The sequence below is a fragment of the Psychromonas sp. B3M02 genome (assembly GCF_003318165.1).
Classification (GTDB): Bacteria; Pseudomonadota; Gammaproteobacteria; order Enterobacterales; family Psychromonadaceae; genus Psychromonas.
The window spans coordinates 1-115,343 of sequence record NZ_QOCB01000014.1; the positions used below are offsets into that span (position 1 = coordinate 1).

General features: G+C 38.6%; 89 protein-coding genes and 1 tRNA gene (1 of these 90 running past the window's edge). 40 read left to right on the forward strand and 50 right to left on the reverse strand.

The features are described 5' to 3' along the window. Positions 1-324: 324 nt before the first annotated feature. The 4 genes from DS885_RS17710 to DS885_RS01945 all read right to left on the reverse strand — a co-directional run bounded on the left by DS885_RS17710 (position 325) and on the right by DS885_RS01945 (position 7,307). Positions 325-2,082 carry a polysaccharide lyase family 7 protein gene (locus tag DS885_RS17710; protein WP_258546825.1) on the reverse strand — a complete coding sequence of 586 codons (1,758 nt, stop codon included), beginning with the start codon at positions 2,080-2,082 and terminating at the stop codon, positions 325-327. A gap of 285 nt (positions 2,083-2,367) precedes the next feature. Continuing rightward, a complete protein-coding gene (locus DS885_RS01935; protein WP_113817719.1) occupies positions 2,368-3,768 on the reverse strand; it encodes a hypothetical protein in 1,401 nt (466 codons plus the stop codon). Between the two features lie 710 nt (positions 3,769-4,478). Then, on the reverse strand, positions 4,479-5,843 hold the full coding sequence (gene gorA, locus DS885_RS01940) for a glutathione-disulfide reductase (RefSeq protein WP_113817720.1): 1,365 nt from the start codon (positions 5,841-5,843) through the stop codon (positions 4,479-4,481). Positions 5,844-6,182: 339 nt separating this feature from the next. Then, positions 6,183-7,307 (reverse strand): phosphoserine transaminase, encoded by a 1,125-nt coding sequence (locus DS885_RS01945; RefSeq protein ID WP_113817721.1) that lies wholly within the window; start codon positions 7,305-7,307, stop codon positions 6,183-6,185. Positions 7,308-7,579: 272 nt separating this feature from the next. Here DS885_RS01945 and DS885_RS01950 point away from each other — a divergent pair. Then, positions 7,580-7,655, forward strand: a tRNA-Trp gene (locus DS885_RS01950). A gap of 532 nt (positions 7,656-8,187) precedes the next feature. Here DS885_RS01950 and DS885_RS01955 read toward each other — a convergent pair. From DS885_RS01955 to DS885_RS01965, 3 genes are all read right to left on the reverse strand, one after another. Then, positions 8,188-12,285, reverse strand: coding sequence for a P-loop NTPase fold protein (locus DS885_RS01955; RefSeq protein WP_113817722.1), 4,098 nt, complete (start codon positions 12,283-12,285; stop codon positions 8,188-8,190). Positions 12,286-12,840: 555 nt separating this feature from the next. Continuing rightward, the gene (locus DS885_RS01960; protein ID WP_113817723.1) at positions 12,841-13,509 is read right to left on the reverse strand and encodes a hypothetical protein; all 669 of its coding nucleotides are present in this window, start codon (positions 13,507-13,509) and stop codon (positions 12,841-12,843) included. Positions 13,510-13,755: 246 nt separating this feature from the next. Next, positions 13,756-14,661 carry a LysR family transcriptional regulator gene (locus tag DS885_RS01965; protein ID WP_113817724.1) on the reverse strand — a complete coding sequence of 302 codons (906 nt, stop codon included), beginning with the start codon at positions 14,659-14,661 and terminating at the stop codon, positions 13,756-13,758. A gap of 171 nt (positions 14,662-14,832) precedes the next feature. Here DS885_RS01965 and DS885_RS01970 point away from each other — a divergent pair, with 171 nt between their 5' ends. From DS885_RS01970 to DS885_RS01980, 3 genes are read left to right on the forward strand one after another with little or no spacing between them, the layout of a single operon-like run. Next, positions 14,833-16,653 carry a sodium:solute symporter family transporter gene (locus tag DS885_RS01970; RefSeq protein ID WP_113817725.1) on the forward strand — a complete coding sequence of 607 codons (1,821 nt, stop codon included), beginning with the start codon at positions 14,833-14,835 and terminating at the stop codon, positions 16,651-16,653. A 57-nt stretch (positions 16,654-16,710) separates the two neighbouring features. After that, positions 16,711-17,262, forward strand: coding sequence for an acyltransferase (locus DS885_RS01975; RefSeq protein WP_113817726.1), 552 nt, complete (start codon positions 16,711-16,713; stop codon positions 17,260-17,262). A gap of 1 nt (position 17,263) precedes the next feature. After that, the gene (locus DS885_RS01980) at positions 17,264-19,486 is read left to right on the forward strand and encodes a heparinase II/III domain-containing protein (protein ID WP_113817727.1); all 2,223 of its coding nucleotides are present in this window, start codon (positions 17,264-17,266) and stop codon (positions 19,484-19,486) included. Between the two features lie 74 nt (positions 19,487-19,560). Here DS885_RS01980 and DS885_RS01985 read toward each other — a convergent pair whose 3' ends face one another. Next, positions 19,561-20,211, reverse strand: coding sequence for a TetR/AcrR family transcriptional regulator (locus tag DS885_RS01985; protein ID WP_113817728.1), 651 nt, complete (start codon positions 20,209-20,211; stop codon positions 19,561-19,563). 486 nt (positions 20,212-20,697) lie between these two features. Between DS885_RS01985 and xdhA the strand changes: the two genes are divergently transcribed. The 6 genes from xdhA to DS885_RS02015 all read left to right on the forward strand — a co-directional run bounded on the left by xdhA (position 20,698) and on the right by DS885_RS02015 (position 27,723). Next, positions 20,698-22,233 (forward strand): xanthine dehydrogenase small subunit, encoded by a 1,536-nt coding sequence (gene xdhA / locus DS885_RS01990; RefSeq protein WP_113817729.1) that lies wholly within the window; start codon positions 20,698-20,700, stop codon positions 22,231-22,233. Further along, positions 22,220-24,586: a xanthine dehydrogenase molybdopterin binding subunit gene (gene xdhB / locus DS885_RS01995; protein WP_113817730.1), complete on the forward strand. Its 2,367-nt coding sequence runs from the start codon at positions 22,220-22,222 to the stop codon at positions 24,584-24,586. The genes xdhA and xdhB overlap by 14 nt, the downstream gene beginning before the upstream one ends. After that, complete coding sequence (xdhC, locus tag DS885_RS02000) at positions 24,579-25,475, forward strand: xanthine dehydrogenase accessory protein XdhC (RefSeq protein ID WP_113817731.1); 897 nt, start codon at positions 24,579-24,581, stop codon at positions 25,473-25,475. Before xdhB ends, xdhC begins: the two co-directional genes overlap by 8 nt. 285 nt (positions 25,476-25,760) lie before the next feature. Continuing rightward, on the forward strand, positions 25,761-26,261 hold the full coding sequence (uraD, locus tag DS885_RS02005; protein ID WP_113817732.1) for a 2-oxo-4-hydroxy-4-carboxy-5-ureidoimidazoline decarboxylase: 501 nt from the start codon (positions 25,761-25,763) through the stop codon (positions 26,259-26,261). Continuing rightward, the gene (uraH, locus tag DS885_RS02010; protein ID WP_113817733.1) at positions 26,258-26,620 is read left to right on the forward strand and encodes a hydroxyisourate hydrolase; all 363 of its coding nucleotides are present in this window, start codon (positions 26,258-26,260) and stop codon (positions 26,618-26,620) included. The genes uraD and uraH overlap by 4 nt, the downstream gene beginning before the upstream one ends. A gap of 200 nt (positions 26,621-26,820) precedes the next feature. Next, positions 26,821-27,723, forward strand: coding sequence for a homocysteine S-methyltransferase family protein (locus DS885_RS02015; RefSeq protein WP_113817734.1), 903 nt, complete (start codon positions 26,821-26,823; stop codon positions 27,721-27,723). 84 nt (positions 27,724-27,807) lie between these two features. Here the strand turns inward: DS885_RS02015 and DS885_RS02020 are convergent, their stop codons facing one another. The 6 genes from DS885_RS02020 to DS885_RS02045 all read right to left on the reverse strand — a co-directional run bounded on the left by DS885_RS02020 (position 27,808) and on the right by DS885_RS02045 (position 36,032). After that, positions 27,808-28,773 carry an ABC transporter permease gene (locus tag DS885_RS02020; protein WP_113817735.1) on the reverse strand — a complete coding sequence of 322 codons (966 nt, stop codon included), beginning with the start codon at positions 28,771-28,773 and terminating at the stop codon, positions 27,808-27,810. A 3-nt stretch (positions 28,774-28,776) separates the two neighbouring features. Then, complete coding sequence (locus DS885_RS02025; protein ID WP_113817736.1) at positions 28,777-29,907, reverse strand: ABC transporter permease; 1,131 nt, start codon at positions 29,905-29,907, stop codon at positions 28,777-28,779. Continuing rightward, positions 29,904-31,487 carry an ABC transporter ATP-binding protein gene (locus tag DS885_RS02030; RefSeq protein ID WP_113817737.1) on the reverse strand — a complete coding sequence of 528 codons (1,584 nt, stop codon included), beginning with the start codon at positions 31,485-31,487 and terminating at the stop codon, positions 29,904-29,906. The genes DS885_RS02025 and DS885_RS02030 overlap by 4 nt, the downstream gene beginning before the upstream one ends. A 97-nt stretch (positions 31,488-31,584) precedes the next feature. Continuing rightward, positions 31,585-32,589 carry a BMP family lipoprotein gene (locus tag DS885_RS02035; RefSeq protein WP_113817738.1) on the reverse strand — a complete coding sequence of 335 codons (1,005 nt, stop codon included), beginning with the start codon at positions 32,587-32,589 and terminating at the stop codon, positions 31,585-31,587. 267 nt (positions 32,590-32,856) lie between these two features. Then, positions 32,857-34,293: a uracil-xanthine permease family protein gene (locus tag DS885_RS02040; RefSeq protein WP_113817739.1), complete on the reverse strand. Its 1,437-nt coding sequence runs from the start codon at positions 34,291-34,293 to the stop codon at positions 32,857-32,859. A 299-nt stretch (positions 34,294-34,592) separates the two neighbouring features. After that, positions 34,593-36,032 carry an NCS1 family nucleobase:cation symporter-1 gene (locus tag DS885_RS02045; RefSeq protein ID WP_113817740.1) on the reverse strand — a complete coding sequence of 480 codons (1,440 nt, stop codon included), beginning with the start codon at positions 36,030-36,032 and terminating at the stop codon, positions 34,593-34,595. A gap of 286 nt (positions 36,033-36,318) precedes the next feature. On the opposite strand from DS885_RS02045, the gene DS885_RS02050 reads away from it, so the two are divergent. The 3 genes from DS885_RS02050 to puuE are packed head-to-tail and all read left to right on the forward strand — an operon-like array spanning position 36,319 to position 38,681. Then, complete coding sequence (locus tag DS885_RS02050) at positions 36,319-36,990, forward strand: GntR family transcriptional regulator (RefSeq protein ID WP_113817812.1); 672 nt, start codon at positions 36,319-36,321, stop codon at positions 36,988-36,990. A 3-nt stretch (positions 36,991-36,993) separates the two neighbouring features. Beyond that, positions 36,994-37,755, forward strand: a complete 762-nt coding sequence (locus tag DS885_RS02055; RefSeq protein WP_113817741.1) for an aspartate/glutamate racemase family protein — start codon at positions 36,994-36,996, stop codon at positions 37,753-37,755. After that, positions 37,752-38,681 (forward strand): allantoinase PuuE, encoded by a 930-nt coding sequence (puuE, locus tag DS885_RS02060; RefSeq protein ID WP_113817742.1) that lies wholly within the window; start codon positions 37,752-37,754, stop codon positions 38,679-38,681. Before DS885_RS02055 ends, puuE begins: the two co-directional genes overlap by 4 nt. Positions 38,682-38,759: 78 nt before the next feature. Here the strand turns inward: puuE and DS885_RS02065 are convergent, their stop codons facing one another. From DS885_RS02065 to DS885_RS02090, 6 genes are read right to left on the reverse strand one after another with little or no spacing between them, the layout of a single operon-like run. Further along, positions 38,760-39,992 (reverse strand): allantoate amidohydrolase, encoded by a 1,233-nt coding sequence (locus DS885_RS02065; protein WP_113817743.1) that lies wholly within the window; start codon positions 39,990-39,992, stop codon positions 38,760-38,762. Between the two features lie 17 nt (positions 39,993-40,009). After that, on the reverse strand, positions 40,010-41,242 hold the full coding sequence (locus DS885_RS02070) for a pyridoxal-phosphate-dependent aminotransferase family protein (protein WP_113817744.1): 1,233 nt from the start codon (positions 41,240-41,242) through the stop codon (positions 40,010-40,012). Beyond that, positions 41,232-42,809, reverse strand: coding sequence for a gamma-glutamyltransferase family protein (locus tag DS885_RS02075; protein WP_113817745.1), 1,578 nt, complete (start codon positions 42,807-42,809; stop codon positions 41,232-41,234). Before DS885_RS02075 ends, DS885_RS02070 begins: the two co-directional genes overlap by 11 nt. Beyond that, the gene (locus DS885_RS02080) at positions 42,809-44,005 is read right to left on the reverse strand and encodes an amidase (protein WP_113817746.1); all 1,197 of its coding nucleotides are present in this window, start codon (positions 44,003-44,005) and stop codon (positions 42,809-42,811) included. The genes DS885_RS02075 and DS885_RS02080 overlap by 1 nt, the downstream gene beginning before the upstream one ends. Before the next feature lie 12 nt (positions 44,006-44,017). Beyond that, positions 44,018-45,016, reverse strand: a complete 999-nt coding sequence (locus DS885_RS02085) for a bile acid:sodium symporter family protein (RefSeq protein WP_113817747.1) — start codon at positions 45,014-45,016, stop codon at positions 44,018-44,020. 37 nt (positions 45,017-45,053) lie between these two features. Continuing rightward, complete coding sequence (locus DS885_RS02090; protein WP_113817748.1) at positions 45,054-45,872, reverse strand: MurR/RpiR family transcriptional regulator; 819 nt, start codon at positions 45,870-45,872, stop codon at positions 45,054-45,056. Positions 45,873-46,332: 460 nt separating this feature from the next. Here DS885_RS02090 and DS885_RS02095 point away from each other — a divergent pair, with 460 nt between their 5' ends. Both DS885_RS02095 and DS885_RS02100 read left to right on the forward strand, forming a co-directional pair. Then, positions 46,333-47,853 (forward strand): carbon-nitrogen hydrolase family protein, encoded by a 1,521-nt coding sequence (locus DS885_RS02095; protein ID WP_113817749.1) that lies wholly within the window; start codon positions 46,333-46,335, stop codon positions 47,851-47,853. Between the two features lie 656 nt (positions 47,854-48,509). Then, positions 48,510-49,580, forward strand: coding sequence for an OmpA family protein (locus tag DS885_RS02100; RefSeq protein ID WP_181817678.1), 1,071 nt, complete (start codon positions 48,510-48,512; stop codon positions 49,578-49,580). A 58-nt stretch (positions 49,581-49,638) separates the two neighbouring features. On the opposite strand, the gene DS885_RS02105 is transcribed toward DS885_RS02100, so the two are convergent. Both DS885_RS02105 and hpxO read right to left on the reverse strand, forming a co-directional pair. Beyond that, a complete protein-coding gene (locus DS885_RS02105) occupies positions 49,639-50,271 on the reverse strand; it encodes a TetR/AcrR family transcriptional regulator (RefSeq protein ID WP_113817751.1) in 633 nt (210 codons plus the stop codon). A gap of 222 nt (positions 50,272-50,493) precedes the next feature. Then, positions 50,494-51,648, reverse strand: a complete 1,155-nt coding sequence (hpxO, locus tag DS885_RS02110) for an FAD-dependent urate hydroxylase HpxO (protein ID WP_113817752.1) — start codon at positions 51,646-51,648, stop codon at positions 50,494-50,496. Positions 51,649-52,154: 506 nt separating this feature from the next. Here hpxO and DS885_RS02115 point away from each other — a divergent pair. The 4 genes from DS885_RS02115 (at position 52,155) to DS885_RS02130 (ending at position 60,287) form a co-directional block, all read left to right on the forward strand. Beyond that, the gene (locus tag DS885_RS02115) at positions 52,155-54,047 is read left to right on the forward strand and encodes a CHASE domain-containing protein (RefSeq protein ID WP_258546826.1); all 1,893 of its coding nucleotides are present in this window, start codon (positions 52,155-52,157) and stop codon (positions 54,045-54,047) included. 28 nt (positions 54,048-54,075) lie between these two features. Then, positions 54,076-54,495, forward strand: coding sequence for a response regulator (locus tag DS885_RS02120; RefSeq protein WP_113817754.1), 420 nt, complete (start codon positions 54,076-54,078; stop codon positions 54,493-54,495). 74 nt (positions 54,496-54,569) lie between these two features. Further along, positions 54,570-57,155: a sensor domain-containing protein gene (locus DS885_RS02125; RefSeq protein ID WP_113817755.1), complete on the forward strand. Its 2,586-nt coding sequence runs from the start codon at positions 54,570-54,572 to the stop codon at positions 57,153-57,155. A gap of 72 nt (positions 57,156-57,227) precedes the next feature. Further along, positions 57,228-60,287: a chemotaxis protein CheB gene (locus DS885_RS02130; protein ID WP_113817756.1), complete on the forward strand. Its 3,060-nt coding sequence runs from the start codon at positions 57,228-57,230 to the stop codon at positions 60,285-60,287. A gap of 75 nt (positions 60,288-60,362) precedes the next feature. Here DS885_RS02130 and DS885_RS02135 read toward each other — a convergent pair whose 3' ends face one another. Together DS885_RS02135 and DS885_RS02140 are read right to left on the reverse strand one after the other, a co-directional pair. After that, positions 60,363-62,180 carry a putative bifunctional diguanylate cyclase/phosphodiesterase gene (locus DS885_RS02135; protein WP_113817757.1) on the reverse strand — a complete coding sequence of 606 codons (1,818 nt, stop codon included), beginning with the start codon at positions 62,178-62,180 and terminating at the stop codon, positions 60,363-60,365. Between the two features lie 15 nt (positions 62,181-62,195). Continuing rightward, positions 62,196-63,311 carry an FIST signal transduction protein gene (locus tag DS885_RS02140; protein WP_113817758.1) on the reverse strand — a complete coding sequence of 372 codons (1,116 nt, stop codon included), beginning with the start codon at positions 63,309-63,311 and terminating at the stop codon, positions 62,196-62,198. A 407-nt stretch (positions 63,312-63,718) separates the two neighbouring features. Here DS885_RS02140 and DS885_RS02145 point away from each other — a divergent pair, with 407 nt between their 5' ends. Further along, entirely contained in the window at positions 63,719-64,930 is a 1,212-nt protein-coding gene (locus DS885_RS02145; protein ID WP_113817759.1) for a potassium/proton antiporter, read from the forward strand. A gap of 128 nt (positions 64,931-65,058) precedes the next feature. Here DS885_RS02145 and DS885_RS02150 read toward each other — a convergent pair whose 3' ends face one another. The 3 genes from DS885_RS02150 to DS885_RS02160 form a co-directional block, all read right to left on the reverse strand. Beyond that, on the reverse strand, positions 65,059-66,546 hold the full coding sequence (locus tag DS885_RS02150; protein ID WP_113817760.1) for a tripartite tricarboxylate transporter permease: 1,488 nt from the start codon (positions 66,544-66,546) through the stop codon (positions 65,059-65,061). Between the two features lie 9 nt (positions 66,547-66,555). Then, entirely contained in the window at positions 66,556-67,002 is a 447-nt protein-coding gene (locus DS885_RS02155) for a tripartite tricarboxylate transporter TctB family protein (RefSeq protein WP_113817761.1), read from the reverse strand. Between the two features lie 68 nt (positions 67,003-67,070). Continuing rightward, positions 67,071-68,000: a tripartite tricarboxylate transporter substrate binding protein gene (locus tag DS885_RS02160; RefSeq protein WP_113817762.1), complete on the reverse strand. Its 930-nt coding sequence runs from the start codon at positions 67,998-68,000 to the stop codon at positions 67,071-67,073. An 831-nt stretch (positions 68,001-68,831) separates the two neighbouring features. On the opposite strand from DS885_RS02160, the gene DS885_RS02165 reads away from it, so the two are divergent. After that, positions 68,832-69,311, forward strand: coding sequence for a cytochrome b562 (locus DS885_RS02165; protein WP_113817763.1), 480 nt, complete (start codon positions 68,832-68,834; stop codon positions 69,309-69,311). 42 nt (positions 69,312-69,353) lie between these two features. Here DS885_RS02165 and DS885_RS02170 read toward each other — a convergent pair whose 3' ends face one another. Genes DS885_RS02170 through rimK form a run of 3 tightly spaced genes read right to left on the reverse strand, consistent with a single transcriptional unit; the run spans position 69,354 to position 71,746 of the window. After that, positions 69,354-69,788: an ATP-dependent zinc protease family protein gene (locus DS885_RS02170; RefSeq protein ID WP_113817764.1), complete on the reverse strand. Its 435-nt coding sequence runs from the start codon at positions 69,786-69,788 to the stop codon at positions 69,354-69,356. Position 69,789: 1 nt separating this feature from the next. Beyond that, positions 69,790-70,836, reverse strand: coding sequence for a succinylglutamate desuccinylase/aspartoacylase family protein (locus tag DS885_RS02175; RefSeq protein ID WP_113817765.1), 1,047 nt, complete (start codon positions 70,834-70,836; stop codon positions 69,790-69,792). 4 nt (positions 70,837-70,840) lie between these two features. Continuing rightward, a complete protein-coding gene (gene rimK, locus DS885_RS02180; RefSeq protein ID WP_113817766.1) occupies positions 70,841-71,746 on the reverse strand; it encodes a 30S ribosomal protein S6--L-glutamate ligase in 906 nt (301 codons plus the stop codon). A 221-nt stretch (positions 71,747-71,967) separates the two neighbouring features. On the opposite strand from rimK, the gene DS885_RS02185 reads away from it, so the two are divergent. After that, positions 71,968-72,816: a LysR family transcriptional regulator gene (locus DS885_RS02185; protein WP_113817767.1), complete on the forward strand. Its 849-nt coding sequence runs from the start codon at positions 71,968-71,970 to the stop codon at positions 72,814-72,816. 53 nt (positions 72,817-72,869) lie between these two features. Here the strand turns inward: DS885_RS02185 and DS885_RS02190 are convergent, their stop codons facing one another. The 3 genes from DS885_RS02190 to DS885_RS02200 all read right to left on the reverse strand — a co-directional run bounded on the left by DS885_RS02190 (position 72,870) and on the right by DS885_RS02200 (position 76,095). Beyond that, on the reverse strand, positions 72,870-74,216 hold the full coding sequence (locus DS885_RS02190; RefSeq protein WP_113817768.1) for a magnesium transporter: 1,347 nt from the start codon (positions 74,214-74,216) through the stop codon (positions 72,870-72,872). A 49-nt stretch (positions 74,217-74,265) separates the two neighbouring features. Further along, positions 74,266-75,132, reverse strand: coding sequence for a mechanosensitive ion channel family protein (locus DS885_RS02195; protein WP_181817679.1), 867 nt, complete (start codon positions 75,130-75,132; stop codon positions 74,266-74,268). A gap of 102 nt (positions 75,133-75,234) precedes the next feature. After that, positions 75,235-76,095 (reverse strand): mechanosensitive ion channel family protein, encoded by an 861-nt coding sequence (locus DS885_RS02200; protein WP_113817769.1) that lies wholly within the window; start codon positions 76,093-76,095, stop codon positions 75,235-75,237. A 272-nt stretch (positions 76,096-76,367) separates the two neighbouring features. Between DS885_RS02200 and DS885_RS02205 the strand changes: the two genes are divergently transcribed. Continuing rightward, a complete protein-coding gene (locus tag DS885_RS02205) occupies positions 76,368-77,336 on the forward strand; it encodes a magnesium transporter CorA family protein (protein ID WP_113817770.1) in 969 nt (322 codons plus the stop codon). A gap of 332 nt (positions 77,337-77,668) precedes the next feature. Here the strand turns inward: DS885_RS02205 and DS885_RS02210 are convergent, their stop codons facing one another. Next, complete coding sequence (locus DS885_RS02210; protein ID WP_113817771.1) at positions 77,669-78,826, reverse strand: cation:proton antiporter; 1,158 nt, start codon at positions 78,824-78,826, stop codon at positions 77,669-77,671. 155 nt (positions 78,827-78,981) lie between these two features. On the opposite strand from DS885_RS02210, the gene DS885_RS02215 reads away from it, so the two are divergent. Next, the gene (locus DS885_RS02215; protein ID WP_113817772.1) at positions 78,982-79,836 is read left to right on the forward strand and encodes a universal stress protein; all 855 of its coding nucleotides are present in this window, start codon (positions 78,982-78,984) and stop codon (positions 79,834-79,836) included. Between the two features lie 55 nt (positions 79,837-79,891). Here DS885_RS02215 and DS885_RS02220 read toward each other — a convergent pair whose 3' ends face one another. After that, a complete protein-coding gene (locus tag DS885_RS02220; RefSeq protein ID WP_113817773.1) occupies positions 79,892-80,218 on the reverse strand; it encodes a hypothetical protein in 327 nt (108 codons plus the stop codon). A gap of 207 nt (positions 80,219-80,425) precedes the next feature. Here DS885_RS02220 and kduD point away from each other — a divergent pair, with 207 nt between their 5' ends. Together kduD and DS885_RS02230 are read left to right on the forward strand one after the other, a co-directional pair. Next, positions 80,426-81,187 carry a 2-dehydro-3-deoxy-D-gluconate 5-dehydrogenase KduD gene (kduD, locus tag DS885_RS02225; protein WP_113817774.1) on the forward strand — a complete coding sequence of 254 codons (762 nt, stop codon included), beginning with the start codon at positions 80,426-80,428 and terminating at the stop codon, positions 81,185-81,187. Between the two features lie 26 nt (positions 81,188-81,213). Next, a complete protein-coding gene (locus tag DS885_RS02230; RefSeq protein ID WP_113817775.1) occupies positions 81,214-81,747 on the forward strand; it encodes a YgjV family protein in 534 nt (177 codons plus the stop codon). A gap of 30 nt (positions 81,748-81,777) precedes the next feature. Here DS885_RS02230 and DS885_RS02235 read toward each other — a convergent pair whose 3' ends face one another. The 6 genes from DS885_RS02235 to pdxR all read right to left on the reverse strand — a co-directional run bounded on the left by DS885_RS02235 (position 81,778) and on the right by pdxR (position 88,372). After that, positions 81,778-82,701: an ABC transporter substrate-binding protein gene (locus tag DS885_RS02235; protein ID WP_113817776.1), complete on the reverse strand. Its 924-nt coding sequence runs from the start codon at positions 82,699-82,701 to the stop codon at positions 81,778-81,780. 14 nt (positions 82,702-82,715) lie between these two features. Then, positions 82,716-83,750, reverse strand: a complete 1,035-nt coding sequence (locus DS885_RS02240) for a FecCD family ABC transporter permease (RefSeq protein WP_113817777.1) — start codon at positions 83,748-83,750, stop codon at positions 82,716-82,718. Next, complete coding sequence (locus DS885_RS02245) at positions 83,750-84,748, reverse strand: FecCD family ABC transporter permease (protein ID WP_113817778.1); 999 nt, start codon at positions 84,746-84,748, stop codon at positions 83,750-83,752. The genes DS885_RS02240 and DS885_RS02245 overlap by 1 nt, the downstream gene beginning before the upstream one ends. Next, a complete protein-coding gene (locus DS885_RS02250) occupies positions 84,745-85,572 on the reverse strand; it encodes an ABC transporter ATP-binding protein (protein WP_113817779.1) in 828 nt (275 codons plus the stop codon). The genes DS885_RS02245 and DS885_RS02250 overlap by 4 nt, the downstream gene beginning before the upstream one ends. Positions 85,573-85,582: 10 nt before the next feature. Then, the gene (locus DS885_RS02255) at positions 85,583-86,332 is read right to left on the reverse strand and encodes a siderophore ferric iron reductase (protein ID WP_113817780.1); all 750 of its coding nucleotides are present in this window, start codon (positions 86,330-86,332) and stop codon (positions 85,583-85,585) included. Positions 86,333-86,857: 525 nt separating this feature from the next. After that, positions 86,858-88,372: a MocR-like pyridoxine biosynthesis transcription factor PdxR gene (gene pdxR / locus DS885_RS02260; protein WP_113817781.1), complete on the reverse strand. Its 1,515-nt coding sequence runs from the start codon at positions 88,370-88,372 to the stop codon at positions 86,858-86,860. A 793-nt stretch (positions 88,373-89,165) separates the two neighbouring features. Between pdxR and DS885_RS02265 the strand changes: the two genes are divergently transcribed. From DS885_RS02265 to DS885_RS02285, 5 genes are all read left to right on the forward strand, one after another. Next, positions 89,166-90,167 carry a TRAP transporter substrate-binding protein gene (locus DS885_RS02265; protein WP_220149627.1) on the forward strand — a complete coding sequence of 334 codons (1,002 nt, stop codon included), beginning with the start codon at positions 89,166-89,168 and terminating at the stop codon, positions 90,165-90,167. Positions 90,168-90,285: 118 nt separating this feature from the next. Beyond that, positions 90,286-90,870 carry a TRAP transporter small permease gene (locus DS885_RS02270; RefSeq protein WP_113817783.1) on the forward strand — a complete coding sequence of 195 codons (585 nt, stop codon included), beginning with the start codon at positions 90,286-90,288 and terminating at the stop codon, positions 90,868-90,870. Between the two features lie 3 nt (positions 90,871-90,873). Next, on the forward strand, positions 90,874-92,217 hold the full coding sequence (locus DS885_RS02275; RefSeq protein WP_113817784.1) for a TRAP transporter large permease: 1,344 nt from the start codon (positions 90,874-90,876) through the stop codon (positions 92,215-92,217). Positions 92,218-92,275: 58 nt separating this feature from the next. Continuing rightward, positions 92,276-92,773, forward strand: coding sequence for a universal stress protein (locus DS885_RS02280; protein ID WP_220149628.1), 498 nt, complete (start codon positions 92,276-92,278; stop codon positions 92,771-92,773). Between the two features lie 147 nt (positions 92,774-92,920). Continuing rightward, positions 92,921-93,529 carry a MarC family protein gene (locus DS885_RS02285; protein ID WP_113817786.1) on the forward strand — a complete coding sequence of 203 codons (609 nt, stop codon included), beginning with the start codon at positions 92,921-92,923 and terminating at the stop codon, positions 93,527-93,529. Between the two features lie 20 nt (positions 93,530-93,549). On the opposite strand, the gene DS885_RS02290 is transcribed toward DS885_RS02285, so the two are convergent. The 3 genes from DS885_RS02290 to DS885_RS02300 all read right to left on the reverse strand — a co-directional run bounded on the left by DS885_RS02290 (position 93,550) and on the right by DS885_RS02300 (position 96,370). Continuing rightward, a complete protein-coding gene (locus DS885_RS02290) occupies positions 93,550-94,281 on the reverse strand; it encodes a DeoR/GlpR family DNA-binding transcription regulator (protein WP_113817787.1) in 732 nt (243 codons plus the stop codon). An 11-nt stretch (positions 94,282-94,292) separates the two neighbouring features. Continuing rightward, positions 94,293-95,000, reverse strand: coding sequence for a glycerophosphodiester phosphodiesterase family protein (locus DS885_RS02295; RefSeq protein ID WP_113817788.1), 708 nt, complete (start codon positions 94,998-95,000; stop codon positions 94,293-94,295). Between the two features lie 632 nt (positions 95,001-95,632). Beyond that, positions 95,633-96,370 (reverse strand): sulfite exporter TauE/SafE family protein, encoded by a 738-nt coding sequence (locus DS885_RS02300; RefSeq protein WP_113817789.1) that lies wholly within the window; start codon positions 96,368-96,370, stop codon positions 95,633-95,635. A 261-nt stretch (positions 96,371-96,631) separates the two neighbouring features. Here DS885_RS02300 and DS885_RS02305 point away from each other — a divergent pair, with 261 nt between their 5' ends. After that, the gene (locus DS885_RS02305; RefSeq protein ID WP_113817790.1) at positions 96,632-98,002 is read left to right on the forward strand and encodes an aminotransferase family protein; all 1,371 of its coding nucleotides are present in this window, start codon (positions 96,632-96,634) and stop codon (positions 98,000-98,002) included. A 148-nt stretch (positions 98,003-98,150) separates the two neighbouring features. Next, positions 98,151-98,918 carry an SDR family NAD(P)-dependent oxidoreductase gene (locus DS885_RS02310; RefSeq protein WP_113817791.1) on the forward strand — a complete coding sequence of 256 codons (768 nt, stop codon included), beginning with the start codon at positions 98,151-98,153 and terminating at the stop codon, positions 98,916-98,918. 63 nt (positions 98,919-98,981) lie between these two features. On the opposite strand, the gene lrp is transcribed toward DS885_RS02310, so the two are convergent. Beyond that, entirely contained in the window at positions 98,982-99,446 is a 465-nt protein-coding gene (gene lrp, locus DS885_RS02315; protein WP_113817792.1) for a leucine-responsive transcriptional regulator Lrp, read from the reverse strand. Positions 99,447-99,628: 182 nt separating this feature from the next. Between lrp and ald the strand changes: the two genes are divergently transcribed. Then, positions 99,629-100,759 (forward strand): alanine dehydrogenase, encoded by a 1,131-nt coding sequence (gene ald / locus DS885_RS02320; RefSeq protein ID WP_113817793.1) that lies wholly within the window; start codon positions 99,629-99,631, stop codon positions 100,757-100,759. A 54-nt stretch (positions 100,760-100,813) separates the two neighbouring features. Here the strand turns inward: ald and acuI are convergent, their stop codons facing one another. From acuI to DS885_RS02345, 5 genes are all read right to left on the reverse strand, one after another. Further along, positions 100,814-101,797, reverse strand: coding sequence for an acrylyl-CoA reductase (NADPH) (gene acuI / locus DS885_RS02325; protein WP_113817794.1), 984 nt, complete (start codon positions 101,795-101,797; stop codon positions 100,814-100,816). A 47-nt stretch (positions 101,798-101,844) separates the two neighbouring features. Further along, a complete protein-coding gene (gene acuR, locus DS885_RS02330) occupies positions 101,845-102,477 on the reverse strand; it encodes an acrylate utilization transcriptional regulator AcuR (RefSeq protein ID WP_113817814.1) in 633 nt (210 codons plus the stop codon). Between the two features lie 88 nt (positions 102,478-102,565). Then, on the reverse strand, positions 102,566-104,650 hold the full coding sequence (locus DS885_RS02335) for a bifunctional diguanylate cyclase/phosphodiesterase (RefSeq protein WP_113817795.1): 2,085 nt from the start codon (positions 104,648-104,650) through the stop codon (positions 102,566-102,568). A gap of 148 nt (positions 104,651-104,798) precedes the next feature. Further along, positions 104,799-105,686: a response regulator transcription factor gene (locus DS885_RS02340; RefSeq protein ID WP_113817796.1), complete on the reverse strand. Its 888-nt coding sequence runs from the start codon at positions 105,684-105,686 to the stop codon at positions 104,799-104,801. Next, positions 105,676-109,041 (reverse strand): ATP-binding protein, encoded by a 3,366-nt coding sequence (locus DS885_RS02345; RefSeq protein ID WP_113817797.1) that lies wholly within the window; start codon positions 109,039-109,041, stop codon positions 105,676-105,678. Before DS885_RS02345 ends, DS885_RS02340 begins: the two co-directional genes overlap by 11 nt. A gap of 284 nt (positions 109,042-109,325) precedes the next feature. Between DS885_RS02345 and urtA the strand changes: the two genes are divergently transcribed. The 6 genes from urtA to DS885_RS02375 all read left to right on the forward strand — a co-directional run. Continuing rightward, the gene (gene urtA / locus DS885_RS02350; protein WP_113817798.1) at positions 109,326-110,609 is read left to right on the forward strand and encodes an urea ABC transporter substrate-binding protein; all 1,284 of its coding nucleotides are present in this window, start codon (positions 109,326-109,328) and stop codon (positions 110,607-110,609) included. A 125-nt stretch (positions 110,610-110,734) separates the two neighbouring features. Further along, complete coding sequence (gene urtB, locus DS885_RS02355; protein ID WP_113817799.1) at positions 110,735-112,357, forward strand: urea ABC transporter permease subunit UrtB; 1,623 nt, start codon at positions 110,735-110,737, stop codon at positions 112,355-112,357. After that, on the forward strand, positions 112,357-113,523 hold the full coding sequence (urtC, locus tag DS885_RS02360) for an urea ABC transporter permease subunit UrtC (protein ID WP_181817680.1): 1,167 nt from the start codon (positions 112,357-112,359) through the stop codon (positions 113,521-113,523). Before urtB ends, urtC begins: the two co-directional genes overlap by 1 nt. Next, the gene (urtD, locus tag DS885_RS02365; RefSeq protein ID WP_113817800.1) at positions 113,523-114,332 is read left to right on the forward strand and encodes an urea ABC transporter ATP-binding protein UrtD; all 810 of its coding nucleotides are present in this window, start codon (positions 113,523-113,525) and stop codon (positions 114,330-114,332) included. The genes urtC and urtD overlap by 1 nt, the downstream gene beginning before the upstream one ends. Before the next feature lies 1 nt (position 114,333). Continuing rightward, a complete protein-coding gene (gene urtE / locus DS885_RS02370; RefSeq protein WP_113817801.1) occupies positions 114,334-115,029 on the forward strand; it encodes an urea ABC transporter ATP-binding subunit UrtE in 696 nt (231 codons plus the stop codon). Between the two features lie 39 nt (positions 115,030-115,068). Then, positions 115,069-115,343 carry the beginning of an urease accessory protein UreD gene (locus tag DS885_RS02375; RefSeq protein WP_113817802.1) on the forward strand. 640 nt of this gene lie beyond the right edge of the window, so only the first 275 of its 915 coding nucleotides appear in the window; it begins with the start codon at positions 115,069-115,071; its stop codon lies beyond the right edge, outside the window.

The window sequence follows — 115,343 nt, forward strand, 5'->3', positions numbered from 1 at the left end:
TTATTTAATATAATTGGTATTACTGCAGACAAAGAGTGATAGCCTCTGTCCAATATCTTTCCAAACGCTAGAAACATAGAACACTCAGCTATATATTTTATAATGATGTTGGATAGCAGCAAGCGACACAGAAGTTATTAAACAGACTAGTTGTGTTTTCTTGATTGAAGTTAATTGATCAGTTGTCATACAAGAATAAGCAGTTGTATTAAGGTAGGGGCGTTAAAGAAGGTTATGCAGAATAAAAATAACCCCTGGCAACCAGATAGCTTGTTGACCAGAGGTTACTAACATTTGTTTAGTATAGGTTTTATGAGTTATTAATTAATGACGGTTGTTTAGGTAGTAGAAGGTGGCTTGTGCAGCTTCGTCATCTTCCCCTGAGTTATTTTGATTATAAGCACCGGCTTTGAAATACATGTACTGGCCTGTTTCATCATAGCCGCTATCGCTCATATCCCAGGTTTCAATTACATCATCTTTATCATCGCGCATGATGGTTACTGTTAATGTGTTACCCACCACTTTAATTTGATAGGAAAAAGGTTCATCTAAGGCAATACCATCGCTTGGATTACTGGCGTTATTATCACGACTGCCAATCATATCAACCCAAACTTCATCGCCATAACCATCGCGTGGCTCGTGTGCAAAGTAAATAGACCCTTTATCATTTCCCGGCAGCTTACGGTAATAAAGGCGAACTGGCTCGTCATCATTAGCGTGTATTTGACCGATAATAACGCGACCAATTTGATAGCTTTCACCGGTAGTTGAAACCTGGTTAACGGCAACGGTTGCATCTAAAATACCATCAACACCGCCTGCTTTCTCTTGTTCGCTGGTGGGGGCTGATGAGAATACCCAGTTATTTTCATTAACCCCTTTTGTTGAAATACTGGTATCACCTTCACGTAACATTTCACGCAGTTCTGTACGTGTGTAAGAGGTATTTGTTGAGGTTTTATAACCGTCTACTTCAACATAAAACACCATGCCACCATCTTCTGTATCGGTATAAAAGTATTCAAAGTCTTCATAACCATCGCTTAAGTCATCTTCACTAATGGTATCTGCTGTTCCGCTATTGTCATCATCGGTTGGGATACTTAAATTCCAGTCATTAAGTTCAAAGTTATCAGAGGACGCTGAAGAGGCATCTAGCTCTGCGCTTGGTAGTGTTGTTCCATTATAAGTGAGGCTTTTAAATTGTACCGTGCTGGTACCATCTTCATATTGATTATAAACACCGGCTTTAAAGTAACTGTATAGGTTATCCCAGTAGGTAATATCGATATTAACTTTTTCATCACCATCAACATTGATTATTAAGGTGCTATCACCTGCTTCAATTTCAAACTCTGTTGCATTACTTTCGTCGTAATCAGCTAAATAATAAAAATCATATGAATCAGGGCAGTTATCATTGTAGTTAGGGTTGCTATCGTCTTTACATTCGTAGGCATTGGTTTTGATGATTGCCCAATATGCATTACTGTAGGAATCTCCTGTATCATCATCTGTACGGCTTTCACCATCCCAAACAATACGCAGTAATGGATGAGATAAGACGGTGTCATCGGTTTCTCCATTTTCGCCTTTATTATGCACCTGCATTAATGTCATCTCTTGTCCATCACCACTGGCCGCAACAGATTGTTCAGGTGAAATAGGTAATATTTCTGCACTTAATGTCGATATTTCAGAGGTATTGGTTCTAAAGTTTTCAACAAAGCGCAATTCAGATCGTTTGCTATCCCCCGTCATCTCAAAGGTTAACCAGCCAGTGCTTGAGTCTACATAAAAGTAATCATTATCAAACCCATTATACTCACCAGCATCCACCACCTCGGAAGTTGAGGCGCTTGTTGATGGGTTGTTCTGCTGCAATTTGGCATTGTTAAGTGCATTGATATATTGCACATAGTCGTAAGGTACACCAGAGTATGAGCCTGTTGAACTTGCGTTATCTGAATTAGATGAATCTGTATCCGTTACGCTGTTGCTAGCACTACCGCCGCTACCACCACACGCACTAAGGAATACTGACAATATGGCACTACTTATTAATTTATATTTCACTGTATGACATCCATTTTCATAATAGTTAATAAAGATTCTCTGTTATTAATTCGCTTTGTATTGACTCGGTTTAACAATAGAATCTAATTATAATACAAATGAAACTTCTTCCTAAAAGCAACGTTCAAAATTGATAACTAGGCACTGCATATTGATGTAATAATGATGGTTTTCGGAGGTATGTTTGAGGTGCGATGGTTACTAATAAATAATATGACTCCCATAAAAAAGGCCGAACTTCTAAAAGTTGGCCTTGATATAGTTTTATTAATTTTTTGTTACTTATTACTCTGGTTGTGCCGCTACAGTTGCTTCAGAACTGTTTGAGTGATAAGCACTATCTGTTACTTCATCAAGCACAGCACCAACCTCGTAGTCTTCAAAATCATCAGAAAAACTAACGGTTGTGCCTGAGTCACTGTAAAGCGTTAAATCATCTACATACAATACAAAATCAGTCGTTGCTGAACCACCTGCATAACGAATTTGAATATCCTTTGCACCCGTATCATCATTACCGTCAGTGCTGTAAGTATTCTCGTAAGTACCGATTTCTTGTTCATCAATTGTAATTGTAACATCAGCTGAAGATGTTCCATCTGTAGTCCAATTGATTTGTAAGTCTACCCATTCACCAGGTGTAAATGTTGAGATATCTCCATGGTTTCTTAGTGATACAGTCCCTTCGTCTAATTGTAAGTCTACGATATGCTCACTACTTGAAGTAGATGTTCCACCTGTAGAGAATACTGTAAGAGCTGCTGTTTGTGTTTCATTTTCATCGTATAAGAAAGATACGTTAACTTGTCCAACAGCGATACCATCTGAAATTTGGTATCTTAATTCACCAGTATCAGATGTAAGAGTATCAGCTATAGCTGCTACTTGAGTTGAATCTGTACTTGTATCTGTATCTGTATCCGTATCTGTGTCGTCAGATGCTTCACCGCCAACAATGGCTGGTTGTGTTTCATCATTGTACGGGTCACCAGCACCATCTAATAATTCGTCAACTACATAATCCTCATAATCATCAAAGAAGACTTCTGTTGTACCTGCTTCGTCCGAGTAAATCGTAAAGTCATCTACTAAGAATTCTTCTGAATCTGTTAATGCATTATTACCAATTTTAAAGCCAACCGTATCAACACCTGTTGCTGCTGAATTATGGAAATCATAAGTGCCGATCTCAGTGCCGTCTACTGTTACCGTATAAGTGCCGGCAGTGACATTCCAAGTGACGTTAACGTTAACCCATGTACCTGTCGTGAAAGTGCCTACAGTAGTAGAGTCTCCAGATCTGATTTTAATGTTGCCATCATCTAGTTGTACTTCACCTACTAGGCCGGCTGTATTTGTATCTGCATTGAACAATGATATATAGGCAGTTTCAGTTTCTGATGATGCATAAAATACGTTTACATCAACTTGCCCTTCAGTTAATTCAGCACCTTCAACGGCAGCAACATCGTAACGCAATTGACCACTAGAACCTGCTTCTATATTAGTTAATACAGCATACTGGCCTGCATCAGTTGAACCTGTATCTGTTTCACTTCCAGAGTCAGTGTCATCTGTAGAACTCGTACTTTCTTTAAATTCAAGATCATCACAACCAAAAATTAGTGCTGCGCTTAAAGTGACGGCTGCAATTTTAGTGAGTTTCATTTTTTGTCCGTTTTTCATTTTTTTTTCCCTTTAAAGCTAAAAATAATTGGAGTTGATTTTGTTTACCTTTTTATTGTTCTGGAATCTGCTAAAAGGGGCAATTTTTCCATGCAAATATAATGATCTTGCTCTCATTAGGGCGTTATTTAGGTTCATAAAGTAGATCTGTACATCATTTTAAATGACAAATAGAAGGGTATTTGTATGTTTATTTGGGTGGGTTTTGATACTTTTAGTTTAATTTTTCGCCTAGGTTAGGTTGCTTTGTGTTGTTTTTATAAAAAGAAGACTTATCACGTAAACTGCTTGATTTTGAATTTAATTTATATAATTCAATGGCTTATGGTTTTGTTTGTTAGGTTCTTATTACTTTCAATTTCTTGCTTAATATTTTCAAGTAATTATTTTTATTTATAGTTTTGTATGAGTAATTGTGAGGGGGTTAAAATTTTTATGGGTGTCGATTTCTCTCATGGCTAAACGTTTATACAAAATAATCAGTGCTTTTTGTTAACGTTAATTTGAGAAGAAAAGTGAATGCTCTTCTCTTTTCATAAAGCTGAACGGATCAAAACTCGCGACGCTAATTGTTGGTAGGAGATGTTGTTTTTTGAAATATAGCTTGTTCATTGGTAAACAATGGTGGTTCGAGAAAAGGTTAAAATAAAATAGAAAAAAGGCGCACTACACAATGAATGATAGTACGCCCATAAAGTATTGAACCGCGCTTAGCGCATTGTCACAAACTCTTCAGACCCGGTTGGGTGGATAGCCACAACATTATCAAAATCAGCTTTAGTTGCTCCCATTTTCATTGCCACACTAAAGCCTTGAATCATTTCATCAACAGCAAAGCCAATTCCATGCAAACCAACAACGACTTCATCATCTCCGGCACAAACTAGCTTCATTTTACATGGCTGGCGGTGTTTAGTGATTGCCGAGTACATAGCGGTAAACCCAGATTGGTAAACCTTAACATTTTCCTTGCCATACTGTTCGATGGCTTCAGGTTCCGTTACGCCAATGGTTCCGATAGGTGGGTGGCTAAATACAACGGTAGGAATTAAGTCGTAATCCATTTTTGCTTCTGGTTTATTATTGAATAGACGTTCCGATAATTGACGGCCTGCTTTTACTGCAACTGGTGTTAGTTCCACACCATTTTCCATTATATCGCCGACACAGTAGATGCCTGGTATGTTTGTTTCTTGGTATTCATCTACTTTAATATAACCAGCATCGTTGGTTTCAACGCCTGTTACCGCTAAGTTGATCTTATCAGTGGTTGGGTGACGACCAATAGCCCAAATTAACGTATCAACATTGTGGCTTTGCCCATTTTCTAAGTGCAGAGTAATCGAGCCATCATCTTCTTTAGTCACTTCTTTGGGCGTAGAATGTGTATGTAGAGTCGGACCTTCTTCAGCCATTACTTCTACTAATGTATCGACAATTAATGGATCAAAACTACGCAGAGGCGACTCTTTACGCACGAATAAATGCGTCTCTGTACCCAAGGCACTTAATACCCCTGCTATTTCAACAGCGATATAACCGGCACCCACAATTGCAACACGTTTAGGTTGTTCAACAATATCAAAGAAACCATTAGAGTCGATGCCTAACTCTGCCCCCGGAATGTTAGGAATAGTAGGGCGGCCACCTGTTGCGATAGTAATGTGTTGTGCTGTGTATTGTTTTCCATCGACTTCAACAGTATTTTTGTCTACAAAGGTAGCAAACCCTTTTATGACTTCTACTTTATTATTACCTAAAACACGATCGTAAGATTCATGAATGCGGCCAATGTAAGCTTGGCGATTTTCTACCATTCTTGCCCAATTAAATGCTTTTACATCTACGTCAAAACCATAATCTTCAGAATAAAGGTTAATTGCCTCGGCAACTTGTGCACCATGCCACATCACTTTTTTAGGAACACAACCTACATTGACACAAGTGCCACCTAAATCTTTGGCTTCGATGATCGCTACTTTAGCACCGTGCATAGACGCTCGATTTGCAGAAGCGATACCGCCGCTACCACCACCGATACAGATGTAATCAAAATCAAATTGTTTGTCGCTCATGGAGACCTCATTTTTATTCTGGAAAATTAAACGGCTAATACTTTGTTTTTCTTAGTCGTTAAGTTACAGCATTGCTTGTACAAACCCTAGAGTTTGTATGGAGTTTTTTGATTGTTGTGGGTAAATACAGTCATCACATCAATTCATCTACTATCTTACGCTATCAGGATAAGAATAGGATCGCTCTACGTCGGAGATGATAAATTTTTAATATGTTGAAAACACGATCATTATCATATATCTATTTATTATCAATAATTTAGGACGTATAAAAGAGGGAGGTAACAGCTAGCAACCAGTCAGGCTGATAGCTGTTTTTAAGCTGGGGTTAATCAAAGCTTATTGTGTGACTGTTTTATAAGCCCACGTTAACCATGGCATTAATGCTTCCAAATCACTTTGTTCAACTGTGCTACCACACCAAATACGTAAGCCACTTGGCGCATCTTTGTAGGCACCAATATCAAAGGCGACGTTTTCAGTGGATAGTAGTTTGATGAACTGTTTAAGCTGCTCAGCAGATAAATCAACAGATAAACACACACTGGTATTAGAACGAATACTCTCTTTTTCTGCTAAGAAATTAATCCATTCGTTGTTTTCAACAAACTCTGCTAACACGGCTAAGTTTTGTTGTGATTTATTAATACAAGCTTCAACACCACCAATTGAACGTACCCAGTTCAGTGCATCTTGGTAATCCGCCACACACAACATCGACGGTGTATTAATGGTTGCACCAGAGAAAATACCCTCTATTAATTTACCACCCGCCGTTAAACGGAATATTTTAGGTAAAGGCCACGATGGAGTATAACTTTCTAAACGTTCCACCGCGCGAGGGCTTAAGATAATCACGCCATGACCACCTTCACCGCCTAATACTTTCTGCCAGCTAAATGTCGTGACATCTAACTTTTCCCATGGCATTGGCATAGCAAATACAGCTGAAGTTGCATCACAAATGGTTAATCCTTCACGATCGTCACTAATAAAGTCAGCGTTTTCTACTTTAACGCCAGAAGTGGTGCCATTCCACGTAAAGATACAATCATTTTCTGGGTTAACTAAACTCATGTCAGGTAGTTGGCCATAGTCAGCTTTAATCTCATTGACATTATCTAGTTTCAACTGCTTAGTAATATCAGCAAACCAACCTTGCCCAAATGACTCCCAATAACAGATATCAACTGCACGAGGGCCAAGTACTGACCACATGATCATCTCCATCGCGCCAGTATCTGAAGCCGGCACAATGCCAACACGATACCCCTCAGGTAACTGTAAAATGTCAGCTGTATCTTCAATCACTTTTTGTAAGGCTGCTTTACCTACATCCGAACGATGTGAACGACCTAATGTTGTTTGATCTAAGCTTAATAAATCATATCCTGGGCGCTTAGCACATGGACCAGAAGAAAAGTTAGGAGTAGTCGGTTTAAGCGAAGGTACAGCGGCCGTCATTGGCAAATCCTTTTATAAACAAGTAGGGGATGATAATGATATTGAAAATACACCAGAGGCGGTTGGTTATCAAACAAATCCGTCTCTTATTCATTACAATATTCTAATATGTACAAAAGGAAGATAGATTGTCCTTAAAGCTAAAATTTAGCCTAATAATAAGCAATTTTATTAAAATCATTTGATTTTGCCTGTTTTGTAAACAATCAACCAATTTTTAGCAAAAGTTACTTTACATTAACGCTAGCTTCGGTATTATCCGCAACGTCTGCAGGGGTGTAGTTCCAACGGCAGAACGACGGATTCCAAATCCGTATGTTGGGAGTTCGAATCTCTCCACCCCTGCCACATTTAGATGAAGCCTCAGCAATTTATTGTTGAGGCTTTGTTGTTTCTACTGCTATAAAAACCTTAATTACCTACGCCACCTCTACCTTATTCTTTTTAGTCTTTTGTGAGTTCAGTTTTCTTTGTATGCCTTGATCTTTAGATTAAACATGAAAATGAATATTGATAATTCGAACGTTATAATTCCTCTTAGGTTACTGGAGGCTGTTCATTTACGTAAATTTATTTTTTTAATCGTTGGCTAAGTGGTTTTATGGCAGTTGCTAATATAGAGGGAGATAATATTGTCATGTTTTTATTCTGGCAGGATTTCGACCCCATTGCGAGTTAGAAGGGATATCATGGTTCCTTATTTTTAAAGTCCGCTATGAGTCTAAAGCTGACATTAAATAAGTTGGTGCTCTGGCTCGCTAAGGGGCACATAACGCCCTAGGAAATTTACTACTAAACACAAAAAAGGCCACCATCTAGGTAACCTCCAAGTTCTGCATTTGACGGTGATTATTGTAAATGGTTAGATAATGACCTGTTTTTAATACTTAATCAGCATACTTATTTGTCTCTCTTTCTCGCCATCAGCTAACTTTTGAAGTTCCCTTAATTTTTTGTTAATTCCCGACTCTTTAGTTAATTTTTTATTCTTCAACCATTTTTTCAATTTTTGTAAATTATCAACATCTGTATTGATATCACAAACATCGACAAAGTGAGCTTTGATAACATTTAAAAGCGAGGATGAGCTATTTACTTGTAATTTGAATTTATCAATTAAAGCAAGTGAAAGGTTTTTATTATCCATATTATCTTTCAATAGCTCTGTTAGTAGCTTTTCAAACTCACTTTCAATTTCAAGAATATTAAAATGGCAAATAATGTTGTTGTCTAAAGAATTAATAAAAGAGGCTTTAGCGAAATCGAGGCTTTCTGCAACACGGTTTACTGAACGTTTGCTGATATCTCCCCAATTAAGGTATGTAGATGTTTTTCCATGTGCTTTCGTAATTAAAGCTTTATCTTGCTGTTCAAATATTAAGTATTCGATCAATGATTCATATTTATCTATTTCATTATTAATATTACTTAATATCAATTCCCATTGATTAGAATCTGAAATGATAGTTAGAGCCTTATGCATGTCAGGTTTTTCAAAAAATCTAATATTATTTGCTAAAAGGTTAAGTAGCTCAGGATGTTCCTCGGCAGACCAAAGTAACAACTCATTATAAGATTTTTGTTCAGCCTCAGTCTCAAAAGGCAATAATTTAGCTAAAACTTTAACGATATATTTTTGATGGTTCCCTTTAAAATAGCTTTCCTTATGGGGGATATTAGTGAAAATATATTTACCAACGGTTGTTTTCAGGGACGCTAATGAACTATCAATTGATGCAATTTTTTCAATCCATTGCCACGCTAGTAAAACATAGTCTTCATTACCAGGGTGACTTGCAATTAATGAGTAGCATACTGATATCATTTGAGTGAGGTATTTTTCGGATAGATCATCCTTTACCAAATCAATAATGTTCAAATAATCTCGATAGATTGTTAATTGAACATTATTTACTGCTAGTTGAAGAACTGCACTTTCAACCCATTTTGCAAGGTTTCTGCTAACACTCTCTGCTCCATTCAGAATATTTATAAATTCAAATAGTGCGGCTGAAATCTCAGTGTTCGCTTTCTTTTGATTAATATGGATTTGCATTTGTTTCAATAAAACATGCATTAACTCTGTCGATTTATCATCGTCCGTAATTAAATCCCCTCGAACGATAAAGTTAGCTAGCATCTTACTTTTTTCAAACTCAACCGAATTAATAGGCTTATTAATCAAGTTAATTTTAAGAAATGGGGTAATTAAATCAAATAACAAATGCAGGTAGTTATATTTGGCAACTGTTTCGTGAGTATAAATAAATTCAAAAAGAAACTCTAAAAACTCAACACTTGCATCATTGATATGCTTTATATACAAAGCGATTAAACTTTTGAATTCAGGTGTATTTTTAGACGTAAAATTCTGAAGTGCATACGAGTCTAACTGAGCAAATTGAGTAATTGTGTTGGTGAGTAATTTCTTATTATCCGTAAATGCTTCCTCTGTTAAATACCTGTCAAATATGTTCTCTTTAATCAACTTAGATACTTTTAATAAATGTTGCTTTTCTTTGAAATATTCTTGATTAATTGTGACTAAATGTATGAACCATTCATTTAGCATATGATTCTCATAACATGAAATTTTATTGATTGCTGAAATAGTGACTTTTTTATCAAGTTCAATAAAAATTAAAATTAGTTTTTCAAAAACGCTCTTAGCAAGTTCAAAATCAATACTCTCGGCTAAATATTTATCTAATTCATCTGTAAACCTTGATAAAATTTCAGCGGAAAATAGATTAGTAATCGTCTTCTGTTCAAGTGAATTTAAAATTTTAACGTACTTGTCTCGCTGTAAGAATTCGTGACCTTCATTAGCAGGGATATTAACAAAACCTTTGAGTAATTCGATAGTTGCTTTATCTACATAATTGGCACGCTTATCTATATTTTGAATTAGCATCATAACAATTTCAAATAATCGTTCTGGTGAGCAATAATCACTTATTGATTCTTGTTCATTACTCAATACACTAAAATATCGTTTTTTTGCTTTAAGGATACTGGAGTTCGCTAAAGAAAAAACGTTATCTATTATTTCAGGATCAAAAGAATATAAAGTTGTTTCGTTAATTCTGTCAAAGTGCTCAATAATGAATTTCACTATTTTTCTTTGGTGCTGAGGGGATATTAATGGAGCTAACTCCACGAGACTTGGAAGGAAAGTGGTAAAATCAGAACTGTAACTTAAGTTATCTGTAATTTTGCTAATGACTTCAGATATTTCGCCTTTCTCTTCATCAAGGAAACTATTTAACGCTACCATATTCCTAGTTTTTAAAGCGTTGGACACTTTGTTATAGATTTCATTACCTACTACACCACTGTACGATATTTCATCTAAGTAAATAAAAGCTTTAATTAATGATGAGTCGTAAATTTCTGTTCGGCTGACAAACTCCTCAACTTCCAAATTTACGACACCTTTTTTAATTAAACCTTTAAAATATTGATGTGCGTATTTTGGAACATTGTCTTCTAAGTCAATAGACACTACTTCTGGGTCAACCAACTCGAAGTGATTTTTTCTTGTTCTAAAATAATTAACAATCCAAGTTGGAAGTTCTGGGAATTTTAGGAGGTTATTTTCCAGTCCATAATAGATAGATAACATATATACACGGGCATACGGCAAAATATTTTTTGAAATTGTACCCGCTTTTAACCTTATTTCTTTTTTTTCTAATTTTAAAGCATGCTCAAGCTGTAGCGTAAAGCGATTGAATATATTGATAGCCTCGCGAGGAGTCTTTATTGAGCTAACAAGTAAAATATCAATTAATGACTCCATCTCATCAGTAGTTTCCAACAGGTTATTTAAAGGGTGATATTGACTTTCGTTATTGATCTTTGCAATTAAAAATTCTCTTAAATCTAACTGACTTTGTGGCGGAACACTTATAGTGTGTGAGAATATTTTTGAACAAAAATCTTTTGCTTTCCATTGAACTTCTTTTTCATCTATTCCTTCAGATTTATCAATTGCAGATTCATAGAATGCGCGTTGAATGTTGTTTAAATCACATGGGATAATAAATATAGCTTTACCCAAATCAATGAATGTTCGTAATTCATTTAAAGTATGAATAATTTCATCATTATGCTTTCTATCAACATCTTCAATAACAATAACTAAATTTTGGCAATCAGGATTCCCATTATGCTTACTTAAAATATTTCTAAATACTGACTGTAATTGCTCTGTATTAGAAATCGAAGGAAGTGAAATTGATTTCTCTGAGGGCGAGATATGAAATTTAAAAAGTGTAGGTAGGCTTTTAAATATGTTCTTTGATAATACTGAAATTAAGGATGTGGACGTTAGCGATATTACAAACATTTTCAGCGCAAACATAAAGCTACTGTCAAGGTTTCTTTCCATGATAAAATCAATTAACCCCGCTAAAGACCCGACAATAAGACTGCCCCATAGAATGGTTTTGATAATTCCCCAAGTTAATAACTTGGTGTACTTAGGGAGCTCTTCAATAAAACTTGAAATACCTTCATCGAGCTTTTTTTGATTAACTTCTTTTTTGGTAAAACTTGAATACACTAAGTCACTAAACTCTTCGTCTAACGATGATATTTCATTTTCATAAACTAATGTTTCTAAAAACTTTTTATCTCTAAAATCCCTGTTTTTTTTGTTTTGCAATGCATAAAAAACGTTGCGAAACAAAGCATAATATGTATTTTCTTTTTCGTGTCGCCAAATATTAAAATGAATAACTTTTTTATTTGTAGAGCCGTTCCATCTTTCAAATAACAAATTTGTGATGGTTGACTTGCCACTACCGTACTCACCATTCAAACATATACAGCTAGGAATATTATCTTCTTTAAATAAACCATCAATTTTTTCATCTAATAATTCAGAAATAACATCATGTGATAATTTATCATCATTAACAGTTGAAACTGGTACCGTTTTGATTTGCCAACTACTTTGAAGCCGATTATCCATTGATGTGCTCACTTATAAAACATGAAAAAAACAGCAAAAGCTGTGCATAATTTAATATACCATTATAAATCATCTGGTTACTAACTAATGCTACCTAACAATGTTTTTATACTGATAAATAATTTTTCTTGTACTGAATAACATTGCCAGTTGATATAAATGAAATAGCTGGATATACGTTATTCTGATCACTCATATAATTTTCGTAGCAGTTAAATTTATAGTGGCCTAAGGCGCAATGGGGGCGGTAGCGACTTTTAGTAATGTCTGCTTTGTTGGAGCTACTGACGCTACCTACCTCAAAAATACACATAAATTCTAAGGCGCAATTTGTCCCTAGAGACTTATAAATAAGTACATTAAGGCTAATCACTTTGATTTGAAGAATCGAATAAGAATTAGATTTAATCATTATTACCTTTGAAGATAAAATGAGTATTCTACTGTTTACTACTTATCCTTATTTAGCCTTGTATTTTTTATTATTTAACATTTATACAAGGCAATAAAAAACCTGCCATAGGCAGGTTTTGATAGCTGAGTCGTTATCGCTTTCTATAATTTGCTTAGCTTAAACTCATCAATACGGACTTCTGTTTGTTTACCAATATCACCTGATGAATCGATTTGTGATGGGTCGGTAATATGCAGTTTTGCGTAAATAGTAACTGAAACATTAGAGCCAGAATTAAAGTTAACTGCGGTTTGTTTGAAGCGTTTTTTGACTGCGCCTTGTGGGGCATTAGTTAATTCTGAAACATGGATGGTTTTGCTGACTAATGATTCGCCTGTCATGCCATCGACACCAAACACTAACTCGCTGATTGAGTCATCGCCTTTTTTATCATTGTAATACAGCGATAACTGGTAATCGGTATTAGGTTGAAGGCCAAGTACTTGTTGCGTTAAGCCTGGTTGTGCGCTGAAGTCATCATTGGCTGATACAAAGCGTAAACGTGAAGAGCCTTCTTCATCAAAGGCGGTATCTTTTGAGCTACCTGCGTCGCCTAAACCTGCATTTTTATTGGCGCTTTTTTTCCATACATCACTCTTACCACTGTTACTTCTAAACTCAGTTAGCTGTGGGTCGGCAATGAGATTATCTCCAGATGCTACAGCGACTACAGTACTCGCATTATTTGATGCAGTTGAAGTGGTTTGTGCTGTATTGGCACAACCCGTTAATAGTGCTGCGATAGTTAATCCTAAGTAAATTCTTTTCATACCTTACCCCTAAACGTCTATTTATTAATGGTATCGATACTTTATAGTGCTATTGTATTATTTTATGTGATTGCTAAAACATTTTATAAATCGGCGATCGAGATACGCCTTAGTATTTTTATTTCTGTGATACGCGTTACTTGAAGTCGCCTATTTTTGACGTGATAAAAACTGGCTGGTTAATGCTAACTACCTAATAATAAATGGAAAAATAACCTTTGTAAGATAACATAAAATAGTTGTATGTTAACTTATATGATGTCCTAGGGTGATATCTTTAGAGGCACAAAAATCTACAAATTGAGTAATATGCGAAGGGCAGTTTGCAGCACAATGATATAAGTTCAATTTCAATGTCATATTGAGTTCTTGCATTGAAATAAACTGACATCCATTCAACCCTAAGTATTTGACGCACGTTGGGACAAATGAGATTCCTAATCCCGCAGACACGACTGTCATTAAACTGCGTATATTGCCATGGTGCGAAGTAATATTAGGGTAAAAACCATTTTTCTCGCAATTGGATACCACATGGTGATGTAAATCCATCGCTTCTTCTGGTTTAAATAAGATAAAGTTTTCGCTTTTTAAGTCTTGAAACGTAATTTTTTTTTGTTTTAGTAACGGGTGCCCATCTGGAATCGCTGCGACTAAAGGGTCAGTATAGATTTCGGCACAAGAGAAACGCTCTTTTTCCAACAAAGGTTGAGGGCGTGAAAAGCTCACATCGATTTTATTTTCTAATAGGGCATTTAACTGCTCTTTTGATGTCATCTCTTGAATGGATATCTTAATACGTGGGTAACGGGCCGAAAACTGACTCACTAATTGCGGAAAAAAAGTAGAGCAAGCGGAAGCAAGGTATCCGATTCGTAGACTTTGTTGTTTATCTTCGGCTGCTCTCACCAATTCTGTGACACGTGTATTATTTGCGACAATTTCAATGGCTTCGGGTAATAGGATTTTCCCTGTTTCCGTTAAATTTACTTCGCGTGTGCTTCTTGTAAAAAGCTTTACGCCAAGCTCTTTTTCTAAGTCTGAAATTTGTCGGCTAACATTAGGTTGTACCGTATATAGCTGCTTTGCGGCCGCTGAAAAGTTTTTTAAAGCGGCGACTGCGATGAATGTTTTCAGTGATTTTATTTCCATTCAACAGTCCCTTTTATTACAAATATGTATTAATGCTATACATTATCAGTATTTCTCCAGCCCACCAACGGCACGTATATTTATTTGTGTAGCGCGTATCAAAGCGCGATTAAATTAAATTGCTCATCGCTTTAATTGGGAATATCTCCCTCCACTAATAGGATGTTTAAAATGGATATCGATGTCATTGTTGTACTGGTTTATTTTGTCTTTTTGCTTGGGATTGGTTGGATGTTTCGATCGGCCGCTGATAATACTTCAGAGTATTTTCGAGGTGGTGGTCGAATGCTTTGGTGGATGGTTGGCGCAACGGCATTCATGATGGCATTAAGCGCGATGACCTTTACTGGGTTAATGGGGAAAGCCTTAAACAGTGGTATGTCGGTGGCGATAGTCTTTTTTGCGAATGCGTTAGGTTACTTTTGTAATTACCTGTTCTTTGCTGCAAAAGCACGACAAATGCGTGTGATTAGTCCGTTACAAGGCGCAAGAATGCGTTTAGGTAAAGTCAATGAGCAAGTGTTCACATGGGCTAATATTCCATTAAGTGTATTACAAGCCGCCATTTGGTTAAATGGTTTGGCGGTGTTTACCAGTGCGGTACTCGGCGTGCCATTAGAGCAAACTATTATTGGTGCTGGTTTAGTGGTGCTGTTTATGTCACTGGTTGGTGGGAGCTGGGCGGTAATTGCATCAGATTTCTTACAAATGGTGATCATTACGGTGATGTCATTTATTGCAGCAGCGGTAGCGGTCTGGAAATCGGGCGGTGTTGGTAATTTACTCGAAGTTGGATTACCTGAGCAATCATTAATGGGTGATGGATATAGCTACACTTATCTGTTTGTTGGTTGGTTTGTTTGTATTTTTGTGAAGCAGTTCTTTAGTACCAATAATATGGTCGACTCTTATCGTTATATTAGTGCCAAAGATACAAAAAATGCACGTAAAGCGGCTTTATTAGCCTGTGGTTTGATGATCTTCGGGCCATTAGTTTGGTTCTTACCTGCATGGTTTGTTGCTGGTAACTACCCAGATGTAACGACTTGGGGGTTAGATGAGCTTGGTAAAAATGTATCCGATGCGACTTATTACATCTTTGTTAAACGTGAGATGCCAGCGGGTATGGTGGGATTAATGTTAGCGGCGATGTTTGCTGCTACCATGTCATCGATGGATTCAGCATTAAATCGTAATGCAGGGATCTTAGTGAAAAGTGTATATGAACCCTACTTTTGTAAAAATCCAAATGAAAAAACGCTAATGCGTGCAAGTCAATTCTTCACGGCGATGTTTGGCATTATTGTCATCTTTACTGGTTTATTTTTAACTTCACTGCGCGAATTTGGATTATTTGATTTAATGATGCTGGTGGGGACGTTAGTGGGTTTCCCTGTGTTGATTCCATCAATCATGTGTTTCTTTATCCGTAAAACACCAGATTGGGCTGGATGGGGCACTATTTTAGTGGGAATGTGTGTATCAGGTATCATTGCCTTTGGTATTACGCCTGAGTTGATCGAATCTGTTTTCGGGTTAGATGCACCATTAACTGCGCGTGAATTTGCTGAAATGAAGTCGGTAACCTTAGGTGTTTCAGGCCACATGCTGATTACTTTACCTTTCTTTGTATTATCACAATTCTTTTATAAAGGCTTGTCACCAGAGCGTACGGCTGAAGTTGAGAAGTTTTTCTCGAATGTTGATACGGAAGTGGTGGTGGAAGATACGCCGCTCAGTGTGACTATGGATAATAAGCAGCACACGATGTTAGGGCGTTTATTACTGACAGCTTGTGTGCCTTTGTTGTTATTAACCTTAGTGCCTAATCCTTTATGGGGGCGTTTATTGTTTGTTGCTGTCGCTGCGATTGTTGGCTTGATTGGTTGGTTATTAGTTAAATCGGTGAAAGATGTACCGACGGCGACCAGCCATGTAAAGACCTCTTCACCTGTCATTGATACCGATGCAAGCAAAGCGGTGGTTAATTAGTTTTTAAATTATCAACATGAGAGTGAGTTTACGCACTCACTCTCTAAGGTTCGGAATATGTCTGTACAACAAGAGTTTGGTGGCGAATTAAGCGAAGAAGAGTTTCGTAAATTTACACTGTATACAACCCAAAGCAATAATTTTGAAGATGATAATAGCAGAGCTAAGATTTTAGGCTTTGTGAATGAACGCGTCAGGATTGCTCCCGGAGCAGTGGTTAGAATTGGTGATAACCAAATCGGTAAATGTTCTTATGTTGGCTTATATAGCTATGTGAATGGTGATGTCAATATTGGAGAAAATGTATTAATCGGTCCACATGCCAGTATTGTTGCCTCTAATCATATTTATTCTGTTGAGGATGATTTTTTTAGCGGCCGCAGCGATTTAAGCCAGGGTAAAGTCATCATTAAAGATGGTGTCTGGTTAACCTCTGGGGTGGTTATAACACCTGGGGTGACTATTGGGCGATGCAGCTTAGTCTGCGCGAATTCAGTGGTCACAAGTGATGTTGATGATTATGCGATCGTGGGCGGCACACCGGCAGTCCCGTTAGGAAAGATAGACAGAGAAACAGGTCAATATACTTGGTTTAAACAGGAGAAATAACATGTTAGAGCTAAAACGACATCATGACTTTCAGCTGTTTTTATCACCTGAAGATCAGCAACCCGCGTTAACTAATCCACCTAGCTTTAATTGGCCGCAAGCAGATGCTAAGCAGGTTTACGACCTAGAGCTCATTTGTTGCACCACTGAACAAACTTGGCAGTGGCAAGGTGTTCAGTCTCCACTACAGTTGCCTTTTACTTTAGAGTCTGGCGAATTCCGTTGGCGTTTAACTGATGCTATCGGGTTCAAATCTCAATGGTTTCATTTTGCCATTGAATGCGAAACCCCTGATTATATAGCGCCTACGGCAGAACAGTTGTTTGAGTTATGTGCAGATAAAGATCAGTTTATGATGTATCTAGATGAAGACATTGAGATAGTCAAAGCTGGGGCAGAGCAGGCGTATCCTAAACTCAAAGCAACGGCTCAATTAGCGGCTAATGCTAATCAGATAACCTACCCCGACCATTATAAGCGTGGCAAGGAAGCAGGTAAAAGAACTGCGATTGCTAATGTGCGAGAATGGATTGATAGGGACTTAATTGCGCTGACATTGCTATATAAAATTTGGCAAGAAGAAGACAGTGGTGAGCACGCGGTTGAATTGTTACTGAGCTTAGCGCAATGGAGTCCGGAAGGCCCTGCTTCATTAGTGCGGCCTTTAACATGGGGCGACGAGGTAGGATTATCGCTATCACGTAATCTCTTTTTAGCTTATCACTGGTTATCGCCGTTAATGACTGAACCTGAAAAGTCATTTGTTCGACCTATGTTGATACGTATTGCTTATCAAATGGAAGAGCGTTTAACTGCTGATCAGTTTCATCAATTCCCAGGTCATTCTCATACCTCTCGTTTACCGGGATATTTAGGCGTTGCGGCACTGGTATTGCACAAAGAATTTGAACGAGATATTTGTGAGCGATGGTTAAATTACTCCTTGATGATCTATCGGGGCATTTTTCCTTTTTATGGTGGTAAAGATGGCAGCTGGGCAGAAGGACCTTTTTACTCATCTTCTTACAGTAAGTGGCACCATACTTTCTTTTTATCCGTTGAGCGCTTAAGTGATTTTTCTTTTTATGAGCATCCTTTCTATAAAAACTACTGTGATTTTGCGATGGACTTTGTTGCAACAGAGCAGTCGATTCACCCGTTTGGTGACGGTTTTTGGTGTAAACGCGATAGCGTGGAATGGCCTGGTTTTTTTGCTCAAAACCCATTACGTATTTATGCGCACCGCTTTGGCGACCAACAGGCGATTCAAAAAAGTGCACAATTAGAAGCAACAATAACGCATTACAGTTTGCACTTATTAGATGTAGTGAGCACGGTTAAACAACTGGATTATGAGCGTCAATCTCAAGTCGAAGCAAAGCCAGCACGCGCTACCGCCAGTCATTTTTACCAGCATGCAGGTTTTGGTATCGTCAGTTATGAACAGCTTGATTTACTGTTTAGAGCCAGTCCTTTTGGGAACAGCTCTCACCGTCATGCTGATCAAGGTAACTTTGCTCTAATGGATAATGGGTTAGGGGTGCTGACTCCCTCAGGGAGCTATGGTTATTGCTTTGGGAGCAGCCACCATAGTGAGTGGACACAAACCACTCGTGCACATAATTTGCCCTTGATTGATGGAAGAGGGCAGGTTATCGATGATGAGAGTGCAACTGCTGTAGTGACTTATTGGCAAGAAGGCGATACTTGGGCTTGTTACAAGGTTGACCTCACTCAAGCCTATCTTGATGCACACTCCTTTATACGCACCTTTGTACTCGTTAAAGGCAAGGGCGTGATTATCTGGGATGAGATTAAGTTATTTGAGGCAAAGCCAGTGCAGTGGCGGTTACATACTCATTTGCAAGCACATTTAACTAGTGGAGATATCCAACTTAGTTCATCTAAGCTCAATCATTATTATCACTGTGCTGTATTAGATAATGCAAAAAGTCACATCAAAGTACCTGCCGCATTAACGTTTGGTTACGACGAAGATATCCCTGTTTCAGGAGGAATAGAATCAGATGCGACGACTGACATTTATCATATGCAGTGGGAGCTTCCTTCTGCGATTGCGCATAATGTTGCAGTAAGTTGTTTGAAATCTCCTGTCCCAGTTAAGGTTAATGAATTTGGGGAGTTAGTCATTGAATTAGATGGGCGACAGTTATTGATTGATGACAAAGAGGTGAAAACGCGAGTCATCGAGCCTGTTGTATGAAGGTAAGAGGAAATAAGTAAAAGGTAACGTCAGTCATTTATAGCGCTACTGACGTTAATGCTTGTTGAGTAGCGTTACAATTTCACGCCGCAGCCTTTCAAAATGACATGCGTGACTAATTCGATGCCTTTGGCAAAGTCTTCATCTGATAGTTGCTCTTTTTTCATTAAGATACTGATCTGTAAACCATGGTCAGCATAAGCTTGAGTACTTGACCAGAGCATAAATAACATATGCTCTGGATCAATAGGATCAAGCCAACCTTTTTCTTGCCATGCGCGGAACACGTCACAGGTTTGTTCGTATTGTTCTCTTAATTCATTTTGCAGTGGCTCACGTAAGTAGTGTGCGCCGTGTAGGACTTCTGCTGCGAAAATACGTGAAGCATTAGGGTGCAGTCGCGATTGGTGTATTTTATTGTTAATATATTTTGGTAGTGCGTCACCGGGATGTTGCTCTGCATTCATTTCGTTCATATGTTGCATCCACAACACTAACAAACGATTAATGACCTCTTTGTATAAACCTTCTTTGCTCTTAAAATAATAAAGTACGTTGGCTTTTGGTAAGTTAACGGCTTCTGCAATAGCGGCAACGGTGGTGCCACGGTAGCCTCGTTCTGCAAATACATGTTCTGCTGCATCTAAAATTTGTTGTTCATTACCTTGGCGTATATCAGCTAATGATCCACGAGGTGATTGGCTTTTTTTCATTACTTTTTTCATAAATAAAGCATACTCTTTTAGCGATTTATAGAATCAAAAACCAGACTAATGCAGCCTGACTTCTAACAACTACATATTAACCTTAGTGTTTATTTTCTATAGGTTAACAGATAATTATGATGGTGTATTTGATCTCATTGCAGAGATGAGTGATGTTAACGTTTGGTTAATAAAAGAAGGTGCCTAGTTAATTCTTTTTAAAGTGTTGCGTTATCACAATGTCGTAACACATCAATTTCATATTAGTTGATGACCATACCTATCATTTGTTGAATGCCATCGCTATAACTGACTATATTTAATAGGTCGTCCTTTTTTAAAAAATCTAAGTCATTATTATTTTAGCTTATAGTTAATCTTGGTACACAGTATGCAATAGTATAACTTGACCATGTGGTCAAAACAGGCTTGAATAATAGTTAATAACATATCATTAACTTTTTGAGTCTTGATATACAAAGGATTGCAACATTAAGAGAGGTTTACGTGATTCAGTTTTTAATTAATAACGAAATGGTTCAATTGACACAGTTTGCGCCAAATTTGAGCATTTTGGACTGGTTACGCACCAATATGGGGAAAGTAGGCAGCAAAGAAGGCTGTGCCTCTGGTGATTGTGGTGCTTGTACTGTTGTGATTGGTGATCTTGTTGATGGGCAATGGCAGTATAAAAGCATTAATGCTTGTTTAATGTTAGTGGGTAATTTACACGGAAAACATTTAATTACAGTAGAAGCTCTCACGACTAAAGCCAACCCGAGCTTAGAAGAGTTGCACCCTGTACAAAGAGCGATGGTGGAATGTCATGGTTCTCAATGTGGATTTTGTACGCCTGGTTTTATTATGAGCTTGTTTGCCTTATATATGAATTATGCAAGCTATCCCGGAAAAGAAGCGGTTATTCAAGCTTTGGGTGGGAATTTGTGTCGTTGTACCGGATACCAACCTATCCTAGCTGCTGCTGAAAAGTGTTTTACCTATACCCATGAATCCACACAAAATATCAGTAATAAAGATCATCGCTTTAGCCAACAAGTGAAAGCACTCACTCTCTCTTTAGAAAAAGATTTAGCATTAAATAGCATTCCTGCTATTGAGCATGGTGAACAATATTTTTATTTACCACAAAATTTAACGCAACTTTGCGAATTAAAAGCGGCGCACCCTGACGCTAAATTTGTAGCAGGTGCAACAGACTTGTCTGTAGAGTTTAGTCAACATTTAGCCTACAGCGAACAATTGATATCAGTACGTTACTGCCCAGAGTTAATGCAATTTACTCAAGATGAAACGGGTATACATATTGGGGCTGCTTTACCTTATAGCGAATTCATTGAAAGTTTTTGCGAAATATACCCTGAAGCGCATGAACTGTTTGAGCGTATTGGGTCGTTACAAATTAGAAATGCAGGGTCATTGGGTGGCAGTATTGCCAATGCATCACCGATTGGAGACCCAGCACCATTGTTGATTGCACTGGATGCAAGCATTGAACTTCAAAGTACTCGCGGTACACGTACTATTCCGTTGGCTGAATTTTTTGTTGATTACCGTAAAACACAGTTAGCGAACGATGAAGTGATCGTGGCGATTCATGTCCCTCCACGTTTATCTAATCAACAATTGAGTTGTCATAAAATATCAAAACGTATTGAAGATGATATTTCAGCAGTCTGCTTAGTACTAAGTTACCAGCTAACCGATTACACCATGCACGCGGTTAAATGTGCAATGGGTGGGATGGCCTCTACACCTGCATTAGCTCACCATATTGCTGAAGCCTTAAATGGAAAACTATTTAGTTTAGAGAATCTTCAGGCCGCCGCTCAAAAAATGGAAGAGGATTTTCAACCGCTGTCTGATGTGAGAGCGACATCAGCTTATCGATTACAAGTTAGTAAGAATTTGTTCGACCGAATTTGGTACCAAAGTGCCGGCAACATGATATTGAGCACAAGCAGTGCAGATTTAAATGCATCGGTACCCGCTATTAAGACAAGGATTAATCATGCGTCACTTTAAAACAGACAAACCAACAGGGCAGAAAGGTAATGCTATCGGCCAATCTTTTATCCATGAAAGTGCGATTAAGCAAGTGATTGGTAAAGCGGTGTATGTTGATGATAAAGCTGAAGAAGTAAATAGTTTGCACGCCTATCCTGTGGTCTCGACTATTGCGCACGGTAACATTGTTTCTATCGATACTACTCCGGCTTTTGCCGTGCAAGGTGTCGTCGATATTTTCAGTACCAAAGATATTCCAGGGACAAATGATATCGGACCTGTATTTTCGGGTGATATTTTATTAACAGATGAGTTAATTGAGTATCATGGTCAGCCGATTTTATTAGTCGTTGCAACCAGTTATAAAGCGGCAAGAATCGCTGCACGTAAAGTGGTTATCGAGTATCAAACCTTGGCGCCAATGTTAGACATCAAACAGGCGATAAAAGAACAGCATTGGGTTCGCCCACCCCATGCTTTAAACCGAGGTGATGCGAAACAAGCGATTGATAATGCGCCACACAAGATTTCAGGTGATTTAGATATTGGTGGCCAAGAGCATTTTTATTTGGAAGGACAAGTCAGTATTGCGACCCCCACTGAAGAAGGTGGCATGTTTATCCAATGTTCAAGCCAGCACCCTAGTGAAGTCCAGCATTTAGTCGCAAAAGTATTAAAACAACCTTTCAATTATGTAACCGTAGAAATGCGCCGTATGGGTGGTGGGTTTGGTGGTAAAGAAACACAGGCTGCACCTTGGACATGTTTGGCTGCACTCGCGGCTTTCCATACGGGTAAAACAGTAAAAATTCGTTTAGCCCGAAGTGATGATTTTAAGAGTACAGGTAAGCGCCATCCATTTTACAATACCTATCAGGTTGGTTTTGATCAGCAGGGATTAATTGAAGGCGTTGATATCAATATCAATGGTTACTGTGGGTATTCTCCTGATTTGTCCGATGCGATCGTTGACCGAGCTTTGTTCCATGCTGATAACGCATACTATTATCCTAATGCACACATTAACGGTAATCGTTGTAAAACCAATACCGTTAGTCATACCGCATTCCGTGGTTTTGGTGGCCCGCAAGGGATGATCATGGCCGAACAGCTGGTGGATGACATTGCTTACTACTTGAAAAAAGATCCGCTTGAAATTCGTAAACTTAATTTATATAAGCCAGGTCGTGATTTAACGCCATATAAACAAAAAGTAGAGCAATTTATTTTAAAAGATATGATTGCGCAAATGGAAGAAGAGGGGGATTACTGGGCACGTAAAGAAGCGATTGCTGCCTTTAATAAAACGTCTCCGATTATTAAAAAAGGGTTGTCATTAACACCGGTTAAATTTGGTATCTCTTTTACCGTTCAGCATTTAAATCAAGCTGGTGCATTATTGGTGATCTATTCCGATGGTTCTGTACATGTAAACCATGGTGGCACTGAGATGGGACAAGGGCTTAACACTAAAATAGCTCAAATTGTTGCGCAGGCTTTCTCAATTGATATGGCGCATATTTTAGTGAATGCGACACGTACCGATAAAGTACCCAACACCTCGCCGACAGCAGCATCAAGTGGCACAGATTTAAATGGGATGGCCGCGTTAAATGCAGCAAATACTATTAAACAACGTCTATTTGAATTTGCAGCTCAGCATTTTGATGTCAGTTTAGAGCAAATGCAATTAAGCGATAATCAATTAGTGCATGAAAAAGGGCAGATTAGCTTTGCTGAATTAATTAATTTAGCCTATCTCAATCGTATTTCGCTTTCTACTACCGGTTATTATGCAACACCTGAAATCTATTATGACCGTGAGAAAGCGGAAGGGCATCCTTTCTTTTATTACGCTTATGGCTTGGCATTAAGTGAAGTCGAAATTGATATTCTAACGGGCGAAAATACAGTGACACGTACTGATATTTTGCATGATGTGGGTAGTTCCATTAACCCTGCCTTAGATATCGGTCAAATAGAAGGAGCATTTATTCAGGGAATGGGGTGGTTAACCACTGAAGATTTAAGCTGGAATGAACAAGGAGCATTAGCGAGTAACGCGCCTGCAACCTATAAAATACCGGCGATCGGTGATACGCCTGCGGTGTTTAATGTGAAGTTATATAACTCTCAGAACCCTGCGACGACCGTCTTTAAATCGAAAGCTGTTGGGGAACCTCCATTTATGTTGGGCATTAGTGTATGGAGTGCGATTCGTAACGCATTAGCCAGCATCACTGATTATCAATATGCACCGAGTTTAAATCCACCTGCTACGCCAGAAGCGGTCTTGGAGGCAGTACAAGCAGCACAACAGTGGAATAAAACAACCATGCAAACGACAACGAAAGAGACAAGCCATGCTTAATCAATCTACGCAAGGGTTACATGCTCATACTTGGTTGGAAGCGGCTACGGAATTAGAAGCTAGCGCAGCGACTTACGTTATTGTTACGCTGTTAGGCGCTGCAGGGTCTACACCCCGCGCTAGCGGTACTAAAATGGTGATCAGTGACGATAATATTTATGCCACCATTGGTGGTGGCCATCTTGAATTTAAAGCGATTGAGCATGCGCGTACTTTAATTCAGCGAGGTGAAAGTTGCCAAGAGGTTGAAAACCTTCAGCTTGGGGCAAGTTTAGGCCAGTGTTGTGGTGGCCAAGTGTTGGTTTTATTTGAAGTGTTTGCCAGTGATAAACTGCATTTGGATGTTTATGGAGCAGGGCATGTTGCCCATGCTTTAATACCTATTTTAGCGCAGTTACCGATCCAGATACGTTGGATAGATAGTCGAGCGGAACTGTTTCCTGAACAGATTCCTGCAAGCGTACAGAAAGTCATAGATGATGAACCCGTTGCACAGGTAAAAGCGGCGGCTAACAACACCGCAACGCTGATTTTAACGCATAATCATCAATTAGATTTTGCGCTCTGCCAAGCGGTATTGAAACGTGATCAATCATTGTGGTTAGGGGTGATTGGCTCAGACACTAAAGCTAAAAAATTCCAATACCGTTTAGTGCAAAGAGGTTTCTCTGAGCAACAGATCGATAGCATGACGTGCCCCGTTGGACTAAGTGAAGTGAGTGGCAAATTACCCATGGAAGTGGCGGTTTCTATTGCAGGCCAATTAGTCGCTTTGTACCAAAGCTTACAAGATGATAAACCTAAACAAAAAGGTAAACAGTGGAAAGAGTTACAAGATAACTTAGTTCATTTAAGTCCTTTGCAGAGCAAAAAATCCAAAACTGGATAGTAATAGCGCAGACATTAAAAAAACCATCCAAATGGTCGGTTTTGGTATGATATTAGCTTTGTAACACCTTAATATTGAAATTTAATTTTTGATTGAGCTGGGGTGATGTTTTCATAATCATTTAAAGTTTTACTAAACAATTAGTTACATCGCTGTGGTAGGTTTAATTAATTTACTAAAGCCAAGATATGTTTTATCAATCATCACGTACTGCACTATCAAGGTGCTTTATATGGGCGGTTGACTTTTATCTCATTAAAAGTGAATCGTAAAAAAGGAACAGGAATGAGTTTAGATACAATTAATAATGCTAATACGGATAAAGGCTTCGATATTTTTGAAAGTTGTTGTTGTTCACCAAACTGGATTAAAAAAATGATTCAGGCGACACCATTTGCTGATAAAGCCGCATTGTTAGCTGCCTCAGACAAGGCTTTCTCTGAATTAGATGAGCAAGATTATTTGATTGCCTTTCAAGGGCATCCACAAATTGGGGACCTCAATACACTCCATAAAAAATACGCTAATACATCGGGCACAGCGAGCCATGAACAATCTGGAATGTCGGTAGCAGAAAGTGACGTATTAGAAGAGATGGTGGCATTAAATAAAGCTTACCTAGATAAATTTGGTTTTATCTTTATTGTCTGTGCTTCAGGTAAAAGTGCTGTTGAAATGTTGGCATTGATTAAAGCAAGAATAGACAATGATCGTGCTACTGAAGTTGATATTGCGGGTCAAGAGCAAGCCAAAATTACTGCCATTCGCCTGGAGAAATTATTATGAACCATAACCCTATTACAACGCATATTTTAGATTCTTCGCTAGGTAAACCTGCTGTGGGTGTCACTATTAAATTATTGGTTTTAAAAAACAATGAGTGGCAATTATTGTCATCCGCTGTGACCAATAGCGATGGGCGAATTGATGGCTGGGAGCAAACTGATTGGTATCAGGATAAAGAGGTTGAAGCCCTTTTTGCGACTTACAAAATCTGTTTTGAGTTAGAAAGTTACTGGGAACAACAATCGCTTTCTGCGTTCTACCCGAGTGCTGAGATTTGCTTTAGATTACAAGATGATCGCCATCATCATATCCCTTTATTATTATCGCCTTACAGTTATTCAACTTACCGCGGTAGCTAACAAAATATCAAACCACTTCCTTCCGTATTGAAGTGGTTTTCTCCTTAATCTCACCTTTAAATAACGCTATTATTAATTTTTTTAAACTCTCCCTCAATGAATTGAATTTTATTCATACTCATCCTGATCAAGTTTCATTATGAATTTTTAGAAAATATGGTTAAATACGCATATATTATTTAGACGTATAGAAGTCCATTATGAAAAAATTAACACTGTTAGATGGCGGTATGGGGCGAGAGCTTAAGCGCATTGGTGCACCATTCTCACAACCACTGTGGAGTGCGCAAGCTCTAATTGAAGCGCCGCACTATGTTACTCAAACACATCAAAGCTTTATTGATGCTGGTGCAGAATTAATTACAGTTAACAGCTATGCTTGTGTGCCATTTCATCTTGGTGAGGCTTTGTTTGCAGAGCAGGGCGCTAAATTAGCAACACAGGCTGCTATCTTAGCCAAAGAGGTGGCTACGACTGCGCAGCATAAAGTGCAAGTGGTGGGGTCATTACCGCCTGCATTTGGTTCATATCGCCCAGATCTCTTTGATGCTGATAAAGCTTTTGATATTTTAAACACCTTGTTTATTGCGCAAGACCCTCATGTGGATGCTTGGTTAGGTGAAACCATTTCCAGTATTGCTGAAGCAAAGGTGATGTTAAAGGTGTTGGCTAACTCAACAAAACCTTGTCATTTCTCTTTTACATTAAGTGATGATTTAACGGGTGAGGCTAAATTACGATCTGGTGAATCAGTAGCTGACGCGATTGCAGTATTACTCGCAGAAGATATTACTGGTATTTTCTTTAACTGTTCTATCCCTGAAGTGATTGAGCAAGCACTTAAAGATACTGATCAAGTATTAGCTAAAACGGGTAAAACGCATTTAGATATTGGTGTATTTGCTAATAGCTTCACACCTATTCCTAAGGACTATAAAGCTAACGAACAGGTACAAGGTTACCGTGATTTATCACCACTTGATTATTTAGGGTATGCAAAACAGTGGTATGCACTAGGGGCGAATATTATTGGTGGTTGTTGTGGTATTAGACCTGACCATATTAAAACGCTAGCTAACTGGCAGGCGAGTTTAATAAACTAATTACTGCTTTAACGTAAAAAGGCCTGAAATGAATTAACTTCATCTCAGGCCTTTTGCTTTTAGCGTTGCTTTACAGATTAATGCTTAACGTGATTTAACGTAAGGGACACCAATCGATTTTGGACCAACGGCGCGACCAATAAACCCAGCCAATAATAGAACTGTTAATACATAAGGTAGTATTTCAATCGCTTGTACTGGCACTTCACCAATAAATGGTAATTCAGCACCTTGTAAGCGGATCGCCATAGCATCTAAGAAACCAAACAGTAAACAACCAAATAAGACTGGAACAGGTTTCCACTTACCAAAAATAAGCGCTGCTAATGCGATATAACCTTTACCTGCACTCATATTGGGTACAAAACCCGCACTATGAGCTGTTGATAGGTAAGCCCCCGCGATACCAGTTAATATACCTGCACAAATCAAGGCGCGGTAACGTAACCAAGCAACAGAGATACCAGCAGTATCTACTGCATGTGGGTTTTCACCGGCAGCACGCAAACGTAAGCCGAAGCGTGTTTTAAAAATAATCCACCAACAGACAGGTACTAAAGCTAAGGCCAGATAAACTAAAATGTTATGACCAGAAATTAATTCACTGTAGAGTAATCCAATCACTGGTACATCAGCCACTGCATCGGCTCCCGGTAAAGTGATTGATGTGAAACGCTCATCGTTTGATAAAGGAGGTGTTTGACCACCTAAACCGAACCAGTAACGACCTAACGTTACGGTTAAGCCTGCCGCCAACATGTTGATAGCAACACCTGATACAATTTGATCGCCTCGGTGTGTGATACAGGCAAAACCATGTAACAAAGACAGTAAAGTAGAGGTCATCATCGCCGCTAATAACCCTAGCATAATAGAGCCTGTCACTGAGGTAGTGGCTGCCGCTGCAAATGCAGAGGATAAGATCTTACCCTCTAGCGCGATATTGACGATTCCAGAACGCTCTGAAAATAGACCGGCTAATGCCGCTAAAATCAGAGGAGCAGATACTCTTAATGTTGCATCGAGTATTAAAATTATATTCTCGTACATAATTTAAGCCTCCGCAGCGTTAGTGTTGTTAGACTTTTTCTTTTCGTCTAAATAAACAAATAATCGCTCAGTTGGTTTAACTAACATTAATGACAGCGCACCACTAAATAATACAACTAATGCTTGTACTACTTGGATCATCTCACGGTCAATATTTGGGAAATCAAAAGATAGCTCGGCGCCACCTTGGTATAAAATCCCGAATAAAATACTGGCTAAAACAATACCAAAGGGATGATTTCGGCCAATCAAACACACGGCGATACCAGTGAAGCCATATCCTGCAACAAAGCCTAGTTTAAGCTGTTGCGCATAGCCTTGTACTTCATTTAAGCTTAATAAACCCGATAAAGCCCCAGAAATAAGCATTACAATAATGATTAAGCGTTTACGGTTAATCCCGCCATATTCAGCAGCAGAAGGGCTTGAACCCATTGCGCGAATGGCATAACCCCAACGTGTTCTCCACAGTAATACCCACACTAAAACACAACAAAGTAGGGCGATTAAAAAGCTTAGGTTCATTGGCGATTCGGCAAAACCATAACCAAACCATCCAGCAATAGTGTGGAAACCGGGTAAACCTGCAGAGGCTTCAAAAACACGTGATACCGGTGCCATTTGGCCTTTTTGGTTAAGCACGTTTACCATTAAATACACCATCAATGATGAAGCAATAAAGTTAAACATGATGGTGGTAATAACAATATGGCTGCCACGGTAGGCTTGAAGGTAAGCTGGGATAAATGCCCATAATGCGCCAAATGCCATACTGGCGAACATAGTGATTGGTAACAGCGCCCAAAACGGTAGCGTATGATCTAAGCCTAAACAGACTAAGCCTACACCCAGTCCGCCAATGTAAGCTTGTCCCTCACCACCTATGTTAAATAGACCAGCAGAGAAGGCGACTGCTACCGCTAACCCTGTAAAAATAAAGTTAGTCGCATAATAAAAGGTATAACCAATCCCTTCTTGATAGCCAAAGGCACCATTAATCATGGTTTGTGCGGCTTCAATTGGATTAACATCTACTGCCAAAAATATAATGGCAGAAAAAGCAAAGGCAAACAGAATATTGATTAGTGGAAGAACAATAATGCTTACCCATGCTGGAATCTTTGAGTCATTCATAATTGCTCTCCAGGAGTTGTCGCTGTGGTTTGTTGTAGTTCATCTGGCATTATATTGGCCATCATCATACCGAGGATCTTTTCATTGGCTTGTTGTGCGCTGACTTCCCCTACGATATTGCCATCAAACATCACGATGATACGGTCCGATAAAGCCATGATTTCATCGAGCTCAACGGAAACCAATAGAATACCTTTGCCTTGGTCGCGTAATTCAATAATACGTTTATGAATTAACTCAATAGCACCAATATCAACACCACGTGTAGGCTGGCCAATTAATAGAATATTAGGGTCTTTATCGACTTCACGGGCGATGATTAATTTTTGTTGGTTACCGCCAGAAAATAAAGAACTGCGTAATTTTGGATCACGTGGACGTACGTCCCAGTCTTCCATTAAACGCGCGCACTCTTGGTTGATCACTTTAGGTTTGTTTAATAATTTTCCATTATAGGTATCGGAGTTTTGGTAGCCTAAAATAGCTGATTCTTCTGCAGTAAAAGATTTAATTAAGCCCATTACCAAGCGATCTTCTGGAATATGTCCAACACCTAAGTCTCGGACTTGGGCTGCTGAACTTGGACTTTGTGCATCAATACAGGTATCGCCAATATTAATTTGCCCAGAGTTTGGTTTGATTAATCCTGCAAGGGCACTCATTAATTCCGATTGCCCATTGCCCGATACGCCTGCAATGCCAACGACTTCACCGGCTTTAACAGAGATAGACACATTTTTTAGACGGTCAACACCGAGTTCATCGGTATAAGTTAGGTTGGAAGTAGAGAGCAGTTCTTGTTGTGCAACAGCCTCTGTTTTTTCTACTTTTAGACGTACTTTACGGCCAACCATTAATTCCGCTAACTCTTCTTTATCTGTGTCTGCAGTTTTACGGTGAGCAACCATTTCACCTTGACGCATCACAGATACATTATCGGTTGCCGCTAGAATTTCACGTAATTTATGGGTGATTAATAGGATCGTTACACCTTGATTGCGTAAGGCATCAAAGATTTTAAATAGGTGATCTGTTTCTTGTGGTGTTAACACGCCTGTGGGTTCATCTAAAATAAGGATTTTTGCACCACGATACAGTGCTTTTAGAATTTCAACTCGTTGTTGTAAGCCAACGGGAAGGTCTTCAATTAATGCATCTAATGGCACATTTAATTGGTACTCTTTTGCTAAACGTTCTAATTCTTTTCGTGCTTTTCGTAAGCTAGGTTTTAACAGGCCGCCTTCTTCTGCGCCTAAAATAACATTTTCTAATACACTAAAATTATCTACTAGCATGAAGTGTTGATGAACCATGCCAATACCATAACTAATTGCTTCTTTAGAGCTCGTTAACTTTCGGATTTCACCTGATATTTTAATATCGCCAGCGTCTGCAACATAAAACCCATAGATGATATTCATTAGGGTTGATTTCCCTGCGCCATTCTCTCCAATGATGCCATGGATCGTCCCTGCAGGTACTTTTAAATCGATATTGCAATTAGCGTGTACTGCACCGAATTTTTTATCGATGCCACAAAGCTCTAAAGCAATGTTCTCTTGATTGTGGGGTTGAGACATAAATTAAGTTTCTCTATTCTGTCCATTGATAAAGATCGGTAAAAAATGCTCCCTTACTAATGACAGCAAGGGAGCATCAATTTTCTCAGGGGAGATATTAGTAGTTACAAGTATTATCCATCATGTAATCGTGTACTTTGATTTCACCAGAAATAATTTTAGCTTTAATACCGGCAATTTTTCCTTCCATTTCAGGCGTCACTAAATCACGGTTATATTCGTCTAATGCCCAATCTACACCGTTCTCTTTTAAGCCAAGGCTTTGGATACCTGCTGTAAATGTACCTGCTTCAGCTGCTTTGAAAGCATCTACTGTTGCAACACCTACACGCTTAACCATAGATGTCAGCATGACGCCTGGGTGAATGTAATTTTGGTTTGAGTCTACGCCAATAGCATATTTACCTTCATCAGCCGCTGCTTGGTAAACCCCTACGCCAGTACCACCTGCCGCAGCAAATACGACATCAGCACCTTTACTGAATTGGCTTTTAGCCAGTTCTGCACCACGAGCTGGATCTGACCATGCTGCGTTAGTAGAACCTGTCATATTTTGGAAAACTTCTGCATCTTTATTAACGTATTTAGCACCTTGCTCATAACCACAAGCAAATTTACGGATTAATGAAATATCCATGCCACCAACGAAACCCACTTTATTGGTTTCAGATTTCATAGCAGCCATTGCACCAACAAGGAAAGAACCTTCATGCTCTTTGAATAAGATTGATTTTACATTTGGTAAATCAACCACAGCATCGATGATTACGAATTGGCTATCAGGGTATTTTGCTGCGATTTTTTGTAGTGGTGTTGCATATAAGAAACCAACAACAAGAATAGGGCTAAAACCTTTACGCGCAAGACGCTCAAGGCCTTGTTCACGTTGAGCATCACTTGAAGGTACTAATTCACGTACTTTAGTATCAGATTGCTCCATGAATTTAATCACACCGTTTTCAGCCACCGCTTGCCCGAAAGACTTATCAAACTTACCTGTTGAATCATAAGCAACAGCAGGTTTGAAGTCTGCAGCTTGTGCGACAAATGAACAAAGCGCAATTGACACTGCTGCCGCTGTGGTGGTTAATATCTTCTTCATAAATTGTCCTTAATTTTGATTGGTTGTAAAATATATCGTTATTTTTGTATGAAAACTGTTACCTACTTAAATATTCTTAGTGATATATAAAGTATAGATAACATTACAGTTATTTATGTAATTCACTGAACTTATTGTGATTACCTAAATAGATAAGGCGCTTTCCTAGGTAGCTATCTTTAGGAAAGCGCCATGTCAGTTTTATTATTTAAAACTGTTTTTTCACATCAAGTGGATTAAGCCATAAAGCACTTGATGAATGAAACGCTAGCTTTTAACTTTCTCTGAATGTTCCTCATCCAGTGGGAAATCTTGAATAATAGGGTTGTACTCTTCAGGGTACTCGCCTAAAAATAGTGTTAATACGATGACGCTTAAACCACTAGCCGTGATAGGTGAACCAAAGATACTTTTAACAATCGCACCTAAATCACCACCAATATTTGCAGATACGGTGTTGACCACTTCTGGTACTAGTAACACGCCTAGGCCCATGCCAAATGAAACGGCTAAGGTCAGCATATTTTTTCTGTTTAATTCAACGTGAGTTAAAATTTTCACACCGGCTGTTGCAACAGTGGCAAACATAATGATAGTTGCGCCACCTAATACCGAGTTTGGTACTGCACGAAATAGGGCGCCAATGTGTGGGAATAAGCCCATGACGATTAAAATACCACCAATCCATACACCTATGTAACGACTTGCAATACCTGTTAATTGAATAACACCGTTGTTTTGACTGAACGTTGTGTTAGGGAAGGTATTAAATAATCCAGCAATTAATGAATTAACACCATCGCCTAAAATACCTTGTTGAATACGTTTTATATATGACTTACCTGCAATTGGTTGCTTCGAAACCATACAGTTTGCAGTGATATCACCTGATGTTTCAATGGCTGTAATTAAGTAGATTAAAGCGATTGGGATAAAAGCGGCAATATCAAAAGAGAAACCATATTTAAAAGGAACAGGTAAGCTGATGATAGATTCCACTTGATTAATGGCGCTGAAATTAACTTTACCCATTAATATTGCTGCAATCATACCGATGATCATGCCGATAATAATCGATGATAATCGTACCCATTGATTACCGTATTTATGAGCTGTAATAATTGAAGCCATCACTAGGCCACCCAAAAATAGGTTATCAAAACTAGCAAATAACTCTGGTTTGTTAGTGAGTAACCACTGACCACCGGCTAAGTCGGTGAAGCCTACTTTGATTAAACTAATACCAATAACAGTAATAACAGTACCTGTTACAACCGGCGTAATGACTCGCTTTAATTTATCTAAAAATTGACTGACGGCTATTTCTACAAAGGCACCTAACACACACACACCAAAAATAAGTGATAGGATTTGGTCTGGACCACCTCCATTCGCTTTAGCAATGAAACCTGCTGCTAATACTGAGCTTAAAAAAGCAAAGCTAGTGCCTTGAACACAAATCATCCCTGCACCAATGCCCAGCGGACGCTTTGCTTGAATGATCGTACCTACACCTGAGACCATTAAGGCCATTGAAATAAGATAAGGAATTTCATCACCTAAGCCGAGTACACCACCAATGATTAAAGTGGGTGTGATAATGCCGATAAAACTCGCTAATACATGTTGTATCGCGGCAAAAAAAGATTCCTTATTTGAAGGATTATCATCGAGTTTATAAATTAGCTCTGAGTTGTCGCTCATTGGGACTTCCTTATTCGATATCTGGAACGATTGTGGCTTTGTTTTTTATTTTTGCAACGATCGTGCCATTATTATTTAAAAGAGAAATCCATATATAAAACATAAGTTTAATGAACATTTAAAGTATATTAATAAAAGATGAATTTAAAACAGAGGCGTTATTAGTGCAGTACTTGCACTTTAAATGGGCGAGTTATCAATACAATGTAGCGGTAAATCAGGGGGAAGGTTTGGTAGGTGAGGAATAAGCAAAGCCGCGTTATGCGAGCTTTGCTTATTATGTCGAATAAAATAACTGCTTACTTAACTAAACCAGCTTGCATTTGCTGTGTACTAGTACGCTCTTTAGACATTAATGTTCTATAGGTAATAGCAGCAATAAATCCACCAATAAAGATCGCATAGTTAGCTAAACCATCAATAAAGAAAGTCGCATAGACAGCGATCAGACCTGCAATGACTAATGCGTAAACACTCTTCATATTAACCCCATTTTGATACCAATAGATACCGCTAGGCGATTCGGTATACAAAGAGTCGATATCAATATGGCCTTTCTTGATGAAGTAATAATCAACAATAATAATCCCATATAACGGCCCGATCATCGCGGCTAATACATCAACAGTATAATGAATAACTTCAGGGTTATTAAACAGGTTCCAAGGTGTTAACAGTACTGAACCAAAGGCGGCAATAAAACCACCTGTTTTAAAGCTAATTTTTTGTGGTGATACATTAGAAAAATCGAAGGCGGGAGCAACAAAGTTAGCAACAATATTGATGCCCACAGTGGCGAAGATAAAGGTTAATGCGCCAAGAATCGTGATCATTCCTGAATCCAGTCGTTTTACTGTTTCAACCGGGTCAGTAATCATTTCGCCAAACACAGGAATAGAGGCTGATACAATCAAGACACTAAATAGAGAGAAGATAATAAAGTTAACGGGTAAACCTAAGACATTACCGATTTTTAATTGCTTATAACTGGTGCAATACCGAGAGAAATCACTAAAATTTAATGTCGGACCTGCAAAATAACCTGCTACTAAACAGGCCGCAATAAACATTTGAATAATAGCATCCCAGCCAACCAACTCTTCAGAGCTCAGGTTAAAGCTAATATTTTCCCAACCAGCTAAATTAACTAAGTAAACACATAGTGCAAACATGGCGATATAGATTGCCGGACCTGACCAGTCGATGACCTTACGTATCATATCCATACCAAACATAAAGATAATGGCTTGTAAGATCCACATCGAGCTAAAACCAATCCAACCTAAGTAGGATAACCCTAGGAATTCACTGTCAGCTAAGCTTTCTGCACTAGGGAAAAAGTACAGAATCAAAATAATAAATGCACTAGAAGCAAGGTAAGTTTGAATACCGTACCAAACGACCGCAATCAAACCACGAATAACGGCAGGAATATTTGCACCAAACACACCAAATGACATACGTGCCACCACAGGAAAGGGGGCACCACATTTTTGTCCTGGTTTCCCCATTAAGTTTGCAAATAGTAAAACAATAGAAATACCTACCAGTAAACTGATAAATACTTGGATACCGTTTAATCCCAGTGCAAATAAACTGGCGGCGAACACATAACCACCAACACTATGTACGTCTGACATCCAGAACGCAAAAATACTGTACCACCCCCATTTTTGTTGTTTTTCTGGTAATAGATCCTCATTGCTAAGGCGTGGGCTTATTGTTAATTTATCTGACATGACAACCTCCAATGTTATTTATTGTATACAATTTTATTTAGCAATTACTGATCCAATTTTTAATTGTTGAAGAAATACAGCCTGTTAAGCCGTTTTATTAGATTTTAATGGCCAAGAAAGGTCTATTTTTGCACTAATTTTAAACAAATTAGATCATTTTGGTGCGTCATCTCACTTGAAATCCTCTCTTTCATGGATAAGATTAAGTAAGGATATAAATAAAGTTGTATACATTTGCTTGGGTTTTGTTGTATACAATAAATAAGAGGGATTAGTAGTGAATAAAATGTTGAGTGATGAAGCCATCTATAAAAAAATATTGAAGTCGATTGTTGAGCATCAATTACCACCCGGGGCACGATTACCTGAAGATAAGTTATCAGAAGCCTTTGGTCGAAGTCGCACCAGTATTCGAAAAGTACTACAGCGTTTGGCCTTAGAGCGAATTGTCACCATTGAGCCTAATAAAGGAGCACATGTAAATCGCCCTAGTGAACAAGAAGCACAAGAGATCTTAGATAGTCGCATCATGCTAGAGCCATTATTAATCCCTGAAATAATGAAATATTGGTCTAAAGCTAATTCCAAATATTTTCGCGCTATGCTCAAGGAAGAGAAACAAGCTGAAGCAAATGAAGATCAAGCTGCGTTAATTCAATTAACTGCACAGTTTCATTATGAGTTAGCTGCATTATCAGATAACTCTGTGATGGCTGACTTTATTCAACAGCTATGTTATCGCTCATCATTAATCATTGCAGTTTTTGGCTCTCGCCATAGTGTGAGCTGTGATTGCGGTGACCATTTAGAGTTGATTGAGTTAATGGATAATGAACAAAATAAACAGGCGCAGGATTGGATGAAACAACACTTAATTCATATTAAGTCATCTTTGAAATTAGGTGTAAGCGACGGCCAAAAAATCAATTTTCAACAACTGTTTGCTAATTCGGAGTGATCAATGAAAATCAACTTAATTAACCCTAATACCTGTATCGGTATGACAGAGAAAATAGCCGCTTCTGCACGATCAGCTGCACTGTCCAGTACTGATATTATTGCATCTATGCCAACACATGGCCCCGAAAGCATTGAAAGTGCTTTTGATGAGGTGATCGCCTCAGCGGCTTTGTTAGATGTTATTAAACAGGGAGAGGAGAATCAAGTTGATGCACATATCATCGCCTGTTTTGGTGACCCCGCTTTAGATGCGGCTAGAGAGATTGCCACCGTGCCTGTGATTGGCATAGCTGGTGCTGCTTTTCAGCTCGCTAGTTTAGTGGCTTATCGATTTGGTGTAGTAACAACCATGACACGTACTTTACCAACCAGTGAACACTTGCTGCAGCGTTACGGTTATCAACATTTATGCAGTGGTGTGAGAGCCACGGATATTGCTGTATTAGATCTTGAAAATGTCGCCGATGATGTTTATCGTGAATTAAAAGCAGAATGTGAAAGAGCCTTATTTGAAGATGGTGCAGAGGCATTAGTATTAGGCTGCGCGGGTATGTCTGATTTAACTGAAAAATTGTCAGCAGATCTTAAGGTGCCAATCATTGATGGTGTTTGTGCTGCCGTTAAGTTAGCGGAATCATTACACCAATTAGGATTAAAGACCTGCAAGATAGGGCAGTATGGTTCACCTTTAGATAAAGCCTTTGATGGGCGTTATCAACACTGGAATAGTAATAAAAATATAACAAAGGAGCGTTACATATGAGTAAAGATAATCCTCGTGATTATAGAGGTTACGGTAGGCATGATGTGCCCGATGCAAATTGGCCGAATAAAGCAAAAATTGCGGTGCAATTTGTTTTAAATTTTGAAGAAGGGGGGGAAAACTGCGTATTACATGGTGATACCCACTCAGAAACGTTTCTATCTGAAATTGCTGGTGCAGAGGCTTATCCTGAACGTCATATGAGCATGGAATCTTTATATGAATATGGATCAAGAGCCGGTGTTTGGCGTATTTTAAATGAGTTTAAAGCGCGCAGTTTACCTTTAACTATTTTTGGTATTGCCACTGCATTACAACGTAACCCAGACGTTACACAAGCCATTATCGAAGATGGGCATGAGATTGCCTGCCATGGTTTAAAGTGGATTCATTACCAGCATATGTCTATCGAAGAAGAGCGAGAGCATATGACACAAGCCCTAGATATTATTGAAAATTTAACCGGGAACCGCCCAATGGGGTGGTATACAGGTCGTGATTCACCAAACACTCGTGGGTTAGTGGCTGAACAACAAGGTTTGCTTTATGACTCTGATTATTACGGCGATGACTTACCCTTTTGGATGCAAGTACCTAGTTCAGAAGCAGGTAAAACACGCCCTCATTTAGTGATCCCTTATACACTTGATAATAATGATATGCGTTTCTCATCACCATACGGCTTTAGTCATGGGGAAGAGTTCTTTCAATATCTAAAAGATAGTTTTGACTGTTTATACGCAGAAGGTAATGAGAAACCAAAAATGATGTCGATTGGTTTACATTGTCGTGTGATTGGTAAACCTGGTCGTTTTGTGGCACTGAAAAAATTCTTAGATTATGTTCAATCTCATGATGATGTGTGGATTGCGCGTCGTGATGAAATAGCGCAACACTGGATTGAAAATCATCCTTGCCCTGAATAAGCTATGTTCATTTTTATACTAAATAAAAGGCGCTTAAATAAAATATTTAAGCGCCTTTTTTATAATATGAACTATTTTCTATTTCGAAAGTTTTTTAATCATATCAACTAAGCAATCTAATGCGACTGCTACGTCTGATTCAATGACTTGTTCTTTAGGGTTGTGGCTAATCCCTTTTTCACAACGTACAAATAACATCGCGATATTAGTAATGTTTGTCATTACCATGGCATCATGTCCTGCACCACTTGCAAGAAAGCACGGTGTTTTTTGAGTATGTTGCTGGACGATTTCACCCCATTGTTTTTGCAAGGTGTCATCACATAATACTGCTTCTGCTTGATAGAGCTTTTCATGGCTGAGTTGTAATTGACGCTGTTCAGAAATATGCGCTAAGTCTTTCAACAGCTGTTCACAGCAACGCTCTAAAGTTGACTGAGACTGACTACGAATATCGACGGTAAAGTGTACTTCGCCAGCAATAACGTTCACTGCTGATGGAAATACATCACAACGGCCTACTGTCGCTACAATTTGGTTCTCAAAGGCAAACTGTTCAATATGCGAAATCATTTGAGCTGCACCTGACATAGCATCTTTACGAAGTGCTAGCGGCACTGTACCAGCATGTCCTGCCATTCCTTTAAGCTTAAATTGGTAACGTTTTGCACCGGCGATACCGGTCACCACACCAACAGGTAAATCTTGATCTTCTAATACAGGACCTTGTTCAATATGCACTTCTAAATACGCTAATGTATCCTCTGTGTTTTTTTGGTCTTTACCTGCTAATTCAGGATCTAAACCAAAATCACGCATTGCTTGTGCCATGCTGATACCTTGTGCATCTTCAATTGCTAACCAATCAGATTGGAAACACCCTGCAACAGCACTTGAGCCAATTAATGTTGTGTTAAATCGTGTACCTTCTTCATCGGCAAAAGCCACAATATCAACGTGGAAGGGTAGTGTTTCACCTTGTAGTTGATACATGGCTTCCAGTGCGAGTAATACACCAAGGTTACCGTCATATTTACCCGCATTTGCTACGGTATCACTGTGTGAACCGATTAAGAGAGTTGGCATGGTTGGGTTAGGGGAGACTTTACGTCCCCATTGATTCCCCACACTGTCTTCCCAAGTGGTTAGGCCTGCTTGCTCCATCCACTCTGCTAGTTGTTGATGCGCTAACTTATGCTCAGGCGTTAAGTAAGCTCTTAATAAACCGTCAGGCATCGCACTAAAGCTGGCTAACTTATCTGCCCATTGCATGATTTTTGCAGCACTTTGCTGAGTATTGTTTATTGACATAAATGCTCCTACTACCGTTAGACGCTAAAGTATTGCATAGCCGTGGTGACTGCTTGGCCTGGATTAATTTTCACTTTATGTTTGAGTAATACAGACTCCAATGCTGCAAGCGTAGTGAGCACACACTCTTGTCTCGCGTTAAAGCCCATGGTGCCGATACGCCAAATTTTACCGTGTAACGGACCAAATGAAGTGCCGATTTCAATACCAAAGCACAGGAGTAATTCTTGACGTACTTTATCGCCGTCTAACCCTTCAGGAATGTAAACGCCTACTACATTATTCATTTTGTAAGCTTGGTTACCAAACAAGGTTAATCCCATTGCTTGTAAACCTTTTGCCATTGCATCACCTGCTTGCTTATGACGAGCAACAACATTGCCACTGCCTTCTTCTAAGAAGATGCGTGCACATTCGCGAGCCGCATATAACATGCTGGTCGCTTCAGTGTGGTGGTTTAAACGCTCTGGTCCCCAGTAGTCCATTATCATGGCTAGGTCGAAATAGTTAGACTGGATAATGGCATCACTGCCTGCTGTATGATGGTCTGCGCGGATACCTGCTTCAATATGCTTGCGTCGTGTGATCACCTCTGCACATTTATCACTTAGTGTGATAGGTGCGCTACCTGATGGACCACCTAGACATTTTTGTAACCCTGCTGATACTGCATCTAATTTCCACTCATCTATTTTCAGTTCATTACCGGCGATTGAAGCGGTAGCATCACAATAAAACAACACATCATAACGATCACAAATCTCACCGATTTCTGCTAATGGTTGGTTCATGGTCGTTGATGTGTCACCTTGTACCGTTGCTAGCATTTTAGGGCCAAACTCTTTAATCGCTTTTTCTACTAATTCTGGCGGGCACACTTCACCCCACTCGATATCAATGGTTTTAACCACGGCGCCAACACGTTGCGCAATTTCACACAATAGATGGCCAAAACGCCCCATTACTGGTATCAGTACCTTATCGCCTGGTTGAAGTACTGACACTAATACTGCTTCGATGCCTGCGCGTGCAGTACCATCGACTAACATTGTCTGTTTATTTTGTGTTTCAAATACCTCTCGGTATAACGATTGCACCTGGTTCATGTAACCTGTCATCACTGGATCGTATTGACCAATTAATGCCGATGAAATCGCTTGATGCACTCGTGGGTAGGCATTGATTGGACCTGGCCCCATTAATAGACGAACGGGTGGATTTAGCGTTTCAAATAAAGTGTTAGTTGTCATGATTGTCTCCAAGTAAGCTTTGCCCATCACTACGCGGATCGCTAGTTGCCTGCGCTTTACCGTGTTTATTGAGCATAATGGCACCAGCGTGCCCCATTAATTCATTATTATCGGCAACGGCTGTAACGTCATGCCCTAAGGCTTTGAGTGTTGCGCCATATTGCTTATAAAGTTGGTTTTCTAAACGTAGATTGTTGGTTGTATCGCCCCAAGTCCTGCCTAATAGCCAACGTGGTTTCGCCACGGCACTGGATAGACTTTGGCCTTGATAAAGGTAACGACTAAAGAGGCAAGCTTGCGTTTGTGGTTGACCTTCTCCACCCATCGAGCCATAGACAATACGTCTACCATCATGCAATTCTGCATAGGCAGGATTCAGGGTATGAAAAGGCTTTTTACCCGGGGCTAACACATTATGGTGATTAGCGTCTAGGGTGAAACTTTTGCCTCGGATGTTCCAAGTAATACCTGAGTTAGGTAAGACAACACCTGAACCAAATTCCCAGTAAATACTTTGTATAAAGCTGACCATAGTGCCGTATTGATCACAGGCCCCCATCCAGACGGTATCACCTGGTTTTGCTATGTGTGGCCAAGGTAATGCTTTGTCTAAAGCAATGTTATTAACACATTGATCGATCACTGAGTCTTTTAACCAATCTTGTAATGGCTGATTTAAGCAATCTGGGTCGGTAATTTGCTGGTCACGGATAATAAAAGCTTGTTTTGTTGCTTCAACTAGCAAATGAATATGTTCAACTTCGCTACTAATTTTATCTGCTAATCGGTCGTAAATGGCTAAAATCAATAAAGAGGCTAAGCCTTGTGTTGGGGCATCTAAATTGTATAAATGTCCTTTTGAAATATCCGTGGTTAAAGGTGTTATCACTTTAGCTTGATGTTGATTAAAATCGACTAAGGTGATTGGACTACCTGCTGCTTTTAAGTCTGCTGCCATTTGTTCAGCTAATTGACCGCGATAAAAGTCTTCTAAGCCGGCATCTGCTAAGTGTTTAAAAGTGTTAGCTAAAGCTGGATTGGTAACCATATCACCGACTTTTAAAGTCTTACCTTGCTTTAAATAAGTTGCTGCAAAGGTTTCTAGTTGCTGTAGTCTCCCCAGTGTTTTTTCACTGGCATCCACTAGACTTTGTGTTACTTCGATACCCTGTTGTGCTGCATCTATAGCCGGTTGTAATAGTTTGTTAAGTGTTAACTCTCCACCATTAATCTCTAAAGCTGCTTGCCAACCAGAGATAGTGCCGGCCATGGTTAGCGCTGCTGAGCCACCACTTTCAGGGAGTTCACTAGCCTGTTGACGATAATGGTCGGCATCAATATTAACAGCGGCTGCGCCACAGGCATCAATGGCAACAGGTTTCTCGCCGGCTTTACTGATTAACCAGAAACCGTCACCGCCGATACTGTTCATGTGCGGGTATTGCACTGACACCATTGCTGCCGCAGCAACCATAGCTTCGCTGGCTGTTCCGCCTGCGTCGAGTATCGCTTGTCCAGCTGCTGCTGCTTTATGATGAGGAGCGGTAAAAGAGGTTTGATAAGTCATCAGTTCACTTCTCCTTGTACTAACTGTAAACCAGTTGTGATTAAGTCCGTTTCTGTATTGGCTAAGCCCATTAATGAGAAACCACAAGGGCCTTCTTCTAAACCTGCCATTGGCAAGTGCAATTGTGGTAAACCGCTTAAACCTGCAATACTGGTTAATCCCATTAATTGCGATCGATAATCAGCCAATTTTTCACCAGTAAGGGTTAAAGAAGGAGCACCTGAAGGAGTTGTCGGTAGTACAAGTAGCCCATTCAGTTGCTGCAAATAATCAGTCACTTTTGTAGTGAAATCTTGTTGTTGTACTTTCGCTTGCTTATATTCTTCTGTGGTGATGGTACGAGCCCACTCAACACGTAACATGATAGAAGGATCTAAGGACTCACCGTATTGGGTTAACCATTGGTTGTGTTCTTGAATGATTTCATAACCTTGAATGGTACGAAATAATAGGCTCAAGTCATCCAGTGTGATGGCTAATTCAGTTAACAAATTACAGCCGAGTAACTTAATAGACGATTTTTTACACCAAGCTTGTAATCTATTTAAACGCTCTTCACTGAGTGACTTAGCTAAGGTGTCATCAAGATAAATATGTGAAGCTACTTGTCCTGTGTTGCTATCTTCTGAAAGTGTTTTAAATACTGCTTGTAGCAGTGATAAATCTCGACTGAAAATCCCGGCAGTATCAAAGCTTGTTGATAAAGTAAATGCGTTGCTTAAATCCAACTTACCCAGCGTTGGACGTAATCCAAATAATCCACAGTAACTTGCAGGTACGCGCACAGAGCCACCTGTGTCAGTGCCAATGGAAAAGTCTGCATGTTTACTTGCTACAGCTACTGCGCTGCCACTAGATGAACCACCAGGCAGACAGTTTGGCGCTGCCGGATTAGTCGGGGTGCCGTAGTGAATATTTTGTCCATTTAAGCTATAAGCAAGCTCATCGGTCTGAACGCGACCAACACAATCAGCTCCCTGTGCTAACAGCTTGTCGATTAAAGGTGATGTCTTAGCTGCTTTGTCATGGCTACTTAACCAAGCTGGGTTACCAGCTCCAGTGACATAACCTTCGACATCAAATAGATCTTTAAATACAAAGCTTTTACCGGTTAACTTCCCTTGTGTGGTAGCGGCTAGCAATTCAGGGCCTTGTAGGCAATAAACGCTACTATCTCTTGTTGTGTTGTTACTCATGTCCAGATCCTTCTAAAGTGAGGAGTTAGTTGCTGGTTCAGCTTGTGCGGCATAACGACTGGCTAAAATGGCACAGTAAAAAATCTGAATTGGGTGATACAGCATGATTGGCAATAGGATCATGCCAAGCTTAGGGTCACTGCCAAAGATAACGGTGGCCATCGGAATCCCCGCCGCTAGGGTTTTTTTAGTACCACAAAAAACGGCGGCCACTTCATCGGCTAAGGCAAACTGGCTACGACGCGCACCCCACTGAATCAGGTGAACCATGATCAGCAAGATAGCGACACATAGCACAAATGAAGTGATGAGCATTTCTAGTGAGAATGAACTCCAAATACCATTAACAATTGAGTTACAGAAGGCGTTATACACAATTAATAAAATCACATATTTATCGACTTTATTAACAACGGCTTTATGTCTCTCGGCAAACTTCAATAATAGTGGACGTGCTAACTGACCTAAAATCATAGGGAGAAGCAACAGTTTTGAGATGGAAATAATAGACGCCATTAAGTCCAGTTCAACCCCTTCAAATCCCATAAATAATTGAATTAAAAGTGGGGTAATAAAGATGCCTAATATGCTTGATAATGACGCATTAAAAATAGCCCCGGGGACATTACCTTTACCCACACTAGTCATAGCCACTGAAGAAGAGATAGTACTTGGCAAAACAAACAGATAACAAAAACCAAAAGCGAGTGCCGCTGGCATGTACGCTAAGAATAGATCTCCGAATACGACCCACAATAAAGGGTAAGCAACAAAGGTCGCCACCTGAATGTAGATGTGCATGCGCCAGTTACTTATTCCGGCCTTAATAGCAGCAGGTGATAACCCTAAACCATGTAGAAAGAAGACAATCGCGACACCGATTCCTGTCAGTTTGTCGAGATGAATAACGCCCCCACTTTTACCAATATCGGCACTGACTGTCGCGAGTGCTATCGCGATCACCATACCAACTAAAAACCATTCTTTTTTAAGCTTATTTATAATATTCATATTAATTTTAACGACCTTGTTTTTATCATGTTATTAATTACTCTAATTCATTGAGATTAGCGTAATTGGCACTTATTTTACTGCTTACTTTAGTAGCGTTTCCTTTTAAAAGTTGGTAAGTATTATTCACTAGATGAGCGATTAAACTACTCGGTACAGCATAGCTATCTAGGGGTGTTTCGTTATTCATGTGGCACACTAAAAGGTGCGTTGCTTGTTCGGCGTATTTTTGTCCGGATTGATCTGTGATCAGTAGCACTTTATTGTGCTGTAATTGTTCAAGTAATTTAGAGAATTTTTTTACTCGACGACGAATGCCGATTATGACCACGAAGTCATCTTCATCGATAGACGCTAAATCTTCCCCTATTGTCTGCCCAGGGACTGGTAATAGTTCTACATGTCCTCTGCATTGCATCAGTTGCTGACGCAAATGCATGGCTAATGGATAACTATTGCGGTAGCCAATTACTTTTATGCGCGGGGCTGTGGCAAGTAGTGTTGTAATAGGTTGTAAAGAGGTACTTTCTAACTGCTTCTTTAGTTGTTGTAGTCCTTGGATATCTTGATGAAAATCACAATCCTCTTGAATCGCTGTCAAAACAGGCTCACCACTTTCTCGCACTTCTAATAACTCATTACGCAAAGAGACATGGTCCGCATAACCTAAACGTCGTATGAAACGGCTTACACTGGTCTTTGAGACTGCGCAAGATTCCGCTATTTCATTAGTAGACATAATCAATACTTTTTCTGGGTTAAGCAGTAAATAATCGGCTAAGCGACGACTATTTGCTGTTAAATCAGCATAATGGCGATTAATACGATCTGTGAGAGAGTGGTTATTGTTTGTCATTGATTACCTTACAGCTGCAAGAAAGCTTTTTAACTCTTCCGTTTGTGGGTTTGCGAACATTTTATTTCGATATTTATACGAAATATTGCATGAAACGATCGAACCATTTTTATTTATATTGCAACGATTGTGCCATTTGATGCGGCGTTTTAAAAGATCTTTTAAAACATTAACTTAGTTTCTTCGCGCTTAAAAAATAAATAAATAGTTATCAATACCTCTTAATCTGGTGCAATCGTTGCACTGTTTAAGGGCAATATATGGCGGTTATTTGAGCGCTATTATGATTTTTGAATAGAGGCTATATAAGGTGTGTTTATTAATGTATTTCAATAGTATATTGAAGTTTATCTGTCGATTTAAGTTATAAAATAAGTGCTCTTCATGGCGTTTTTATATTCACTGCATATGTCAGTTGAGCAAATTCGAATTAAGTATTTATATTCAAGTAGGTCTTACGATGCAAAATATAGAAAATATTGAATTGTCACTATTAAGCCTTGATGATTATCAAGAGCTTAAACAAATTATGATTGAAGCTTATACCACATTAGATGATCCCTACCGAGAAGAGCATCAAATTAAATTTTTAATTGATAAGTTTCCTGAAGGGCAAGTTGTTATAAAAGTGAATGAACAGATTGCCGGATGCGCTCTGTCGATCAAAGTCGATTATGCGGCCTTTGATGATAGCCATACTTATAACGAAATCACTGGAAACGATACTTTTAATACTCATCGTAGTTATGGTGATACTTTATATGGTGTTGATGTGTTTATTAAACCTGAGTTTAGAGGATTAAGATTAGGTAGGCGTTTATATGATTACCGAAAAGAGTTATGTGAAAGAGCAAACTTGAAAGGCATCACTTTTGGTGGACGTATCCCTAACTATCATAAGTATTCTGAACAGATTTCACCGAAAGAATACATTGAGAAAGTAAAACGTAAAGAGATCCATGATCCAGTATTAAACTTCCAGATTTCTAATGATTTTTATCCTGCCAGAATTATTAAGGGTTACTTAGAAGGGGACAAAGGTTCCAATGATTACGCGGTATTGTTGAAATGGAGCAATATTTATTATGAGAAACCAAATAAACAAACCATTCCAACTAAAAAGTTAGTGCGTCTTGGATTAATTCAATGGCAAATGCGTCCTTATAAAGACTTTGATGAGTTGATGGAGCAAGCAGAGTACTTTGTTGATGCCGTTGCTAGTTATCATTCTGATTTTGCATTATTCCCTGAATTTTTTAATGCGCCGTTAATGGCTGAAAATAATCATATTAGTGAGCCTCAGGCGATTCGCGAGTTGGCGAAGTATACTGAAACGATTGTGCAGAAATTTACTGACTTAGCCATTAGTTACAATATTAATATTATTACCGGCAGTATGCCTGAGATTGTTGATGATCGACTTTATAATGTGGGCTACTTATGTCGTCGAGATGGGACTAAAGAGCGCTTTGAAAAACTGCATGTAACACCTGATGAAACAAAAGTATGGGGTATGGAAGGGGGGCATCAGCTTAAAGCCTTTGATACCGACTGCGGTAAAATCGGGATATTAGTTTGTTATGACTCAGAGTTTCCGGAATTAAGCCGAATATTAGCCGATGAAGGGATGGATATTCTATTTGTGCCATTTTTAACGGATACGCAAAACGGATACTCTCGTGTGAGAGCTTGCTCTCAAGCCCGTGCTATTGAGAATGAGTGTTATGTTGCTATTGCTGGTGGAGTGGGGAATTTACCTAAAGTACATAATATGGATATTCAGTATGCTCAATCAGCCGTATTCACGCCATGTGACTTCGCTTTTCCTGCTAATGGTATCAAGGCAGAAGCGACACCAAATACAGAAATGATTTTAATTGCAGATGTAGATCTTTATTTATTAAGGGAACTCCATCAGTTTGGTAGTGTCAAAAACTTGAAAGATAGGCGTACCGACCTATTTAATTTAGAAAAACGTTAAGTCATTAGACTGCTTATTATTAACAGACGCGTATAAATCAGTTCATAACTGGCTTATGGACTGATTTATTTTATATTTTATTTCAGCAAACGATCATAAAGGCTAACAAAAAAGGTCGTTATGTTTTGATGAAATATAGAAGTTAATTACGTATATGTTTATTTTTAAGGTATTAGTGATCTAACTGGTATGTTGGTACGTATCTTTTCTGGGTTGGTTTTTTATATTGCTCAAAGTCGTTCAAATATTATATAAAGTATTATGACTTTAAAGACTTTACTTTTATAATAGGTTGTTCTCGTAAAACAGTGCTTAGCTAACAGTTATGTTTTTGTTTATCATTCAGTTTTTTGGCGAAAATAGATGATATTTATTACCTATATTAGGTTGGTTTTGTGTTGTTTTATTAATATATTTTTTATTTTATAAAAGGGCATTCTTTAATAGACCCTGTAGAATATTAAAGCATATGGAATAGTTTTAAAGAATCTTTGAGAAGCGTTATTCGCTTAACCTTCCCAGATATTAATTTGCAAAGAATTATACAACATGATATTTTTTGTTAAATTTTTTATTTTTTTGTTGTGCTTATAATCACATTTAATTAACTATTTAAATGCTTTATCGGACAATTAACTAATCAAATGGATATAGAAATGATGAAACATAAAACCTCTCTTCTTGTTAGCACGCTTTTACTTACTCAATTCAGCGCGGTTAATGCTGCAGACCAACCAGATGCAGATACTTTAGTAGGTAACTACTACGGTGGTATTCATGGTGCATACATGAAAGCTGATAATGACCGTTTAGATCCTTCAGATAATCAATTTACACGTTCTGGTGGTCTTGGTGTTGAATTAGGTTACCGTTTATCTGCACCTGTAGAGCTTCGTTTATCTTACACTCGTTTCGCTGCTGAACTTCATGAAGGCGATAACATTCAAGGTATTAATAAATATAACTTAGATGCGCTTTACTTCCCAACAGAGCAAAGCATCTACGTACTTGGTGGTGTTAACGCATTTGATTTTAATACAGATACGGAAGCTGCAGTTAATGCCGGTCTTGGTTACCGTCAATACTTTACTGACCAGTTTGCTGGTTACTTAGAAGGTAAAGCAAATTACCAATTCGAAGATAAACAAACAGATGCTATCGCACAAGTTGGTTTAGTTTATTTCTTTAGCACTAACGATAAAGTTGTTGCTGTTGAGCCTGAGCCAGCACCATACGTAGCACCTGCCCCAGTAGTTGTTGATACAGATAAAGATGGCGTTGCAGATGGTGTTGACCAATGTCCTGCTACACCGACGACAGATAAAGTAGACGAAGTCGGTTGTACTGTATTTGAACAAGAAAGATTGTCTTACCGTCTAGCAGTTAACTTCGACAACAATAAAGCGGTTGTTAAACCAGAGTACTACTCAGAGCTTGCTGACGTTGCTACTTTCCTTAAGCAGTACCCACATGTAGACATCACTGTTGATGGTTACACTTCTGTAGTAGGTAAAGCGAGCTACAACCAACAGTTATCAGAAAAACGAGCTACTGCCGTTGCTGAACTATTAACATCTGAGTTTGGTATTGCTTCATCTCGTGTAACTCCAGTTGGTCACGGTGAAACAAACCTAATCGATACAAGCAACACTGCTGACGCTCACAAAATGAACCGTCGTATCGAAATCAACATTAACGAAACACGTAAAGTTGCTGTTGAACGTTAATTTGACTTAGTCATTATGTTATTGAAGCCCTCTCTTGTAGAGGGCTTTTTTTTGGCTGCTAATTAGTGTGGTCGCTTAAACCACAGCCGGATAACACCATAGCGCATAAAAACTCACTAATTTCAGTGATATCCTTTTGCTGATATTGCTTTTTATCAGTAATTATTAACAGTTCTGCTTGGTAGGTCGCATAGTGCTGTGTGCTTGACCAAATCAAAAAGATTAACTTTTCAGGATCAACTTTTTTCATCTTGCCTTGTGCAATCCAGCTCTCTATTATTTTACAGCTGTTTTTTAACCATGTTCTTGTTTCTAGCTGTAAATACTCTTTAAGGTTAGGTGCGCCTTGAATTATTTCAGTAGCAAATATTTTTGAGGCATTAGGGTACTGAATAGCTTGCTGGACTTTACTGTGAATGTAGTTCTCTAATGTTTTTTTAGGATCATCCTGCTCAGTGATCTCGGTAAATGCTTGATTCCAAATTGAGATTATATTTTTTAGTAGGGCGGCATAAAGATTTTCTTTACTTGAAAAATAATATAAAAGGTTCGCTTTAGGTACACCAGCAGCATCAGAGATAGCTTGAATACTGGTGCCTCTATATCCGTGTTTAACAAACTCTATTTCAGCGGCTTGTAATATTATTTGTGTCTTTTCAGCTCTTATTCTGCCTTTATTACTTTTCCTCATTGTTTTCCTTTTTAAATGAGTAGATGTGAACGACCAATATCCGTTTGATTATATTATATTTGTTCTATAACTGCTTATGCTTACTCATTAATTCAAGCAAGTTAAAAGCGTCGATTAATTGGAGTAAATAAGAGAGGTTTTACATAACGACAATAATTGATTGTTAATCATTGCCGTTAGATAAAGTAAGTGCTTGTTGAGGCTGGTTTTGATCGTAATCGTTTAACCTAGCGGACCACCTATAATGGTTTCCTTGAGACCTGCCATAATGTTATCACCAGTCTCTTGCTTAAGTTCTTTATACCAGGCTTGAGTTATTTGCATATCTTCACCATGAGTCACTTCACAACGTTTACGCGCTTTTAATACTAAGCCTTTCGCACGTTGATTACGTTGAGATTCATAATCAGATAAAGCAGCATGGATATCTTTTGTTGCTGAGAAGGCTTGCCCAAGTACCACAGCATCTTCCATTGCCGAGCAACCACCTTGACCAATATCTGGTGTAGTAGGATGCGCAGAGTCGCCTAATAGCGCAATACGTCTATCAACATAGGTTGTGAATGGATCGGCATCATGGATCTCAACGCGATTGGTGGTGGATGGATCAATTGCTTTAATCAATTTTTGTATTGGCTCAGCCCAATCGGTGAAATATCGAGTTAGATCTTCAGTTACTGTGCTACGATCTTGTGGTAAACCTGAAGGTAAAGGAACATCAAAAAAGAAATAGAAGCGATTATCGGAGATTGGCATTAACGAAATACGTTTTCCATCTCCTACAAAGGTTGTCCATTGATCAACGGGAGCGATTGATGGGTCGGTGTCAATTAAACCATTCCAGTTAACATAACCCGCATAGCGACGCTCTACCTTACGTCCTAACACAAAAGAGCGTGCGACAGAGTTTGCACCGTCGGCAGCAATCATAAAATCACCATGTGCTACGCTACCATCAGTGAAGTAAGCGCTAACACCTTTCTCATCTTGTGTGATGCGCTCAATACGTTTATCGAATTGTATTTTTTCTTTGCCCCAGTAATCGATCATCATTGATTGCAAATCTGCACGAGAAACTGGGCATGGACGTTCACCTACTGCTTCAATTAACGGAGCTAGACTAAACTGAGTGAGTACTTCAGCCGTTTTACCATCTTGGTAAGCCATATTTAGCATTGGCCCACCGAGTTTGTCCATAATATGCCCCATGCCGAGGTGGTTCATACATTTCACACCATTTGACCAAACAGAGATAGCAGCGCCTACTGGCTTGATCTCTTTTACAGCTTCAAATATTTCACACTCAATACCTTGTTTTTTTAATGATACAGCAGCTGAAACGCCGCCAATTCCTGCACCTATTATTAATGCTTTCATCTTATTTCCCTTTGTCAATGCGTTGCTATCGTCAACGATTAATACTGAGTAATTACCATATTTGGCTATTTAAAATGCCTTATCAGGCTGTCAATATAGTAAGTACTGCAACGCTCATGCCAATTAGTAAGTTGTTCTAAACCATTTACTTACCAAGTGGTTAGTTTTTTGTTGTGGTATTCTTAGGGATTTTTGCCTCAATATAGTGCGGTTTGCGCTATATTTGTGCGCTTTGATAATAGTTAAACAGGGTGATTAGTAGAACTCAAACAAGCACGCTTTTTTATAGGCTCCGTATCAGCTAATGCTTTATAAATTTGTGATATGTGTATTTAAAACTTAGGTGAAAATAAACTTATACTATAAAATAGGTATAATTTTTAGTGCTATACTTTTAATTGATTAACCAAGTGGAACTTACTTTTGAGGTGACGTTGGTATTACTTTCCTCTTATGTTTATGCGTTAATTCCCTCTCCCTTATAAAAGGATTTTTAATTGAAAAATATGTCTATTAAATCGTTTGTGGTGGCTGTAGTAGTCAGCTTGATCGGTGTTTTAAGTACTTACTCTGTTTCTTTGAAAGTAGCGAATCAATTAAAATCTGAAAACTCTTTAAAAATTGAGAACACTGCAAAACAAGTTTCCATTTATCTTCAAGACTCAATAGATAAGTCCCTTAATGAGCTGCGTGGTTTGCAAGCCTTTTATAGTGTGGAGAGAGAAGAGTTATCGCAAGTTGAATTCAATCGTTACATGGATATTTTAGATATTAAAAGTCGTAACTATATCCAAGCCTTAAGTTGGGTCCCTTTAATTAAAGCGGATGAAAAGGAGGAATACTTAGCGCGTCTAAGAAGAGAACATCCTACTTTTAATATTGTAAAAAGAGATGAAAATAACCAATTAATTATCAGTCCAGATAAAGATGAATATACACCGGTGACTTACTTTAGCTCTATCCAATTAAATAAAAAAGCATTGGGTTTTGACTTAAGCAGTAATGATACCCGTCGTAAAACACTGGAGCTCGCTCGTAATAGTGGCAAGATGGCAACGACAGGGAAAATAAATTTGGTGCAGCAAGCGAAAAATTTAACGGGGGCATTAATTATCGCGCCTGTTTACAACAAAGGCTTAGCAACAGATTCTGTAGCAGAGCGTATCAACGCCTTGCGTGGTTATGTAACTGGTGTGTTTAAAATCAATGTTTTGATGGAAAATGCTGAAAGATATGCTGACATGAAAGGGTTACAACTGACCCTATTAGATATTGAAGAGAATAAAATTGATTTGCTTTATGGCTCTGATATTACTGCTAACACCTTAAGCTTTGATCTAGCTGTTCCAGAACGTCAATGGCAGTTACATGTTACCTTAAATACTGCGCTGTTAGAGAGTATCGAGTCTCCTTCTGTGATTAAATGGATTCTTGCTGGTGGTATTGTTATTAGCTTATTATTGGGTATTGCCATTTATAGTTTGCTAGTCTCTATTGTCCGCGCTAAAAATATCAGTCTCCTAAGTGAAGAATTACAAACTCAAAATAGCAGGTTAGAGGAAAAAGTTGATCAAAGAACCCAATCTTTAGCAGATAAAAATTCACAACTGAAAGAAAATGTTGAAGTATTAGAAAAACAAAGAGGCCTACTTTCAAGGTTAATGACCGAAGCTGAACAAGCTAAAATGGAAGCTCAATCGCGTGCAGTAGAGTTATCTAGATCCAATAAAGAGCTAGATGAGTTTGCTTATGTTGCATCGCATGATTTGAAAGCTCCATTACGTGGTATCGATCAGTTAGCCACTTGGGTGATAGAAGATATCGAAGAGGGAGAGTTAGAGGAGATCCCAGAACACCTTAAGATGATGAGAAGTAGAATTGGTCGCTTAGAAAGTTTACTTAATGATTTATTGGAATATTCTCAAGTTAACCATCGCTCTGATAGCCTCTCTATGATTGATAGTAAAGTTGTTATAAATGAACTTTTTGTCTTAGTTTCACCTCTTAATAGTTTTACTTTGATCTGTGATGGTGAAATGCCTGTTTTTTCATCATTTAGAGCGCCTTTTGAACAAGTCGTTAGAAACTTATTGAGCAATGCGATTAAACATCACCACCAGAAGCAAGGAACGATTAACGTTCGCTGTGAAGATTTGGGTGAGTTTTATCAATTTAGTGTTGAAGATGATGGACCAGGCATTTCAAAAAAATATCAGGAAGAAATTTTTAAAATGTTTAAAACGCTTAAACCACGTGATGAAACAGAAGGAAGTGGTATGGGCTTGGCTTTAATTAAAAAAATAGTTGAGTACTATAACGGAGAAGTAAATATTCAGTCTCAAGAGGGAGAAGGCTGCACCTTTTACTTTACTTGGCCTAAACAAGTTATCGATAAGTAACCCTTATATAAACACAGGACGAATTTTTATGGATTATAGTGAAGTAAGCATCTTATTGGTTGAAGATGATGATATTGATGCTAAAGCAGTAGAACGAGGCTTTAAAAAGTTAAAATTTGCTAATCCTATTATTAGAGCAAAAAATGGGCTTGATGCATTAGCAATATTACGAGATACAAGTACTTTACCACGCCCTTATCTGATTTTATTAGATTTAAATATGCCAATCATGGGGGGGGTAGAATTTCTTAAGGAGATACGTCAAGATAGTAAGTTAAGAGATTCAATTATCTTTGTATTAACCACTTCCTCAGCAGATCAAGATGTCGTGGCGGCTTATAATGAGAATATAGCTGGGTATATTGTTAAGTCAGATGTAAAAGCTGGGTTCGATAAGGTGATTAAGTTATTGGATTGTTATTGGCGTGTAGTGATGTTGCCAAAGTAGCGATAATTAAAAAATGAGTTTTTATATAATAAGGCTCTCTTTAATAACTAACATTAAGCTAGAAAGAGGTTTTGTTGAAATTACAGCAAATTACGAAATCCAATAATTATATTTTGGAACATTGTGTTGAAAAACTCGCAAGAATTAATCAATCCGATTATGCCTTGGCTTTTTTGGTTGATAATGAGTTAAACACGCACCATGTGAATTTACAGTCACGGGTTGTTATCGCTCCAGATATGCTGTTTGAACCTATTAAAAATGAACTGACTAAAGATTTAACAGAGTATTTTTTAACTAAAGATTGTATAGCTACCCCTTACTTTTATGATAAAAAAGTAGAGCAGGTTAATGATGGCTTATTGAATAATAAATACATCGATAATTTACGTTATATTCCGATCGGTGAAGCTGATAATATTTATGCCATTATTGTTTTAGTTAACATAGAGCTATCTGTCCGTTCTAATGATTTAATTGATGTTACTCCTTTTTTACTCGCCACAATTACTCTATTAAAAAATCAAAAACAACACGCTAAATTATCCACACCTAAAACGGTTGAGAGTAAACTCACTATCTCACCAGATCACCAAAGCCAACTAATTTTAGAGTCTCTGCTCAAGAATACCTTCCACCCCGCTTTTATCTTTAATGATGAGTTTAAAGTCTTGAAATCAAACCTTGCTGCGCAAAGTTTATTTAACTCGAACTTAGAGCGTGGTTGGCCCTCTATGGAAAAGCTGATTAATAGGACTTTACCTAGTATTGCTTTTCGTTTGTTAACCGCAATTACTAAATTTTTCTTTTTAGGGCATTTAGAAAAGCAGCAATGGTCGAATGTTCAATTAGTATTGAATGAACACCAGTCAATTCATGTGGATATTCATTTGTTTGATGTTAATTATTTAAACGAACATTGCTTTGGTTTAATGATTAACGAAAAAACTGAAGTCTCTGTAAATCAAGAGATTTACAACGCGAGTGTGCAACGTTTCAATGCGTTAACTAGCGTAGTGCCTATGGCCATTTTGCAAACAGATAAAGACTTTAATTGCTCATATATCAATAAAACCTGGGAAAAATATACTGGGCAAAGTGAAGAGCAATCTTTACGACAGGGCTGGCTTTCTGCGATTAAAAACTTGGATACCAACGACCTTTTATTAGAAATAATTCGTTCTATTTCGCATTCTAATAACTTTAAAAGTGAAGCTGAGTTAGTGACCATAACTGGGCAAAGTTTATGGGTATCAATTAATGTTGTTGGCTTGTTTAATGACCGTTTTGAAGTGACTGGTTTTATTTTTACCATGTTAGATATTTCAGCGGAACGATCCCACTCTAAAAAATTACAAAGAATGGCTAATTATGATCATTTAACTGGGTTGTCTAATCGAGCATTTTTCACCGATAGGTTAACATTAGCCTTAGCGCGTGTGCCACGTCACGGTATTAGTGCCTTAATGTTTTTAGACTTAGACAGGTTTAAAAATATTAATGATACGTTAGGGCATCATGTAGGTGATTTAGTTATTCAAGAGGTCGCAAAACGATTAAAATCAGTGGTTCGAGACGAAGATTCTATTGCGCGCCTAGGTGGAGATGAATTTGCCATTATCTTTACAGACTTAATGACTGAAAAGGTGATTGCACCTATTGCGAACAAAATAGTTAGTGCGGTTAACCTTCCTTTTAATATTGAAGGAAAGTCCATGATGCTTTCCTGTAGTGTAGGTGTTGCGATTGCTACTGAGCATAATATGGAACCCAGTGATATTTTAAGAAAGGCTGATTTAGCCTTATATCGAGCCAAAGACTCAGGCAGAAACCAATATTGTTTTTATGAATCTGCACTTGAGAAAGACCTGTCATTATTAAATTATTTAACCACTGATTTAAATAATTTACACCATTCAGGTTTTTCATTTGTATTACAGCCTTTAATCGAAGCAACCACAGAAAATGTTATGGGATTTGAAGCATTAGCTCGTTGGTCGAATATTGAGCTAGGCCCCGTAGGCCCAGATACTTTTATTCCGACAATGGAAGACAATGGCTTAATTCAAGCATTTTCAGAATGGTTATTTTATGAAGTTATTGCTCAAGCTAAGGCATGGATAGATGAGAAACTATTAATTTTCCCACAAAAAATCAGCATTAACTTATCGGTGAAACAACTGCATTTAGTGGAGTTTGCTGACTCTGTTATTGCACTGTTTGAAAAAGAGAAAATACAACCAAGTTGGTTTACATTAGAAGTTACTGAGACAGCCTTTATTCAAGATCCTGCACTAGCAGGTCAGAATTTGAATAAATTGAAAAATGCTGGTTTCTTGATTGCACTTGATGACTTTGGAACGGGTTACTCATCGTTAGGTTTGTTACGACAAATGCCATTAAACTATATCAAGATAGATAAAAGCTTTGTGATGGATATTTTACGAGATAATGAAGCGGAAAAAATAGTTCTCGCCATCATTGGGTTAGGAAAAATGTTGGGGCTAGGTTTGGTTGCAGAAGGGGTTGAGGATATCCAAACTAAGGATTGGTTAGTCGAGCAAGGTTGTTTATGCCATCAAGGGTATTATTTTCATAAGCCGCTGACTCAAGTCCATGCGAGTCAATTATTGAAAAAAATAAAGATATCGAAATGTTAGATAATTAATAGTAAAGTTTATTATTAACAATTAGTTATAATATAATTTATATACATAAATAGTGAGAACCACGTGACCCAATCCGAAAATACACAAAATATACCACCATCACATGTCGTTGGTATTGGTACTTCAGCGGGCGGCTTAGAAGCGTTACAAGAATTTTTTGGTAATCTTCCTAGTGATACTGGTGCAACATATATTGTTGTTCAGCACCTTTCTCCTGATTATAAAAGCATGATGTCTGAGTTGTTAACCAAACATACAGACATGCCTATTTTTGAAGTGTCTGATAGCATTACCATTGAAGCCAATGCTATTTATCTAATGCCGCCTCGTAAAAATATGTTGATCACCGAAGGTAAGTTATTACTTTCAGATCAGATGCCAGATCGCCTTCCGCATTTATCGATTGATGTGTTTTTACGATCGTTAGCTGAGGATCAGCAACATAAAGGGATTGGTATTATATTATCGGGTACAGGTACAGATGGAACACGTGGTATTCGCGCCATGAAAGAAGCTGGCGGTCTAGTTGTTGTACAAAAGCCTGATTCAGCGAAGTTTGATGGTATGCCAACGAATGCCTACCAAACTGGGTTAGCTGATATGGTGCTGTTACCTAGTGAAATGGGTAAAAGTTTAGTCGATTTTATTAATCATCCTTCGATTAAAGGGGATGCACCTGTCAGCTCATTTACTGCCTCTGATGGTGACAGTAAAGTGCTTGACGACATTTTTGATATTTTAAAAAAACAGTCTTCAATTAACTTTGCACAATACAAGTCATCTACAGTATCTCGCCGTATTGAAAGACGTTTAGGAATTAACCAATTAAAAACTCTTGATGCTTATTTACGTTTGTTAAAAGAATCATCAAGAGAAGTGTCTATTTTGAGTAAAGAGCTGCTAATTAATGTGACGCGTTTTTTCCGTGATGATGAAGCCTTCGAGAAGCTAACCACGGTTGCTGTACATAAAGTACTGACTTCTGGTAATGGTAAAGATCCTATTCGTTTATGGATTGCTGGTTGTTCTTCAGGTGAAGAAGCTTACTCAATTGCTATCTTGTTTGATGAAGCTAAAGAGAAATATCAAATAGACCGTAGAGTTAAAATATTCGCTACGGATGTTGATGAAGACGCTATCGCGGAGGCAAGTACTGGCGTTTATGCCGCTGAAATAGTACAAGATATTTCAAAAAGTCGTCTAAAGCATTACTTTGAACCAACGGGTAATGCCTATGTAGTATCTGCTAAGCTACGTAAAATGGTTATCTTTGCTCAACACAATATGATTGAAGATCCACCTTTCTCTAATATTAATCTATTAAGCTGTAGAAACGCCTTAATTTATTTCCAACAAAATGCCCAACAGAAAGTCTTTTTATCTTTCTACTTTGCGTTACAGCAGAATGGCTACTTATTCTTAGGCAACTCTGAGTCCTTAGGTGATATGGCGGCACATTTTGAGACGGTTGATGAACGTACTCGAATTTTCCAAAAAGTTAGTGCGGCACGTTTACCGTTAAAACAACCAAGTTCATTGAAACAAAATATCACTGCGCCAGTGGTATCACCTATCTCTAACAGTAATGTACACCAGTCTCGTATGGTGATTAATAATAAATACAATACCGTCATGGAGCGCCTAATTGAGCACTATGCACCTGATTGTGTGGTATTAAATGATAATTTTGATGCAGTACATGTTTATGGTGATATGACTCGCTATACCAAAGGTTTGGGCCGCGGTAAGGTGAGTTTAAATATCAAGGATATGATTTGTGATGATTTAGCGATTGCTGTTTCCACTGCCTTATACCGTAGTGAGAAAAACGAAGAGGATGTTTTCTATAGTGACGTGGCTTGTATTTTAGATGGTGAAGCTAGTTATATTGATTTAGCTGTGTTTATGGTGAAACAGAGTGATCATCAAAGTTCACCTCGCTCATATATCTTACAGTTTATTGTTCATGAGCATGATAATGTTGTTAGAAAATCACCTAAGTCGATTACTTTTGATGGTGGTGAACAGTCATTACAACGTATTCATGACTTAGAACAAGAGTTGGTTAAAAAACAAGAACATTTACAGGTCACCATTGAAGAGTTAGAAACCACCAATGAGGAACTACAGTCGGCTAATGAAGAGTTAATGTCTTCTAATGAAGAGCTGCAAAGTACTAATGAAGAACTACAATCAGTGAATGAAGAGTTATATACGGTTAATAGCGAATATCAAGAGAAAATTTCGCAGTTAACAGAAGCTAATATGGACTTAGATAATGTCATAAATTCAACGGATTTAGGGATTATTTTCCTTGATGAAAACCTAACAATCCGTAAATATACACCGCATTCAGCGAACTATATTAATCTACGCGCATCGGATATAGGTCGTCCTATTCATCATATTTCTCATGAATTAGATTACAGCGACTTCCTAACTCAGATAGGCAATGTAAGCACTAAAGGTGAAGTAGTTGAACAGGATATCCTCACTAAAACGGGACAAACTGCCTTACTACGCATGGCTCCTTATGCGGTTAATGATGATATCAGCACCACAGCACAACACGGTGTGCTAATCACTATTACCAATATATCAAGGTTGAAATTTGTAGAGAATGCATTGGTACAAGCACAGGAGCAGTTTAAAACGCTATTGGTCAATCGCTCTAAGCGTTTACATCATCGTATTGAAGTTAATCAACATGTAACCGTGATGGTTGTTGATGACGATGCCGTAGACCGTTTAAGAGTACAAAGGTACTTCAAAGAGTCTGAAGAGCGTACATTTACTATTGTTGAGGCTAAAACGCTAGAAGAAGCAATAGAACTAGCTGGGCGCATGAAGATCGATGTTTGTTTATTAGATTATCAGTTAGGTGCAAATACGGCTGAAGACTTTGTTAATGCAATGAAGGATAAGGATATAGATACGCCTATTATCTTGTTATCGGGTCAAAAAGAATCGGTGATGGATAAGACCTTCTTATCTAATGAAATCATTGATGTGATCAGTAAAGACGATCTTTCTAAACCTCTGCTGGTTCGTAGTATTGACTATGTCCTAGAGCGTAAAGAGATTAAAGATATTGTACAAAAGTTTGAAGTAGCTGAGCGATAATAAACTCACTGACCTGGCTAATAAGCGATTAAGTTATTTCTTAATCGCTTTTTTTATGGCAATAATAGTAGAAGGTTAATGTTTAAATTTTAATAAGTCATTGAAAGTGATGGGGCGGCTGAAGTAGTAGCCTTGGAATTGATAGCAGCCTAATTCAATTAAACAACTCACCTCTTGTTCTTGCTCTACACCCTCTGCAATTACCTCCATATTGACGCTTTTGGCTAGCTGGATAATCATACTGATAATCGCTTTATTACTTTGATCTAGGTGTATGTCTGTCACAAAAGAACGATCTATTTTAAGTAAACTAGCAGGTATACGTTTTAAGTAAGCTAAGGAAGAGTAACCCGTTCCAAAGTCATCAATAGCGCAGGTTACACCAAATTTTAATAAGGTATTTAACCCATCGATAGAGCGTTCCAAATTACCCATCATGATACTTTCAGTTATCTCTATTTTTAGCGATGAAGGCGGAATTTGGTATTTATTAACCATGCCGATAACGTTACTAACAAAGTCGCGTTTAGCAAGCTGTTTGGCACTAATATTAATAGATATTTGTTGGAAAAATGCAGGTAAAGTGCGTTGCCTTAAACGCTTTATATCACGACAGGCTTGTTCTAGAACATAGTTACCAATATCGATAATTAAGTCACTTTCCTCGGCAATGGGGATATATACCGCTGGCGATTCATAACCACGAGTAGGGTGGTTCCAACGTAATAATGCCTCTGCCCCGACCATATTATATAAATGGTCGAATTGTGGCTGGTAATGCAATTCAAAGTCATTATTGATTAAGGCTTGTTTGATCTCTTTGGTATAACGAATATGGTCGTTGAGTTGCTCAGACATGATTGATTTATAGGCTAAGGCTTTATCTTTAGACTTTTTAAATGCTTCATACATTGCGATACTGGCATTTTTAATAATATCTTGAGCGTTTTTTTTGTTATCGGTAAATCGTTCATAACCAATAAAACAAGATAAAGAAAAGCTACCTTCAGATAGTTCAAAAGGGCGTTCAATGGTATGTATTATCTCGGCAATGATGTCACCGATGATAAGTTGAGATTTCATTTTATTAGCAGGTAAATGGTCGATAATTAAAATGAATTCATGGCCGTTAAAGATAGCAATCGTGGTTTTTTTATCTGTGGATTTTTTGATTCTATCGGCCACTTGTCGTAATACTTTGTCACCAACATGGTAACCAATGGCATCATTGATATTTTTAAAGTTCATTAAGTTGATAGATAATACATAACCGGTTTTTTTCTCTGTTACTGTATCTTCTATGGCCTTGGTCAGACAGCGCTGTACTTCCATTCTGTTATAAAGACCTGTTAAGTCATCATGCGTTGCTTGGTAACGAATCTGCTCTTCTACCTCTTTACGCATGTTAATTTCAAATAACATCGTGCGGTAATTAATAGAAGCAATACAGCTATTGGTTAGTTTATTAATAACCGGAGGCAGAGAGCTTTGGATTTCGCGACTAAGTGCGCTTTTGCGTTCGATAATAAACACACCGAAATGACCTAGTTTAAATACATAATATAATCCGCTGCTTTGTTCTATTATTCCCGATGTAGCGTCGCTTTCAAAAAATTGATTGGCTAGCTGCTCTAAGTTTTGAGAAAGCAGTGTATTAATGCCATCTCTTCTACTTGGAAAGCTAAGGAAGTGCTGTAAGCTGTCTTCTTCGGTTAATTGATAAACAGGTGTATTTTGTTGATCTTGCATGATAAAAACATGGCTATTAGTCGCATTTAAGCATTGCCCAGCCAGGTGCAAGAATTGATAGATCATTTTTTTTAAATCAGTCTCTTCACCAATCGCTAAGACGAGTTGGTGCTGAATAGACATGATGTTCATCGCGGTATTCATGTTTGATTTCAATCCTTAAAATACGCCAAGTACAGTTGACTTATTGAGTAAGCGAATCATTCCATTGTCAGTATTAGCTATTTCACCTAATACCATCGCTCCTATTAATGGGGTTTCTGATAAAGTATTTTGTATAATTGCCAGTTCTTGCTCACTATCTGACTCAAGAAATAAATCACGGCTTATGCAATTAAATAATAGTAGGTTATTAAAAGGGCGTTGTTGTGCAATATTGTTGGCAACTTGCTGACTGGAGGCGAACATTTTATCTTTATCGCTGCTCAGTAAGTAGACCATGGAGTTATTCAATATGTTGCCAACACATTCGAGGTAAGAAAAATTAGTTTGGATAGGATCTCGCACTAAGATTTCACCATCAATGGAAACGATACCAAGCGGATATTGTTTAGCGTATTGATTAAAGAACTTGTCATCAAGTGTTGTATTTACTTTGTTTTGAATGATTTCTTTGTAGAAAGTATAGGTAGATTGATAGTTTAAAGAGTGCACATAGTGCCCCTTTGCAGCGGTCACTAAATAAGGTCCATCAACAATATCCCAACCATGACCAATGTCGTTTATTAAGGGGCAAGGCAAAGCAATAACCTGGGTTAAGTCTCCTTTGATACCTTGATTAGTAAATATCACTGGGCGAGATACAAAATCTAAAGAACCAGCTCCTCCTCCGATACTAGTGACACCTGATCCCATAAAGTTATAAAAATGATCAACGAAGTCTTCACTGACTTTACACATGGCATCACTGATAATGATAAAGCTTTTATGGCGTTGGATAGGTTGGCTTTTATTTTCGATATAGTCGCTTAACTGGTCATCTATTTGACTCAGAGCTTCATAATTTACAATATCTGGTTTAACCTTTAAGCCAACAATAATCGCCCCATGCTGATAACTTTTTCCTTTGTATATAATTTTAGGGAACATGCCACCACAGATAGGTAACTGACAATCAAATAATATTTTATTGAGCTGAGTTTCTAGGTAGTTATTTTCAACACAGGCTATTAATAGCACGCCTTGAATATTTTCTTGGCAAAGACCTTTAATTGCTGTATTTAAATCTTGTAGAGAGGAACTGTCCGTAAATCGAACAATAGAGGCCTCTGCCATAACACCTTCTCCTCATTTAAAATTATTTAATATGGGGTGCTTCAATGACTAAATAATGGTTATCTGAAATAAAAATATAGCTTAGTTTTTGTAATATACCTAAGTGTTTTATAATCAATCTGTTACTTTGTGATTAGTTACACTTTGTTAAGTGGATAAACTCAACTTTATTTAGATTTTTGCTTGCTCGTATTTTTCTCTGGGAGGATTAAACTTTGTGGTGTTTATTAGGTCACACTGTTGGGCCGTCTTATTGCCAATAAAGGAATAATATTTGCATTCTTTTAATATGATTATCCAGTACAATAAAGCTATCAAAAAATAACTGAAAGACAGCATTCGACTGTTGCTCAACAAGCCTGCACCTCAATTATCATTTATTACAATAGAAGGAAATAAATTAGCTAATGTCATACCAACTTATCCTGATCTGTATTGCGGCCTTAATTGGAATTGGTATTCTCCTCCATCACCCATCGCGTACCTTTGGTATTCCATCTTTACTTATTTTTATGGGAGTGGGGTTATTATTTGGTAATGGCGAATTTGATTTTGTCTACGATAATTTTGCCTTAACCTCAGTAGTTGGCAATATTGCTCTTAATATTATTGTATTTGTTGGGGGATTAAATACCTCCAAAAGAAGCGTGCGCGTTGCTTATCGTGAAGGGAGTGTGCTATCTACCTTAGGGGTACTACTAACGACGTTATTTTTCTCATTGATTCTTTGGTGGGTGTTAGACTTTTCTTTTATTCTCTGTCTTTTATTTGCAGCGATTGTTTCTTCGACGGATGCCGCTGCAGTATTCTCTATCTTACAATCCAAAAAACTTAAACTAAAAGAGCAAACCGATACGGTATTAGAGTTTGAATCTGCTACCAATGACCCTATTGCATTAATTCTAGTCGTTTTATTAACAGAGGTGGCATTAACACCTGAAAACGCAATTTCAGTGACCGAAATCAGTTTAGAACTCGTGACACAAATATTTAGTGCCTTGTTTATTGCTCTGTGTGTTGGCCGGGCATGTGTTTGGTTGTTGAACCATATCAAGCTGGAAGAGTATGGACTTATCCCTGTCTTTGTTTTAGTCAGTTTTGTATTGGCTACCTATGGCAGTGAATTAGCTGGTGGAAATATCTTATTAGCGTCTTATGTCGTTGGTGTGGTTATTGGAAATGGCTTAAAGCGTGGTAGGGAAATAAGTAAACACTTTTTTAATAGCCTATCTTGGCTAGCGCAAGCGCTTATGTTTATAGCACTTGGGTTACAGATTTTTCCACATCAATTATTTGAGGTGTTATATCAATCGATTCTTCCCGCCTTGTTATTAATATTAATTGCTCGGCCATTAGCGGTACAGATATGTTATCTGTTTTTCCCAAAAACGACTTGGAAAAAACGTTTATTTATCTCCTCGATTGGTTTAAAAGGGGCTACACCGATAGTATTTGCTTTGATCCCCGCGGCTGCAGGTGTTGAATCCTCGTTAATTATGGTTGATATGGTTTTCTTTATTGTTTTAATTTCTGTGTTTTTACAGGGGGCTGCCATTGAACCTTTAGCGAAAAAACTGCAGCTTAATATTGAAAAACCTAAGCCTGAGATCACTGGCTAAATTGTCTAAACATTTAACTCGCTGATGTTAAGTAAGGCCTTGTTTCCCTTTTACTAGGATTTAGCTAGGACTTAACTAAGCAGCTAAAGTAAACCAATAGCATGGCGCTTTAGCTGCTAAACCTGATTTTATTTCTGTGCGTTTCTTTCGCGTTTTTTCAGTTTCACAGTGGAGTATACTGAGAAAATAGCAAATAAAATAAACGCTAATGCAATAGGTCTATCGTATATAAACGACCAGCTTCCTTCATATAAAATCAATGATTTCCTTAAGTTTGTCTCCGCCATCGGTCCTAAAATAATCGCTAATAGAATCGGGGAAGAGGGGATATCTAATTTATTTAAAATAAAGCCTAATAAACCAAAAGTAATGGCAATACCTACATCAAACATAGAATTATTAATCGCATAAGCACCAATCACCGATAGGAAGATAATAATAGGAATCATCATTATCTTAGGTACTTCAATAATGCGGCAGAAAAAGCGTATACCTAAAAATCCTACAATCAACATTACAATATTCGCGACAATCATAGAGCTAAAAATACCGTAAACAATTTCTGGGTTTTGCGTAAATAATAATGGGCCAGGTGTTAAACCTTGCACTATTAATGCGCCTAATAAAACTGCTGATACTGCATCCCCAGGCACACCTAAAGTGAGTAGCGGTACTAATGAACCACCCGTTACGCCATTATTGCCTGACTCAGCAGCTGCTAAACCATGCATTGAGCCATTACCAAATTCCTCTGGATTTTTTGCTACACGCTTGGCTTCGTTATAACAAGCAAAGGCTGATATGTCAGCGCCAGCACCGGGAACAGAACCAATAGAAGTACCAATTAATGCACTTTTAACGCTGGTGGGTAAAATCTTTTTAAAGTCAGAGAAACTTAAAAATTTATAACTAAACTTTGGCGGGATATCTTGCTTATCTGACGCTATTTTTTCCAGTTGATTTAAGCCTTCGGCAATCGCGAATAAACCAATGAGTACAGGGATAATATTGATGCCGCTGTATAGGTCTAACACACCAAAAGTAAAACGTGGAACACTGCTGATTGGGTCTAATCCAACCATTGAAATTAATAAGCCTATGGTGCCGGCTAATAACCCTTTCATAATGTTTTTAGCAGAAACACTGGCAATGATGGTTAATCCGAATAAAGCTAAAGCAAAGTATTCAGGCGCATTAAAGCGTAAAGCAAAGTCTGCCAACATAGGCGCAACACCAATCAATACCACAGTACTGATCAAACCGCCAATAAATGACGCAACCGCAGCAATACTTAATGCCTTAGCTGCAAGTCCTTTGATCGCCATTGTGTGGCCATCTAATACAGTAGCTGCAGATGCGGGTGTACCAGGTGTTTTCAGTAATATGGCAGCAATTGAACCACCATAAATACCACCAATATAGACACCAATTAACATCACTAATGCGGGCGTTGGCATCATTGAAAAAGTAAAAGGGAGTAATATAGCAACGCCCATGGTTGCTGTTAATCCAGGAAGTGCACCTAAAATCACACCACCTAACACACCTAATACTAATACTGGGAAAACCTCCATGCTAAATGCAGAAGCAAACCCACTGAGTAAATATTCCATCATAATAATAACCTAGAAAAAGAGTAAGCCTTCAGGCAGGGAGATAATAAACACGTCCGAAAATAGATAGTAAATAGCTAAAACAAATAGCCAAGCCACTACGTAATAGCGTGGTTTTTTAACTCGGTAATAAATTAAATAATAAGTAAAACCCACTAAACTTGCTGGTAGATAACCCACTAGGGTAATTAAAGCTGCATAACCGACTAACAAGGTAAAACCAAAAATAGAGTGTTTAGATAAAAGTGGTTGTTCCTGCTCGACCTGCTTTTTTCGCTGATGTTGAATGATCAACACACAACATATTAATATTTGAATTATCACAACAACGGTAGGAAAGAATCCTGCTCCAACGGGAGAGGCTTGATATAGAGGCTCTGGGAATTGAGTGATAAAGCCTAATATTATCAGACTTAACACAATGATTATGCTGGGTAATACTAGGTGTCGATTGAGCATTATAGCTTCCATTATTGTTGATTAAAAAATGGGTTAAGAGGCCTCTTAACCCATACTCGTTTTTACTTTTATTTCTTAATAAACTGACTAAGTACTTTTGTATCTTCTTTTACAAAGTCAGTGAACTCTTGCGCTTTTAAAGGGTGAATAGTCATTGCACCTTTCGCCATGAACTCTTTAAATTGCTCAGAAGCCATTGCTTGGTCAAAAGCGTTACCTAAGATTTCAATAATCTCATCAGGTGTTCCTTTAGGAGCACCAATACCACGCCATGTACCCGTTGTAACATCTAAGCCTTGCTCTTTTAATGTTGGTACATCTGGGATGTAAGAAATACGTTCTTCTGACATTACGCCTAGTGCTTTTAACTGACCTGAGCGAAGTTGAGCAATTGCTTCACCCGGTGTTACCATTGTCACTTGTGTATGGTGACCTAGTACTGAAGGAATCGCTTCGGCTGAACCGTTATAAGGTACTGCATTTAATTTAATATCCTGGTCTTGTTCTAAAGCCATTAAGTAAAAATTAGGCGCAGCGGTAGAAGCAAATTTAACTTTACCAGGTGTTTTTTTCGCTTCTGCTACTAGGTCATTAACAGTATTAAATGGGCTATCAGCCGGTACTAAAATAACGGCAGGGTCTAAGTTAACCATGCGAATTAATTCAAAATCATCAGCGTTATGCTGCATTAATCCCATTTGTGGCAATGAAGCAATTTCACGGGTGACCACAGTTAAGGTATATCCATCGGGTCTTTGTTGTGCACCAAAGCTCATACCTACTGCACCTGCACCGCCGGTTCTATTCATGACTGAAATACTGGTACCTAAAATATCTTTTGCACTATTTGCCAGAGTACGACCAACGGCATCTGTACCGCCACCTGCGCCAAATGGCACAATTAGTCGTATATTTTTAGCTGGGTAATCTGCAGCAAATGTACTTGCTGACATAATTAATCCTGCGCTGATTAGTGCTGTTTTAAGTAGTTTTCTCATCGTTTCATTCCTTTTATGGATAAAATGGCTTCTTTCTTAATCACTATTTTTAACGTTTGGTTTAATCTTTAACAAAACCGGTCTATTTGTTACCTATATACAAAAGCTGGCTCAAGTAATTCAATAAAATAATATTTGTTTGTTAAAACCTTGTAATGGAAGAGTAAAGGAAGATTATTATTTTAGTATTGCATGGGTCACGAAAGTGACGGACAAAAAGTGTTCTTTGTTAGGAAATGAGATCTTTCCTTGATTTTTAAATTTTTTTGCCACTAAATTTAGCTGGTTTTGGGCCATTTATTATTTTTATAAGTATGACTTAATGTGGTTTTTCTCTTGTTGAGTGATTTGGTTTCTACTATTTAAATGGCAGGATTGACGAATTTAAATAGATAAATGAGCTGTTATTTATCTATTTATAGGTGTTTTTATTTTTGTGTTTTAAGTGAGAAACAACTTTTTGTGCTGATTTTAAAGGGGTGTGGGAAGCGTTAGGCGATGAGTTGCCTGTGTTTCTCATTTATTATGTAAGAAGTTGTTATGTTAATTTAATTCGTTGGCACCAGTTTCGGATAATTATTTAGGTAGGTTTATTTTGTAATATTATAAACCTACTATGTTGATTTGTTTTTTCTGTTAGTTACCCCTTAATAATTTCGCTGTAAATCGATATAACCCTCTACTTTGAGGATTGTTAGATCAGTGATTTCATAGCAAGTAGTACTGTTTCCGCACAAGTTTTATCGACAGTTTAAATAATATAGAGCCTAGTGTTATTTTGGTAAGCCTAGTATATTCCTTACTCCCCTCCATTTTGAAAAGGATATTACGATGAGTATTATCAAGAGCAAATTAGCTTTTACTTTGTTAGGTGCATTACTTTTTACTCAACCTACCAGTTTAGTGTTTGCACATGCAGACCATTGTGGCATTAAAGAAACGACACTGGGCGATACGATGAAGTATATTAAAAGTGAATTACGTGCTTACAATAAAGGCTTGAAGGCTGATGATAAAGCTGAAATGCAAGAGCACATTAATGAATTGATTATGTTAAGTGGCAAAGCTGAAGCATTAATACCTGTAGTGATTGAAGATATGGATGGAGAGCACGGTCAAGCATCCAGTAAATTGACTGAACAACAAAAACAGCAATATGGACAATACCAACAGCAAATAAGTGAGATGACGAATACCTTTAAAAAGATCCAAGTAAGTTCAGACTCTGCAGAGATCAGTGCATTACTAGAGAAGGTGAATCAGCAGAAAAAGCAAGGGCATAAAGCCTTCCGTCAAAATTGCAGTAAATAGGAAACTGATTAACGCAACACAGCGGTGCTGCGTTAATAAAAACTAACGGTTAGCTAAAAAGACTTTCGAAGGATCAACTAACAAGCGTTTACCAATCGCTTCTCGCCCAAATAGCATCAAATAGTTCATATCAGCACGGTCAGTTAAGGTGATTTCAATGGGCCAGGTTTCACTGCCTAAGGTCATTGGCGTTTCAATCACATAACGTTCTTCAGAAGTCCCATTTGACGATTTAATCTTACGAATATCGCTGATTAAAGCGCTACAAGCAATCAACCTTTTGACATTGTGAATATCTGGATGAATATCAAACTTAACCCAAGGTTGGCCTTTTTCCATATATTTGACAATATTATCAACATGTAGCGATGACGTTTTTGCACCAGTATCAACACGCACTTGCATCTCTTTAATACCTAGCTCAGGTAAATCAATAGATTCAAGTCGACCAATAATCATTTTATCTTTAGATTGCATGCTATTTGTTTCCTGTACTGCTCGTTCTATTCAAATCATCTTCAGGGCGTAAGAAGTCTTGCACTGATTCAATATGTTCAACGATTGCTTCATCATCTTCTTTAAAATATGCAATATGGAACATGGCTTCACCTTCTTGTACTAATGGGATGTTTTGTTGCCCAATTAGAATCCCTGAACGAGTGGCTTTCACAACTCCTAATATCTCACCGTAAGGGCTACCGATTTCAGCGAGTTTATCACCACTAGTAACGCGATCACCTAGCTCTACTAAATGTTTAACCACGCCGCTCGCATTAGCACGTAACCAGCCACTGCTATTGGCAATATAAGGTTCTTTTAACTTACGTTTAGAGGTTATTTGGCGCATCATTTTTAAGTGACGTAATACATTCTCAATACCTTTGATTCCTGCATTAATAGAAAAGTCATCAAAACGTAAAGCTTCACCTGCTTCATATAACAGTACTTTAGTATCATTGGCTACGGCAGATTCACGTAATGAACCATCCACTACATTCGAATGTAAAACCACAGGGCTAGCGAAAATTTTAGCTAATGCTTTAGTTTCAGGATCATTCATATCACCGCGAATTTGCGGTAGGTTTGAACGATGAATCGCCCCTGTATGTAAGTCAATACCATAATCACAATGTTGCACTATTTGCGTTAAAAATATATGTGCAACACGTGCTGCTAAAGAGCCTTTTGCTGAGCCTGGAAAGCAGCGGTTTAAATCACGACGATCCGGCATATAGCGGCTTTGATTCACAACACCATAAACATTGACCATAGGCACTGCGATCACAGTGCCACGGATAATTTTAAAATTAGGTTTGTTAATTAAACGGCGAATAATTTCAATACCGTTTAATTCATCACCGTGTACCGCAGCACTAATGAAAATAGTCGGGCCTTCCTTTGCACCGCGAATGATTTGTACAGGTAATGAAACCTCTGCATCTGTATATAATTTCGCAACAGGTAACTCTATTTTGCACTGTGTTCCCGGTAAAATATCAAACTCGCCAATGCGTAATGCTTTCATCTAATTAACCTCTACCACGTGTTTTATTGGTTGCTGTTTTTGGGCTTTTTTCAAGAAAATCGAAGACCATGCCTGCGATGTTCATGCCCGTTGCTTTTTCAATGCCTTCTAAACCTGGGGATGAGTTAACCTCCATCACCATTGGTCCATTTTCAGAGCGTAATAAGTCTACACCACAGAAATTTAGCCCCATTATTTTAGCGGCATTCACCGCAGTTTCACGCTCTTCTTTAGATAGTTTAACCACAACTGCTGATCCCCCTCGATGTAAGTTGGAGCGAAATTCTCCCTCGGCACCTTGGCGCTTCATTGCTGCAACAACACGCCCACCTATCACTAAACAACGGATATCTGCACCACCGGCTTCTTTGATAAACTCTTGCACTAAAATATTAGCCTTAAGTCCCATGAATGCTTCGATGATACTTTCCGCTGCTTTTGCTGTATCAGCTAATACAACGCCTATTCCCTGTGTGCCTTCAAGTAGTTTAATGACTACTGGAGCACCGCCGACGTTTTTAATTAAATCTTTAATATTATCTGGTTTGTTAGCAAAGCCTGTACGTGGCATGCCAATCCCTTTTCTTGATAATAATTGCATTGAACGCAATTTGTCACGAGAACGGCTGATCGCCACTGACTCATTAATATTAAAAGTCCCCATCATTTCAAATTGACGTGCTACTGCCGTTCCGTAAAAAGTAACAGAGGCACCAATGCGTGGAATAATCGCATCATAATGTGGTAATTCTTCACCGTGGTAACGTACTGTTGGACGGCTACTAGTAATGTCCATGTAGCAGTGTAATGTATCAATAATATCAACTTGGTGACCCTGTGCTTCCCCGGCTTCTTTTAAACGACGAGTAGAGTATAGGTTTGGGTTTCTAGATAAAATGGCAATTTTCATGAGTTAATTCCTATGTGACTATTCACAAATTATGTCGCGATATGTTTCGCATAAAAGGTTAATAATCTGAGTCAAATAGGAAACTCTGCAGTGCACTGCATACTAGGGCCTGTTTAATGGAGGACTCAGATTAAGTGCGTGGAGTGTATAAACAAAACGCTATATAATAAAATTAATTGTTTTGTGGTCTTTGATTAAAATTTTTGATTGGTGGTGGGTATATGAAGATAGAGTTATTAAAAACATTTTTAGAGGTTAGTCGCTCATTACATTTTCGTATCGCATCAGAAAACCTATTTATTACGCAATCCGCTGTTAGTGCCAGAATTAAGTTATTAGAAGATGATTTAGGCGTGCTGCTATTCGACCGCAGTAATAGAAATTTAAAGCTAACCCCAGAAGGGCATCGTTTGATTAAGCATGCCAATGAATTGATTTTAATGTGGCAAAAAACTAAGCAAGATGTAGGGATCAGCGCGCAACACTCAATGCAGTTAGTGGTTGGGGCTAAAAGCACTATCTGGGATATTGTATTGCAGAATTGGCTACAAAAAATTCATTCTAATGTTGATGAAGTGAGCTTATTAACCAGTACCTATAGTGCTCCTGAATTGCGTAAAAGTTTATTAAATAGGGTGGTGGATATTGGGTTCTTGTTTGAACCAACTTTTGTTGGCGAAATTATTTCGGAAAAGGTCGCGACGGTGCCACTGCATTTAGTGACCACTAACCCTGATTATGTGTTTAATCATGAACAGCTACAGGACTTCATTATGGTGGATTATGGAGAGTCTATTGCAGCTCAGTATTTAAGAGAGTTCCCTGACACACCGGAAGCTAAACACTTTATGAGTCAACCTAGGATTGCCTTAAACTTTATTTTAGAAGCGGGTGGGGCTGCTTATTTGCCAAGACAAATTACCTTTGAATACTTAAAGAGTAATCAACTGTATTTAGTGGATGATGCGCCTGTGTTCCGTCGTGATATTTATGCTAATTATTTAGCGAATAATCAAAAGATAGAGATGATAGAGCAGGTATTACAGTTATTTCCGCATGTAAGAACATAGCTATATAAACGGCTCTAAAAAAGAGGCATTAAGGTTAATGCCTCTTGATAAGATTAGAGTAATAACAGGCTTCCTAAACCTAGGAACACAATAAATCCAAAAATATCTGTGACTGTGGTTAATACCACAGAGCCTGATAACGCTGGGTCGATATTGAATTTATTTAATATCCAAGGCACCCACACACCGGATAAAGATGCAATCACGATATTACCCAAGATAGAGATGAAAATGGTTAATGATAACAATGGATTATCAAACCATACAAAGGTAATTGCTCCGATTACGATAGCCCACAACACCCCATTAATGGCGCCGACTTTAAGCTCTTTAGCAATAATACTTTTCTTATTAGCATCATTAATTTGCCCTAAAGCTAAACCGCGAATAATCAAGGTGATGGTTTGACTGCCAGAAATACCGCCCATAGAAGCGACCACAGGCATTAATACCGCGAGTGCGACAACCTGTTGAATCGTTGCTTCAAATAAACCAATAAACCAAGAGGCTAAAAAGGCGGTGACTAAGTTAATGCCTAACCAAACTGCACGGTTTTTTGAGCTTTGCCATACGTTACCAAATAGATCTTCTTCTTCCACTAAACCACCAGATTGATTTAATTGCGCTTCTAATATCTGTTCTTTGTAACGATAAGCAGTAGGCAAATCTAAACGGCCTGTTAAGCAACGATTTTCGTCAATTACGGGTAATGCTGAACGGTCTAAATCAATCAGTTTTTCCGAGGCGTCGGCAATATATTCATTACTCAATAAATACTCAACATCAGTGTCGATTGAGTCTTGGTATTCTTGATCACTTTCCGCTTTGAAGATTGCGTTTACAGCAATTTCCCCGACTAATTTGGCATCATCATCAACGATGTAAATTACTTCGGTAAAGGTCGGCAGTTTTTTACTACAGACTTTTTTTACTGCTGATAATTTTAGGCGTTGTGGCAGTTGAATATCGGTAAAGTTTTGCCAATGACCCACTTCATCTAAGGCATAATCGCATGACTTTTTGTATAAACTACGCTGTTTTGCATTCATGTTACTAACTGCGTAATCAATAAAGCGATCGTTTAAACTTTCAGATAGTTCTAAAAGATGGAAGGCATCCAGCTTGGTTAATAGCGGAAAACATTGCTCATCTTCTAAGGTGCTGAGTAACAGTTCTCTCGACTCATGCTTCATCACGATAAAGATGTTTTGCTGCGCCTCATCGCTCAGCGCTTGCCATAAATTAAGTCTTAACTTTAATGGGAATGACTCTAATAAAATTGCAATTTGATCATCAGATACCTGCTCATAGATCTCTGTTACCAGTGCTTGTATATCTTGTTCAGCATCAAAATGTTGGTTAATTTTATCGATATAATCAGGTAATAAATCTAATGACATCATACCTCCTTCTTATTATTGAGGTTCTTGTGTGCGGTATAAAATAGCGTTATTGGCTACTATCACTTTTATTCATTTGTTGTTGCTCAAACCACAGTTTCATGAAATCAGCTGTTAAGGATTGTTCAATCTCTAATGCGCGTTCAGTAGGGCAAAAAATGGTAAAGATAAGTTGGGTATCACCAATGTCTGAGGTGGCTACCTGGATGTGCGGCTCAGGTCCTGCAATATGTACATCCAAACGGTTTTCGATCAGTTGGTTATAGCGGATTGCAACATCTTTAAAGTCGGCACAATAATCATGGGCTTTCTCGTATAACTCGTCTAAGAAAACAAACGGGTTTACACTGCCATCTCTGGTGATGGTAAAATGGTGCATTGCGTAACGCTTTAAAAAGTTTAAGTTTTTAATAGAAGAAGTAATTAATTTACTATTAGGTACATACAGGGTTTTACCCGTGTACTCATAGGAATCGCTATTCACCTCTAATAGGGTTAATTTTGCCCAATCAATAGAGTGTACTTCGCCGTAATAATCACCTACTTGTATCCAATCTCCAATTCGAAATGGACGGCTCGAAACAATATACAGAAAGCCAATAAAGCATTGAATAAACTCTCTGGTTGCGATCACAATCGCTACCACAAATGCGGCAATAGAGATGGCAAACTTATGGAACTCTTCTGCCCAAATATTAAAGATACCGACAAAAATCAGTATGGTAATGGTGTTGTTTACAATATTGATTTTCAGACGTTTATTATTTTTTCCTTTTTTTTCTACTACCTTTAAAAGATAAACTTTACAGCTCATTAATAGTAAAATTAAGATAATAGTAAGCACAGTATTATTATTCATTAATGCTTGAAAAAAAGTGTTGTTTGAGAGGTCGATTGAACGTAATTTTTCAAACATATAAGTTGTACCTGTGTTGATAATTTTTGTATTTTTATTAAACGTAATAATAACTTATTTCATGCCCATTTATTAATACTAATTAATGGGCTATCTAGCTGTTTATTCTCGATTAATGGTTAATGAACCATCAATATGTAAATCGCGTTGCGGATAAGCGACACAAATATTGTGCTCTTCAAAGAGTTCCTCTAAACGGAATCGGATATTACTGCGCATCACACGTAAACCACCTTCCGCACTAGAGTCTAACCAAAACGTTACTTCAAACATTAAGGCATTATCACCGAAGTCTTCAAAGGTAACGACGGGCGCAGGGTGAGCAACGATCTTGGTTTGCTCCGTGGTAGCTTGTGCAATTAAGTCGGCGACTTTTCTTGCTGGTGAACCATAGGCAACACCGACCCTTACCGAGGATCTCACTAAGCTATCAATTAAGGTCCAATTGACCACGGTATTTTCTAATAGTTTACTGTTAGGGATCAGTAGATGAACACCGTCAACACGCTTAATACGTGTTGAGCGAGTATTGATCTCTTCTACTACGCCTTTTGCATCTTCAACTTCTAAAAAATCTCCGATACGAATAGGGCGTTCCCACATTAAAATCCAACCACTGATGAAGTTGTTAATAATATTTTGTGCACCAAAGCCAACACCGATGGCAATAGCACCGGAGAGAAAGGCAAAAGCGGTGATTGGTACATTAATCAATTCCAAGGTCGTCACTAATAAAATGGCCATGGCAATGACATAAAAAACACGCAACAATAAGTGTATGATATTGGGATCAACTTTTTTATTAATCAATCGCTTAGTGATTAATTTGGCGACCCAACGGGTTAATACAATGCCAATTAATATAACCGCAGGAATTAATAACAAGTGGGTAACTGTGATCGCTTGTCCAGAGACTGTGATTAACTTGTAAGATAAAATTTCGTTAATATGTGATAAGTCCATTTAATGCCCCTTTAGGCTTTTTCGTTAGGTTTAACCGAATCTGATTTAGTCTTGTTAGTTTAGTTCATTTACAACTTAAGGTATTGATATTGTATTAAAATACTGGCTTATTTTTTAGTCCTGCGAGAGGTGCCGCGTTTCTTATGATAAGCAGGCCAAGTGAATATGCTGAGTATCTATGGAGGTTCATAGAATATTAAAAGGTGACTAAAAGCAAAACCTAGCTTAACCTCAACTTTGTTAGGATCAAATCATCTACAAAGAGAAATATTATGATCAGATGTATGTTATTAAAATCAGATAAGTCGTGCACTTACGGCGATCAGTCTTTAATTGAGTTATGGCAACAAAATCCAAGCTACCAAATCTGGATAGACTTTGATAGTCACGATCAGGCTCAAGAAAAAAGTTTGTTGAAAGAGTTAGGCTGTCATTCTTTGGCCATTACCGATGCGCAACGAGATCGTCATCCGCCTAAAATAGAGTTATTTGATAACTATATTTTTATGTTGTATCGAGGTATCTATCATCCTGGTGATGACTTAGTGTTTGATCATTTGCAAATCAGCATGTTTGTGGGCACTAATATTGTGATCACTTCTCATCGTAAAACATCGATGTCCATCGACAAGTTATTTAGTGAAGAAGGGCAGAAGTATTTATCAAAAAGTCCTATTACCTTAGCCTTACGTATCTTCCATTATAGCTGTGGTATTTATCTGCAAAAACTCTTTGAGTTTGAAGAAAAGCTAGAGTCCATTGAAGATAAGTTTCAAATGGGGGGCGACGATAAAATGATGCAAGAGATCACTCTCTATCAGTCGCGCTTAACTAAGTTAAAACGTACCTTTAATTACCACAGCAACATAGGTAGTGAATTAAAGATATTAGTCACTGATGAAACGCCTATTATCAATCAGGCTGACCTGCATACGGTGACCGATGTGCATGAACGTATTGAACGTTTATTAAGTTTATCGCAAATGCACTACGATATTTGCAGTGACTTAGTCAATGGTTATTTATCTGTTACTTCACATCAACTGAATGCCACGATGCGAGTGTTAACCGTGATCACCGCTATCTTTATCCCGTTGGGGTTTTTAGCTGGTTTGTATGGGATGAACTTTGAATATATTCCAGAGTTAAAGCTGGCTAATGGTTACTTTTATTTATTGGGGGTGATGGGCTTTATTTCAGTCAGCTTAATATTGTTATTTAAGAAAAAGCGCTGGTTGTAAGTATTTGTAAATAAGACTAGAGGTTGTTGATCTTTGCCGTTCGAATTTTGTTCAACACAGCGCGTTTTGATCGAGGCAGACGAGGTTTAGCCTAGTCATTCTAAGCAAATCTCGGCTAACAAAGGGCATAACGTGCTGTGTTGAACCCGAAGGGCTGCATTTGTGACTATTTCTACTGTGTTTTCGTTTATTTATGTAGAATAACTACACTACATAAGCTCAGCCTTGTATGAATAGCTGCAAAAACAAACTCGAAAGATCAACAGCCCCTAGATGCTCACTGCTATTATGCTGCAAGCATCTAGTGCTTTATATCTTGTTTACCATAAGCGTTAAGCCTTGTAATTAATCATTTTTTTACAAGACGTTAACCAAAGTGGGCTAATTAATAACGAGAGGGCAATAACACAAATTGCCAGCTGATAACCGTAGCCATTAATAATATTTGATTGTTTACCAACTGCTGCTAATACAAAACTGAACTCACCTATTTGTGATAACAGCGCACCGGTATAAATACTCTCTTTCCATGAAAAATCAGACATCTTTAAGATACCTGCATTGATAAAGGTGTTAATTAACAAAGCTGCGATCACCAAAGAAACAACTTGTAACCAGTTAGCCATTAAGAAATCCAAGTCTAGCATCATGCCTACAGAGATAAAAAACAGCGCAACAAACAAGACTTTTAATGAGTTTAAGTTATGGTGAACCCATTGGGTCTCTTTCGCTGCGCCAATTAGCATTCCGCCTAAGAACGCTCCGAGAGCGGTAGATAGCTCAAACCAAGCCGTTAACATAGACAACCCAAAACATATTCCCAAACCAGCAAATAGCTGTAACTCATGGTCATGCTTCAACCATTTTGCCAGCGGAATATGGACCTCTTTTTTAATGATAATAAAGGCCAGCAATGCTGCGGCAGCAATGGAACCAATCACTTGTCTGCCTACGTGTGCATTTTCAACAACATCGGTTTGATATAACCCAATAATAATCAACATTGGGATGATTGCTAAATCCTGCGCTAATAGAATCGCTAATGCACCTTGCCCTACTTTAGAGTCTAGAGTATTGCTGTCTTGCAATAGCTTGATCACAATCGCTGTACTACTTAAGCTGATCACAAAACCAATCAGAATCACTCGTTCAATTCCCCAATGGAAAAACAAGCCTAGTATCCAAACAAAGGTGACACTTAAAATAATTTGAAATAGGGTGCCAAAAATAGCCAGTTTCCAATTCTCTACTAACTTTTTGGGATCGGTTTCCATGCCGACAAAAAACAATAGGAAGACCACACCTGCAGCGCCTAAGCGGGCTATGGTGTCGGTGTCGGTGATCAGTGAAAGCCCCCAAGGGCCAATAACAATACCAACGATTAAGTAAGCAATAACATGTGGTTGATGAAATAACTTTAGAATAAAACCTAAAGCCAACACAATAAAAATGATACTAACCATTTGTGGCATAAAAGGATCTAAGTGCATAACAACTCTTTATTCATGTTTAGGCGCTATCCCTACTCTTTGAACAGCCTTGCTATGGCTGAAATAAGTGCTTTAGGTTTTGTATAACGCGCAAATTGTAATGGTGAGAATAGTACAATATACTCGATTAATCCCTTATTCATGTGAACTCACAAATGATTACACAACAATTTATTTGGTTTATCGACAGTCGCTTTTTTTATCAAACCACGTCATTAGATAAGATGATCCACCTTATCCAACCCAACCAAAAAACACTGCAAATTATCATCGATGCAAGTGCACAACTCAAGGGGCGCGGATATTGGCATTTATTTTCAAATAAAGAAATATTATCTGATGAAATAATGACAAAAATAGAGTTAAAAAAAGCAAAACTACTTAAATACTTTGCAATGAATGCTATTGATGTCGAAATTAGCATTAATCAATCTTCTGATTACCTCTCGGTTTTAAATGCCGAGGTCGCGAATGACCCACAAAGTGTCGTTGTTATTGAAGATAATGCAGTCGCTCAGCGACACTCTATTTTTCAGCGTTTAACTGCGATTAAAGCGCCTTTACTATTGTTAAGTAAGCGGGCTTGGCAACAACCTTTGAGTATTGTTGCTGCTGTAGACCCTCTCCATGAGTATGCTCGCTCTGGAGGATTAGATGCGAATATTGTTGCATTGACTGAACGTTGGGCTAAGCCATTAAAAGCAACTTGGGTGGTGACACATTGCTATTATGTTACCTCGGTATTAAGCCAATATAAAAATAAGATGTTGTCTCAGCATAAACAAGGGTTGATGGAGTTTGCTAAAAAACAACGAATTGCTGCAAACCAATGTGTCTTATTAGAAGGTATTCCTGAGGAGGCATTAGCTTCCTATATTAAGAAAAATAACAGTCATATTTTAGTGATGGGGTTAGTGGCACGTAACAAGTTAGCGCAATTGTGGGTTGGCAGTACTACAACGGCGATCTTAAATGACTTACCTTGCGATCTCTTATTATTGAAAAAATAATGGCCGATTAATAATACCAAAGGACACAAGAGGCACTTTGGTATCATTGTGTTTATTAACGGTTTCTTACTCGGTAAATATCCAGCAGCGCAATTACCCATACTGCCAACATAAGGTAAGTATAGAAATCTAGGGTTTGCATACTCCCTCCTGTACTGGTTAGGGCATTTGAAATGGACGAAACATCCATCCCTACTTGACCATGTTCAATTTGCGCCACAACTTGGTTCGCTTTTTCCATTATCTGCTTGAACAGCAAAATCATAGGGATAGAGAAGCTAATAATAAAGACAGCAGCAGATAGATAACGCTTTAATGAAAGGTGGCCAAAACCTGGATAGATAAGTGCTGAAAGTAGAGCTGCTTTTAATGATTTGTTCATGAATAAAAACCCGATGATACTTTATAAAAGTATATTGTGAAAAACGATAGCGAACACTTTATGAGTGTGATTACAGCGCGTTGATGTTAACGTGGAGTCATCATATATCAATTATATTGTTTCTGATCTTTTCATCCTTTACAAATATTAATGATATTGTTCAGTGAAGTCGATTTATCGTATCACGCTAATAATAGGGGGCATAACATGATACTCGATTCCTTCAAATTAACTGGCAAAGTGGCTGTGGTTACTGGCTGTAATACTGGGTTAGGGCAAGCAATTGCGATTGCGCTCGCGGAAGCGGGTTGTCATGTTGTGGGCATTAATCGTAGTGCGCCTGACGGCACCATTGATAAAATGAAAGAGGGGGGATATCGTTTTCTTGACCTACGTGCCGATCTGTTAAATCAAACTCAAATCCCTAATTTAATTAAACAGGCCATAGATGAATTTGGACGAATTGATATTTTGGTGAATAACGCAGGTATTATTCGTCGAGAGGATGCTATCGATTTTGCTGAGCAAGACTGGGACGATGTAATGGATGTTAATGCCAAAACAGCCTTCTTTATGTCACAGGCGGTAGCTAAGCAGTTGATTAAGCAAGGTGAGGGTGGAAAGATTATTAATATTGCCTCTATGCTGTCCTTTCAAGGTGGGATAAGAGTGCCATCCTACACTGCTTCTAAAAGTGCGTTGATGGGGTTAACTCGTGCCATGGCTAATGAATGGGCCATACATAATATCAATGTAAATAGTATTGCTCCGGGTTATATGGAAACTAACAATACTGCTGCACTCAGAGAAGATGCTGAGCGTAATCAAGCTATTTTAGCGCGTATACCAGCGCAACGTTGGGGGAAGCCAGTTGATGTGGCTGGACCTTGTGTTTTCTTAGCCTCAGAAGCGGCTAGTTATATGCACGGTTATACCATTGCTGTGGATGGTGGCTGGTTAGCCAGGTAATTAAGTTTAATGAGAGTATTCAATCTATGATGGACCTGCTGTTTTTTGCGCAACTAATTGGCTTTATGAGTTTTGTATTAGGTATTTGTACCTTCTTTCAAAAGGATGATAAAAAGTTAAAAATCATGATGGTGATATTTAACTTAAATCACCTTGTACATTATCTCTTATTAGGCTCGATAGTATCAGCACTGAGTGCCTTGTTATCAGCTTTTAGAACCGTCACCGCTATTTATATATCTTCGTTAGCAGTTGCTTTAGTGTTTATTGGGGTTGGTTTAAGCAGTGCCCTCTATTTTTCTGAGAGCATTTGGGATCTGTGGTCTATGCTAGGCATGAGTATTGGCACTTATGCTGTGTTTGTTTTAAAAGGCATTAAAATGCGCATTGCCTTTTTAATCGGTGCGGTATGTTGGTTAATCAATAATATTTTAGTAGGGTCGATTGGCGGTACCTTGTTAGAAGCTACATTAATAACGGTGAACCTCAGTACCATCATACGGATAGTAAGAGATAATCGAAAAATGCCTAAGGTTGAAGAGAGTGTCATTGGGCATTAGTTAAAGTACTTATGCCCAGTTAAAGCTTCTTTAAGGTGCTGTTACTTTGGATAATTCAGGTACCATTTCATCTATCAGGTATTGAATTGATAAATAGCTAAAGAAGGAGAACGCGCCACCAACAAGGTCGCCGGTAAAGTACTCTTTATGGTTTTTGTAGAAAGGCATACGTTGACGGAAGATGGCTGTACTGGCACTTTCAATCGCTTGTTCAGAGCCTAACCACACCACAATATCATTGTTTAAAATATCTAATCGCTCTTCGCTGAATGAAGCATAAAAGGCATCACCTGCTATCTGGTCAATTTCTGCTGGAATAACAAACCCTAAGCTAATTAAAAACTGTGAGCGTAGATCTTTACTGGCATAAGCACCTGGTTGTTTATTATAGTAAAACGCCACTGCAGCGGTTTTTCCTTCAAACTCTGGGTGTTGCGTTTTTATTGTTTGTAATTTTTGCTTTAAGGTTGCTACGTGTTGTTGTGCGAGGTCACTGTAGCCAAGTGCTTCACCAATCATTAAATGACGTACATCCCAAGGAATGGTCCATTTTTCATAATTAGTAGGGCCGGCCAGTGTCGGCGCAATCGCATTTAGCTTTTGGTACTCTTTTTCATCCATGGCGGCCGAAACGGCAATAATCAGATCTGGTTTTAATGCTGCGATTGCTTCGTAATCTATAATTCTAGGATCGAGTAATACCGGTTTGGCATCACCTAAGGCTGATTGTGCCCATGGCCACACACCGTAAGGTTGGTTGCCATACCAATCACGTATTGCGATTGGTTTAACGCCAAAAGATAAAATATCATCGTGGTCAACCTGACCCACAGACACTACCTTTAATGGTTTTTTATCCATGGTTAATGTGCCATATTGATGTGTGATAGTGACCGGAAAAGCAAATACACTGATACTCAGGCATAAGCCGATTAATCCTGCGATCCATTTCATAATTATCCCTTACCTTAGTTTTTTTTGGTGATCAATAAATAAGCGAACAAAGGGGCGCCTATTAATGCTGTGACAGAGCCTGCCGCTAGTTGTGTCGGAGCAAATACACTTCGCCCAATAAGATCAGCAATCAGCACTAGCAAAGCCCCCACTAATGCGGTTAAAAAAAGATGGTTAGCTGGTCCAGAGCGCACTAATTTGCGAGCTAAATGTGGAGCGAGCAAACCAATAAAGCCTAATGGCCCTACAACTGCAGTGGCAATTGCTGCTGCCGCAACGGAGATAGACAGTTGCATTAACATAATGGCTTTTAAGTTGATGCCTAAGCCAATGGCCACTTCATCCCCTAAACTGATCACCGACATCATTCTTGCTTGATAGAGGGTTAAGCTGATGATCAGCATAAAAGCCAGTGCGAGTACGTGTACATCGTGCCAATTACTATTATGCGTACTTCCCGCTAGCCAAGATAAAGCTGCCATTGCTGAGGGTAAGTCACCATAGGTTAATAAACTGGAGATAATGGCGCTAATAAAAGCAGCAACCCCAACCCCCAATAAAATAAATTTAAGTGGGTGACCGTTACCACGTAATAATTGGATCACAATGGCAATGGTCACTGCGCCAATAAAAGCCGCAATCTCACGCCAATTATCAATATAACTGGGAAATAAAATGGTTAAGGTAACCACAGCTAACGCTGCACCTTGACTGATCCCAACCAAGCTAGGATCAGACAAAGGATTCCGTGTCATATTTTGTAATAACGCGCCAGAGAGGGCAAATAAGGCACCGCTTAATAGAGCGACTAAACTCCTTGGTAAACGAAACTCCCATATAATAACGTTGGCTTGTGGATCGAGTATCGCTTGTTGTTGTCTTAGTAAACTCATCACACTGTCATGTAAAGAGAGTGGATAACTACCCTCTGTTATCGCATATAAAAAAGTACCAAACAGCACGGCGGTTAGCAGTGCCGTATATAATAGTGCATGACTATTAAAACGTAATGAGACAGCTTGTTTACATAAACGCAGGGTATAGTGCATTAACGAACCCTCACTTTAACTAACCAGATAAATAATGGTGCACCGATTAAAATAGTGATCAAGCCTGTAGCAATTTCATGTGGTTGAATTAACCAACGAGCCAGAGAGTCAACAAATAATAGATATGCCGCACCGAGTAACATCGAGTAGGGAACAATCCAACGGTAATCTGCCCCAACCCAAAAGCGTACAACATGCGGAATAACCAAGCCGATAAACCCAAGTGGTCCGGCTAACGCGACAGATGCAGAAGTTAGCATCACCACACAAACTAGTAATTGCCATTTTCGACGGGCGATATTAATCCCTAATCCAGTGGCAACCTCTTCACCCATGGATAACGCGGTGACACTGGGGGCGAGTACAATCGCAGCCACCAAGCCAATGATGATCCATGGTAAGCACCAATATAAGGTGGTTAAATTGCTCGCTAATAAGGAGCCAACTAACCAGGTACGCATCTCTTCAAAGGTTTGTTGATCTAACAAGTGATGGATGGCTAATAACGCGCCAGTGAATGCAGTAAATGCTGATCCTGATAAAATTAAACTTAAGGGGGTAATACCGCCGGCTACTCTAGATGCAATACTCCAAACAATCACAGCGCTGACTAATGCACCTAAAGCCGCCACTAAGGGTAACCATATTAAGGATGCACTGCTTACAAAGGTTGACCAATAGACAACCGCTAAGGCTCCGCCGGTAAGCATGCCTAATAAACCTGGATCAGCCAGTGGGTTGCGGGTAACTCCCTGCATTAATGCACCAGAAACTGCTAAACAAGCGCCGACACAGATCGCGATAATCGCTCTTGGTAAGCGTAGCTCTTGGATAATAAGGTGATTAAAGTTATCTTCATTGTAGGCGTAAAAGGATTGCATCAGTTCATTGATTGCAATGGTTTTTGTGCCAATGGAGAGGTGCCAAATTAATGCGATAAATAATAAGCCAAGCATCACCACTATGCCTGACCAACTTAACCATCTTGAATGACTCATGAAACTACCTGAGCTGGTTGTTGAGTGCTTGGAATACAAACTAAAGCACGGCTATCCGGATCTTTTATTATTTTGGCATTTAAGCCAAATACTGCTTGTAGATTATCTGCGTTGAAAACCTGTTCGGGCGTACCTTGTGCATATATATTGCCATCTTTCATCATGATTAGATGGTCGGCATAGGTCGCGGCTAAATTAAGCTCGTGCAATACAATCACCAGAGTGCGTTGATGCTGGTGGGCTAACTCACTAAGTAAGTTTAATAGGTCAACTTGTACCTTTAAATCTAAGTAGGTGGTAGGTTCATCCAATAAGATAATATCTGTCTGTTGTGCTAATACCATCGCAATCCAACAGCGTTGCCGTTGCCCACCGGAAAGGTCAGCAATGGAGCGATCTGCTAACATCTCAACATTTGCCTGCTGCATCGCTTGATTGACTGCTTGCTCGTCCTCTTTACTCCATTGTTTTAAAAAGCTTTGGTGTGGATAACGCCCCTGTGATACTAACTCTTTAACCGACAAACCTTCCGGAGCGATTGGACCTTGGGGTAATAGCGCCATCATTTTGGCTACTTGTTTAGCTGGCTGTTGATGAACCGCTTTACCATTTAACAAAACTTGACCACTGATAGGAGGCAATACACGTGCTAAACATTTTAATAACGTAGATTTACCACAGCCATTAGAGCCAATTAATATACTCATTTTGCCGGGTTGAATATTTAAGTTAACCCCTTTCACGATTGGGCTATCATAACCGACGACTAAATTATCCGTGGTCAGACTAATGGTGGAAGCAGAGGCTTGATTGTTTGGAGTCATGATTTGGTGCTTATTGTTTATTTTTATGTATTTTAGGGCAGTTTGCACAAAGCTCTTCATCTATTTTATCAGCCAAGCAGCAACTGCTTCTGACAAACTCGATACTATTGTCTGGATTACTTGTGAGTGTCTCTAATAACTTTTGCGGTAATCCCATTGCTTCTACCCAAAGAGTTGCATGGGATAAAATATCTTGGCCACTAAAGTCGCTGACTAATGCTTTGACCTTAAGTAAATTACCAAAAATCAAATCGGCAACAAAACGGTCTGCATAACCTGGACGACAACGTTCAACGTTATCTAGCTGGACTCGGTAATGCTCAATTAAAGGGGCTAAATGTAATTTTGTTTGTGCGATTAGTTGCTGTGGAGTGCCGCTAACCATCTGCTCACTTTGAAAAGTGAAGCCGATAATCGCATTGTGTTGACGTTGTTGTTTAAATTGAGAAAAGTCAGGCAGCCTTTGTAAGCCATAGATACTGATAAAGGCAATATAGATAGGTTGCCAACATAGCAGATGCCACACGCGCGCTTGATAGTACGCTTCACCTGCGTCAGGGAACAGTCTTTTTAAATCATTTCGTAACGCGATAATAGTCGCTTGATCATAATGATTGCCTTGTAGCCATTGGTCATCTTCAACTGTGGTTAAAAATGTAGAGTCTAACGTTTCAAATTTACCATCCAAATAGGGGATAACTTGTCTACATAAGTTAAGCATAGAGGTTAATGAATCTGTTTGTAGGGTTCGATTAGACATAATGGGTTAAGGGGCGAAAGCGCCTATTAAATAATATAGGTGATAGAATTAAGCGTACGGTTAGGTATGCCTCAAGTATAGGGTTATCAATCTTTGATAATAGTTATCGTTATCTTATTGGATGATATATGAGCTATTTTTTGATTGCAACACTCGGTAAGTAAACAAGGTGGAAATGCGCACTATATATTGCTCGGTAATATAATCAGAGAGTAATACCAATTGCATTAAATAAGCGATCTCAATTTTACGCAGGAAAAATGACTTAGTTTAAGGCGTAATTTAAGCCTCTCGACGATTAACTTCGTTAATAGTCTGACTGGGAATTAAGCAAAAGATGTTAATGCTTTAATAGTGGTTCTATTGGCGAAAATAACAATGAAGGAGTCAGTTATTTTAACAAGCAAAATAGATTAGTTACTTAGTGTGATTGGTATAAATAGGCAGTTAAACCAACCCCCTCACTGGGTGATTGGTTGTATCTTTTGCTTTTTATGAGGAAAGTTTACATTTAGGTTGTTTGCTTTAGACAACACGCTTTTGCAAAGGCTCGGTAAAGCCATGGCTTAGTTCAGTGATGAGGGAACCTAATATTTCTAAACCGGGTAAAATTTTATCGCTGTTCATGGCAGAGAAACCTAATCGAATATAATTCTTAGGGGCGTCTTTTTGCATGAATAACGTATCGCCCGATTCAATTAATATGCCATGCTGCGCGGCTTTATCACGTAAATCATGGCTAGCTACATTAATAGGCAAGGCAATCCAAAAGCAAAAACTGCCTGGAGTTGCATGTATTTTGCAGGAGCTGAGATATTTCTTAACACCTTGCTCCATCAATAACCATCGTTTTTCAAAGGTACGACGCATACGTCTAACATGACTATCGTAATAACCTTGGCTAATAAATAGCGCGACAATACGTTGGTTATTTGAAGGTGGGTGACGGTAATGTAAAGCACGCAGTTTACGTAACTCGGTGATTAAAGAGCTATCTGCCACTAGATAACCAACACGAATGCCTGGCGTTAAAGATTTAGATAAACTGCCTACATAAATAACACGGCCATCTTGGTCAAAGCTTTTTAATGCAGGTAATGGTTGTTCAATGAAATTAACTTCACTCTCGTAATCATCTTCGATAACGATAAAGTCATCTTTACAAGCTTGCTCTAATAATCCTTTACGACGTTCTACATTCATGGTCACTGTGGTTGGGTACTGATGGCTTGGTGTAGTGAAAACATAATCACAGTCTTTTAACTGCTTACCTAATTTTAAACCTGCATTATCAATGTCCAGTGGTTTAACTGGGCTATCACATAAAGAGATAATATGACGTAAGTTTGCATAGCCTGGATTTTCAACACCAAAGGTTACCGACTGATCGGCTAACAGGTTGGTTAATAAAAACAGTGAATTTTGTGTGCCTAAAGTAATGAGGATCTCTTCAGGCTTGGCTGTGATACCTCGTTTTGACAGAATTTGCTGACGAATTTGCGAGACCAGTTGTGGGTCATCCATATCGATATAACCCTCTACCCATTCATGTAACTTACCTTTACTTTCAGCAATACGTGAACACTCTCGCCATTGATAGAGCGGAAATTCACTGACATCAATGTGCCCATAAATAAATGGATATGGATATTTTAACCAATTTTCATCTTTATTTAAGGTGGATAATTGACTTGGTTGCTTCAACATTCGTTTCGACCAGTCCGGTTGGCGAGTCGTACGATGTACCCCTTCAGGGTCTGCTTGCACTGAATTGGTGAGACGTTGCACCATAAGTAGATCAGGGTGAACGAAGAACCCACTGCGCTTACGTGCAACTAAATACCCTTCATCGACTAAGCTTTCATACACCAGCACTACCGTATTACGTGATACTTTTAATAGCTGTGCCATCTTTCTACCTGATGGTAAGGCTTTGTCACCAAAGGTATCTTGCTCAATAAGCTCGACTAATTTTTCACGGATCTGTTGCTGATAAGTACTATTTTGATGCAATTCAATATTTATTAAAAAATCAACCATTACGTCACCTGTATAAATTTCGAGCAAATTATGTGGTGAAATATGTTGCTTGTTTTCAATGCAACTCACCACCTTATAGATAGGCAATTTTTAAGCCAATTTTTTTAAAGTGCTGAGGCCAAAATTTAACTTGTGGCCCATTAATTTCAAAAATTGGCTCTGTTACTTATTTTGTTCAAGTGTAGTTTAAATAAGGAAAGCGCATCACGCAGATACAATAAAAATAATAAAAAGTGATTTATGAGTGTGCTAGAGCAGGAAAAATATTTTAGCAAGTGATAATAAACGCCTATTTTACCTAAATTCAATAGAGATGTCGTTAATGACACTAACAATAAAAAAATAATGGGTGAAAAACCTATATCTACATTCTCTTTTATACTCTTTTAATGGTCTGCTATTGTTTAATAGACCATGCAATGATCCGGCTGGGGATTTATAAATCATATTTTGACAATAAAAAGTGGTGTTTAGCAAACTATTATGTTGCAAGTCATTAGGTAATTTAAGGAAAACAAAAGAATAATCGTATCACGATTAAATAGTTTATTAACTGGTTGTTTTTATTATTGGTTTTTGTTTGTTAATCTGTTTTATGATTAACCAGCGTACTCCAATAATAACAATTGGGTAATGAGAATGTTGGCATAACAGGTTATGCCATGAAAGTAAGTATGTTAGCTCGTATGCTGCATATGAATCTGGAAAATTCTTTTTTAGATTCAATTAGGATTCTCGCTCTTATATTTATTATTTGTGCGAAAAAATCATCATAAAAAATGAGGTAATGGAAATGCAAAAAACGAAACTTATTAAAGCCCTTTCACTGACTGCAGGTCTAGTGTTATCAACGAGTGCGTTATCAGCAACATGGAAAATGGCTGTTGGTGATGGCGGTGGCAGTGCTCAAGAGGCATTAGGTATTAAATTTTCAGAAGTACTTGCTGAAAAGACCAATGACAAAATAACATCAACATTATTTGTTAATGGGCAGCTAGGTTCTGAACAAGCAACAGTGAATGACGTGGCATTAGGCACATTAGATATGTCAATCATCGCCGCTAACAACTTAGCACCTTTTAGTCCTTCTGTTGGCCTACTTGCTTTGCCATATATTTTTGAAAATATTGACCAAGCAGAAAAAGTGATTAACAGTGATATCGAAAAACGCCTAACTGAAACCACATTACAGCAAGCAAATGTACGTATCGTTGCTTGGAGCTATTCTGGTTTCCGTATGTTAACTAACTCAAAACGCCCTGTGAAAAATCTAGATGATTTGAAAGGCCTGTTTATTCGAGTGCCAAAAAGCGACCTGATCATTAAAACATATCAATCTTTTGGCGTTAACCCAACACCAGTTGCATGGTCTGAAACATTCACTGCACTACAGCAGCAAGTTGTTGATGGTCAAGAAACACCTTATGCAGCGATTTACTCAATGAAATTTGCTGAAATCCAAAAATACCTAACAGAGACACACTATTTATTTGCTCTTGAGCCGTTAATTATGTCTGAATCTCTTTTCCAGGACCAATCTAAAGAAGTACAACAAGCTATCTTAGAAGCAGGTAAAGAAGCGACTGAGTACAGTCTTTCTTGGATTAAAGAAAAAGAAAGCAGCATCAAAGAAGAGCTAGTGTCTAAATACGGCATGGAAATCGACCAGTTAGAAGATGAAGCTGAGTGGGTTAAAAAAGCACAAGCAGGTGTATGGCCTGAATTTTATGAGCAAGTAGGCGGTAAAGATAAAATTAATGAATTACTGAGCCTATTAGGTCGTGAAAAGATTTAAAAGGTAGTTTGAAAAGGGAGTGGAAACACTCCCTTTTTATTAGTGCAGATGACATTAGCATAACCACCTATTTTAAGAGCAAGGTGCTGCTCTCTCTCAAGGGAACAGGGACACAACAATGAAAATAATTTTAAAAATATTTGATAACTTAGAAAGCTATCTATGTAGGGCATTACTAGTAACTTTTGTTACTCTGCTTTTTGCTCAAATTCTCTCCCGCGAACTATTTGGTCATTCCATTACTTGGAGTGAAGAACTATCGGTTTATCTCTTCGTATGGTTTGTTTTTCTTGGTTCAAGTTACGCGGCAAAATTATCAGCGCATAACCGTGTTACTTTTCACTACAAATGGTTACCACAGAAGCTTCGTACTTTTTGTGAGTTAGCTTCAGACCTATTATGGGTAAGCTTTAACAGCTACTTTATTTACCTAAGCTATGATTTTGTTTTTAACAGAATGAACTTGTTCTGGAAATCTCAAACGCTGGGTATCCCAATGAAATATATCTACTTAATTCTACCGATCGCCTTTGTGTTAATGACGATCCGTATCTTACAAGTTAACTACTTAAAATATATTAAAGGTGTTGAGGTGATTGACCCTGAATCACAAGAGATGAATGAGTTAATGAACCACGACATGCAAGAAGAATCTGCAATTGATGATGCACAGCAGAAAACTAATACAGGGAAGGGAGAATAACCTATGAGTGAAGCATCCATAGTAATGGTCCTATTTGGATCCTTCTTAGCCTTATTGATTTTAGGCGCACCGGTCATGGTGTCATTAGGTATTGCTGCTTTAGCATCATTTTTCTACCTAGATGAAAACCCAATTAAATTTGTACAAATCGCTTTTAACTCAGTGGGTTCTTTTCCACTAATGGCTTTACCTGCGTTTATATTAGCAGGTGCGTTGATGGAAGCTTCTGGCATATCCAAGCGATTAGTGACGCTAGCTGAAAGCTTTGCTGGCCCTGTAACAGGCGGTATGTCTGCGGCAGCTATCTTAGCGTGTATGTTCTTTGGCGCGATTTCAGGATCAGGCCCTGCGACAACTGCTGCGGTAGGAATGTTAATGATCCCTGCCATGGTAAACCGTGGTTACGACAAAGGTTATGCCTCAGCGGTGACAGCGTCATCAGGTGGTTTAGGGATTGTAATTCCACCTTCTATCCCTATGGTTATTTTCGGTATTTCAGCGTTGGGGTTAGCGGTGCCACTAGATGCGATCGCCAAACACGGTGAGTTCCAAAGCATCTCAATTCCAAAAATGTTTATTGCTGGTTTCTTACCTGGTGTGGTGATGTCTGTAGGTTTAATGACCTTAAACTACATTCAATGTCGTCGTTATGGCTTTAAAGGTAGCGGTGAAGGTTGGTCTGTTGCACAGATTGGTAAAGCAGCTCGAGACGGTATTTGGTCTATTTTAGCGCCATTAGTGATTCTAGGTGGTATTTACTCTGGTTTCTTTACCCCAACTGAGTCAGCTATTATTGCTATTTTCTATACTTTATTTGTAGGTATCTTTATCCATAAAGAGTTGAAAATAAAAGATCTGGTTCACTCGTTAGAAACAACAACTTGGTTATCTGGTCGCGTGTTATTGATTCTATTTACTGCAACTGCCTTTGGTCGTATTTTGGTAGAAAACCAGATTCCTGCAATTGTGGCAGAATCTATGTTAAGTCTAACTGACAACCTATACTTAATTTGGTTATTAATTATCGCTTTCCTATTGTTTGTTGGGATGTTCATGGAAACATTAGCAGCGATTATGATTTTAACACCTGTATTGCTACCTGTTGCTTACACTTTAGGTATTGACCCAGTACATTTTGGCATCGTGATGGTATGTAGCTTATCAATTGGCTTCTCTACTCCGCCTTTGGGTGAGAACTTATTTGTTGCTTCAGGTATATCTGATACGCCTCTGGAAGAGGTAACGGCAAAAGCATTACCATTTGCATTAGTGTCTACGATTATGGTGATTATTATTGCCTACATACCGCAAATAGCCTTGACCATGCCAAGACTACTCGGATATTAAGTTGTTTAGTAGCCTGCTTTAGGTCAACTAAAGTAGGCTGACAATAAAGGGATAGATTATGTTTCAATTTGATAAAATTCTATACTGTACAGACTTATCGCAGGGCTCTAATGAGTGCTTTAAATACGCTGCGTTTTTAGCCAAAAAAACGGGTGCTGAAATACACGTATTACATGTTGTAGAAAAACTCTCTAGTGATGCAAGAATGGCGCTGGAAAGTTATGTGATGAATTCAGAACAACGTGCTGAAATGTTAGGATCGCGTAAGCGTCAAGCTAAAGCTAAGTTGGAAACTAAACAGGAAGATTTTTGGGCACAAGTTTCTGACCCCGAAGATTTGGCGGTAAGAAAGCAGATAAAATCGATAAATATTATTGAATCTTTTCCTATGGAAGCGATTTTAAAAAATTCACGAGAGCGTGAAGTGGACTTAATTGTTATGGGGACGCATGAAAAAGGTTTTGTTGAAACCTTTTTAGGGAGTGTTGCAAGGAATGTTCTAGCACGTTCACGTATCCCAGTGTTAGTAGTGCCACTGAAAGAACGTAAACGATAACCTACCATTTCACTTCAAGCCAAGTTAATCAATTAACTTGGCTTTTTTATTTCTCCCTTGCCGCCAACGTTTAAAAAAATATAATGCCCATAGGAATACCAATCACTCTCATTTTTTGATCTCTTTTAGCAGGTAAGGTGTCAGTTCATGGAATCTTCATTCTCAATATTTTCAACGGCTATTTTATTGTTTTTTATACTGGATCCATTTGGTAGTGTGCCTTTGCTATTAAGTATCTTAAAAAACATAGATAAAAAACGACACTCTAAAATCATTATTCGTGAAATGTTGATTGGTTTGGCTATCTTGATCATATTCCTATTTTTTGGTGAGCAATTCTTAAGCCTGTTTCACTTAGAAACTCCTGCGATTAGTCTTGCTGGTGGTATTATTTTCTTTGTAATCGCTTTAAAAATGATTTTTCCTAGCCCCGGTGGGGGGGACCTATTTGCTACTAGTAAAGGTGATGAGCCATTAGTGGTACCGATTGCTATACCGATGATCGCTGGCCCCGGTGCTTTAGCTACTTTATTGGTATTAGCCAAAACAAATGCAGAGCATACAGGTGGTTTATTTACCGCTTTATTATTAGCTTGGGTATTAGCGGTACTGGTGTTGCTATGTTCACCACAGCTTTATAAAATATTAAAAGACAAAGGTTTAAAAGCCTTAGAGCGTTTAATGGGCATGCTGCTATTAATGATGTCGGTACAAATGTTCATCGATGCTACACGTGTCTTATTGCCGACTTTTTAAATTAATCTAACTCGTCTTATTTAGCCCTTAAATACTTGATTAAAGTTGGTCAAGGGCGCAACTTTGCTACTGGCTTGTTGGTGCCATTTGTTTTCATGAGCCACTAACCAAGTTTGCAAACTGTTATTAATAATAGCTTGGCTAACTTTTGCTTCCTGTAACTCATGATCTAAACACCATTCAACAGTCTTCTTTGATGTTTCTATACTCTGTAAAGGGGTGACCGCCGCGCAACTGATAATGCCAATATCGGCAATAAATTGTTGAAAAAAGTCATCACTACTTTCTCCAATGATATCGCGATCATTATGGCGTAAACGACCACCTGCAATCCAAGTTTCGATATGATCATAGTGTGACAAAATAGCCGCTGCTTCAAAGTTATTAGTGACGATACGTAATTGTTGATGTTGTCCAAGTTGTTCAGCGATCGCGGAAATGGTAGTGCCAATACCTAAAAAGACTGTACTGCCGTTGGGGATCTGTTGTGCTACTTGTGTAGCAATTTTATGTTTAACGTCGCTAAAGGAGGCTTTACGGGTTAGATAGTTACTGTTCTCCAAAGATGCTGGCACACTGACTCCACCATTTCGACGTCGTGCTAAACCGAGGTCACAAAGTGCATTAATATCACGCCTGACAGTTTGTTTAGTGATTGAAAAGTCACTGGAAAGCTGATCTATAGAGCAATAACTCTGTTGAGTTAATCGCGTTAAAATATGATGCTGTCTATTGGATAGGTCAATATTCATATCCATTCCCCTTAGAAGCGTTGTGGCCAGTCGGTAATAATATTATCGACATGTAAAGGTCTAAGTGGTTCAATAAATAATGGGTCATTGACGGTATAACAATGTAGTTGGTAGCCAGCTTGTTTGATTATTAGTGCTTGTTCTTGTCGTAAAAAACGGTAATCACAATTGACGCTAAAAGCATAAATATCATCTAACATTTGTAGTGCGTTATCGGGTATTTTCTCCCATAACTGAGAGCGACGAATACTGGGTTTTAGGCGTTTTAATAATAATAAAGCTTGATGCTCAAAGCTTGAAAAAACTAATTGTCCTGTGGTGATTTTGCTGGCCTCTATGACCTCTACAACCTGTTTACAGAGGGCTAAAATATGTGCTTCATTTTGCACTTTTAATTCTATATTCAGGGTAATGCCATTTTGTCTAATCAATATCAGTACTTCGGCTAAAGTAGGGATCTTCTCATTTTCAAACTCATCGGAAAACCATAAACCGGCATCTAACTTCGCTAGTTCACTGTACTCAATATCTTGCACTAGACCTTGCCCATTAGTGCATCGATTAACATTAAAATCATGGAACACAATGGGCACACCATCTTTGCTGATCTGTACATCTATCTCTATTGACTTGGCACCTAATTCAATGGCTTTTTGAATGGCTGCTAAGGTATTTTCTGGGGCTACGCTAGACAAGCCTCGGTGTGCAGTAATTAACATAATTTTTATCCCCATCCTAAGTGTTAATACCAACCATACTTATTAACTGGGCTATTTTATTTATTAAAATAACTTATTCTTTTGCTGTGATTTTTATTAAGGGAACAATTCCTTAATAAAAATTCCGCCTTAAACTAAGCCATTTTTATTACGTAAAATTTACAGCACTTATTTAATAAAATTGATAAATACAGCTTCTCAAATAAGTATGACAAGGATGTGTCATCAAATGATCAATCTTTTTTAGCTTGAACCTTTTAACCTTCGAACAAAGTGACTGTTTTTAATGCTTAAAAACCTGGTGTAGCGCATTTTATTAATTTGTATCCAAGTAAAGCAGGAGCTAAAGCTTTGGTTGTTTTAGGGGAGCAGGTAGAAAGCCATCTTTAAGGTAGTTGTAGTGATCGAACTCTGTAGAAGTTGGTGTGAGCAATTTGCTAAATTGTATTGATTGCATAGAGAGGTAAGTGAAGAGCCAATTTAAAGTGACTAAAAGCTTTGTCCGCGTAGCCAATATGTATAACTAATTACACTACTTTAGATCCAGGTAGAGAATACTTTGTCAGCTAGTTAATTACCTGTTACAAACCCTGCATAAACCAAGTTTACGATGGGCTTGTAACCTTAAATCATTAAGCGGTCAAACTAACAAAACTATTCGCCATACCTAACAATGCAACTACGACCATGACAGGTAAAGCAAAGCTTTTTAATGAAGCTGGTGGTTTTTTATTAAACAGGTATTGGCCGTATTTTACCGCGACGAGTGCTGGTAAAATTAAGATTAATATTGCCATTGGTAAGGTGCTATCAGTTAATCCTCCAGCGATCAGAGAGAGTACGGTAAGGCCTTCACTTGCAATAAAAAAGAGAATCATGGTGGCACGTTGAGTACTAGTGCTTAGTTGACTAGACAACATGTAATACACAATCATTGGGCCACCAATAGAAGCACTTGCTGTACCTGCACCCGCTGCCACACCAAAGCCGATTTTACTGCTGTTCTTCTCGGCATTAAAAGGCCTAAAATTAGAAAAAAGTAATACCGCTAATCCAAGGATGGCTAAACAGATAAGCAGTTTTAAGATTTCTGCTGGAATGAATAATAAAAAGCAATAGCCTATCGGTAGGCCTAAGATGGCACCGATAATAAGTTTTCGGAGAGTAGGGAAGTCTGCTTGTTTAACCGCTTGTTTCCATAGGTTAATACTACATAGCACATCCAGAGATAGTACAATTGCGACACTCTGTTGTGGTTCAAAAAAGAAATTTAAACCGACCACTGCAATCACGGCAAAGCCAAAACCACTATAGCCTCGAACTATCGCTGCAAATATCACAATAGGCATAACGTACCAAATTTGTTCCACTTATCTTCCTTAATGTTAGTTATTTTCGACGTTACTATCCTTTCATTCGAAAGGTAAGAGTAGGGCCAGAAATGATTAATTGTAGAGCCATGTTTTCCTTTCAATTGATAAATGCCAAAGGTCAAAATCTGGCACTATCGAAAAGCTTAGTTGGCGCTAAGGAAAGACTTTCATTCTGAGTTAATGTGAAATGGACGATATTTATACGGATTACCTTATCAAGCAGAGGGGTATGACATACTATTTCAAGGAGAAGGGTAGATGGAAGCACAAACACGCACATTAATCGAACGAGACCGTAACCATGTATGGCATCATTTAAGTCAACATAGCGTATTAAAAAACCAAGACCCATTGGTCATGGTAAAAGGCGAAGGATCTCGCGTTTGGGATGCTAAGGGAAACAGTTATCTTGATGCTTCTTCTGGTGGTGTATGGTGTGTAAACGTTGGCTACGGACGTACCGAAATCGCAGATGCGGTACGTGACCAAATTGCTAAACTTAATTTCTTTGCGAGTACTGCTGGAACTGAACCAGCGGCTGAATTTTCTGAAAAATTATTAGAAAAAATGCCTGGTTTAAGTCGTGTTTATTATGCAAGTTCAGGCTCTGAAGCGAATGAAAAAGCGTTTAAAATTGTACGTCAAATCTCTCAACAAAAATACGGTGGCAAAAAACATAAAATATTATATCGCGAACGTGATTATCATGGGTCGACGATTGGTGCCTTAAGTGCTACTGGACAAGAAGAGCGTCGCCAACATTATGGCCCATTTGCATCTGGGTTTGTTGAATTTCCGCACTGCTGCGAATACCGCAGTCAATTTGGTGACGTCGCTGATTATGGTGTTTTAGCGGCAAAAGAATTAGAAAAAGTGATTTTAAGAGAAGGGCCAGATACGGTTGGCGCTGTTATTTTTGAACCCATCACTGCGGGCGGAGGTGTAATCACACCTCCTGAGGGGTACTGGCCTGCAGTGATGGAAATTTGTAAAAAATATAACGTGTTAGTGCATATCGATGAAGTGGTATGTGGGATGGGTAGAACCGGTGAATGGTTTGGTTATCAGCACTACGGTATTAAACCTGACATAGTGACGTTAGCAAAAGGTGTAGCATCGAGTTATGCGGCTATTTCATGTCTAGTGACCACTGAAGCTATTTTTGAAGAGTTTTTATCTGATGGGCCAGACCGTGAAATGTACTTTCGAGATGTTAGTACTTATGCTGGTTGTACTGCTGGTCCAGCAGCAGCTTTAGCAAATTTAGAAATTTTAGAAAGAGAAAACCTCGTTGAAAATTGTGCAGTAATGGGCGACTACTTACTGGAAAAGTTTCATGGTTTAGCGGAAAAACATGCCATTATTGGTGATGTTCGCGGTAAAGGTTTGTTATTAGGTCTTGAATTAGTCAGTGATAGAGAACTCAAAACTCCTGTAGCAGAAGCGGTAACAGTTAAAATTGCAGGGGCATGCATGCAAAAAGGATTAATTATTGGGCGCACTAACCGTTCATTTAAATACCTAAATAATACCCTGTGTTTTTGCCCGGTATTAACCTTAACGCATGAAGAAGCTGATTTTATTGTAGATACTTTAGATGCTGTATTTACAGAGTTTACAGACTTTTAATTTTATTAATAATCCTATCTAGGCGGGATTAATAACAGTAAGGTAAAAGTTGTTATTTAACTTTGTCTTACTGGTCTCTATTATAGGTGTTCAGGTTTTATATTAAGCAACCGAACACCTTCTCATTTGTATTTTTAAGGAATTTCATATGACTGCATCACAACGTCCTGTAGTACTTATTACTGGCGCAACTGCTGGCTTTGGTTTAGCAACAGCGAAAAAATTTGCCCAGCAGGGTTATCCTCTTGTTATCACTGGCCGTAGAGAAGAGCGTCTAAAGGCATTAAGTGAAGAGTTATCACCTTTAACTAGTGTTTATTATGCGGTATTAGATGTACGTAGCAGTGAAGCGGTTGCTGAGTTTACTAACAACCTACCTGAAGCGTTCAAACAAGTGGCTATTTTAGTAAATAATGCTGGCCTTGCATTAGGTGCTGAGCCAGCTGACCAAGCAAAACTATCTGATTGGCATACTATGATCGATACCAATGTCACTGGTTTAGTGAATGTAACTCATAGTTTCTTATCAACATTAAAAGCACAGCCTTCTTCGACAATTATTAATTTGGCAAGTATTGCAGGTAATTGGGCGTACCCTGGAAGCCATGTATACGGTGCAAGTAAAGCTTTTGTTGCACAGTTCTCGCGTAATTTACGTAGTGATTTTGCAGGCACAGGTATCCGTGTAACAAGCTTGGAGCCAGGTATGGCGGAAAGTGAGTTTAGTCTTGTTCGATTTAATGGTGACCAAGATAAATATGATCAAATCTATCAAGGTGCCAACGCGATTCAGCCAGAAGATATCGCAGATATTATTTTATGGATAGCGGAGCAGCCTGCGCACCTTAACATCAACAGTTTAGAAGTGATGCCAACATCACAGGCGTGGGATAACTTTAAAATTGTGAAAAAATAAAGACACTAAATGATTGATAGACCTTAATGATTGAGGTCTATCAACTTAGTGCTGACCACCCCATTAATTGGGGATATTGATGGTAGTGAGGTACTTTACTTCTTCCATGACGACATAGGTTTTAGAACTTTTAATATTAGGCAGTGATAATAATGTTTCGCTGAGTACCTTTCGATAAGCTGACATATCTGCAACTCGAGTTTTCAGGAGATAATCAAAATCCCCAGAAACAAGGTGGCATTCTAAAATTGAATCGAGTTGTTTTGCCGCTTCATTAAAGCGTTCAAATACATCAGGGCTAGAGCGTTTTAAAGTTAACTCGATGTAAACTAATAAAGAGGCGCCTAAATGCTCTGGGTCCAATAAGGCAGTATAGGACTGAATCACCTTTTGCTTTTCTAAACGTTTAACTCGCTCTAAACAAGGCGTTGGGCTTAACCCTACTTTTTGAGATAACTCTACATTCGAAATTCGGCCATTTTTTTGCAATTCTCGTAATATATTTCTGTCTATCCTGTCTAGTGACATAAACTGCATCCTTTCAATATTGTAAAATTATTAACTGCCATAAAAACGATAAGTAACATTATAAACTATAGGGATATAAAAAAACAAAAAAATAGAGTGAATAAAACTATTTATTAAACTTTATACTATCGATAACGCTTATTTATTAAACAATCAGTAATTATCATTCTAAGGAGCAGTAAATGATTATCGGTGTACCTAAAGAGATTAAAGTTCACGAGTACCGTGTTGGTATGACACCCGCTAGTGTTAAAGAGGTTACATCAGCAGGGCATACGGTTTATATTCAACAATCAGCAGGTCAGGGTATTGCCTGTAGTGACCAAGAATATATTGATGCAGGTGCACAAATACTCGCAACGGCTGAAGAGGTCTTTGCTCAATCAGAGATGATTGTAAAAGTAAAAGAACCATTAGCTGTTGAGCGCGCTATGTTACGCCCTGATCAATTATTATTTACCTACCTACATTTAGCGCCTGATCCGACACAAACTCAAGATCTCATTGACAGTAAAGCCGTGTGTATCGCTTATGAAACGGTAACCAGTGATAACGGCAGTTTACCTTTATTAGCCCCAATGTCGGAAGTAGCTGGACGTATGTCTATTCAAGCTGGTGCCGCCTGTTTAGAAAAATCACATGGTGGTGTCGGTTTATTATTAGGTGGTGTGGCAGGTGTTGCACCTGCTAAAGTTGTAATTATTGGTGGTGGAGTTGTTGGTTGCAACGCGGCACAAATGGCTATCGGGTTAGGGGCTGATACCACTATCGTTGATAACAATATTGATACCTTACGTAAAGTAAATGCACAGTTTGGCTCAACTATTAAAACGGCTTATTCCAATAAATATAACCTTGAATCATTAGTGTTAGATGCTGATTTAGTGATTGGTGGAGTATTAATTCCGGGTGCAGCAGCACCTAAATTAGTCAGCGCAGAAATGATTAAAAAAATGCGTGCTGGCTCAGCAGTGGTGGATGTTGCCATTGACCAAGGTGGATGTTTTGCTACTTCTAAAGCAACTACGCATAGTGAGCCAACTTATATTGTTGACGAGGTTGTGCATTACTGCGTCGCCAATATGCCAGGAGCAGTTGCTCGAACCTCTGCATTTGCGCTTAATAATGCAACATTGCCGTATATATTGCGCCTTGCTAAGTTAGGTTATAAAGAGGCTTTATTAGCTGATAAACACTTAAAAAATGGTTTAAACGTGATGCATGGTAAAGTCACTAACTTGAGTGTATCTAAAAGCTTAAATATTCCTTATGTATCACCAGATGATGCACTCGCGACACCTTTTTCTGCTTAAAAAAATATGCCCACGTAAAGTGGGCATATTTATCTTTTCTGATTAGTTTTAAAGCTAGCCTGCGATATTCACAACCACACGTCCGCGAACTTTACCTTGAATAAGTTGTTCAGCAGTATCAATGGTCTCTTCTAAAGTGATCTCTTTAGCAATATCATCAAATACTGATGTATCTAATATATTTGCTAATCGCTCCCAAGCTTCAACTCTGTCTGCTGTTGGGCGCATTACACTATCAATACCAGCTAAAGTAATACCACGTAGAATAAATGGCATCACAGTGGTTGGTAAATCCATCCCCTGTGCTAAACCACAAGCGGCAACGACACCGCCATATTTAAGGCTTGCACAAACATTAGCAAGTGTATGGCTACCAGCTGCATCGACAGCTGCAGCCCAACGTTCTTTGGCTAGTGGGCGACCAGGCTCGCTTAATATTGCACGGTCAATCACTTCTGATGCACCTAGTTTAGTAAGGTACTCAGCTTGATCCATACGCCCCGTTGAAGCGACCACTTGATAACCTAATTTTGCTAAAATACTAATGGCAAAACTACCCACACCACCATTTGCACCTGTTACTAAAATCTCTCCGCTATCGGGGGTAATACCGTGTTTTTCTAATGCAATCACACATAACATCGCTGTGTAGCCAGCAGTACCAATAGACATAGCCTGACGAGCAGAAAACGCCTTAGGTAAAGGAATTAGCCAATCGCTTTTTAATCGCGCTTTTTCAGCTAAGCCACCGCAATGTACTTCGCCGACACCATAGCCGTTGAGTAGTACCTGATCACCCACTTTAAATTGTTCACTCGCGGTCTCTTCTACTGTACCGACCAGATCGATGCCGGGTACCATAGGGAAGTTGCGAACAACCGGCCCTTTACCGGTAATGGCCAATGCATCTTTATAGTTCAGCGTGCTATAAGCGACTTTGATGGTAACATCACCCTCTGGTAACACACTCTCTTCAATTTGTTGTAAAGCAGAACGGTATCCTTGTTCATCTTTTTCAATTAAAACGCCTTTGAACATATATTGCTCCTATTAGACCGATCGTCTATTAAGGTTGAAAATAAATTTTAGCGAGGTAGTCCCGCCATAAAATGATGAAAATAGTTATCTATTGGTGTTGCATCTTGTGTTAAACGTGTTCGGCTTACAGCACCTTCCCAACCAATCCAGAAGTATTCTGCTAGCTTTTGTGTGTCTGCACTTTGCGATAGATCATGGTTTGCTTTAGCAAGCTCTAAACACTCTGCTATGCGGTTTTGCCATGCCTGAAAAACATCACTTAAGACTGGTCTGAAGCTTTCAGGTAATAAATCAACTTCTTGTCCTAAATTACCAATTAAACAGCCGCGTTTGAACTGGTGATGGGTCAGCCCTGACTTTGCATTCTCAACAAAGTTAGCAATGCGTATTAACGGAGGATATTTTTCATCCAATAAATACGTATCCAGTTTATGAGCAAAATAGTTAGCATAACTTTCAATTACTGCTAAACCAAAAGCTTCTTTACTAGCAAAGTAATGATAAAAAGAGCCTTTTGGTACGCCTACCTTTTTTAAAATAGGGTCAATACCTGAAGCAGAAAATCCACTTTCAGTCAGTTGCTCGAGGCCACTCCGTATAAGCTCTGCTCGTGTATCTCGATTGTCAGGCTTATTTTTTGGTGGTCTACCACGACGTGGTTTAGTGATTGATGTTGTCATAATTAACATAATAGACCGATCGTCTAGTTAATTCAAAATATTTATTAAAAATGTTGATAATGAAAGGAGGGTACCCTCGTAAGAGGGGTTAAGGCTCTAGTCGGTAGTTTTCTGTGTAGTCTAAAAACTTTTGACCGGGCATCGGTTTACTGAAGTAATAGCCTTGTACATAGTCACAGCCTAACTCATTTAAAATATTGAGTTGTTCACTGATCTCTACACCTTCGGCAACCACTTTTAAACCTAGGCTATGGGCAATGGCAATACTTGCTTTAACCAAGTCTCGGTCTTCTTTATTGATGGTAATACCGTTCACAAAGCTTCTATCAACTTTGAGTACATCAAAGTGATATTGGCGCAAATAACTGAGTGAAGAGTAACCAGTACCAAAGTCATCCATCGATAATTTCACACCTAGCTCTTGTAACCCTACTAACGCATCCGTGATATAGGACTGGCCTGTCATTAAGACACCTTCAGTGATTTCTAACTCTAAATTTTCAGGGTTAAGATTAGCGTTTTCTAAGGCGTCATTAATCACTTTAAGCAGGTTTTTATCTCGAAATTGACGAGGAGATAAGTTGACGGCCATTACAAAGTCACTTTTTTGTTGTGTTTGCCATCTATTTAAAAAGTTAAGTGACTCATTAATAACATATTGGCCAATGGGAACAATTAAGCCAGTTTGCTCTGCAATTGGAATAAACTCATCAGGAAATACATTACCTAAAGCAGAGTTATGCCAACGTAATAAGGCTTCTGCACCAATAACTTTTTGTGTTTTTGAGTCAAACTGAGGCTGATAAAATACTTCAAATTCGTTGCGCTCAAGTGCATTACGCATCTGCTCTTCTACTTCAAACCTACGTATCATGGCGGTATTCATCTCTTTTGTGAAAAAAGAGTATGCATTTCGCCCTAAGGTTTTAGCTTGGTACATAGCGGTATCTGCATTACGTAATAGGTCTGAAACAGTTGTTCCATTATCAGGAGCAACGGCTACCCCTAGGCTTAAGGTAATGATTAATTCACGACCATCAATATGAAAGGGGGCTCGGAAGACTTCTAATAAACTTTGAGCGATTGTTTTGATGCTATTGTCATCGTGTAACGCTGAAGATAATAGAATAAATTCATCACCGCCTAATCGTCCCACCGTATCTGTTTTTCGTATCGCGTTGGTTAAGCGAGTGGCGGCTTCAATAAGTAACTTATCGCCCACTTCATGCCCTAAAGAGTCATTTACTTTTTTAAAATCATCTAGATCCAAAAAGAACACTGCGACTTTTTCTTCATTTCGCTCTGCATCGTGAAGCATCTGCGATAACCTATCTAGAGATAGAAAACGGTTTGGTAAGGAGGTCAGAGTGTCATAATAAGCATGTTGTTTAATCGCTTGTGAGGTTTGATGTTGCTCTGTGATATCTCGCACTATGATCAATATTTGCTCGTAATCAGGCAAATAGTTAATACGTGCTTCAAAATAGGTTAAACCATGAGCCAATATCAATTCATATTCAAAAGTCACAGAAGTAGATTCTTTGAGGACTTTATTAATGTGTATTTTAAATTTTTTGGCTACGTCTGCAGGTAATACATCTTTAATTTCAAGACCAATAAATTCCGCAGGTGGCTTGTATAAATTTTTTTCACTACCAGCGTAATAATCTATAATTTTGGTACTTTTTTCTACTAAGAAAAATAGATCAGGTGTGGCGTCAAAGATGGTTTGCAGCATATGTTCTTTAAAAGAAACTTGTGCCTGTGCATCCTTAGTTTCTGCCATATCAATATCAACGCAATACATTTGTTTTTTATCATGTTGATTTGTAAACATAACATGGCTAGAAAACACCTCTACATCAGCGCCATCTTTGTCATGAAGAGTTATTTCTGCTGCAGGAATTTCTATGCCTTTTTGGACCCAATCACGATGTGCGTTAATCACAAACTCACTCATATCCTTGGGGATAATTAGGTCTTCAATTTTTTGTCCGATCGCTTCTTCTTCGGTGTAACCATAAATTATTTCACTACCTCTATTCCAATAAATAACTCGACGGTCTTCGTTATAACCCTGAACAGAAATAGCATCCACTGCATCGAATAACTGATGTAATGGATCATTCAGAATTGCTTTTTCTAGAAGTTCGTATTTATTGATTGATTTCATAGTTCTCGTAATAAAACTTAGAGCATAATAACACTATAGTTAATTGGTTATTATTTTTCAGATAAAAGTGAAAATTTATGAGCCAGGTTGCTATTACCAGACCCAAAATATGAAATTTTGATGATACTTACTTTTGGGTATAAGTAAACTAACCTTCTAATATTCTGATTGAAATCGCAGCAGCAGATGTTCGATTATCAACGCCTAATTTCTTATATATTTGTTCCAAATGCTTATTTACGGTGCGTGGGCTCATGGTTAATATTTGTGATATCTCCCAACTGGTCTTACCATAGGAAACCCAATACAAAACTTCTGACTCTCGTTTTGTAATAGGTAATTGTTGTTGTAAGTCGGTCGCTGATTTTTGTGTTTTATTTTGCACAATACGTAACAGGTGCATCTGTTGTTGTTGGCGTTCGTAAGCAATACTGATTTTGTTAGCAAAACAATTAACGATTAATTCAGTCTTTGTATCATTGCTTAGCCATTTTTCTATTAACGGGGCAAGTGTCGCCCAAGGGCTGGCATCATCTTTCGATACTTGATCAATTAACTCATGGACATGAGGTGTTGCCCAAGATAAACGTCCTACAGGGCTAACACAGAATACTGTCTTACCTGCATGATCTAATGCATCCTGTGCACTGAGTGCTAGTTTTGCCGTTTCAATATGGCGTTTGATGCGAACGATAACTTCATCGGGAGAGATAGGTTTAGTCACATAATCAACCCCGCCCGCTTCAATACCTTTCACAATATCTTCTACATCAGTTAAGCCAGTCATAAAAATAATCGGAGTATTGGGGAGTAACTCTTTTAAGCGGCGACATGTTTCAAAGCCATCCATTTCTGGCATCATTGCATCTAATAATACCACGTCAGGCGGTACTTTCTCTGCGATTGCTAATGCTTGTTGACCACTTAATGCAACTAGTGCCGTGTAGCCTTGGCTATTTAAAGCAACATTAAGCATACCTAATGACTCTGGTGAATCATCAACCACCAGCACCACATCACTACTATTATGATCCATCATTTAACTCATTTAAATATTCAATTATTTTCGGGAAATTACACACTTCAACATATTCAATAATTTGTGATTCGCTTCCAGCTGGATAACAATACTCATCTTTTATTTCATCAAACTTATGTTTAAATCCGGATAAATAACCAATTTCTGCCATTGCTATTAAGGCTTCATATTGCTCAGTCCCTAGCTTAGGTTTGTGGTCTTGAGTTTGTTTATCTTCAAGTTGATTATCGGTTCGCTTGTATTGCCATTGTAAGTCTAGCAATTGTGCTATTTTTCCTAATAATGCATCTAAATTAAGTGGTTTGGCAATATATCCATCATGGTAACCTTCTGCTTGTTGATTATATTCTGCATCTCGTGCATTAGCTGACAACATTAGTATTGGCATATGGAAATGCTCCTCACGTAGTGTTTTAACCATTTGCCAGCCATTGATATTAGGCATTTGTACATCCATTAAAATCAGGTCAACTTTTTGCTGCTGTAGTTGTTGGTATCCTTGCTCTGCATCTTCTGCTAATAATATGTTGAATCCAATCGGTGATAAAAGATCTGCCATTAATTCTCGTTGATTTAGGTTGTCATCAACAACCAGAATCGATTGTATTGGGCCATCATAGCCAATCGCTTCTGATTTGGTTAATTCAGGCTCTTTGGGATCTTTATGCAGTTTGAATAACATTAAACGGAAATTAAAGGTACTGCCTTTTCCGAGTTGACTATTAAGGGTTATCTCACCGCCCATTAATTCAGCCAGAGAACGTGAAATGGTTAGGCCTAACCCTGTTCCACCAGTTGATTGAGATTGTGAATGGCGAATTTGCTCAAAGGGCTTGAAAATAATCTCTTGATCATCAAGTGCAATTCCAGCACCAGTATCAATCACACTAAAACTTGCCACTTCACTGCGATAGGTGACTTTAAAGGTCACAGAACCCTGCTCGGTAAATTTAATTGCATTGGAGATTAAGTTAATGAGGATTTGTCTAAAGCGTTGTTTATCCGTTGCTACATAATCAGGTAAGTTTGGGCTACTGATATAGTTGAATTTAATGCCTTTTTTACTGGCTTGCATCTGAAACATATCTACTAATTGCTGCAAGATAGCTTTTAAATTAAATTCATCGCGCTGTAATGTAACACGACCTGCTTCAATCTTAGATATCTCCAATAAGCTCTCAATTAAATCTGCTAAGTGTTGCCCATTACGACGAATAATGGCGATGGTTTCTTGTTGCTTTGGTGGAAGGGCTTGGTCACGTAACAGGAGTTGTGCATAACCTAGCAGTACATTTAAAGGGGTACGAAGTTCATGGCTTAATGCTGCTAAATAACGACTTTTAGCTTGGTTGGCTGATTCGGCAATCTCTTTTGCATTTTGCAGTGCAGATGAAGTCGTTTCATGCGCATCAACCTCTTTAGCCAGTGCCTTAGTTTGTGACCGAAGTTCTTTTAGCGCATTTTGATTACCGTCACGAGCCAGAATAAATAACCAACTAATAATGCCGATAATAATGATTAACAGAAAAAATGTTTTAATCAGGGTGTTAGCAAACACCTGTTTTACTTTCTCATCTTCAAGCGGAACTTGCAGGTACACCAGAAATAAAATAGTGGCACTGATCAAGCTTAATACTAAGGTTAACGCAATAAACTGGGTTAACGGTGTGGTTAGCATTTTTAAGACCTTTTCACTGACAAATCGAGTAAAGAAATCGTGTGCCTGTTCTGAAATCGTTGCATGAGGGCGACACTGGTCTGCACAACGTACGTCTAGGCTGCAACATAAAGAGCAGATAGCTTTACCGTAAGCAGGGCAGAAGGTCATATCTTCTTGGTCAAAGCTATTTTCACAGATATGACATTCACAAAATTGTGTTATCTCTAACTCTTGATTATCAGTTAAATAGTATTTCCCCTGTGTTAACCAGCCAATTAAGGGCACGGTAATAAAAGGCAAAAAACAGGCAATAAAAGAAGCTAATGCTTCTGCTGTTTCACCATATAAGCCCATATGTGCAGTGAAACCAGCAATCGACGCCAGCAACATAGAGCCAACACCCACTGGGTTAATATCAAATAGGTGAGAGCGTTTAAATTCAATATGTTTAGGGCTGATCCCTAAGGGTTTATTAATAATTAAATCAGCGACCACAGAGCTTAACCAAGCTAATACTAAAACCGAGTAAACCGATAACATGCTAGCAATGGTTTGGTAGATGCCTAACTCCATTAATAACAGAGCAATGGCCACATTAAACACCATCCATACTACTCGCCCGGGGTGGTTATGCGTGACACGAGAGAAAAAGTTAGACCAAGCTAATGAGCCGGCATAAGCATTGGCAACGTTAATCTTTAACTGCGATAAAATGACAAAACCGCAAGCTACCACTGCGATAACAGTGGTGTTATCAAAAACATAACTATAAGCCAGTTGATACATATGTGCTGGATCACTGGCTAAGTGAGCTGGCACACCTTGTTGTAATGCAAAATAAGCGAGAAAAGATCCTAAAAATAGCTTCAATGCACCAAATAACATCCAGCCTGGGCCACCTACCAATAACGCCATCCACCAGCGGCCAGAGTTTTTCGTTGGTTTTTCAGGTAAAAATCGTAAAAAATCGACCTGTTCGCCAATTTGTGCCACTAACGCTAATAACACTGCAGCAGCACCGCCAAAGAGTAATAGGTTAAACTCACTACCATTTACGCCCGCATTACCGGTAAAGCTTACCCACTCATTGAATTGGCTATCGTTATGGGTAAAAACAAAAAACAAAGGTAATAGTTGCAAAGCCACCCAAATCGGGGATGTCCACACTTGAAAGCGGCTGATATAGGTAATGCCGTGAGTAACGAGGGGAATGATAATAATGGTGCTGAGGATATAACCAATGGGTAAGGGCACTGCAAAGAGAATTTTTAAGGCCATCGCCATGATCGCCGCTTCAAGGGCAAAAAAGATAAATGTAAAGGAGGCATAAATAAGCGAAGCGATACTGGAACCAATATAACCAAAGCCAGCACCACGGCTGAGTAAATCAATATCAACACCATATTTAGCGGCGTAATAACTGATTGGAAGGCCGGTTAAAAAGACCACTAGGGTGACCGCAAGGATAGCCCAAGCCGCATTGGTAAAACCAAACTCTAAAGTTATTGCGCCACCAATCGCTTCTAATACTAAAAATGACACAATGCCCAAGGCAGTCATAGACACACGGTTCAAAGACCATTTTCTCGCGCGTTTAGAAGTAAAGCGCAAGGCAAAGTCTTCCATCATCTCATTAGCGACGAGTTTGTTATAGGTACGACGGGCTTTTAGTATTTTTTGGTTTGATTCCATGGTGATTGATTATTCCTTTAACCATCCTAGTGCCATCCTAACGCATCTTAACCTCTTTGCCACTATTGTTATCAAGCCTTGTTACTAGCCTAAGCTCGCGCGTATTATATTTGACCTTAAATTATTTCTATATGCGCATAATTACGTAGTCTATTGCGCGCTTCTGCGCATTCTTTCCTTGCCTTAATTCCTAGATACTTACCTCACTTGGAAAAGGGCGTGATTGATACATTTGCCAAGTACAAACACTAATCACTAGAGACTAAAAAGGAAAGGAACTACCTATGAAACTGAAGAAGCTAATAGTTGCAAGTTCGATTGTTGCAACAGGTTTAATGACTAACTTTGCGTATGCAGCAGACACGATTAAAGTCGGTGTTTTACACTCTTTATCAGGCACCATGGCAATCAGTGAAACAACGCTGAAAGATACGGTACTGATGATGATTGAAGATCAAAATGCGAATGGTGGTCTATTGGGTAAGCAGATTGAACCAGTGGTGGTTGATCCAGCTTCAAACTGGCCATTATTTGCTGAAAAAGGGCGTGAGTTACTAGCAAAAGATAAGGTCGATGTTATCTTTGGTAGCTGGACTTCAGTTTCTCGTAAATCTGTATTACCGGTATTAGAAGAGCTAAATGGTTTAATGTTTTATCCAGTACAGTACGAAGGTGAAGAATCATCTAAAAACGTATTTTATACTGGCGCTGCGCCTAACCAACAAGCCATTCCTGCGGTTGACTACTTAATGAATGATATTGGTGCGGAACGTTTTGTATTACTTGGCACTGACTATGTTTACCCTCGAACTACGAATAAAATCCTAGAAGCTTATTTAATGGCAAATGGCGTTAAAGCTGAAGACATTATGATTAACTACACGCCATTCGGTCATTCAGATTGGCAAAGTATTGTTTCTGATGTGAAGCGTTTTGGATCTGAAGGCAAACAAACTGCAGTAATCTCTACCGTCAACGGTGACGCTAATATCCCATTCTACAAAGAGTTAGGTAATCAAGGTATCTCAGCGGAAGATATTCCAGTTATCGCATTCTCTGTGGGTGAAGAAGAGTTATCGGGTTTTGATACTAAACCACTTGTGGGTCACTTAGCTGCATGGAACTACTTCCAAAGCGTTGATACTGAAGAAAATGCTGAATTTATCGCAAAATGGAAAAAATACATTGGTGATGATAAGCGTGTAACAAATGACCCAATGGAAGCAACTTACATCGGGTTCAAAATGTGGGTGAAGGCCGTTGAGAAAGCGGGAACAACTGACGTTGATGCGGTAGAGCAAGCAATGATCGGTATCGCTGTTCCTAACTTAACCGGTGGTACGGCTGTTATGAACTCTAATCATCATCTATCTAAGCCTGTATTAATTGGTGAAATTCAAGAAGATGGCCAATTTGAAGTGGTTTGGGAAACGCCTGATACAGTGATTGGTGATGCATGGTCAGACTTTCTACCAAGCTCTAAAAACTTAGTTGCTGATTGGACTTCACCAATCAAATGCGGCAACTTTGATATCACTACTGCAAAATGTTCTGGTCAACAATTCTAAATATAACCTTGTAATAGCAAAGAGAATTAACGTTTAAGCGTTGTCCCTTTGCTAATCATTAAGCACCCAATGGGAGACCTTCCTCCCATTTAATGAACTGAATATATTATTCTAAGGAACAGTCCATGTTGCGCCTATTCCCCTTTCTCTTTTTCTTTGTTTTATCGCTTCCTGTATTTTCTGCAGAGAACGACGCGCAAGGTGAATCTGAACTAACAACTTTAGTTGGGCAGTTGCCTTCGACTAAATTAAATAAAATGTCGACGCTCATTGAAAAGATTGCCGATACTTCAGCACCACAGGTGCGTGCTATTTTAGAGCCGTTAATCGCTGGTGATTTATATTACTTAAAAAGCAATAAACAAGTGGTGTCAGTGTTTAAAAATAGTGACAACCAATACCAATTAACCGATGTGTTGAATGCCCAAGCATTACCTACTGTGAGCAAGTCAGCTATCAAAAAAGTAAGAACCAATAATCGCCTACGTGGCCAGATTCGCGATCTATTAGCGAACTTAGATTTAAGCAGTGAACAAGCTGAAGTACGTATTTCAGCGTTAAAATTACTGTTAGATAAACCTAATCAAGCCGGTATTACAGCAGTCAATAAACTTATTAAAACCGAGCAAGATAGTGAAGCTAGAGACTTAATGTCTGCAATTATGTTGGTAGAGCAATTAGAAAACGGAAACGATGCTGAAAAACTTTCAGCAGCTAAACAACTTTCAAGCCGTTTAGAGCCAAGTGTTAAAAATGCGTTAGTGAGTGAGTTACAAAAAATACCAGCATCACAGCAAGGTGGTCCGTTAAAAACAGAATTAACCAATGCTGTTGAAGATATTGAGCAACAAATCAGTGTGTTTAAGCTAGCAGAAAATCTGTTCTTTGGATTAAGCCTTGGCTCAGTTTTGTTATTAGCGGCGATAGGTTTAGCTATCACCTTTGGAGTGATGGGCGTTATTAATATGGCGCACGGTGAAATGATGATGTTAGGCGCTTATACCACCTATGTGATCCAACAAACTTTCCCGAGTTTAATTGAGTATTCATTATTAATGGCGGTACCTGCAGCGTTTTTAGTATCTGGTTTTGTGGGCATCTTAATTGAACGCGGTGTTATTCGCTTTCTTAAAGGCCGTCCATTGGAGACTTTACTAGCGACCTTTGGTATTAGCCTTATATTACAACAGCTTGTTAGAACGGTTTTCTCACCATTAAATCGTCAGGTAGAAGCGCCTTTATGGATGAGTGGCTCTTTAGAGATCAACCCAGTGCTATCACTAACCTATAATCGCTTATACATTATTATTTTTTCGCTAATGGTGTTCTTTTCATTATTGATGATTTTAAAACGCTCTTCATTAGGTTTACACGTTCGTGCCGTTTCACAAAACCGAGATATGGCTAGAGCATTAAGTGTTAAAAGCTCATGGGTTGATGCAATTACCTTTGGTTTAGGCTCTGGGATTGCGGGTGTGGCAGGTGTAGCGCTAAGTCAGTTAACTAACGTTGGCCCAAATTTAGGGCAAGCGTATATTATCGATTCTTTCCTAGTTGTTGTATTTGGTGGAGTAGGTAATTTATGGGGCACCCTAGTAGCAGCGATGACAATGGGGACCTTTAATAAAGTGTTGGAACCGTCAATGGGACCAGTATTAGCCAATATTATTGTGTTAGTCAGTCTAGTCTTGTTTATTCAAAAACGACCTAAAGGACTGTTTCCACAAAAAGGGAGAGCGGCAGAATAATGGATACTTTACTTAAATCACCAATGATAAAAAAAATGAGCAGTTTGCACTTTGTGATTGCAATACTGTTTATCTCAACCCTTTATGTGACCGTGTGTAATCTCTTTTTTGCTGAAGGCTCAGCCATGCATGTGAGTAATTATACGGTCAGTTTATTAGGTAAATACTTATGTTACGCCCTATTAGCTTTAGCGGTTGATTTGGTCTGGGGATACTGCGGCATATTAAGTTTAGGGCACGGCGCTTTCTTTGCACTAGGTGGTTATGCCATGGGCATGTACCTGATGCGTCAAATCGGCGATCGCGGTGTCTATGGTAACCCTGAATTACCTGATTTTATGGTGTTTTTAAACTGGACTGAACTGCCATGGTATTGGGCAGGATCAGACAATGCATTAGTGATGATATTACTGGTCTTTGCTGGACCGGGTCTATTAGCTTATATCTTCGGTACGTTAGCCTTTCGTTCTCGAGTGAGTGGTGTGTATTTATCGATTATGACGCAGGCCATGACCTATGCTTTATTATTGTCATTCTTCCGTAACGAGATGGGGTTTGGTGGTAATAACGGACTAACTGACTTTAAAGAGTTATTTGGATTCTCATTACAATCGCCAACCACCAAGCTTGCCTTATTTGTAGCAACCGCGGTTGTATTAGCAATAGGTTATGGCATTAGTCATTTTATTGTTAACTCTAAAATGGGGCGAGTAGTAACGGCAATTAGAGATGCAGAAAGCCGAGTTCGCTTTGTGGGCTACAAACCAGAACATTATAAGGTTTGGATCTTTGTTGTTTCAGCTATGTTAGCCGGTGTCGCTGGTGCCTTGTATGTGCCACAAGTGGGCATTATTAATCCAGGTGAATTTTCGCCACTTAACTCTATTGAGATTGTAATTTGGGTCGCAATTGGCGGGCGTGGCACTTTATATGGCGCTTTGGTTGGTGCAATCGTGGTGAGTTACGCCAAAACACGTTTTACAGCGATTATGCCAGAAGCCTGGTTATTTGGATTGGGTGGTTTGTTTGTATTGGTGACCTTGTTATTACCAAAAGGGTTAGCAGGTTTAGTGACTAATTTAATGGATAAACTAGATCCTCCTAGCAAAGATAAACAGAGTGAGTCTGATGCTTCAGTGAAAAACCCAGTTGCGGAGAATAAATAATGATAGTTGATAAACATGGTTCACCGCTGCACTCCACGGAGAACCTTAATCCCGACACACGCCATGGCATGATTTTATATGTCGAAGATGTCAGTGTGAGTTTTGATGGTTTTAAAGCACTTAATGACCTTAATCTATATATAGGCGATGGAGAATTACGTTGTTTAATTGGTGCAAACGGCGCAGGTAAAACAACCTTGATGGATGTGATCACCGGAAAAACACGACCTGATACGGGTAAGGTGAGTTTTGGTCAGCAAATTGATCTGCTGGAATTAGATGAATCTGAAATTGCCCGCGCAGGCATTGGTCGTAAATTCCAAAAGCCAACGGTGTTTGAAGCCTTAACAGTCTTTGAAAACTTAGAGCTAAGTTTATCGGGTGATAAAGGTATTTTAACCTCTCTATTTCATAAGCTCAGTGGCGAGCAAAAAGACAAAATCGATGAAGTGTTACAAACTATTGGTTTAACTGCAGAACAATATTACCCAGCAGGGCGTTTATCCCATGGTCAAAAGCAATGGTTAGAAATAGGCATGTTATTAGCCGCTGAACCAAGGTTGTTATTGGTGGATGAGCCTGTAACTGGTATGACTACACAAGAAACTGAACGTACTGCGGAGCTATTAACCTCATTAGCAGGTAAACACTCTGTGGTCGTAGTTGAGCATGATATGGCCTTTGTACGTTCCATTGCGCGTAAGGTAACGGTATTACATCAAGGCACTGTATTAGCGGAAGGTTCAATGGATGAAGTACAAGCTAATAAACAAGTGAGAGAAGTGTACCTAGGTGAGGAGCAAGATTAAGATGATTGAATTAACTTCAGTAAATCAAAAGTATGGCGGTACACAAATCCTCTGGGATCTGGATCTTAAAATAGAGAAAGGATCTCGTACCTGTATTATGGGACGTAATGGCGTAGGTAAAACCACTTTATTAAAAACCATCATGGGGTTATTACCTATCTCTTCAGGGAGTTTGATTATTAATGACCAGGACATGAGTAAAAGCAGTGTCGAAAAGCGTCCGGAAATCGGCGTAGGTTATGTGCCGCAAGGGCGTCATATTTTTCCACAATTGACAGTTGAAGAAAATTTAAAAATCAGCTTAAATTGTAGCCGTCAGGAAAGTAAAACCATTCCAAATCATATATATAAGCTTTTTCCTGTATTAAAAGAGATGCTACATCGCCGTGGCGGTGATTTATCGGGTGGGCAACAACAGCAATTAGCGATAGGCCGTGCTTTGGTGTTAAACCCAGATATATTGATTCTTGATGAGCCCAATGAAGGTATTCAGCCGAATATCGTCCAACTGATTCGAGATGTATTATTAAAGCTTAATAAAGAACAAGGAATGACCATTATTTTGGTCGAGCAGAAGTTACCTTTTGCCCGCGCCGTTGGAGAGAATTTCCATATCATGGAAAAAGGTCAAGTGATTGCCTCTGGGGAAATGAGCGCGTTGGATGACCAACTGGTCAGCCAGTACTTAGCGGTATAGACTGACCCAACTATCAATTAAAGGATTTAATAGATAATAATGACCGACACAGTTGTTGATGTAATCAAACCGACTATCAGCAAGCCATTGAAAAATCAGTGGCTTGCTCATTTATCTTTGCAGTTTAGCCATACTTCAGTTGGTACACAATTAACTGCAACACAACGCAAAGGGCCATTATCAGTACAAAAAGCGTTTTATCCAGAAGGGCGGGATTGTGCACATATCTACCTCTTACATCCACCTGCAGGTATCGTTTCTGGTGATGAACTGCGTATTAATGTCTCCATTCAACAACAAGCTCACCTATTATT

What these genes read in the sequence shown, in the direction of transcription:
- DS885_RS01935 (WP_113817719.1), bottom strand. Translation starts at nt 3,768, where the DNA reads ATGAAAAACGGACAAAAAATGAAACTCACTAAAATTGCAGCCGTCACT.
- gorA (WP_113817720.1), bottom strand. Translation starts at nt 5,843, where the DNA reads ATGAGCGACAAACAATTTGATTTTGATTACATCTGTATCGGTGGTGGT.
- DS885_RS01945 (WP_113817721.1), bottom strand. Translation starts at nt 7,307, where the DNA reads ATGACGGCCGCTGTACCTTCGCTTAAACCGACTACTCCTAACTTTTCT.
- DS885_RS01955 (WP_113817722.1), bottom strand. Translation starts at nt 12,285, where the DNA reads ATGGATAATCGGCTTCAAAGTAGTTGGCAAATCAAAACGGTACCAGTT.
- DS885_RS01960 (WP_113817723.1), bottom strand. Translation starts at nt 13,509, where the DNA reads ATGAAAAGAATTTACTTAGGATTAACTATCGCAGCACTATTAACGGGT.
- DS885_RS01965 (WP_113817724.1), bottom strand. Translation starts at nt 14,661, where the DNA reads ATGGAAATAAAATCACTGAAAACATTCATCGCAGTCGCCGCTTTAAAA.
- DS885_RS01970 (WP_113817725.1), top strand. Translation starts at nt 14,833, where the DNA reads ATGGATATCGATGTCATTGTTGTACTGGTTTATTTTGTCTTTTTGCTT.
- DS885_RS01975 (WP_113817726.1), top strand. Translation starts at nt 16,711, where the DNA reads ATGTCTGTACAACAAGAGTTTGGTGGCGAATTAAGCGAAGAAGAGTTT.
- DS885_RS01980 (WP_113817727.1), top strand. Translation starts at nt 17,264, where the DNA reads ATGTTAGAGCTAAAACGACATCATGACTTTCAGCTGTTTTTATCACCT.
- DS885_RS01985 (WP_113817728.1), bottom strand. Translation starts at nt 20,211, where the DNA reads ATGAAAAAAGTAATGAAAAAAAGCCAATCACCTCGTGGATCATTAGCT.
- xdhB (WP_113817730.1), top strand. Translation starts at nt 22,220, where the DNA reads ATGCGTCACTTTAAAACAGACAAACCAACAGGGCAGAAAGGTAATGCT.
- xdhC (WP_113817731.1), top strand. Translation starts at nt 24,579, where the DNA reads ATGCTTAATCAATCTACGCAAGGGTTACATGCTCATACTTGGTTGGAA.
- uraD (WP_113817732.1), top strand. Translation starts at nt 25,761, where the DNA reads ATGAGTTTAGATACAATTAATAATGCTAATACGGATAAAGGCTTCGAT.
- uraH (WP_113817733.1), top strand. Translation starts at nt 26,258, where the DNA reads ATGAACCATAACCCTATTACAACGCATATTTTAGATTCTTCGCTAGGT.
- DS885_RS02015 (WP_113817734.1), top strand. Translation starts at nt 26,821, where the DNA reads ATGAAAAAATTAACACTGTTAGATGGCGGTATGGGGCGAGAGCTTAAG.
- DS885_RS02020 (WP_113817735.1), bottom strand. Translation starts at nt 28,773, where the DNA reads ATGTACGAGAATATAATTTTAATACTCGATGCAACATTAAGAGTATCT.
- DS885_RS02025 (WP_113817736.1), bottom strand. Translation starts at nt 29,907, where the DNA reads ATGAATGACTCAAAGATTCCAGCATGGGTAAGCATTATTGTTCTTCCA.
- DS885_RS02030 (WP_113817737.1), bottom strand. Translation starts at nt 31,487, where the DNA reads ATGTCTCAACCCCACAATCAAGAGAACATTGCTTTAGAGCTTTGTGGC.
- DS885_RS02035 (WP_113817738.1), bottom strand. Translation starts at nt 32,589, where the DNA reads ATGAAGAAGATATTAACCACCACAGCGGCAGCAGTGTCAATTGCGCTT.
- DS885_RS02040 (WP_113817739.1), bottom strand. Translation starts at nt 34,293, where the DNA reads ATGAGCGACAACTCAGAGCTAATTTATAAACTCGATGATAATCCTTCA.
- DS885_RS02045 (WP_113817740.1), bottom strand. Translation starts at nt 36,032, where the DNA reads ATGTCAGATAAATTAACAATAAGCCCACGCCTTAGCAATGAGGATCTA.
- DS885_RS02050 (WP_113817812.1), top strand. Translation starts at nt 36,319, where the DNA reads ATGTTGAGTGATGAAGCCATCTATAAAAAAATATTGAAGTCGATTGTT.
- DS885_RS02055 (WP_113817741.1), top strand. Translation starts at nt 36,994, where the DNA reads ATGAAAATCAACTTAATTAACCCTAATACCTGTATCGGTATGACAGAG.
- puuE (WP_113817742.1), top strand. Translation starts at nt 37,752, where the DNA reads ATGAGTAAAGATAATCCTCGTGATTATAGAGGTTACGGTAGGCATGAT.
- DS885_RS02065 (WP_113817743.1), bottom strand. Translation starts at nt 39,992, where the DNA reads ATGTCAATAAACAATACTCAGCAAAGTGCTGCAAAAATCATGCAATGG.
- DS885_RS02070 (WP_113817744.1), bottom strand. Translation starts at nt 41,242, where the DNA reads ATGACAACTAACACTTTATTTGAAACGCTAAATCCACCCGTTCGTCTA.
- DS885_RS02075 (WP_113817745.1), bottom strand. Translation starts at nt 42,809, where the DNA reads ATGACTTATCAAACCTCTTTTACCGCTCCTCATCATAAAGCAGCAGCA.
- DS885_RS02080 (WP_113817746.1), bottom strand. Translation starts at nt 44,005, where the DNA reads ATGAGTAACAACACAACAAGAGATAGTAGCGTTTATTGCCTACAAGGC.
- DS885_RS02085 (WP_113817747.1), bottom strand. Translation starts at nt 45,016, where the DNA reads ATGAATATTATAAATAAGCTTAAAAAAGAATGGTTTTTAGTTGGTATG.
- DS885_RS02090 (WP_113817748.1), bottom strand. Translation starts at nt 45,872, where the DNA reads ATGACAAACAATAACCACTCTCTCACAGATCGTATTAATCGCCATTAT.
- DS885_RS02095 (WP_113817749.1), top strand. Translation starts at nt 46,333, where the DNA reads ATGCAAAATATAGAAAATATTGAATTGTCACTATTAAGCCTTGATGAT.
- DS885_RS02100 (WP_181817678.1), top strand. Translation starts at nt 48,510, where the DNA reads ATGATGAAACATAAAACCTCTCTTCTTGTTAGCACGCTTTTACTTACT.
- DS885_RS02105 (WP_113817751.1), bottom strand. Translation starts at nt 50,271, where the DNA reads ATGAGGAAAAGTAATAAAGGCAGAATAAGAGCTGAAAAGACACAAATA.
- hpxO (WP_113817752.1), bottom strand. Translation starts at nt 51,648, where the DNA reads ATGAAAGCATTAATAATAGGTGCAGGAATTGGCGGCGTTTCAGCTGCT.
- DS885_RS02115 (WP_258546826.1), top strand. Translation starts at nt 52,155, where the DNA reads ATGTCTATTAAATCGTTTGTGGTGGCTGTAGTAGTCAGCTTGATCGGT.
- DS885_RS02120 (WP_113817754.1), top strand. Translation starts at nt 54,076, where the DNA reads ATGGATTATAGTGAAGTAAGCATCTTATTGGTTGAAGATGATGATATT.
- DS885_RS02135 (WP_113817757.1), bottom strand. Translation starts at nt 62,180, where the DNA reads ATGAATACCGCGATGAACATCATGTCTATTCAGCACCAACTCGTCTTA.
- DS885_RS02140 (WP_113817758.1), bottom strand. Translation starts at nt 63,311, where the DNA reads ATGGCAGAGGCCTCTATTGTTCGATTTACGGACAGTTCCTCTCTACAA.
- DS885_RS02145 (WP_113817759.1), top strand. Translation starts at nt 63,719, where the DNA reads ATGTCATACCAACTTATCCTGATCTGTATTGCGGCCTTAATTGGAATT.
- DS885_RS02150 (WP_113817760.1), bottom strand. Translation starts at nt 66,546, where the DNA reads ATGATGGAATATTTACTCAGTGGGTTTGCTTCTGCATTTAGCATGGAG.
- DS885_RS02155 (WP_113817761.1), bottom strand. Translation starts at nt 67,002, where the DNA reads ATGCTCAATCGACACCTAGTATTACCCAGCATAATCATTGTGTTAAGT.
- DS885_RS02160 (WP_113817762.1), bottom strand. Translation starts at nt 68,000, where the DNA reads ATGAGAAAACTACTTAAAACAGCACTAATCAGCGCAGGATTAATTATG.
- DS885_RS02165 (WP_113817763.1), top strand. Translation starts at nt 68,832, where the DNA reads ATGAGTATTATCAAGAGCAAATTAGCTTTTACTTTGTTAGGTGCATTA.
- DS885_RS02170 (WP_113817764.1), bottom strand. Translation starts at nt 69,788, where the DNA reads ATGCAATCTAAAGATAAAATGATTATTGGTCGACTTGAATCTATTGAT.
- DS885_RS02175 (WP_113817765.1), bottom strand. Translation starts at nt 70,836, where the DNA reads ATGAAAGCATTACGCATTGGCGAGTTTGATATTTTACCGGGAACACAG.
- rimK (WP_113817766.1), bottom strand. Translation starts at nt 71,746, where the DNA reads ATGAAAATTGCCATTTTATCTAGAAACCCAAACCTATACTCTACTCGT.
- DS885_RS02185 (WP_113817767.1), top strand. Translation starts at nt 71,968, where the DNA reads ATGAAGATAGAGTTATTAAAAACATTTTTAGAGGTTAGTCGCTCATTA.
- DS885_RS02190 (WP_113817768.1), bottom strand. Translation starts at nt 74,216, where the DNA reads ATGTCATTAGATTTATTACCTGATTATATCGATAAAATTAACCAACAT.
- DS885_RS02195 (WP_181817679.1), bottom strand. Translation starts at nt 75,132, where the DNA reads ATGTTTGAAAAATTACGTTCAATCGACCTCTCAAACAACACTTTTTTT.
- DS885_RS02200 (WP_113817769.1), bottom strand. Translation starts at nt 76,095, where the DNA reads ATGGACTTATCACATATTAACGAAATTTTATCTTACAAGTTAATCACA.
- DS885_RS02205 (WP_113817770.1), top strand. Translation starts at nt 76,368, where the DNA reads ATGATCAGATGTATGTTATTAAAATCAGATAAGTCGTGCACTTACGGC.
- DS885_RS02210 (WP_113817771.1), bottom strand. Translation starts at nt 78,826, where the DNA reads ATGCACTTAGATCCTTTTATGCCACAAATGGTTAGTATCATTTTTATT.
- DS885_RS02215 (WP_113817772.1), top strand. Translation starts at nt 78,982, where the DNA reads ATGATTACACAACAATTTATTTGGTTTATCGACAGTCGCTTTTTTTAT.
- DS885_RS02220 (WP_113817773.1), bottom strand. Translation starts at nt 80,218, where the DNA reads ATGAACAAATCATTAAAAGCAGCTCTACTTTCAGCACTTATCTATCCA.
- kduD (WP_113817774.1), top strand. Translation starts at nt 80,426, where the DNA reads ATGATACTCGATTCCTTCAAATTAACTGGCAAAGTGGCTGTGGTTACT.
- DS885_RS02230 (WP_113817775.1), top strand. Translation starts at nt 81,214, where the DNA reads ATGATGGACCTGCTGTTTTTTGCGCAACTAATTGGCTTTATGAGTTTT.
- DS885_RS02235 (WP_113817776.1), bottom strand. Translation starts at nt 82,701, where the DNA reads ATGAAATGGATCGCAGGATTAATCGGCTTATGCCTGAGTATCAGTGTA.
- DS885_RS02240 (WP_113817777.1), bottom strand. Translation starts at nt 83,750, where the DNA reads ATGCACTATACCCTGCGTTTATGTAAACAAGCTGTCTCATTACGTTTT.
- DS885_RS02245 (WP_113817778.1), bottom strand. Translation starts at nt 84,748, where the DNA reads ATGAGTCATTCAAGATGGTTAAGTTGGTCAGGCATAGTGGTGATGCTT.
- DS885_RS02250 (WP_113817779.1), bottom strand. Translation starts at nt 85,572, where the DNA reads ATGACTCCAAACAATCAAGCCTCTGCTTCCACCATTAGTCTGACCACG.
- DS885_RS02255 (WP_113817780.1), bottom strand. Translation starts at nt 86,332, where the DNA reads ATGTCTAATCGAACCCTACAAACAGATTCATTAACCTCTATGCTTAAC.
- pdxR (WP_113817781.1), bottom strand. Translation starts at nt 88,372, where the DNA reads ATGGTTGATTTTTTAATAAATATTGAATTGCATCAAAATAGTACTTAT.
- DS885_RS02265 (WP_220149627.1), top strand. Translation starts at nt 89,166, where the DNA reads ATGCAAAAAACGAAACTTATTAAAGCCCTTTCACTGACTGCAGGTCTA.
- DS885_RS02270 (WP_113817783.1), top strand. Translation starts at nt 90,286, where the DNA reads ATGAAAATAATTTTAAAAATATTTGATAACTTAGAAAGCTATCTATGT.
- DS885_RS02275 (WP_113817784.1), top strand. Translation starts at nt 90,874, where the DNA reads ATGAGTGAAGCATCCATAGTAATGGTCCTATTTGGATCCTTCTTAGCC.
- DS885_RS02280 (WP_220149628.1), top strand. Translation starts at nt 92,276, where the DNA reads ATGTTTCAATTTGATAAAATTCTATACTGTACAGACTTATCGCAGGGC.
- DS885_RS02285 (WP_113817786.1), top strand. Translation starts at nt 92,921, where the DNA reads ATGGAATCTTCATTCTCAATATTTTCAACGGCTATTTTATTGTTTTTT.
- DS885_RS02290 (WP_113817787.1), bottom strand. Translation starts at nt 94,281, where the DNA reads ATGAATATTGACCTATCCAATAGACAGCATCATATTTTAACGCGATTA.
- DS885_RS02295 (WP_113817788.1), bottom strand. Translation starts at nt 95,000, where the DNA reads ATGTTAATTACTGCACACCGAGGCTTGTCTAGCGTAGCCCCAGAAAAT.
- DS885_RS02305 (WP_113817790.1), top strand. Translation starts at nt 96,632, where the DNA reads ATGGAAGCACAAACACGCACATTAATCGAACGAGACCGTAACCATGTA.
- DS885_RS02310 (WP_113817791.1), top strand. Translation starts at nt 98,151, where the DNA reads ATGACTGCATCACAACGTCCTGTAGTACTTATTACTGGCGCAACTGCT.
- lrp (WP_113817792.1), bottom strand. Translation starts at nt 99,446, where the DNA reads ATGTCACTAGACAGGATAGACAGAAATATATTACGAGAATTGCAAAAA.
- ald (WP_113817793.1), top strand. Translation starts at nt 99,629, where the DNA reads ATGATTATCGGTGTACCTAAAGAGATTAAAGTTCACGAGTACCGTGTT.
- acuI (WP_113817794.1), bottom strand. Translation starts at nt 101,797, where the DNA reads ATGTTCAAAGGCGTTTTAATTGAAAAAGATGAACAAGGATACCGTTCT.
- acuR (WP_113817814.1), bottom strand. Translation starts at nt 102,477, where the DNA reads ATGACAACATCAATCACTAAACCACGTCGTGGTAGACCACCAAAAAAT.
- DS885_RS02335 (WP_113817795.1), bottom strand. Translation starts at nt 104,650, where the DNA reads ATGAAATCAATCAATAAATACGAACTTCTAGAAAAAGCAATTCTGAAT.
- DS885_RS02340 (WP_113817796.1), bottom strand. Translation starts at nt 105,686, where the DNA reads ATGGATCATAATAGTAGTGATGTGGTGCTGGTGGTTGATGATTCACCA.
- DS885_RS02345 (WP_113817797.1), bottom strand. Translation starts at nt 109,041, where the DNA reads ATGGAATCAAACCAAAAAATACTAAAAGCCCGTCGTACCTATAACAAA.
- urtA (WP_113817798.1), top strand. Translation starts at nt 109,326, where the DNA reads ATGAAACTGAAGAAGCTAATAGTTGCAAGTTCGATTGTTGCAACAGGT.
- urtB (WP_113817799.1), top strand. Translation starts at nt 110,735, where the DNA reads ATGTTGCGCCTATTCCCCTTTCTCTTTTTCTTTGTTTTATCGCTTCCT.
- urtC (WP_181817680.1), top strand. Translation starts at nt 112,357, where the DNA reads ATGGATACTTTACTTAAATCACCAATGATAAAAAAAATGAGCAGTTTG.
- urtD (WP_113817800.1), top strand. Translation starts at nt 113,523, where the DNA reads ATGATAGTTGATAAACATGGTTCACCGCTGCACTCCACGGAGAACCTT.
- urtE (WP_113817801.1), top strand. Translation starts at nt 114,334, where the DNA reads ATGATTGAATTAACTTCAGTAAATCAAAAGTATGGCGGTACACAAATC.